This window comes from Salmonella sp. SAL00670, from assembly GCF_046552235.1.
Classification (GTDB): domain Bacteria; phylum Pseudomonadota; class Gammaproteobacteria; order Enterobacterales; family Enterobacteriaceae; genus Salmonella; species Salmonella enterica.
This window is the reverse complement of the sequence record NZ_JBGDUO010000003.1, coordinates 455771-566833: the sequence shown is the minus strand read 5'-3', so window position 1 is coordinate 566833 and position 111063 is coordinate 455771. Positions and strand designations below refer to the sequence as shown.

The following is a 111063-nucleotide window of genomic DNA, read 5'->3' as shown; positions in this document are numbered from 1 at the left end:
AGCTAAATGCGGAAGAGATAAGTGCTGAAAGCATCTAAGCACGAAACTTGCCCCGAGATGAGTTCTCCCTGAGACTTAGGGTCTCCTGAAGGAACGTTGAAGACGACGACGTTGATAGGCCGGGTGTGTAAGCGCAGCGATGCGTTGAGCTAACCGGTACTAATGAACCGTGAGGCTTAACCTTACAACGCCGAAGATGTTTTGGCGGTTGAGAGACGATTTTCAGCACTGATTCAGAGTTGAGTACGCAATAATTTGCGCAGCAGCAAGGCGGCAAGCGAAGGAAAGGAAGGAGCATACAGAAGTATGTGACTGAGTTTACGAGCGCAGGCAACGCCGCTGATGCGATAAAGAATTGCGTACAGAGCACAAAGAATTTGCCTGGCGGCACTAGCGCGGTGGTCCCACCTGACCCCATGCCGAACTCAGAAGTGAAACGCCGTAGCGCCGATGGTAGTGTGGGGTCTCCCCATGCGAGAGTAGGGAACTGCCAGGCATCAAATTAGAAGTATGGCATTAACTTTCGGGGCAGTTCACTACTCGACAGAGAGTAGGACAAAAGCGAAAGCTTTTGAACGTTGCGAAGCAACGGCCCGAAGGGTGAATCACGAAGTGATTCATAAACTGCCAGGCATCAAATTGCAGTAAACCGGGATGAAAATCCGGGTTGTGACAAAGAAATTCGGTGGAGCGGTAGTTCAGTTGGTTAGAATACCTGCCTGTCACGCAGGGGGTCGCGGGTTCGAGTCCCGTCCGTTCCGCCACTTGTTAAGAGCCCTGAGCATTAGCTCAGGGCTTTTTCTTTTCCTGTCATTTAATTATTGCTCAATTCGCAAAAATCCTCTGCATTTCTCGCTCTTTTTCTGCAAAGCGCTGAAGGTCATAATTCCCTCAGTTAACGAACATAGTGATTAAAAAGAGGAATTCTATGACTATCCCTGCATTCGGTTTAGGTACTTTTCGCCTGAAAGACGACGTGGTTATCGCTTCTGTTAAAACGGCGCTTGAACTGGGCTACCGTGCTGTCGACACTGCGCAAATCTATGATAATGAAGCGGCTGTTGGACAGGCGATTGCTGAGAGCGGCGTACCGCGTAGCGAGCTGTACATCACCACCAAGATCTGGATTGAAAACCTTAGCAAAGACAAGCTAATCCCAAGCCTGAAAGAGAGCCTGAAAAAATTGCGTACCGATTATGTCGATCTGACGCTGATCCACTGGCCATCTCCGGGTGATGCCGTGTCTGTCGAAGAATTTATGCAGGCATTGCTTGAAGCTAAAAAACAAGGGCTGACTCGCGAAATTGGCATTTCAAACTTCACCATTCCGTTGATGGAAAAGGCTATTGCCGCGGTGGGCGCACACAATATCGCCACCAACCAGATTGAGCTATCTCCGTATCTGCAGAATCGTAAGGTGGTTGACTGGGCGAAAGCGCACGGTATCCATATCACCTCTTATATGACGCTGGCATACGGTAAAGCGCTGAAAGATGAAGTGATTGCACGCATTGCGGCTAAACATAATGCGACCCCGGCGCAGGTTATTCTGGCATGGGCAATGGGTGAAGGTTACTCGGTGATCCCTTCATCCACCAGGCGTGAAAACCTGGCAAGCAACCTGCTGGCACTGGACCTGCATCTGGATGTCGAAGATAAAAATGCGATCGCGGCACTGGACTGCAACGATCGTCTGGTTAGCCCGGAAGGACTGGCTCCTGCCTGGGATTAATTACCCGATCCTTTGTACCTTTACCCCTCTTTCACAGCTCCTGCGGGAGCTGTTCTTATATATTCGCTCAAAAAGTCGATAAATGCCCGAATACGTGTGCTGACGGCGCGATCGCTGTAGTAAACGGCGCTGAAAGGCATTTCTACCGGCAGACGTTTATCGGCCAGCAGTTCCACCAGTTCTCCCCGCGCGATCTCTTTATCAATCATATAATCTGAAAGACATGCAATGCCGTTACCGTTCAGGCAAAGTTGTTTTAACGTTTCCCCGCTGTTGGAAGAAATCCCACATTCGATCTCATGGAGCTGCCCATCGCTACAGGCTATTGGCCAGGTATTGAGCGAGATGGGTTCAGAGAACCCCAGGCACAGATGCCGTTTTAACTCTTCAACGCTCTCAGGCTTGCCAAAGCGGGCAATATAGTCAGGTGAAGCGATAATCTTGCGATAGCTGGTAAATAACGGGCGCGCGCGCAGACTTGAATCTGTCAACGTGCCTGCGCGTATCGCAACATCCACTTTTCGTTCAATAAGATTGATGAACGTTTCTGAGGAGACAAGAGACAACGTCATTTCCGGATACCGTTCACGAAAAGGTTTAATCAGCGGCATCAGGAAATGCAGCATTACCGGCGTTGCCGCATCGATACGCAGTAAGCCGCGCGGGGTATTACGCGACTCCATGATTTCCGTTTCTGCGGCGGCCATTTCTTGCAGTATCTGCTGCACGCGCCTGAAGTATCGCTCTCCTTCTTCAGTCAGGCTCAGCTGTCGGGTCGTACGATTAAGCAGACTGACGCCGAGCTTCATCTCCAGCTTTTTAACTGCCCGGCTGACAGCGGAATTGGCCTGTCCAAGCTGCTCTGCCGCCCGGCTGAAGCTGCCGCTTTCCACGACAGCGACAAAAATTGCGAGTTCTTCGGAGGTGGCTTTCATTTTTGCTCCTGAAGCAAAATTAAATTGATATTTTGGCTATTTTTGTCATTAAAACATCCAGGCATACTGCGTGTCATCTGATTACTGCTGTTATGGAGTTATTTATGCCTCTCGCTTTATTTGCACTGACAATAAGTGCCTTCGCTATCGGTACGACTGAGTTTGTGATTGTCGGCCTGGTGCCGACCATTGCTCAACAACTGGCTATCTCGTTACCTTCCGCCGGAATGCTGGTTTCAATCTATGCGCTGGGTGTGGCTATTGGCGCGCCGGTGCTAACCGCGCTGACCGGACGCCTGCCGCGTAAACAGTTACTGGTCGCGCTGATGGTCTTGTTTACGGCGGGGAATTTGCTGGCATGGCAGGCACCGGGCTATATGACATTAATCGTCGCCCGTCTGCTGACGGGCCTGGCGCACGGCGTGTTCTTCTCGATTGGATCTACCATCGCGACAAGTCTGGTGCCAAAAGAGAAAGCGGCTTCTGCGATCGCTATTATGTTTGGTGGTTTAACGGTAGCGCTGGTCACGGGCGTTCCGCTGGGCACATTTATCGGTCAGCATTTTGGCTGGCGTGAGACCTTCCTTGCGGTATCACTGTTAGGCGTGATTGCGCTGATGAGCAGTCAACTGCTGATCCCTGCCAATATTCCCGGTCGGGCGGCCGCCAGCATTCGTGACCAGGTGAAAGTACTGACTCATCCTCGTCTGTTGCTGATTTACGCCGTTACGGCGCTGGGCTACGGCGGGGTATTCACGGCATTCACCTTCCTGGCGCCAATGATGCAGGATCTGGCGGGATTCTCCCCGGCAGCGGTAAGCTGGATCTTACTGGGGTATGGCGTATCAGTGGCTATCGGCAATATCTGGGGCGGTAAACTGGCAGATAAGCATGGTGCCGTGCCGGCGTTGAAATTCATTTTCGCCGTGCTGTTTGTTCTGCTGATGGTCTTCCAGGTGACGGCCTCCACGCAGTATGCCGCGCTGGCTACCATTCTGGTGATGGGGGTCTTTGCCTTCGGTAACGTACCGGGGTTGCAGGTCTACGTGGTACAGAAAGCGGAACAATTCACGCCTAATGCAGTAGATGTGGCGTCAGGTCTGAACATTGCGGCGTTTAACATTGGTATTGCGCTGGGTTCCGTGATTGGCGGACAAACGGTGGCGCATTACGGTTTGGCGCAGACGCCGTGGATTGGCGCCCTCATTGTTCTGGTGGCTTTCCTGCTGGTGGGCGTCAGCGGACGTCTTGATAAACCTGTACGCATTGCTCTGGAGTAAATTATTGATGTAAGCGCCTACTTACAAAACAAACTGCAATTGTTCGTTGAAAGTGAGTGCTAAAATCCCTATAACAGAAGAACCAGTCCGGTTGAGGACTGGTTGACGTTACAGAGGTTTGAAAGTCAAAAGTGCGAAAAAACACCTATGCGATGCGCTATGTTGCCGGACAGCCCGCCGAGCGGATTTTGCCGCCAGGGTCGTTTGCGAGCATTGGCCAGGCATTGCCCGCCGGGGAACCGCTAAGCAGTGAAGAGCGGATCCGTATCCTCGTGTGGAATATATTCAAGCAGCAGCGAGCCGAATGGTTATCGGTGCTGAAGAACTACGGCAAAGATGCGCATCTGGTCCTGTTGCAGGAGGCACAGACGACGCCTGAACTGGTACAGTTTGCCACCGCTAACTATCTTGCCGCCGACCAGGTTCCCGCTTTTGTATTACCTCAGCATCCGTCTGGCGTCATGACGCTTTCTGCCGCCCATCCTGTTTACTGCTGCCCTTTACGGGAAAGAGAACCAATTTTACGTTTGGCGAAATCAGCCCTGGTGACGGTATATCCCTTGCCGGATACCCGTTTATTAATGGTAGTAAATGTTCATGCGGTAAATTTTAGTCTGGGCGTGGACGTATACAGTAAGCAGTTACTTCCGATCGGCGACCAGATTGCGCACCATAGCGGCCCTGTCATTATGGCGGGTGATTTTAATGCCTGGAGCCGCCCACGTATGAATGCGTTGTACCGCTTTGCACGTGAGATGTCGCTGCGCCAGGTGCGTTTCACTGACGATCAGCGCCGTCGTGCGTTTGGACGACCGCTGGATTTTGTTTTTTATCGTGGTTTAAACGTGAATGAAGCCTCCGTACTGGTGACGCGCGCTTCCGATCACAATCCGCTACTCGTTGAATTCAGTCCCGGCAAACCTGAGCAATAAAGGTGCGTCAGGTCTGCCGTGGGGCAGGCCTCTTCGGGTGCTGCCCTTTACTTTTCTCATAACAGAAGGGCACTACCATGACAACGCATTCCCACCATGACAATGTTGAAAAGCAGTTTGGTTCACAGGCGAACGCCTATTTACATAGCGCCGTTCACGCATCGGGTCGTGACTTAGCGCGGCTGGCGCAAAGGCTGTCTGATTTTTCCCACGCGAACGTACTGGATATGGGATGTGGAGCTGGACACGCGAGTTTTGTCGCTGCGCAACATGCCTACTCGGTCGTGGCATACGATTTATCCGCCAGCATGCTTGAGGTTGTCGCTGGAGCGGCGGAAGAAAGACATTTAAGTAATATTACTCTCCGGCAAGGCTATGCCGAAAAACTGCCCTTTGAAGATGCATCGTTTGAGGTGGTGATTAGCCGCTATTCCGCGCATCACTGGCACGACGTTGGTCAGGCATTGCGTGAGGTTTATCGTGTATTAAAACCCGGCGGCGTGCTGATTATCATGGATGTCATGTCGCCTGGACATCCTGTACGCGATATCTGGCTGCAAACGGTGGAGGCGTTACGCGACACGTCGCATGTCCGTAATTATTCCAGTGGTGAATGGCTGGCGATGGTCAATAATGCGATGCTGGTAACGAATACCGTGATAACCGATCGTTTATCGCTGGAGTTTCGCTCATGGGTAACGCGGATGCGTACGCCAGCGCCGTTGGTTGAGGCGATTCGATTATATCAGGCGAGTGCCCCGGTAGAGGTGAAGCGTTATTTTGAGTTGCAGGATGACGGTTCGTTTAGCAGCGATACTATCATGCTGGAAGCGCATAAAGCGGTATAGCAATTTAAAAGGCGCCGGGGGAAGCGGCGCCTTTTGGCTTTTTCGTCGGACAATATCAGGAGTCTGGCGTGCTATTGTCCTTCACAAACAACGTAAGCTGATCGCCCGGTTGTAGATTATCCGTATCATGGTTCCAGCGCATCACATCTTTGATATTCACCCCGTGACGTCTGGCGATACTGGAAAGCGAATCGCCTTTACGGACACGATAGGTAATGCTATCGCTATTGTTTGCCAGTCGTTGCGCGCTGCTGCCAGCGCCCACGGTCAGGCTTTGCCCGATTTTCAGGCGTGAACCACGCAGGTTGTTCCACTGCTGCAAGTCCTTCGTGCTTACGCCAAGCTGCGAAGCAATACCGGAAAGCGTATCGCCAGAGCGCACCTTATAGCTACGGCTATTCAACGGCGTATTGTCGGCGATCAGTTGGGACTGAACGGCGTCAATCTCACCGGAAGCCAGCGACTCACGCAACTGCTCGGCATGCTTTTTGGGCACCATAACATATTGCGGACCGCTTACGCCTAAGGTAGACCCTTTTACACCGGCATTAAACGTCTTCAGCTTGCTGATAGACATGCCCGCCATATCCGCAACCTGGGCCATTTCAACTGGACTGTTTAAACGAACTCGTGCCAGCGCTCGGCTTTCATCTGTTGTTGGCAGACGTACGCCGTAGCGTTTGCTGTTTTTGAGAATTTCACTCAATGCCAGCATCTTAGGTACGTAGAGTTTTGTTTCTCTGGGCAAAGAAAGCGACCAGAAATCCGTCGGTTTTCCACGCGCTTTGTTTGCTTTAATTGCCCGCATAACACGGCCTTCGCCGCTGTTATACGCTGCAACGGTTAACAGCCAGTCGCCGTCAAACATTTTGTTCAGACGCTGCATCATGTCTAACGCGGCGGTCGTAGAGGCTACAACATCGCGACGCGCGTCATAATTACGGGTCTGCTTTAAACCATAATTGCGCCCTGTGCTCGGTATGATCTGCCAGATGCCTGCGGCATTGGCGCCAGACGTTGCGTGAGGATCAAAAGCGCTCTCCACTATGGGTAGTAGTACCAGCTCCATAGGCATGTTACGTTTCTTAACCTGCCCCGCTATCCAGTACATATACGGCTCTGCCCGTAAAGTTACATCGTGGAGATAGCTCTTATTGCGTAAATACTTCTGTTTCTGTTCGCGAATCCGGCTGTTTTCCGGAATTCCCATCTTTAGCTCGTCGCCAATGAAAGCCCACAAGTCCTGATCTGGCGCGATAGACGTTCCGTCGTCCATCCATCGTGCCTGACTCGTAAACTTTCCTGCTTCCCCTTGACCAGCTGCAGAAAGGCTCTGTGCGTGCTGTTGGACGTTGCCAGTGTTCTGAGACGTCTGGCACCCCACAAGCAGGACAGAGGCGAGTAATATCGCTTTTGCCTTCATGTGTGTGTCAATAGTTGCTTAAAAGACGACCGATCATAACGGCGAAGTTAGCGAATGACAAGTAAGAATTATCAGAACGTGTCTTTCTTTGACCTTAACCATGCAAAACGCGCTTCTGGTTGTTGCAATATTGTTTCTTTGTTTATTTCGTTAATTAAATCAATATCTTCAGTTCTTAAAAAAAGATTAATCTTACGTTCATTTTTAAGAATAACGGGTAATGTCATTTGTTTTTTTACACGTAACTCTTTAACTTTACGATAATATTCATTTATGAACGAATCGTGCGGAAGTATGCTCAATGCGAACTTAATGTTAGCTAAAGTGTATTCGTGAGCGCAGCAAATGAGCGTGTCGTCAGGCAGAGAATTAATTTTCATAAGTGACTGATACATCTGTGATGGCGTGCCTTCAAACAGTCGACCACAGCCGCCAGAAAACAGCGTGTCGCCGCAGAATAAGTAAGGGTGGCTAAAGTAACAGACGTGTCCTAACGTGTGACCCGGCGTGGCAAAAAGAGTAAATTTCTCGCCTAAAACGCGAATAGTATCGCCATCGCCAACAAGATGGGTTGCTCCCTTGTCTTGCGTTTCCGCCGGTCCATAAACCGTCATTTGCGGGAAGTGTTGCAACAGCTCTTTGACTCCGCCAACATGGTCGTGATGGTGATGCGTCAGAAAAATCGCCTCCGGCATCCACTTATGTTCAGCAATGGCCTTTAAGACGGGTGCCGCTTCGCCGGGATCAACAATCACACAGCGGCCTTCATCATTGGTCAGCACCCAGATGTAATTGTCCTGAAACGCGGGAATACTGTTAAGATTCATATATTACCTCTCAAATAATTAGCGGAAGGTTGCGATGAAACCGGCAAGGCTCTCTCAAACTGTCGTTGCGCCCGGATGTTGGGGTGAGTTGCCCTGGGGCAATTACTACCGTGAGGCGCTGGAACAGCAGCTAAATCCGTGGTTTGCAAAAATGTATGGTTTCCATTTGCTTAAAATCGGTAATTTAAGCGCAGAAATCAATTCCGAAGCGTGCGCGGTCTCCCATCAGGTGAATGTTTCGTCGCAGGGGTCGCCGATGCAGGTTCTGGCCGATCCGCTACACCTTCCTTTTGCAGATAAATCCGTCGATGTTTGTCTGCTGGCGCATACTTTGCCGTGGTGTACCGACCCGCACCGTTTATTGCGGGAAGCCGACCGCGTATTGATTGATGACGGTTGGCTGGTCATCAGTGGATTTAACCCGCTGAGTTTGATGGGGTTACGTAAACTGGTACCCGTTTTACGTAAAACACCGCCCTATAATAGTCGGATGTTTACCCTTATGCGGCAACTGGACTGGCTGTCTTTACTCAATTTTGAAGTGCTACATTATAGCCGTTTTCATGTCTTACCCTGGAAAAAGCAGGGGGGGCGGCTTTTAAATACGCATATCCCGGCGCTGGGCTGTTTACAGCTTATTGTGGCCCGTAAGCGGACCATCCCGCTTACGCTTAATCCGCTGCGACATAATAAAAGTAAAACCCCTATCCGCCAGACCGTTGGCGCCACCCGGCAATATCGCAAACCGGATGGCTAAGCCTCCGCCTGGTAGCCACTATCTTCCTGCGTGGGGTTCATTGCCGCGGCGCGCGCCAGTTCATCACAACGCTCGTTTTCGGGATGGCCTGCATGGCCTTTGACCCATACCCATTTGATCTGATGCTGACCTAACGCAGCATCGAGACGTTTCCAGAGATCGACATTTTTTACGGGTTTCTTTTCCGCAGTTTTCCAGCCGCGTTTCTTCCAGTTATGAATCCATTGGGTAATTCCTTGCCGCACATATTGGCTGTCGGTGCTCAATGTCACTTCGCAATGTTCTTTTAACGCTTCAAGCGCGACGATCGCCGCCATCAGTTCCATACGGTTATTGGTGGTCAGCGTGTAACCTTCACTAAACGTTTTTTCATGACCACGATAGCGTAAGATAGCGCCATAACCACCAGGCCCTGGATTCCCCAGGCAAGAGCCATCGGTGAAAATTTCTACCTGTTTAAGCATCTCTGGTAGACTTCCTGTAATTGAAATCGATAACAAAACGCAAGTCTGACATAAATGACCGATATGAGCACTGCAATTACACGACAGATTGTCCTCGATACCGAAACCACCGGTATGAACCAGATAGGCGCGCACTATGAAGGTCACAAGATTATTGAGATCGGTGCGGTTGAGGTGATAAACCGTCGTCTGACCGGCAACAATTTTCATGTTTACCTGAAGCCCGATCGCCTTGTCGATCCAGAGGCTTTTGGCGTACACGGTATTGCCGATGAGTTTCTGCTGGATAAGCCGGTTTTTGCTGATGTGGTCGATGAGTTTCTTGATTATATCCGCGGCGCGGAGCTGGTCATCCATAACGCATCGTTCGATATCGGCTTTATGGATTATGAGTTTGGTCTGCTTAAACGCGATATTCCTAAAACCAATACTTTCTGCAAAGTTACCGACAGCCTGGCGTTGGCGCGGAAAATGTTCCCCGGCAAGCGTAACAGCCTTGATGCACTGTGTTCGCGTTATGAGATAGATAATAGCAAACGTACTTTGCACGGCGCATTGCTCGATGCCCAGATCCTTGCTGAAGTGTATCTGGCGATGACGGGCGGACAAACGTCCATGACGTTTGCGATGGAAGGAGAGACGCAACGGCAGCAAGGTGAAGCGACCATTCAGCGAATCGTTCGCCAGGCCAGCCGGTTACGGGTCGTTTTTGCCTCTGAGGAAGAGCTGGCTGCGCATGAATCGCGGCTTGATCTGGTGCAGAAAAAGGGCGGAAGTTGCCTTTGGCGGGCGTAATTTATTCCTTTTTAGGCTATAAAAATCATCCTTCGGGCGATTTTTGCAGCAACTGATTCAAAAGGTGAGAAAAAGCGTTGACGGGCGACACCGCAAACCGTAATATTCGCCTCGTTCCCAGCGGGAACATCACGGAGCGGTAGTTCAGTTGGTTAGAATACCTGCCTGTCACGCAGGGGGTCGCGGGTTCGAGTCCCGTCCGTTCCGCCACTATTCGAGGCCATGCTATTGATTAGCATGGCCTTTTTCTTTTCCTGTTTTTTCTGGTGTGCCATTCAGTATGCCATCAGCGTCCGGCTTGCATCGGTGTAAATCAGCCTGTACCGGACATCAGCGTGTCGATTGAGCCTCATCCTGCCGCCACTCTCCCCGGGTAGTGTCTGGCGATGATGTCGTTCAGTTTATCCACCAGTTCCGGTCGTTTGAAAGTAATATGGGCAGTTCCCTTCTGAAAATATTTGATTTTAAACATCTCGTCCTCGTAACTGTTACTCCCTCTGTTATCGTGAATGTGATCGCCTAGGCGTCGGGTCACATCAGCACGGTTATCAGGAGCGGGTTTCCCATCCAGCAGCATAAGCATACGTTCCAGGTCAGCGAGCCGATCACGCTGCCAGCCCCAGTTCAGTCCAAATCCCCATCTGTCGCATTTTACCAGACCGTTCACGATAATTTTTTTCCCGAATTTACACGGCGAATTTGACTTAAAATCCCAGCTAAGGCTTTTGAACACATTAATCACACCGCGTTCAAACACCTCGTCTTTGCTCTGGTGCAGTTGCTCAAAGGTACTGAGTATATTCGCTTCACTGATGGCTGGAATATCATCACCTTCAAGGTTTCTGTACCACTGGTCACGGGCCTGAGCGTCCATCAGACTCAGCATTCCGGACTTCTTCATCAGGTCCCGCCATATGCTGCGATCGAGATTACGGGTAATAGCTTTCATTGCCGCTTCTGGTTTCTCCATCAGCCAGCAGCCGCAGCGAAAATCCTGCTTCATGCCCCAGTCCAGGGCGGCTTTACCGCCGATGCTTCTGGTCAGCGCCGATATTTCTGCAATCCGCTCAGTCACGGTTCTGATCTGTTCAAGTGCAGCGTTGCGTCCGGTGACGATACGTTCAATGCTGGTGGAGCAAATCATATCGGTATGGTCAGTTAAGACTTCGGGGTCGGCATTAGTGTGTTCTGACATTATTTTCTTTCCTTTATATAAGCACAAAACGCCGGTCTGTGAGGACCGGCGCTTATGCGAGTGTCAGTAAGGTGGTGTTACTGCGGAGAAAGTAAAAGCCGGAGGTAGTGTATCATCCGGACCTCGTTCAGGGCCTGTTCAACAGAGGGCAGGAGTGCTGCTGAACCGGTGAGAGTATCGTCGTTATCGAAGATGATCTCTGTACCACAGTCGATATTGTCCTGCAGCCAGCAGATCAGGATCTGCAGCCCTTCTTCAGTGGTTAATGGCATGTGTTTACCTCAGTGGGGAAGTGGGTTACCAGTCGAAGGTGGCAAAGCCTGGCAGGAGTTCGCCGAAAGCATCCAGGTGGAGAATACCAGCGGCGTAACGGCGTATCAGCGTCACCACTAACCGTCGACAGGCTTTCGACAGCCCCAGCCGTTTAAGCCGCAGAACCGGAAATGACCATGCCTCCAGGTGGAGTAAGGAGCCGGAGCCGGTATACAAAATCCACTCCGACTCGCCAAAGTCTTCATACTGGTGTGAAAGGGTAAACAGCAGAGCATTGTCTTTCTCCGTGATATGTGCGGTGCTGCACTGAATGCCGTTAACGCGGGCGACGGGCGGAAGCGGATCTTCAACAATCAGCTTTCCGGGCTCGTCAGCAACGCGAAGTGAATATCCGTTATCACAGACCACATCGATCAGGCTGGCGAGTTCAATACCGTCGATATCCACGACGATCCGGCCCCCATTAAGGGCCCGGACGTTGATTGTATCGGCTTCCACGGTCATGGACAGCTTCATCGTGCCACCCCGCTGTATCTGCCGGTGGTGATGTCGGTAACGGCCCGGTAGCCACGACGTTTCATCAGGCCACAGGCTTTTCTGGCGCGGAGAATATCGATACGGGTAATGAACGGAGACTGCACTGCAATACTGAATCCCGGGCGGTCGGTCCGGACCAGGTCATATTTTTCAACAATACCGTTCAGCGCATCGCACAGGGAGATGCCGGCGTTGATATGCTGCTCAATGACGCCGTCGTTAGCAAACGGGGTGTCGTTCAGCATCAGACCGTAGTGTTGTTGCAGCAGATGCGACAGCAGGGTCTGCCAGATGCCGACAGGCGTGGGGTGTGACGAAGTCGCCCCGGGCGGGAGTGAGGGTAAAATCTGCATAATGTGTTCTCTGTTGGTGGAAGGTAAGAAATGAACCGGAAGGGAGTGACGAAAAAGTTTAACCGAAGCGCTGGCCGGTTTCGGTGAAGGTGTAACCGCCGGCGATAAGCGCCTCATCCACGGCCTCCGGTGAGGTCAGCCAGTCGTATTGCGTTTCAAGTTGCTGATATAACCAGCGGGCCAGATCGCGTAACGCGTCACCCAGGACACCGTCTGCGTCATCGGTGGCTTCCTGACCGGTGGGGGAGTCCCGCTCAACAGTAATGTGCATACTGTATTCATGGTAATAGCGCCCCTGATGCTGAATATCAGCCTGAAGCTGCCAGAGGTTACGCTGCTGGATTGCCTGCAGCTCATCAGCAATACGGTGAAGCGCTTCGTCCTGAGGCGCATGCTTTCTGATGTGTTGTGCGGCACCGGGCTGATAGTGGTACAGCCCCTCAAAGCAGGCTCCGTCCCCCTGACAGCAGAAACCGGAAAACCAGATACAGGCTTTTTCGTAGGATCTGCCGCCGGTGGTGGTGAAGATACGTGTTTTGAGTCTCACGCCCAGGATGTTGCAAATCAGGGTGAAATCCTCATAAACAGCGTCGTACCACTCATACTCCAGCCCCCCTTCGCAGTACCAGGCGCGGGCCTTCTTGCGGGCTGACTCTGAGAGTTCATCAGACAGATACACCGTGGTGGAAATGACCCGGCTCATCGTGCCATACCTCCGGTTTCAGGCGGTTCTCCGGGGTAAATGGCGAGATAAATGTAGCCGCACGACCCGAGTGAGTCGGCCTCGCATACCAGTCCCTTTGCGTACAGGGTGACGCAGTGCTGATGGCGGGGATTAAGCTCACCGGAAAGTAACATCAGCTCCAGTTGTTTCAGCAGTACCGGAAAGGCCTGGTCCAGGTGACGTAAATCCGCGTCGCTGAACTGTCCGGTAATGCCGGCGCGGTCAGCCAGGTAATGCAGGCGGTTGCCCTCCTGAACCAGCCGTGCGCCAAAACATGGTGACACATTGCGGCGGAGTCCCCACCAGGGAGACGTGAGGTCATGTACGGTGGTTGTGGTCTTCGTCATTTAAGGGTTCCTCTGACAAGGGGGATTCATCAGATTTCGGGTAAATCATCAGGCTGACAGCGCCCTGTGGACCGGGTTCTGATTCACAGGTCAGCCCGTTGTGGTGAAAGACATGCGGCGTCTGTGCCTCCGGTGAGCCGGGGGACGCCATCGTGACCATCTGCTGTAATATCAGCGGGAAGGCCTGCTCCAGCCAGCGGGCCTCCTCCTCCGTGAATGCCGCCCTGATATCGTCCCTGCTGGTCTGTAAACGGAACAGACAGCCGTCCTGCAGCAGACGGCCCCGGATGCAGGGGACTGAATGATTATCCGGTTGTTTGCGGTCGGGGTTATCTGACATCGGTTTTCCTCCGTGGGTTAATTCAGGGTGACGCACATCAGGCGGGTGTACGGGCCGTGGCGGTCCCGGCGTCGTTCAGCGTACACGGCCAGTACGCCACTGATATCCTGTACGTCCCGGTCGTACCAGTGACAGACGCTGCCGGACCACGGATATTTCCCGGTACAGAAGCGAAACAGACGGGACTGCGGGTGCCGGCGGTATATCGCCATTGCCCGGCGTTTGCTGATAATTTTCATACGGCAGTCCCGCCTGAGCTGGTGTTTTTCAGCAGGGCATCAACAATATCATTCCAGCACCACTCCTCATCCTCCGGGACAGGTAGCGTTATCTGTCTGAACGGTATCTTCAGGAGCCCGGCGAGGCGTGCTGCAATATCCGTGAGAGGTTTGTCGCCCTGCGCGATATCAGCACACTCCAGGAAGAGACCGTGTACATAAACCGTTTCATCCCCGTTCTCCAGACGAAGAACGGTCACGCCACTGAAAATATCAGCGGGTATAACCTGCGTTTCATCGTTTCTCATGGTGTCATTACCTTTTTAAAGCCAGCCGCGTTCAGCGAACGAGACAATCTCCATGCCGCCAACCACCAGGTGATCCAGCAGACGGATATCCACCAGGTCCAGGGCCTGTCTGAGCCGCTCTGTTATCTGACGGTCCGCCAGGCTGGGATCGGCAAGCCCCGACGGATGACAATGCGCCACAATGACAGCGGCGGCGTTATGTTTCAGACCGGATTTCACCACTTCGCGGGGATGGACCTGAGTATGGTTGATAGTGCCGCTGAAGAGCGTTTCGTGAGCAATAAGGCGATGCTGGTTATCGAGGAAGAGCGCAACAAATTCTTCCCGCTCTGGCGCGGAGAGTTGCAGGCGTAGCCAGTCCCGGACAGCATGGCTGGAGGTAAATGCCGCCCCGGGTTCGCGTAACTGGCTCTCCAGCAGGGTTAAGGCTTCCCGGATGATTTGTTGTGCGGATGCCGGTAATGTGGCGGCAAACAGCGGTAACTGTTGTCTCATGTCGGTATCCTCAGTCGGTGATATGCATGATGGCGCTGCATTCAGGATGGTTAAGGGTATGATCCCGCAGGTGGAGGTAATGCGCGGTCATCAGGTCGCTGCCGGTACGGCAGGCATGGTGGCTGTACTCCAGCAGGCAGGCGGTGATCCCGACCGCCTCAGGGCTCATGTCCGCGCTGTTGCCGTTCATGGCGTTGAACAGTGACCAGGTGTCGTCCCCGTCATCCGCCTCCGGGGCCATAAATGCGCCACCGTTGCTCAGCGTGTAAAACTGCCAGATACCGCCGCTGTAGTCCGCGCACAGGCGGTCCGTCCAGGCGAAGATACGGGGCTCCAGTAATATCCACTGCGGAACGCCCCGGAAGTGGCGGGGCCAGAAGTCAGGGCGGTCCTCATCCGGTACGGGCGTGGCGGTGATGAGGGTTTCATCAGGCGCAGGGATAAGTTCAGGGTTAATTGCTGTGGTCATTATGGTTTCCTTAACAGACTGAAATATAACCGGTTCGGGGATATCCGGAACCGGCTGAACTGAAGGGGATCTACGGGGACGTCACCACCAGGCGTGGAAACACAGGCGGTGGGTGCTGAAATCAAACGACGCCAGCTGTTGCTGTACAAACTGTTTCAGGTTTTCCACGTCAGACCAGTAACTGTCGTCGTACTCCTGCGAGCCGAAGAAGAACCCTTCGGTGGTCGGGAACAGGTCGTGGCAGTTTTCCGGCGTGAGGCGGTCAAGAGTGGCCCGGAGTTTTTCCAGGTCCTGGCGGGTCAGGGGGACATCAGTACAGTTCTCCACCTCCCCGGCGTTGGCATCAATCCAGTTGAGCAGAGCGTTGAACTTGCGGTAATACCCGACGGCCTCGTCCTGCTCCCGGCGGGTGGTGTCTGCCGTGGTTTCGGCCGGACGTTTAATGAAATATAAATCGAGTCCCATGGGGAACCTCCTGATTACGCTGAGATAAATGAAAAGGCCATGCACGGGAAGAGCATGGCCCGGGGTGTCTGTCGGTGAATAAGCGGAGTGGGGTGACTTTCGGATGTTGTTACTGGCAATATCGGGGGGCAGGAGAACAAGCTTTTCGTCTTATTTGCCGGGGTGAGTATTCTGGTTCAGGTGGAATGCCGGGCAGGACTGTGCATAGCCGTCAGCGCCAGACCGTGCGGGCCAGGTACCATCAGTAATGAACAGCCGACACAGGCTGAGCTCACCGGGCCGGTAACAGAGGTGAGAACACCAGGCACAGAGGTCGTCGTCGGATATGGAACGGCAGCCTGGCTGGTTCGCCAGGGATACCGGATATATTCTGGCCTGACGGGCATCAGCAGGAACATGGCGCATCAACTCAGCGCCTGCTGCATCTGTTCCGCCATCACCCACAGGGCACGGTTTAGCCTGATGTCCCCGTCAATGCCGTTAACGGCTCGGGTATGGCTGCGTTTGCCCTTCGCAGTACGTCCCGGAAGCCCGCCTTTCAGCAGGTTCTCCTGGATACGCTGGTACGTTGTCCACAGGTCATCACTGCGGTCTTCATAACGTCGGGGTGTCAGTATCTGCGTTGCCGTCACCGGCTGATGCTCTTCACCAAAACGGTACGTCAGGGCAGCATTCGCCAGTGCATGCTGTGCCAGTGGCGGTAATAAAAGTGACTGCATGGCGTCGCGCTTCTCTTCCATCCGGTCAAAGACGCTGAGTACGTCGTAGGCTCCCTCAATGACCTTGTTAACGACATCGCCCCGGTGCGGAACTCTGATTTCGCCAAAGGACTGCCCGCAGACGAGCGAATTCGTGCATACGCTGCGGAAAATTCCCGGCAATAACTGAAAACTGGACTCACCACTGTGCGAATTCAGGATGATGATTTCCGGCACCTGCTGACCGTGTATCTGACCGGTGCGACGCAGGCGGAGCATGTGCTTCGTATATTCCCGACGAGCAGGGTCACGAACCCGTGACTGACAAGCGAAGAACGGCTGGAACCCTTCCCGTTGAAGGTTTTCCAGGATGGTGATGGTCGGTATGCAGGTGTAGCGTTCACTGCGGGACGCATGTTTGTCCTCACCAAAAACGCTGGGGACCACCTGTATTAATTCTTCACGGGTTAAGGGACGGTCGCGGCGTATCTGGTTAATCCGTCCAAAGCGGCTGGCTAAGCGCATTGTTAATTTCCTTCGTGGGTTGATTTAACTGCATAAACAAAAAGCCATGCTCCTGTGGGAACATGGCCTGTTGGCGTGGTTGCTGGTGGGGTGAGCAGCGGTGAGTCAGTGTCGGGGTATTCCGTGGCTGAGCAGATAGCGGTTCAGCCAGTACCAGGCACGGGCTTCAAAATTCCATGCCCACCAGAGCAACTGATTATAACTGTCGCGTATGACCAGCCGGAAATGTGTGCCCTGGTCATCTTCAATAAACACATTGCGGTAAGCTGTTGTGACGGCAATCGCCTGCGTGCGTGAGAAAGGGCCTTCGCCTTCAGGCAATAAAAGTGATGTACAGTCTGGCATATCTGTTACTTTATAGTAAAAAGCGCCTGTCATCATGGCAGGCGCTGTATTAATTACTAATATTAATAAATTAATAACACACAGATCAGGCGCATGATTTATTCCTTAGATTTTAATTTGGTCAAGTCCGACAACTTCGTGAATTGTGTTGTCGTAAAGTTTAACGCCCAGTTTACCGTTTTTCAGCGTAACGAAACTGGCTTTGATATCGCCTTCACAACTTTGATTGTCGTTGTATTTGATGGTCTGAGCTTTGCCGGTGTAAAAGTTAATCACGCCGTAGAAACCATCCCAACACGCCGTACCGCCCATAGCGTGTACCAGACCGTATTGCATGTCTTTGGATGTACCCAGGTATTTACATCTTCCATCAGTGGTATCGGTCCCCTGACACCAGAACTCCGTACCGTCAGTGACGTCAGTAAGGTTGTGCGGTAAAGGTACAGCCGTGTTTGCAGATACATTACCGGTAAAGAAACTGATAACTGCAACCATTAAAATGGTGATAATATTTTTCATGATAAATACTCCAGTGTTTCTGATGTTAAATAAAAATATAAGCCCCCTGTTTCCGCAACACTTATAACTCCCCCCCGAGAGGCCGAAATTAAAGTCCGGCCTGTTTATTAAACACATGCCCGAAGTATGCACTTCAACGGGGGAATATTTTATATTGTGACTTTGACTGTCCTCTGAATCAAATAAGACACAGCTGCTCCAAGGCGATTTACATCATTTACTTGTTAATTACACTAATGACCTGATTATTTAGTAAACTCTGTGATAAAGAATATCAGGCAGTTAATAACACCAGTATTAACATAACCAACCAGACCCAGAAATAAGCCGGTTTCTGACCGAGGGCTTTAGCCCTGCGCCACAGATAAAACGGAACCAGCCAGGCCAGCCAGCCAAAGGCAGCGGTATCAACGCCGGATTTACGGAGCCGTCGTTCATCCAGATACCCCAGCGCAATATTCAGTATCAGTGTGATAAACCAGTATTGCCCCTCCGTCACGGCGGCATACGCCTCTTCAAATTCCATTCCGCTCAGCCCGGCCGTCCACATCTCCAGGGCATACCCAATCAGGGGCGCAAAGGCCAGCGTCCAGACCACGCTTCCGGGGATACGATTGCCGGGCAGCGCGGGGGGAACCGCACATTGTTTCAGGACATCTGCCAGCGGCGTGGCTGACAGCGGCTGCCATTCCGTCATGCCCTGTTGCCATACCAGCGTTGAGGCATTCAGCTCCCCGCGCTGAATACGTTCGGTTATGTCGGCTTCGGTCACATTGTCGTGACGCACGCCATTTTTCTCATAATGCCTGTTCATTCTTTTCCTTTATTTTTAATGTGTTAAATGAATATGGGAGGCTTCTCCCTGAGGCAGGGAGTTCACTCTTCAATGTATTCGAAAGAACCGACTGGCTTGCCGTTGTAGTACATCACGACGTCGGCCAGTGATTTCCTGTTCTGTGGTTTGACAAAACCTGCACTGAATGCCTTGCTGCAGTACTGCTCCAGGGACATTTTCGCCGTCGGAATCAACTCCATGGCGTCACCATTAGAACGGTCAACCACCCCCCAGATACCGTTGGGGCATTTCCAGTCGGTGGGGACCATTCTGACAATGGCAACGCGCCCGTTTTCCGATTGCGAAACCACTTCACACATCTTTCTCTCCAGTTTGTACTGGTTACACCAGAAGGGTTTGTTATGCTGCATATCGCGGGTGTAGGCCGGAATGCCGCCTTTGATGGCACCCTGAAAACCGCCATCAGCATGGGCCGGTGTCAGCAAATACAGACTCAGGACTGCAGCAGAGATAACACCTTTCAGCTTCTTCATGGATGGTTCTCCTGGTTATCCGGCAGATAGAGTTTCCCCATTTCCTTGCCATCGTGCGAATACACCACCGATTTTTCACCCGTATAGCTGTCAGTCTCGATCCGGAAGCTCAGAGTAATATTGCCCGCGAGACACAGGGCGGCTATCAGCGGCTGCACCGTTTTCTGCTGCATATCAGCAATGTAGTAATAATTACCGGACTCACAGCCTTCCGGCGACTGGCGGGTTTTCATTACCGTGTATAGCGGTGTGCCGAAGGCATCCTTTTTTACCCATTCCTGCACGACATCGGATTTGTGAGACACCACGTCGCTGAACGGCGGCGGAGTCAGGTCCTTAAACCGGGCAATCGCCTTCACGCCAGCATCTTCCTTGCTGTCGCAGCCGGATGCCAGCAGAGTGCCGATAACCACCAGAAAGGTCGTCAGACGCGTATTGAATATATTCATGGTAAAACTCCCTGTTATGGTTGTTTTTCAGCGGGTTCAGCAGTTGCCTGTACGACGACATAATTCTGCCAGGCTCTGCTGCGCCACCCATTGCTGCAGTTTCCTGTCGGCTTCAGAGCTTCTGGCCGCCAGGGCCGCCTGTTGTTTTTTGTTGACGCAATTTTCCGGGAAGGCGGCCAGCACCTGATTGCTGTGAGGTTCTTCGGCCAGCTCCAGTTGATATTGCGTATCGATAATGGTGAAATAACAGCCTTTCCCCTGGTCTTCGCCCTGGTACACCGAAGTCAGGTCAGAGGTGTAGCCGCTGGCCGGTTTCAGATTTAGCCTGCGTACCGTGTGCGTTTTCTTGTCGGCAAGGTAATAGGCACCGCCGCCACGAATACGCAGCAGAAACTGTTTCGTCCAGGGATAATTGCCTATTACATCAGCCTGATAAAGGGCGTTATGCAGTGTGTTGTTATCCGTACCGTCGGCCGATTTCCAGCCGTCGGCCTGCATGTACTGCCAGGACCTGACGGAGCCCATGATGTCATCTGCGAGGACCGGAGGCACAGAGGTAATGCAGAGGCTGGCGGCCAGCGCCGCCGTGGTGAATAATTTCATACCTGTTCCTTATGGGTAAGTTGCCCGTAACTGTCGTCAGCGAGCAGTGAATGTAAAATATGAAAATGAGGTAACGCCTGTAAAAAGTCCGGGCGGGACAGAATGCGGGTGAAATGTCCGTCTGGTGTGAAGGTTTCCGGGTGAAACGTCACGGAGTGAACGGTGTGCAGCGCAAAAACGGTTATCCGGCCGAGATGTTCTCCCGCCAGAAACCACTCACCGGTGCTGAAAATCAGCCGATATGGGGCAAGGCTGTCACAACGACTCCCGTCAGTAAGCAGGGTTACCTTCTGGTGTTCTGATACCGCCCTGACCAGTCGTGTGAAGATGCCCGGTCGGGAAAGTGGTATGGTTGCCCCCTGATGCCAGATAAGGCATGGCGAGGAATCCTGGCTACTCAGCAACGAACTGACCAGATGGTGGTCCATATCAGGAAACAATGTGCCAGTGCCTGACTGACGGGCGAACTGCATTGCTGCCTCCTCCCGAATCTCCTGACGGCCCCCGGTCAGCAGACGGCAGCAGCCATCCTGATACTCGATGTCGAGGTAAATCAGACGCTCGCGGAAATCACGATGCAGGGTGCGAACCGACACGCCAAACTCAGCGGCCAGTTTGCGCATATTCAGCGTTTCACCCGCGAGCAGACGGCTGATAATCAGCGATAGCCGGACAGACAAGCGGTCATAACGACGCTCAGCCTGAGACATGCATTATCTCCGTGTTTAATAACTGGTTAATTAAGATGGTATTACTGTAAAGGATGGGACTGACGGGTTGTGTCCGTCATACGTAGCGAAACGCCTGGTGCAAGAAGACTGTGTGGATGCAACGTCGGCAGTGGTGACGCGCTTACGACTGGTGGTATCTTTTGCTGGTCAGGACAGGTTATGTCTGCCTGGAAATAATCATCTACCAGGCGGTGAATAAACAGAGTCATTCACTACAGTCCTGATGACCTTTTACTCATTCAGAAGAAAATCCAGTCCCATACCGCGCGGGCCACGGACACCACCGCATCACGCACGGTACGTATCACAGTCTTCAGCGGCGCAGGCAGAAACGACGATGATTCTGCCGTATCGAACACCCGCCCCACGGCCTCACCGAAGCTATCACGGGCCTGTGACCTGACCGGCCCGGTGCAGAGCCTCCCGTGCAGTTGTGTCGCCACCGGGCTGGTGGCATGGTCCGGCAGACAGCGCATCATGGTTGCCACCATCGCTTCCACGCCCCAACCGGTCAACGCTGACACCATGCAGACCGGATGACGGGGAGTGAATATCGTGGTAATGGCGGCCTGTTTCGCCTTCAGGTTAGTCTGCTGCTGTGGCGAGGGGGTACTGGTGCGGATATCCCATTCGTGGCAGGGTTCGATTTTGTCAGCCTGGTTCAGCACAAACAGCACCTGCTGCTGGTAAGGTTGCATCACCCCATGCCAGAACTGCTCGTCTACTGACAGCGCCCGGTCGTCGGCTTTAATGACCCACAGCACCAGGTCCAGCTCCGGCAGCATACGCCGGTACAGGGCACGGTATTCCTGGTCCCGCAGCCCGTTTTCTCCCACACCCGGTAAATCAACAATCATCAGACTGTGACGACCGCTGCGCAACCGGAAGCGCAGCACGTCACGGGTACAGGCGTTCACATCACTGATGGGGGAGACCTCACCCCGGAAGAGTTCATTACAGAGCGAAGACTTACCCGCACCGCTCTTGCCCATGATGCCAATCACCGGCTCGTAGTGGGTGAGGTTCTGAATACGTTCAAGAATAAGCTGACGAAGCGTATCGGGAAGCGCCGACAGCGGTTGTTCCAGGGCCTGAAGGCCGTGAGGTTTAGTCATACAGGGTTCTCAGCGTGAAAAAATAAAAATCCCCGCACTCCGGTTAAAGAGGCGGGGGATTCACTTTGATGATATCTATCTGAAATTATTTGGGATTGTCTGATGATACTGATCGAGGGAATCGAGCTGCAAACATGCTGGTAATAACCTGTACTTTCCTGTTTTAGGATCGCTGAAGTCGTTGATTAGTGTTAATATTACCGCCAATTTTTCAGCGTTCTGATTCCGACAAAAAAATCAATATTTGAAGAATTTCTTGCGAAGACCCGATCACTTGTATGTGGGACTTGTGTGGGTCTAGGACGCTCACAATTTGGTGTAGCAAAAAATCGCTATGATTGGGTGATAGTCGACGAAGCTGCTCGTGCGACACCTGGCGAATTGGCTATAGCAATTCAGTCGGGTCGCAGGGTGTTACTGGTCGGCGATCATCGTCAATTGCCACCTTTGTATCCTGAACCAGTGGTGCGAAAAATATCGATAGAACTAAATTACTCTGATCGCGCGGTACTAACACGTAGTGATTTTGAACGTGCTTTCGAATCAGATTATGGTAAACAAGTCGGAGCAACATTACGTACTCAATATAGAATGGCCCACCAATAGGTGAAATGGTTTCAGCTTGTTTTTATCCCAAACCGTTAGAGCCTGGACGTGGAAATCCAGAACCTTGGTTTAATCAATTACCTAAAAGATTAAGTTCTATTATTACTTGGGTTGATACTTCCGATGCTGGGGGAGAATCTTATGAAAGAGCAAAACATCCTGGATTTGACAATCCTTATGAAGCTAGAGAAATTATTGATACGCTGCGTTCAATATGTACAGCAGAATCATTCATCAAATATTTAATTGATGAAACTTCAGATGAGGAAAAACCAATTGGTGTAATTTGCATGTATGCAAATCAAGAACGCCTATTGCAACGTTTACTTAGCGAACAAGATTGGGCTACTGGTTATAGACATCTTATTAAAATTGATACAGTTGATAGTTATCAAGGTAAGGAAAATCGGATCATTATCGTTGCAACGACGCGCAATAATAATCAGTGTATTCAAGGGTTCCTTAGCAGCTCGGAGCGAATAAATGTGGCGATTTCGCGTGCAATGGATAGATTAGTAATCATTGGGGCTGCTCGTATGTGGCGTGAGAGGCATCAAACTTCAGCGTTAGGCCGTGTATTAAACCACATTGAAACACATCGTGATGGGAATAACTTCAATTTGGTTCAGGCATTAGCCATTGAGGAGGGACAGAAATGATTACATTGGAAGAAAAAAACTAAGAGAAATATTAGCTGTTGATGAAATTACTTTTGCAATTCCTGCACAAAGTTTCGCTATCGAATGCTCAATAAGTGCTGAGGAGGCATTGCCCGTTGTTACTGAGTTCGCGCTTCGCATCGCTTATGTTTGTGGTACATTGAGTCCTGTACAAATTCAGGATTTTTTTGGATTCACAAAAAAAGAAACTGATGCAATAATTCAGACATTACTTAACGAACGCCTCATTAAATGGAATGAAGATGAGCTGTTAGAGCTAACTTCTTATGCATTAACTCGTTTTCAAGATAGCTCAGATCATCTACCTCGGTTCTTTAAAATCCAAGAATGGAGTTCTGAAGTTATTTTTGATCTAATAAGTTTTAGTCCAGCAGGACGCCCCAACAGATTGAAACGTGTAAATTCATTAGTGGAGTTAGCAGCACGAAATATTGAGAGGCAATCTAAAACAATTCAATATGCAGAGCAAGCCTTTCAAGAGCACTTTCATAGTATTTGTAAGAAGAATAAAGCAGAGATCTATAAGATTAGTGCGGTAGATGCTGGCGAGCATTTTAGCATTCCACTGCCGTGTATGTTTTATCTGGATTTGGATGGCCAAGTTAATATTCGACGTGATATAGATAATGAAGCTTTTAATAATAGACTTGAAATATCAGAGGCTATTACTGATGCACTTTCAAAACAAGAACGTCCGCAAAACAATAGTTTTATGGATTTTATTCATTATTTTGATTATTCGTTATTTGAACGTTATGTTTCGAATGATGCTTTTGATTTGCGTCGATATGTTCAAGATGTTCATTTAACACGTATTGTTTGTTATGATAATAGACGTGTCACCCCATTACTTGGAGCATTTTATCTACAACATAACGCCGATTTAATTATCACTAGGCTTGGAGATGAGATACTAAAACAGGAGGAAATGTTAGTTAATAAGGAGGTTAGTTTAAAATCTGGTGAGGATGGTGAAAAAATAGATACCCTCCCTGTTTCAGAAAAAACTATCGTTCAAAGCGGGTTGTGGCTTGCCCCCCAACTATCCCTTTGGGCTAGAACTCGCGGGGCAAGAGAGTTTGTTCAGAAGATTGACCGTCTGTTGGATTCTAGGAATAAAAAAAAGAGCAATCCTGTTGGTACTTATGTAATGATCTCTGGTCGGAATAATGCAGCTAAAGATCGTGCATTTAAATATAGAGATCAGTTTCAATATTTATTTAATCTAGATATATGTCTTATGGATGGGAAATTAGAGTTGTTACTTATACCTGGTTTAATTGTATGTGTTCTTTTTCATTTCCATTTGGAACATCAGCCGGTTAGCATCCCAATAGGGTTTATCTCGTCTGAGGTGGAACATTTGAAAATAGCAAGTTCATTGATATCTGAATCAACGAGATCAAAACAAATATTTACATCTATGTATGATAATGAAAACGTTCCTGTTGCCTATCAAGGATTACAAAATTTGCTTGGCATAATATCTACGGAATAACTGTATTATTGGGTTAGCAATTATTTGGATTCATATTAGTTATATTTGGTTCTTATTAGAGATTGATGTCTGAGTTTACAGGGCCTATTCTTAATGGATAAGCTCTTTTTAATAAAAAGACATACATCCAGGCCAAGTATCGTCTCTGCTAGACGTTACCTATTACCAGTTAGTGCGATTATTGAGCACCTCGATCACCCATAAGCCTTGATTCACCTGCTTTTTCTGATCAGTAAAATGTTACTTTCAATGTAAGCCCCCGGCTACAGTGGCTACACGTAGCCACTGTAGCCGGGGGGATATGTAAAAATATGCAATTATTTTCCACCCCCCTGTGTTTTCCCAGTCTGTATTTTTCTTTCTTCCTCCAGAATCGTCAGGGCTCCATATATCAAATCCCACAATTTTTTATCAACTGAAAGAATCATATTCCTTATTTCCTCCCCAGGGCAGCGAAGATATTTTATCAGACTCTCGATGTCCCGTACGCACGCCAAAAGAGGACAGTTAACCAGTATGCCTATAAGGCTATCATTCAGTTCACCTCGGGTCAGAATTTTATTATTTTTCAGGATGCAGGATAAATCTTGACTGGAAGTAATTTTTTCAGAAAAGATAATGTTGAGTATCTTACCCAGGATAGTGTCAACTTTATCCAGAAGCCCGTAAACAGACTCAGGATAAATGCCTTCCAGCTCAAGGTCATTCCAGTCACTTATTCTCCTGACCATGTTATTATACATCCTTACCGAACGGATGATGGTCAGATTGTTGGCATCTGATAAAATGGATTCAGAAAGGAGAGTACTTTTTATAACAGAGTCGTCACTGTGGGTTTCTGTATAAGCCTGACTGACGGGGATATAGTCAGTGTAAATCCCCTGATTTTCCAGGATGGATGTTACAGATAATGAGAAAACACCATTTTTAACGTTTTTCCTCTCAAATTTTATACGTAATGCAATATGGATAACTAAAAAAGCGGATGCCAGATATCCTGCAGGTAAATCGTCCAGAGAAATAGTTTTGACTTTCTCAAATGCTTCCTCTGTTTCGCCTTTACTGATTAAATCTATAACCTTCCAGAGTTCAATATACGGTTGAATAAACTGTTTATGGGGTTCTTTTTTTAATTTTACAGCGATGTCAGTTAACTGTACTTCGGAGATAATGGTTTTATCATTGAAGTTGAAAATGATGTTTTTTAATGCGCTGATACTCTGTAAACATTCCTCGTTTATATTCAGGGAGAACGGTTTTATTACTCTCTCATGATAATAATCCGCAATTGAGTTAATCATGGTATCATGATGGATAAAATCATGGGGTTCTGGCTCATACAGTAGTCTGCATAACATTGCTGATATATTCCCGGGTTTTATTCCATTGTCTACATAGTTTCTGTAGTACCGTGATATGATGTTAATGACAGGGAGTTTTCGTTCGACATTAAGGAGTACGGTCAGGGAGTAATGGGCTTTTTTTATATTATCAAGACTGACTCTGACGCTGTTAAGCGTATCATCGTCAACAATACCAGAATACGCCTTAATGCAGTCTATAATTGATGCTTCCAGCGTGCTTTTTTTCTGTGTATTACCTGGGCGGATATTTTCAATTACTTTGAAAAGAGGCGCCAGGTTTTCTGAATCTGTATGAGAGAACTTTTGTTTTCTTGCTAAACTTTTCAGATACTTCTGGACAGCAGATAAACCCCCTTTCTTTTTATCCTGCCAGCATGGGCAATAATCTTTCAGCAAGAACTGGTGTATATGGTGATAAAAACAGTTTTTGTTTTCGTCTTTGTACGTTTTATATATGTCAAGTGCGATTAATCTGGGGATTATATGCAGAGCATATCGCTTTTTTATTTGTTCCCGGCTCAGTTCAGTAAAGACGGGGCGAGCCATCAGGGCATTATAAAGTTGCTCGTATTTGTAAAAAATCTCCCTTCGTTGAGTTGTGCTGAACACCTGTTCTGCATCAAGAACCCCGATGATTTCATCATAGTGTTTCTGTTCCTGATGTCTTTCATCCTCACGATTACCGAAAAAGCGCTGATGGCTGGAAAAGGTCGCAGCCCCCCGTATAGCAGCCCGCCTGTTCCCTTTACTGAATAAGCCAAAAGACCGATAAACATCGTACATCAGACTGGCAAAAGTGTGCATTGTCACTCCCTGCGGTTGGTTTTGTTTTTTTTACGGGGACAGTATTTCAGCTCCTGTGGAAAATTGCGACCACAGCCAGAGACATCCAACAGGAGAATCGAAAATGTCATCTGTTTACACCAGACAATCAGAGCCACAACAGCGCATTCTGCGCATGAGAGAACTGACGAAGATAGTCGGTCTGTCCCGGTCAACTATCTATGAAAAGCTAAATCCCGAATCCAGGTATTACGACGAAACGTTTCCAAAAACCGTGAGACTTGGTGCTGCTTCCGTTGGATGGCGTTCCACTTCCGTTGATGAGTGGATCGCCTCCAGAAGCGTTTAATTTTTTCTCAAAAGAGACTATGCAATGAAGCTTACCCATAAAAAAACTCAAAATCATCATGTTAATCTGAACACCAGAGCAATTTTGACGTTTTTTCAACAAATCATATCTTTCATATATGGCAAAACCAGCGCGGCGGTTGAGCTTATCTTTGCAACCCTCCAGGGGAGCATGGCTCTGGCCTGCCAGGATATGTATGATGTTGAAATTGATGATGATATTATCGTTCCTGTATCGCATTTTCACATAATACTGGCAAGGTCCGGAAGCAAAAAAACGACAGTATACAGGCTCATTATGGCGCAAATTCATCAGACTGAACGTGAGCTGGCAGAGGTGTTTTCAGTCAGACTGAAGGAGTATGAACGGCAACACGTGCTATGGGATGAAGAATGTAAGAGCCTTAAGAAATCGTTTCAGAAAGCTGTACGCCAGAAAGAGGGAGTGGAGACAGCCAGAAATGAACTGGATGAATGTCTCAGAAATGAACCGGTTAAGCCTGTAAGGGTGCATCTGACGGTAACGGATCCCACGCCGGAAGCCCTTCTGAAAGAGCTGGGGCAATACTCCAGTCTGGGTATCACCTCTGACGAGGGAAGTGCTCTGTATGAAAGCATCATGCGCCGTAAGATCGCAATTCATAATACGCTATGGTGTGGTGATGATTATCGGATCAGTCGTGCGTCAACGGGTATCACAGATATTAAAGATCCCCGGCTTGGTATGCTGTTGATGACACAGCCGGAGCCACATGACTGCACACTGAAATCACTGGGTAACGCAATACGAGCTACGGGAATTTATGCGCGTACGTTAACCATGGATCTTACGTTACTCACCAGACAGATTGATATTGATGAGCTGGTTTCTGGCGATGAGTCCGATCTGGAAAAGTTTTATGCCATTCAGAAAAAACATTTACTTGCCGGGATTGAACGCAGAAAAAAAAATCAACCCCGAATCTGTATGACTTTTGCTCCTGACGCAAAGAAGCGGTTGCGTTATGTTGGCAGGGACGTAAAGCGTCTGATGCAGCAGGGGGGAAAGCTGTACCATTATAACGACTGGGCTGCGCGGTACTGCGAACATACCGCTAGGAGTGCTGCTGTGATGCAGTTGTTTATCACCCCTGACTCAACCGTTATTACGCTGGAAACACTGGAAGCTGCGTTGTTAATATCGGAATGGCACCTTAATCATTTTATTGTAAAAATGGATGTGGTCAGGGGACCTTCCCATTCTGAAAGAGTACTCAGTTGGCTTGAAAACCATCTTGTTAAAAATGGGTCTTATGATTTTTTAAGGCGTGAAATGATGCAAGAGATACATCGTTCACTCAGAAAAAAAGCTGATCTTGAGCCTGTTCTGGAACAGCTTGCTGAGGAGGGTAAAATCCAGTTGTGGGAGGACGAAAGTGGGACGCATTACATCAAATACCTGGCTTCCGAAATGGCACCTTCAGAACTGGATACAGAACACAAGGCTTTGAAAGGTATACCAGAATATCATGGGGGAGGTAGTGCTATCAGTAGCGTCCCGCTGAAAGGATAACTTCAGCGTGATTTTCATTCAATATCAGATGGTTATATTCCACGCATTCCCTGGCGTGTAGCGGGTTTCGCTGTTGTGAGTGGAATTATTATCCGTATTGATTAGTCGGTATATGTACTATATTTATCGTGGGTAGGTACTATATTTATCGTGGGTAGGTACTCTTACACTAATACGATAAGTATCGGTATGTATGCGCTAACGTAATAATAAAATCTGTATGTCTGCAGAGGTAACACATTCCTGCAGGGGAACCTGTATGCCTAATTGCATGGGTAGCTGCTTGCTACCCATTATCTAATGAATTTCGATAAAAGAGATTATTATGAAGTCACCTTATGATTTAGCTGAGAGAGAGTTTAAATTTCTGCTGCAGGAAGCTGAAGATAAATATGATTCGAGAATATCACGCCATATGCTTCGTCGATCGCTTGCTGTAATATCTAATTATCTGGAAAACTATAACCGGATATTCGCTCTGCGCGCTGACCTGAGGTTTGCTCAGTCCCATGTGCCAGGAGAGCCGGACTTGCCGATATGCTTTCAGAAGGATGATGAGAAAGCCATTACTCGGGCTATGGAATCCCTTAAAAGCCAGTTAAGGGAAGAACACAAGCGTTCTGGCAGGCCTGGTGAGCCTGTGCCACTCGGCTATATCTGGGCCAGGGAACGGGTTACCGGGGAACATCCTCACTACCATCTGGTTCTGCTGTTTGACAGAGAGGCCTATGCCTATCTGGGAGATTATACAAAGCCTGACGCTGATAATATGGGGACCCGGATACAGAAAGCCTGGTGCAGCGCCATTGGTCTTGATTATCCTGAATATGCTTATCTCCCGCATTTTCCGAAGAATCACAGCGCGTGGTTCACTCGGGATGATGCGTTAACGTTAAGTGCTGATTATTATGACTTTCTGCTACGGGTATCGGGCATTGATTCCATCGCCAGCCAGTGCATTTCACCTTCACCGGTCGTGTCCAGCGTATCCAGAATGGCATCAATACCGGGCGCGCCTGCCACCATATCCTGTAACGTGTCGGTGTCGCCCTTTTTATCGTATAACGACGTCAAATCCTGGGTGACAGCGTCTTCATTTCGGGGAAACGGTTTAGCACGGAGGGGCTTTTCCTGCCCGGAGGGCCGCAATGCCTGCTGATATTCCTGGTAAAGCTGGTGTAGCGTGCTATCCGCTTCATGGCCAGTGTAAGAGGATGCGGTTTCCCGGACGGGAATAATATCGAACGGGTTCTGCGGATTGAGCTGTTGTTGTTTAAACCAGTCCAGATCCAGGTACTCAGCAACAGATTCAGATGACTGAACCAACTGAGGAAACGAAACATCGGGACGGGACTCATCATTGGTGCGGGCAAGGCACCAGGATGACAGACCCCATTCAATCGTATCTCCATCATTCAGCCGCATACGGTGATGAGGTTCCATCACCTGCTCATTGACGGCACAGCACAGTTCATCCGAGTGATTAACAATCCACCACGCCTCTTCGTGGCGAACAAGACTGAGCGCGATATCGTCTTTCCCATGTTGCTCAAAAAGCGGAACGTAGGGGGCGGCGGCAGTAAATACGATGTATGTCCCTGCGGGATACTGTGCGTTATCCGTTATACCCTGCGACTGTATTTTCCGTAATTCCCACATGTCTTGTTTCATTATGTCCCTTAAATGTATTTATTTTTCTGGAGGAAACGTTTAGGGAGTTTTAATTCATAAATAATTTTAACTAAATTCATAGGGAGTCATTATTGATGACACCCTTTTTATTATTTTCGTCGTGAATGCATTGTTGTATGCATAGATGTCTTTTTTGAAATATTATTTCTTTTAATTCTGCAATTGCGATTTTTATCTTGCTGTTCATTGATTATTTAATATTAACGGCTTGGTTGCTAATTAGTCCCTGATCTGTATCATTGTTTTGTTTCGATATTTTTTCGAGGCTATCAATAAAGAATTGTTTATATATTTATGTGCATTGATGCATTATTTTTATGAATTTTTATGTCACAAGGCATAACACATGGAAACTCCTGTTTCACGCAGTGCGTTGTATGGAAAACTGGCCGGCCCACTATTCCGGTCGCTGGAATCGGCAACGGCATTTTGCAAACTACGCTCTAATCCCTGGGTTGAGCTGACTCACTGGCTGCACCAGTTAACACAGCAGCCCGATAACGATATTCTCCACGTTCTTCGGCATTACCAGATCCCTCTTTCTGATGTGGAGAAAGCGTTACTCCGGCAACTGGATATGCTGCCCGCCGGGGCCAGCGCCATTAGTGATTTTTCTCACCATATCGATCTCAGCGTTGAAAAGGCATGGATGCTGGCGAGCGTCCGTTACGGCGATAACAAAATTCGCAGCGGCTGGTTGCTGCTGGCCTTGTTGACCACGCCAGAACTGCGTCGGGTACTGAGCAGTATCTGCGCGCCGCTGGCCACGCTTCCGGTTGATGAACTGACGGAAATACTGCCCTCGTTGATCGAAACATCGCCGGAAGCGCAGGAGCGCCCTTACGACGGCTCCGGTCTGGCATCAGCCATTCCCGGTGAAAGCAGCCAGGCGATTCCCAACGGCGTGCAGGACGGTAAATCCGCGCTGGCAAAATACTGTCAGGACATGACGGCACAGGCGCGCGACGGCAAAATCGACCCGGTGACGGGGCGTGAGCATGAAATCCGCACCATGACGGATATTCTGCTGCGCCGTCGCCAGAATAATCCACTACTGACTGGTGAGGCGGGCGTCGGAAAGACGGCGGTCGTCGAAGGTTTTGCCCTCGCGATTGCGCAGGGGGAAGTGCCGCCCGCGCTGCGGGAAGTACGGCTGCTGGCGCTGGACGTTGGCGCTCTGTTGGCCGGAGCCAGCATGAAAGGCGAGTTTGAATCGCGTCTGAAAGGGTTACTGGAAGAGGCCGGGCGCTCGCCGCAGCCGGTTATTCTGTTTGTCGATGAAGTTCACACTCTGGTGGGCGCGGGCGGCGCATCCGGCACGGGCGATGCCGCTAACCTGCTGAAACCGGCGCTGGCGCGCGGCACCCTGCGGACTATCGGCGCCACCACCTGGAGCGAATACAAGCGCCATATTGAGAAAGATCCGGCGCTGACCCGTCGTTTTCAGGTGTTGCAGATTGCCGAACCGGAAGAGATCCCCGCAATGGAAATGGTGCGTGGTCTGGTGGATACGCTGGAAAAACACCATAACGTACTGATTCTGGATGAGGCGGTACGTGCGGCGGTACAGCTTTCTCACCGCTACATTCCCGCCCGGCAATTGCCGGGTAAGGCCATCAGCCTGCTGGATACCGCCGCGGCCCGCGTGGCGCTGACGCTGCACACGCCGCCTGCCAGCGTACAGTTCCTGCGCCAGCAGCTAAAAGCGGCGGAAATGGAACGGTCGCTGTTGCAGAAGCAGGAAAAAATGGGGATTCAGTCAGATGAGCGGCGCGATGCGCTGACGGCACGAATTTTCTCGCTCAACAATGAACTGACTGCATCCGAATCCCGCTGGCAGCGGGAGCTGGAACTGGTACATACGTTGCAGGAACTGCGTCTCGCAGAGTCTGATGCTGATGACAAAACCACGCTGCAACAGGCCGAAACGGCGCTAAGGGAGTGGCAGGGTGACGCGCCGGTGGTGTTCCCGGAAGTCAGCGCGGCGGTTGTCGCGGCGATTGTCGCCGACTGGACCGGTATTCCTGCCGGGCGCATGGTGAAAGATGAGGCCAGCCAGGTGCTGGAACTGCCTGCCCGACTGGCGCAACGCGTTACCGGGCAAGACGGCGCGCTGGCGCAGATTGGTGAACGTATTCAGACCGCCAGGGCGGGACTGGGCGATCCACGCAAACCGGTGCCGGGCTGTGGTCGTGACCGTTACGGTTATAACGAGTGGGGCGAGCTGACCACGCGGCGCGACCAGCAACTGGAGTGGAACGCGCAGGGGCAGCTGACGCGGGTCATCAGCGGCAACACGGAGACGCACCACGGCTACGATGCGCTGGGGAGGCGAACCCGCAAGGCGACGTACGGGCGGCACACGGGGCATACGGCGCGGAGCCGGACGGACTTTGTGTGGGAGGGGTTCAGGCTGTTGCAGGAGAACGTGCAGCAGCAGGGCTGGCGGACATATCTGTACGATGCGGAACAGCCGTACACGCCGGTGGCGAGCGTGACGGGAAAGGGAGAAAGCAGGCAGGTGTGGTATTACCACACGGATGTGACGGGCACGCCGCAGGAGGTGACGGCGGCGGACGGAACGCTGGTATGGGCGGGGTATATCAGGGGGTTTGGAGAAAATGCGGCGGACATCAGCAACAGCGGAGCGTACTTTCACCAGCCGCTGCGGCTGCCGGGGCAGTATTTTGACGACGAGACAGGGCTGCATTACAATCTGTTCAGATATTATGCACCGGAGTGTGGCAGGTTCGTCAGTCAGGATCCGATTGGGCTGAGGGGCGGGTTAAACCTTTATCAGTATGCGCCTAATTCACTGACCTGGATCGATCCACTTGGCCTTGACGTTATTCGTTTACGGCATTACACAAGTAATCAAGGTTTTGCGGCAATAAAAGAAAGTATGAAGATACTTGCAGGTGACCAAAATGCTGTATTTGCTGTTAGAGCAAAAGGGAAACCATTAAGTATGGCTGATGCGGCAGATAAATTTAAAATAAAACAAAATCACGCCAGAAATTATATTGACTTTGATATGGATACCAATCGAGTGGAGTTTAGGAAAAATGACTTAGGTGTTGAGGAATATAAGATAAAAGGTGACATTGAACTAGATGAGAAAACAACTGAATTTAATAAGAGATGCTAAAGCTATGAGAGAATATAACTCAGAAAATACAGACAATCTAAAAGATGTTTTGATATCTTTAGAAGAGATTGTTACTGTAATAGATAAGATTGGCTCTGGGTTTGATAAAAGTGGCAAAATGGCATTAGCGTTGTTGCTATTCTTTAATCAATGCAGTGTATTAGATAAACTATCCAGAACAAGAAAATACTTATATCAAGAGTTAGAAGCCAGATTAACTCCTGAAGAATATGATGAGTGGATAGAGAAAAATTTTCCTTTATGGAAACCGCCATATGATAAAACAGAAGAGGAAATGTTGGAAATGCTAAATTCTGCGATGCGAAAATAAATATTTTTGATATAGTATCAAATAGCTGATTAAAACCCGAAAGATCTCCCCCGGTTAAGCTGCACTGAGTCAGTCAGTCTCTTGACCGATATAGCTTACTGTGTCCCGTACCCAGTTCGCGCCGATATGAGGGATGTACCTGTATATCAATTGGACTATATTTAAATTACCCTTTGATTTATAGTACTTTTGTGCAGATGAAAATTATCACGTTATGGTGGTAGTGCATGAATTACGATGTAAAACCTTTGACTCATTACGACCTAAATTAGGCAGTACGATCCATAAACTGGACGCTTTGTGTAACTTGAGCCGATAGGGCTGGCGGGGGGCTAAATCTCTACAGTTATGCACCGAATCCATTAAGCTGGATCGATCCTCTTGGTTTAACCTGCAAGTTAACAAACCAGTAGTTTAAGAATAAGCTTAAATGAATTAGAAATCAGACCGCCGCAGGTGGTAATCGGGGAATTACTGGCGTTGTATCACAGAATGATGCTTTCAGATTAGGGGAAGCATTTGTAGGTCCTAATTATAGGTTATGTCCAGTGGTAAGGGACTTGTGCCAGAAGATGGTTTGAGAACATTCAGATTCCCTGCTGATAAAAGGGGATTTGATCGTGTTAACGGTCGTCCATGGTCGAAGACTGGAAAGCAAGTGAATTTTGAAACCAAAAATGGGGATGGTGATGTTATTGCCAATGTTCATTTAGACGTGGAGAATTTTCGGCCATGAAAAAAATAAACCACAACTTATTTTATACGATATGTCTTCAACAATGTTCGATCCACTTAGTGAGTGGGAGCCTGCTTCTCTTGAAGATACATATGTGGCTGTTGATTTATGTCTTGGGATGAATGATGGTGAAAAAGGAAGCAACTATTTCTATGTGAAAGTTGCCACTCCAGAAGCCTTGAGAAAGCGATCAAAGAATTTTCTCATATCTGATAACAGAGTTATTGTAATTGATTATTATATACTTAGGAAAGTAATCGAAAATATTCTAAAAAAATGTACAAGAGAAAATTGGGAAGAATCTTGTCTTGTATTACAACGCTATTTTTCATGGGAATATGAAGATTATCATTACGAAAAATAGATAGTTAATTTTGTGAGAGATTAGTAGTAATATAAAGCCGGGAAAGAAATTAACTCTTCCCGGTTTTTTTATTAACCCCCGTTCAGTCCACTAAACCAGCACATCCTTCACCCCCCTTAACCACCCGTTTAGCCTGATAAAGCTGTTCGCGCAGCTCCTGCACCTCGTTACCGTCCGCCATTAGCACAATACACCCGTCCGAAATCTTCACCGTCACGCCGCTCCCCGGTCTCAAATCCCGCTTCTTCCTGGCAGTCGCCGCTGGGGATTTGTGAGTAACAGGTGGTCATGCAGGTTTCGCTGTTGATGTGGCGTACGCTGGCGCCGGAGGTATTCATATTTGCTGACTAAATAAATTCTTAATTCTCCGCCGGATGCTGGCTGATTGTGGAGCTCAGGGTGAGTGAGTATGGGCGCGACATCTTGGCACCGCGCCCCCCCTCTCCCCGGCCAGTGATGAGCAACCGGCTACCGGGGCCGTATTTTGACGATGAAACGGGCCTGCATTAAAATCTGTTCAGATATTATGCACCGGAGTGTGGCAGGTTCGTCAGTCAGGCCCGACAGGGCTGAAAGGGGGATTAAATCCTTACCACTATCCGTTGAATCCCGTCATAGATATAGATTCGCTGGGATTGTTTACATGTGAAATATGTAGTCGCATGATAGATGAGACTAATAATAGTCTGGATAGTCTTCCATTTAATCCGGCAAAAATGTTAACGGCTGGTTTAAATATAGCTAATTCTGCAAGATTGCACACAAGTGGGGTAGCCAAACTCGGGATAGGTATTGCTGCTGATGGATTTATTACATTGTCTCCAGTGGGCAATGTTTCTCTGGCAGGGGGGAATATCACATTAGCAACTGCTTCATATAACAGGGCAAATTTATGATTATCAGAATCACTTAATGAAACCGACAAGGATAGGTGCTGCAAAAATTTATTAGGTGTATTGCCTTATAGTGAACAGTTTGACGATCCAGATGAGCCATCAATTAGCGATATGTATAAAGAGAAATTCCATAACATGATGGATTCTCCAATGAATTTAATCAAAGAGATAGGGACATTGATGTTTGATGAATATGATTAATAAAATATCCATGTTGATCTTTATTATTGGAAGTATAATCGCGATAATATGGATATTATATGCCACTTTATCGAAAAGAGGGATGTTTAGAGATAATCTTAAAAAAATAATCAAGATAATATGTGATTTATTTTGGGGGATAGGCTGATAACTCTGAGTAAAGAATATCAGAGACTGTACATGAAATTATTAATCCTTCGTTGAATAAAAGCCGGGAAATCATTATGGGCGGATAACCGCATCACGGAAGATATGCAGTAACTGTACCGGTATGACCGTTACGGGAGGCTGACGCCAGAGCAGATGGCGGGGCAACTGGAGCCGGAGTACACACCCCAAAGGAAAGAGAGGTTTGTGTGTATTATTCATTGTGTGATCATAGCGGTATAGGTACTTCTGCTGGTTTGTTATTCACAATATCAGCCCCTGATGCTGATTTATCACCAGGAATATCAGAGTCTGGAGGGGATTCTTATGGGGCACTTCTTGCGGGAATGGCTTATACAGATGCTCGTAATAAAAATGATAGTTATAAATATACAAAAGGTGTGAGTATGGGACCCGGATTTGGAGACTGGGGGGAACTCACATGCTCCCGGCATTCGAGGTGTCTATCGGAGATTTTCGATCTGATGGATAAGGAATATGATTGGTTATCAGGTGAATTCAAGTGAAAAGAAATAGATTTTTTCTATCGTTACTATTTATGGTGTTGATTGTGTTGTTCGTTATTCTATTTTTTACATGGTTAGGTAGAGAGAATATTAAAAATGATAGCGCTATTCGAGACGTTGCGAAAGAAGGAGTTGATAAGCTTTTTTCTCTTTATAATAAAGGGGAGTATGCTGAGATATATGATTTGTCATGTGACTCTTTCAAAAATGCCACTGCGAGAAAAGATTTTTTAACAGTTATGGAAACTAAAATGAAAATACTCGGTGAAATTAAAGGGCGAAAACTTCAATATAGTAATGTCATTAATTCAAAATCCGTGGAGTTATATTATAGAGTGGACTATATTAACTATTCTTTAATTGAAGAATTTAATTATATTAAAAATGATGGACAAAAAATATGCTTGCAAGCAATGTTTACGGATGATGCGGGGAAACATGGGGAGGTAATTAAATTACATTAACGTGTGATAACTCCAGTTAGAACCTATCCCAATGCGATGAAGAATTGGGGCTGTATTATAACTAGCACCGTTCTATAATCCGGGACTGGGAAGGTATATTACGTAGATCCAATAGGGCTGAAAGGGGGATGGAACCGATATTATTATCCGCTGAATCCTATTGATCTTCTTGGTCTTATTACTTGTGGTACTGATAGAGGTGATTCTGGCAAGTTATTAAGATGAAAAATGGTTTAAAATAATTGCATTAGTGAATGCTCATTTATGCCTTTACCTACAAAAAGTAACGGATTTGCTTGCTGGAATTGTGTTAACGAATGCAAATAAAATCAATGCTGTTGATGTTTTTACTACAGGAATAAGTATGGTTAACGATAAGGATACAGCTATATTAATTAGTGATTTAATGTTGAGATTCGGTAAGGAACTTGATGAATCTGTTGCTGTTGTTCAGTCCCGTTGTGATGAGGATGAATTTAAGGTATATCGAGAAGCGGTTGGTTTGATCATGGGTGAAATGCTTATTAAAATAATGAATCCATTATATGAAAAACATCCCGAAATAAAACCAAAAGGATTGAAATAAAACATCTGGAGCCGGAGGAATAATGTGTAAAAGCCGGAGGGGTTATCTTTTTCCGGCTTTTTATTATCAATTACTCATTAACTCCTGTTCCGTTCTTTTACGTTTAATCACCGGAATATCCCCGGTATCGTTCAGCGCCTCCGGAAAGGTTTTTAGCCACGCTTTCACCTTCTTTTGATTAATAAAAGTCACGCCCATCCCTTCAATACAGCCAAAGAGTCCGTGGGTATGCTGCGGCGTAATCACGATGCAATCCCTCATTACCCGCACCTTGACGGGCATCCCGTTAATAAACCCCGCCTGCGGCATCCATTCACCGTACAAACGAACTGAAAGTCTCTCAACGCGTGAATATGTAAGTATCCCGCATAATCGAGCCATTCACATTTAGAGATCATCCGACATAATCAATCTGCCAACGCAGGAGATCGCTGTGCGTAAAGCCCGTTTTACTGCGCACCAGATCATCGCTGTGATTAGATCAGTCGAATCCGGACGGACTGTTAAAGATGTCTACCGGGAGGCCGGTATTTCTGAAGCCACCAGGGACAACTGGAAGTCTGGATACGGCGGCAGGGATACGCGTGGAATCACAAAAGGCTCCACCGTATTTACTGTCTGCTCAAGCTGAATTTTCGCCGTAAGGGTAAACAACGGCTGCCGGTACGCAATCCCTCGCCACTGGTCACGCCGGAAGCGCTGAACCAGAGCTGGTCTGTGGGCGTCGTTTTCGCACGTTCAATGTTGTTGATGACTGTAATCGTGAAGCGTTGTCGATTGAAATCGATCTGAATCTGCCAGCTCTGCGAGTGGTCCGTGTACTCGACAGGATTACAGCAACCGCGGTTATCCGGCCATGCTGCGTATGGATAAGGGACCGGAATTTATCTCGCTGGCACTGGCTGAATGAGCAAAGAAACATGCAGTAAAGCTGGCGTTTATCCAGCCGGGTAAGCCGAAGAAAAACGTTTTCATCGAGCGTTTTAACCGGACATACCGTACAGAAATACTCAATTCTTATCTGTTCAGAACGCTGAATGAGGTGCGGGAAATTACGGATAAAGGGTTATCAGAATATAACTGCGAACGTCCACATGAATCGCGGAACAATATGATACCCAAGGAATACCGCCAATAACGTTATCTGGCCGGAATCTTAAAAATGCATGGAACTAAAACGGGTCTATTTACGGGGGCACCTGCGATGAATTTCGCTGCACTGAAAAGCGATACCGGATGAGAGCTGCTTCAAATTAATGTGCCATGTTCACGGGGAGGTGGTGCGACGTTTGCATAATCCAGCAAGAACTGAAAGGAAGGGGAGAGCTTTTTCATGCCTGTATAATCAGTCTGGCCTGTGTCAGTCAGCTCTTAGTGTTGAGACTCTCATTGGAGCGCTATAATTGCTTTTCCGTTTCGGAAAACAAGATTTTCCATTAAAGATCTTCCCTGCGAGGAAAAGTTAACTAATAATCTTACCGTCGAGTTAGGAGACGTATGTTTAAATATAAACAATGTTGCAACGATGCCTGATAATTATCCTCTCTTCGAAGATAAGTTTCCCACACCCAGTGTGGTGGGTGTCATTGTAATGTTATCACTTGAATGTAAATGGAAGGTATAATTGCTTTTTGACTAGTATTCTATTCCACCCTGACAACACGATGTTAACATCAACACTGTTTATATTGGCAATAACGCAATTTTTTTCAGATTAAGAGGTGCTCTGATATATAGATTTTTATAACATTACTTATTTGAATTGGTAACAAATACCAATAAGTACAAGCTGTTATTACCAGCCACGGATTTTTCCATACGGTAAGATTTGGTATGGCGTTATGTATTCTGGATGTGCTGGATTATTTTAATTTGGTTTAAAAAAGGTGGTTATTCAAATGAAAAGCATGAAAAAATTGATTATCGCAAGTGCGTTGAGCATGATGGCTGCTAGTTGTTATGCTTCAGTTGTGCCGAACACAGAGCAACAGAAATCAGTGAATGTTAGCTTTGCCGCTCCCGAACATTTAACCATATCGCTTGACCAGATGCCAGGCTTAATGGCTGGGAAGAATGATAATGATATGGATATTGCGAAGCTTACAGTTGATTCTACTTCTATTAAAGAATTCGGGGTCAGGGGGATTTCTGGCTCGCTAATGAACAATGCTGGCAGTACATGGAAAATAACTGGTAAAAATGGTGGCAACCCAATCGTTGTGGGCTTTTCAAGTAATGATGTAGCCAAATCTCATGTCCCGCTAATGTGGAATGGGAGAGAATGGACCACCTTTGATACCAATGTCCCAGTTGATATTGTTGTAATAGCGGGTCAGGATATCTCACCTGATACGTACCCACTGACTGTAGACGTAGTGGGATATCAGCCTTAATAGTAAATAACTATTAGTGTATTGCGCCTTGTTTAAGGCGTAATACACATCAAATTTTTCATTTTTCTTTTACAATTTTTGATATGAAAACAATTAATTTTGTTTTAATGGCGGTAGCTTTGTTCGCCTCTAATTCTATGGTTTCAGTATATGCCGCCAGGCAGCAATTAAATTCAGCCACTAAATCATTCAGCGTGAAGCTGGGAGCTACACGTGTGATTTATCACGCTGGTACACCCGGCGCGACGCTCTCGGTGAGCAACCCGCAGGATTACCCTATTTTGGTTCAGTCTTCAGTCAAAGCAGAAGACAAAAATTCGCCAGCCCCCTTTATGGTGATGCCGCCTCTATTTCGTTTAGAAGCGAACCAGCAGAGTCAACTGCGTATTATCCGTACTGGTGGTGACATGCCAACGGATCGTGAGACTTTACAGTGGGTCTGTATAAAGGCGGTACCACCAGAAAATGAACCGTCGGATACACAGGCTAAGGGCGCGACCCTTGACCTCAATTTGTCCATCAGCACCTGTGACAAGCTGATTTTCCGCCCGGATGCCGTGAAGGGGACGCCGGAAGATGTTGCAGGAAATTTAAGATGGGTGGAGACGGGCAACAAACTTAAGGTAGAGAACCCCACCCCGTTTTACATGAATTTAGCCTCTGTCACAGTAGGGGGAAAGCCCATTACAGGGCTTGAGTATGTCCCCCCCTTTGCTGACAAAACACTAAATATGCCAGGGGGCACTCGTGGTGATGTCGAATGGAAAATTATTACAGACTTAGGTGGTGAAAGTCATCCGTTCCACTACGTTTTTAAATAAATTCAAGGATTTAGCGGCAGAAAATGAAGTTCAAACAACCTGCCTTGCTACTGTTCATCGCGGGAGTGGTTCATTGCGCAAATGCGCACGCTTACACATTCGATGCATCAATGTTGGGCGATGCAGCGAAAGGGGTTGATATGTCGCTCTTTAACCAGGGGGTACAACAGCCAGGGACTTATCGAGTGGACGTGATGGTGAATGGTAAACGTGTCGACACCCGTGATGTGGTGTTCAAATTGGAAAAGGATGGGCAAGGAACGCCTTTTCTGGCTCCTTGTTTGACGGTCAGTCAGCTTTCACGCTACGGCGTAAAAACGGAAGATTACCCTCAGTTGTGGAAAGCAGCAAAGACCCCAGATGAGTGTGCGGATCTGACCGCCATTCCACAGGCTAAAGCGGTACTGGATATCAATAATCAGCAACTGCAACTGAGTATTCCTCAGGTGGCGTTGCGTCCGGAATTTAAGGGGATCGCTCCTGAAGATCTCTGGGATGATGGTATTCCGGCGTTTCTGATGAACTACAGTGCGAGGACAACGCAGACGGATTACAAAATGGATATGGAGAGGCGTGACAACTCTTCCTGGGTACAACTGCAACCGGGAATCAATATAGGTGCGTGGCGTGTCCGCAATGCGACCAGCTGGCAGCGGAGTGGTCAACTGTCGGGGAAGTGGCAGGCAGCATATACCTATGCTGAGCGTGGACTGTACTCACTAAAAAGTCGTCTGACTCTGGGGCAAAAGACTTCGCAGGGGGAGATATTTGATAGTGTGCCATTTACCGGTGTGATGTTGGCATCGGATGACAACATGGTGCCCTACAGTGAGCGGCAGTTTGCTCCGGTAGTGCGTGGGATTGCCCGCACGCAGGCTCGGGTGGAGGTCAAACAGAATGGTTACACCATTTACAACACCACCGTGGCGCCCGGACCGTTTGCACTGCGGGATCTGTCGGTAACAGACAGTAGTGGTGATCTGCATGTCACCGTGTGGGAGGCCGATGGCAGTACACAAATGTTTGTGGTGCCGTATCAGACCCCGGCGATAGCACTGCACCAGGGATATTTGAAGTACAGCCTGTTGGCGGGCCGATACCGATCGTCAGACTCTGCAACGGATAAGGCGCAGATCGCGCAGGCTACGTTGATGTATGGTCTGCCGTGGAATCTCACTGCATACGGCGGTATACAGAGTGCAACGCACTATCAAGCTGCATTGCTTGGTTTGGGGGGATCTCTCGGGCGGTGGGGGAGTTTATCTGTCGATGGAAGCGACACACACAGTCAGCGTCAGGGGGAGGCGGTACAGCAAGGAGCCTCCTGGCGACTGCGTTACAGCAACCAGCTGACTGCGACGGGGACAAATTTTTTTCTGACGAGATGGCAGTATGCCTCGCAGGGCTATAACACCCTATCCGATGTGCTCGACAGTTATCGACATGATGGCAACCGTCTATGGTCGTGGCGGGAAAATTTGCAGCCGAGCTCGCGTACTACCCTGATGTTGAGTCAGTCATGGGGGAGGCATTTGGGCAATCTGAGTTTAACCGGTTCCCGTACCGACTGGCGTAATCGCCCCGGTCATGATGACAGCTACGGACTGAGTTGGGGAACCTCTATCGGAGGGGGCTCGCTGTCATTGAACTGGAATCAAAACAGAACGCTGTGGCGCAATGGCGCGCACCGTAAAGAGAACATAACCAGCCTGTGGTTCAGTATGCCATTAAGCCGCTGGACGGGGAATAATGTAAGTGCTAGTTGGCAGATGACTTCACCATCACACGGTGGTCAGACGCAACAAGTGGGGGTCAACGGAGAGGCATTCAGTCAGCAACTGGATTGGGAGGTGCGTCAGAGTTACCGTGCCGATGCCCCGCCAGGTGGTGGTAATAACAGCGCATTGCACTTGGCATGGAATGGGGATTACGGCCTGTTAGGTGGTGACTATAGCTACAGCCGGGCGATGCGCCAGATGGGAGTCAATATCGCGGGAGGTATAGTTATCCACCATCATGGTGTGACGCTGGGGCAACCTTTGCAAGGCTCAGTGGCGCTGGTTGAAGCGCCAGGGGCCTCGGGGGTGCCAGTTGGCGGCTGGCCTGGCGTTAAGACGGATTTTCGTGGCGACACCACAGTGGGCAACCTGAACGTCTATCAGGAGAATACAGTCAGCCTCGATCCGTCGCGACTACCGGATGACGCAGAGGTCACACAAACCGATGTGCGCGTGGTGCCAACCGAAGGGGCGGTGGTGGAAGCGAAGTTTCACACTCGCATCGGGGCCAGGGCACTGATGACGCTGAAACGGGAAGATGGTAGCGCCATTCCTTTCGGGGCGCAGGTTACAGTCAATGGGCAGGATGGCAGTGCTGCTCTGGTGGATACTGATAGCCAGGTTTATCTCACTGGTCTGGCGGATAAGGGCGAACTGACGGTGAAATGGGGAGCACAGCAATGTCGGGTTAACTACCAGCTACCTGCCCACAAGGGAATCGCGGGCTTGTATCAAATGAGCGGTCTCTGCAGATAGCCGATTCTGAAGGAGAGAATAATGTGGATGAAAATACAGCGAGTGAAAACGGTTATCTATAGCGTAACCTTACTGGTCGCTGCCAGTAGCTTGATGCCGATAGCGAACGCCGCAGAAAAACTTCAGACAACGCTACGTGTAGGGACTTACTTTCGGGCTGGGCACGTGCCAGATGGGATGGTGCTTGCGCAAGGCTGGGTGACTTATCACGGCAGTCACAGCGGGTTTCGGGTATGGAGCGATGAGCAAAAGGCGGGTAACACGCCTACCGTATTGCTGCTGAGCGGGCAACAGGATCCTCGCCATCACATTCAGGTTCGCCTGGAGGGTGAGGGGTGGCAACCAGATACGGTGAGTGGTCGTGGCGCCATTTTAAGAACCGCTGCAGATAACGCCAGTTTCAGTGTGGTCGTTGATGGCAATCAGGAAGTGCCTGCGGATACCTGGACGCTGGATTTTAAGGCCTGTGCATTGACACACGAGGAGGCGTAGACATCCGTTCCACTCATACTTCCTGTATCAGTGAATAAGGCGAATACTGTATATCAGGCTCGAGGATGTATTGAAAATTTACTCAAGGCAAATATGGTTAGCAATCTTCATTGCAGAAAAATCAATTGCTGATTGATTTTAAAATCTGAAATTCATCTTTTTTTGTAGGGAGAGGAATATTATGTTTCGTAAAATAATTTAACGGACACTGATGCCTTTATTATTTTCTGTTTTATGGGTTTGTTTGATTCACTCTTTTGTGAGCGGGGCTTTATAAGCCCCTGGTATAAGGTTTGTTTATCTGTCAGGTATTCATATGTGATATTTAAGATTTTATGTTTAGGGGGCTTTTTCTTGTCCCCTCAGGCGTAAAAATAATTTATTTTTTACATAAAGGAATAAAGCATATGTCTTATGCACGACATTTACCGGTATTAATGTATCACCATGTCAGTGATAAACCCGGACAGATAACCTTATCTCCCTGTACGTTCCGGGCGCAGATGAAATGGCTGGCTGAATCTGGCTGGAAAACCGTTACCGCTGCAGAGGTGGAAGCTTTTTATCATGGTGCAAGATTGCCTCGTAAAAGCGTCATGCTGACCTTTGATGGCGGCTGGCTGGATAACTGGTTGCAGGTTTTTCCGGTGCTGCAGGAGTTTAATCTGCATGCGCATCTCTTTCTTGTGACCAGTTTGATCAGTGACGGACCGGTCCGTATTCCTGCAGGCGAACCGGTGTACTCTCATGATGAGTGTCAGATGCTGGTTAAACAAGGCCGGGCTGATGAGGTCATGCTGCGCTGGTCAGAGGTCCGGGAGATGCACCTCAGTGGCCTTGTTGAGTTTCACTCGCACACGCACACCCACCGACGCTGGGACCAGAAACCTGTGTCCCGTAATCCGTCGGATTTGCTTCGTGTCGATATTCTTCTTAGTCGTAAGCGGATGAGGGAGATGCTGGGTTACTGCAGTCAGCATCTGTGCTGGCCTGAGGGCTGGTATTGTTCTGACTATATTCATGTGGCTGAAGAGCTGGGGTTCACATACCTGTATACCACAGAAAGGCGTATGAACAATCCAGTCATCGGTTCACAGCGTATTGGTCGTATCAACACAAAGGAGCGAAAGAATGTGGGCTGGCTGAAACGTCGTCTGTTTTATCACACCACGCCCGGATTTTCTTCGCTGCTGGCCCGGCATAAGGGGCCACGTCGGATAGCTGACTGAGCCGGAGACCAGGATGAAAGTGCTGCATACCGAATCCTCCCCCATCATCGGCGGGCAGGGGTTGTAGGCTATATCCCAAATGATGGTGCTGATTTTGAGCAGAAATAAGATAACACCGGAGGCCGTGATAGACCCGGTTGCGCAGAATCTGGAGGCAGCAGGTCACTGGCGCAGGGCTTCTACCCGCTGGCTTTTGGTCATGGGCGATTTTGAATGTACAGAGGCCCAGCGGGAGTGGTTGTTGTTGCGCCGGAATTATTGCCTTGCGCAGATATCTTCCCCTGGCGCCAGTAAAGCTGGATATCAGCGACGTGACGAAATGAGAGGAGCCTGCACATAGGTTTGTGTTTTGAGTAAGTGTCTTATTTAAACCGTCTGTTCTGTTTCCTCCGCTTTCACAAATAATATCGAGCCGGGTGGGGGGTACGCAAGTAAGAATAATCTGGCGATGTTTTGCTTGTTTCCACGGGATACTTTGTTAGGTGAACGATGCAATTAATGTGCTCCAGACTGCGTCACAGAAAAGGAGAATGCCTTTGCAGAACGGGTGCATGACAATGAACCACTTTATTATTGAGATCTGGTTCGGCGACAACCTTGACGATCGCTTCTGAGATAGGGTATTTACACTGAGTGGTAAACAGGTTCAATTAGTAACCGGAGATGGATGCAAAATCATGATCGATTCAGATGCTATTTTGCAGCCAATAGATTTTTTATTAAGATGATATCAAGGACATTGAGGCACACAATGACGTATCAGTAAGTCGTTGATAGCTCATTTGATATAAGAATTTCTTTTATCAACGGAAGATAATGATGGAACTGATCAATAATCGTGGTATGCGAGACTGGATGATATTTATTAAAGTGGCGGAAGTAGGGAATCTTTCCCGGGCTGCACGGGAATTAGATATTAGCATTTCTGCTGTCAGTAAATCGCTTAGTCGCCTTGAGAATTCTATTGAGGTTACTTTACTTCGGCGCGATTCACATCACTTAGAACTGACTGGAGCTGGTCAGACAGCCTATGCAAGCATGAAAAGGATAACATCTTCCTTTCAGTCCTTGCTGGATGAATTGCGAAATCCGGATAAAATTATCAGAGGGAGTATAAAATTTTCGGCTCCGGCTATTGTCTGTGAGTTTCTTGCCAATAAGTGGATATGGGAATTTACAGCTAGCTATCCGGATACAAAAATCTACCTGGATTCACGAGAGCGTAGCGATTTTTTTAGTAAATCCCTGGAGTTTGATGAGCTGGTTTTTAAAAGTGGCATAATCGAAAGTGAGGATCTCGTGTATCGAAAGATAAGCCCTTTAAAGTTGGTTCTTTGTGCGAGTCCGAAATATATCAGAAAATATGGCAGGATCTCACACCCTGGCGATTTGGAAAATCACATTATTGTGGGTCTTCACAATCATGGTCTTTCCGGACCTCTTACTCTTTTCCGTCAAGATGAATCATACACTATTAGTGGCGCTGTTAATGTTCATTTATCTTCCAATAATCTTTTGAGTGTTCTTAATTTGGTTTTAGAAGGAAAGGGTATCAACCTCATGACTCCGGCCTGGCTTGCCACCAAATACTTAAAAAATAATGAACTTGAAATTATACTTCCTGAATGGAGGGTTCCAGATCTCCCCATTTATCTTGTATGGCGTCATCGTCAGTATTATTCTCCTTTATTTCAACGCTTTCTGTCTTTTATTGAAGATAAATGGAATAATCGCCCACAAATTGATTTTCTGAATGATGATTAACCCGTTTGGAATGGTTTTGACACGTTCCTGACTTAAACCCACATGATGATGACTGAATTGAGGCATCGAGATATGCGACTGGTCAGCCAGTCGTCTTTTGACGATGCCCAATACAAAACATGATGCCGACTGACGGAAATGATAATACCCGGAAACAGGACGGGGCTGTTTTTGGGCAGCCGGAAGTTAAGCCCATACCAGAAACGTTGCAGTGTACTGAAAAATGGCGCCAGGTTGCACTGTAAGTATCCCGCATAATCGAGCCATTCACATTTAGAGATCATCCGACATAATCAATCTGCCGACGCAGGAGATCGCTGTGCGTAAAGCCCGTATTACTGCGCACCAGATCATCGCTGTGATTAGATCAGTCGAATCCGGACGGACTGTTAAAGATGTCTACCGGGAGGCCGGTATTTCGGAAGCCACCAGGGACAACTGGAAGTCTGGATGCGGCGGCATGGAAGCTTCTGATATTAAATCTTGAGGATGTCAACGCCAGGATTTATGGTCGTTTTTCGCTATTTTTAATATCCGCTGTTTGATCACTTCTGCTGTCCGCTTTCCGCCATTTCATCTTCACTGATTGGCGTTGCGCTTTTGGTCAGCGCCCCGACTTTGCGTTTTTCCTTCAGTTGGTAACTTTCTCCTTTGATATTCAGTGTGGTTGAGTGATGCAGTAGCCGATCCAGGATCGCTGTTGCCAGCACGTTATCACCGAACATCTCTCCCCAGTCTGCGAAGCCTTTGTTTGACGTCAGGATAATGCTCGCTTTTTCATACCGTCGGTTCAGCAGTCGGAAGAACAGACTGGCTTCCTCACTGGTCATTGGCAGGTAACCTATTTCGTCCAGGATCAGCCCCCGCACATAGCTCAGTTGTTGTAGCTGGCGCTCCAGGCGGTTTTCCAGCTTCGCTTTCATCAGCGTCTACCAACCTGTCCTGCGGCATGAACAACACCCGATGGCCCACATCTGCCGCTTTCACACCGGGGGCAGCGGCCAGGTGGGTTTTCTCCACTCCGGGGGCCCCAGCAGGATCACATTCTCGCAGCGCTCCACGAACGCCAGACCGGCCAACTCCCGGACGACCTTACGATCGATGCCTGGCTGGAAGCTGAAGTCGAACTGCTCCAGCGTTTTGACTCATGGCAGACGAGCCTGTTTCAGCCGGGATTCCATTCCGCGCTGATGTCTGCCGTTCTATTCCTGCTGCAGCGCCATGCACAGGAATGTCGACTTATTTTGGGCTGACAGAGGCATTGGTCGTTAAGACTTGTATATTCATGTTGCTTACTCGCACAAAAGGGGGAAAGGAACCGTAAACAACATTGACAGGTAAGGGACTGGCATCAATTTGAATGGTGTTTTTTTATAACATTATGTTTTAAAAGGTAAATTGTATTTTCATGGTGAATTGTTCTGTTTTATATTGTTATTTATGGAATATTTAACCAATATTTCATCTAAAAATAGTGTATTATATTGATTACACTTTGCTGGAGAGGTGTAAACATCAAGCGTAACCATATGATGTATATAAGTTTTTGTTTGCTGATATCATATTTTTAACAGATATTGAGCAAGTAAATCTGATCTAACTGTAACTTTAGTTTTCTAAATTAATTACTTTGCTTACTTTTTTTTTACCTGGTTTTGTAAAACCTCATGATGATCAGTCTATTTGTGGCTTTGTTTAAGGTTTATTTGGTTTTGTAGTCTGAATTGTATCTCCCTCCTGGAGGGCTTTCTTTAGATTCTCTGTCTCCTACGTTGTTATGTTACGTATTTGTTGCTTTGAAGGGGGGGGATACAGTTCCATTTATCTGAGTAAGTCAGGTACACAGTAACAACTTTCTTATGAAGAATTTCCAAAATTTTTACTGCTGCGTTATTAATTGTTCAGCGATTCTTACAGATCTGTCGTTCGCTTTTGGTGAATGAAATCCGTGGACTTTTATTTACTAATTTTTTCTTTCCTGAAAAAAACAGAGGTATTGAGCGAAAAATTTTATTCCGTATGATGCCCTCCACACAAAATGTATTAACACTGAATCGTAATTTGCTTCTTTATGCTGATAACTTTCTGTCTATGCTAATACTAAAATTTAGATGACTTTTATACGGTAAAATCTGGTATGAATTTTAAAGATACTCTTCCCGGGGTGTTTCTCTGTGTCGCTATGTTTGCATGTGGTCATGCCAGGGCGAATATGCTCGTTTATCCCATGGCGGCAGAAATTAATAGTAGCCGCGAAGAGGCCACCTCGCTGTTCGTCTATTCTAAATCAGATCATGTGCAATATATTCGAACAAGAATCATGCGTATTGAACACCCTGGTATGCCACAGGAGAAGGAGGTACCAGCAGGGAATGATATAGAGACAGGACTTGTTGTCTCCCCGGAGAAATTTGCTCTTTCCCCGGGAACAAAAAAAACAATACGTGTTATCAGTACTCAGGCACCGGAAAGAGAGGAAGCCTGGCGGGTATACTTCGAGGCTGTTCCTGAACTGGAAGATGATCCACAGGCAGGCGGAAAGCAAAATTCATCCGTAAGTGTGAATCTTGTCTGGGGGGTGTTGCTGCGTGTTTCTCCGTCAGACCCCAGGCCTGCGCTGGTAACGGACGGTCACCACCTGCTGAATACGGGAAACACACGGCTTTCTCTTATTCGGGCTGGCAACTGCGACACCACATGCCACTGGCAGAATATAGGCAAAAGTATTTATCCCGGCGGGAGTGCTGATATTCCGGCCGGAATAAAAAGTAATGCATTTCGTGTGGAATATCGTACGGGTGCAAATTCACCGGTAATCTCTGCTGATTTAACAGCAGCCGGAAAGTAAAAACACACGGAGCGTACGCTATACCCTACATTTATTCTCAGGGGGAGCGGATGTATACCGAGTGTACATATATCACTGTAATAAACAACAAAGCAAGGTTATTTTTTATGAACATGAAAACATCTTTTATTGCCGCAGCTGTGGCATTGGCCACCGTTTATTCTTTTTCTGTTTCTGCGGTTCAGAAGGATATTACCGTCACTGCCAATATTGACAGTACACTTGAACTGCTGCAGGCCGATGGTTCATCCCTCCCGTCGACTATGAAGCTGGATTTCATGCCGGGTAAGGGCCTGGTCCATAAATCACTCCAGACCCGCCTTTACAGCAACGATCAGACCAAGTCGGTTAATGTAAAACTGTTGAATGCTCCACAACTTATCAACGTCCTGGATCCCACCAAAACCATTGATATGGAAGTGACTCTGGGAGGACGGTCACTGACCACCACCAATTCTGTACTGGAAGCTAAAACCCTGTTCCCGGACGGAAAAACTGGCGATGCTTCAGCTCTGCTGAACCTGGATATTGGTCAGAAGGCTGGAGCAGCCTTACAAAACCTGCCTGCCGGTGAATACAGCGGATTGGTCAGTCTGGTGATTTCACAGGCTGTCACTGCCGGCTAATAACCGGTTATTAGCTCTTCATCTGATCCGGTTTTGGGGTGTCACCGTTCGTACCTGAACCGGATCCGGTATTGATCTTATTATTCATTGCAATTCAGGTCTCTTTACGTGAGTCGTTATTTCTGGATGTATTATTTACTGGGATTGTGCAGTTTTACCAGCCAGGCAACTCTTATTCCCCCTCCTGGATTTGAATCTCTGCTGGAAGGACAGACTGAGCAAATTGAAGTGTTGCTACCAGGGCATTCACTGGGATTATTTCCGGTGGTGGTTAAACCGGACACCGTGCAGTTCATGTCCCCATTGATGGTACTTGAAAGCAGTGGGCTTGCCGCGTTGCCGGCCGCAGAACGGCAAAAAGCGCTGGCTGCACTCAGCCGTCCGTTGCTACGTAACAGCAATCTGGTCTGTGGTGTCTCAGAAGCAAAAGACAGCAGCGAGTGTGGTTACGTGGCAACAGATAAAGAGGATGTTGCGGTTATTTTTGATGAGAACAACGGTCAGTTATCTTTGTTTCTTAACCGGGACTGGTTGCCGGATGAAGAACGACGTGATAAACGCTGGCTGACTCCGACCCCGGAGGGTGTCAGCGCATTTATTCACCGCCAGACGCTGTATCTGAGTGATGATCTCCACAGTCGTAATATGACACTGAATGGTAGCGGTGCCCTGGGGCTTGGTAACGGTCGTTATCTGGGAGGCAACTGGGCGGCTATCTGGAATCAGTCAGAACATTACAATAACAGTCAGACCTGGTTTGACAATCTGTTTGTCCGTCAGGATCTCGGCAATCAGTATTATCTCCAGGCTGGTCAGATGGATCAGCGGAATCTGTCCAGCGCCACGGGGGGGGATTTTGGGTTCAGTCTGCTTCCCCTGAGCCGGTTTGATGGATTACGAACCGGGACCACCCAAGCTTATGTTAACCATGAGGTGGACCAGAATGCCACTCCGGTTATGGTTCAGGTTACCCGAAATGCCCGTATTGATATTTATCGTGGCAGCGAGTTGCTGGGGAGTCAGTTCCTGACCCCGGGAATGCATACCCTGGATACTCACTCTCTTCCACCGGGAAGCTATCCTCTGGCGTTGCGGGTGTATGAGGATGGGATTCTGCGGCGAACGGAGACCCAGCCCTTCAGTAAGGGGGGCAATAGCTTCAGTGCACAGACCCAGTGGTTTATTCAGGGCGGGCTGGAAGATACCGGGGATAAAGCCAGCCATTATGACGGTGAGACTGTCATGGCTGCCGGATTCCAAACTGGGCTGCGGAAAAATATCAGTCTGACCGAAGGTATCTCTCTGGCACATGAGGCCTGGTACAGTGAAACCCGACTGAATTCACAGCATGCAGTGCTGGATGGCACGCTGGACCTTTCTGCCGGGATACTGCATGGGACAGACAGCACGAGCGGTAACACTGAGCAGGTGACATACAACGACGGATTTTCCGCGAGTCTGTGGCGTAACCATACGGAAAGTGATGCCTGTAGTGGTCGTCATCCACAGTCAGTGCATGCCAGTATGACCTGCCAGACTTCGATGAACGCCTCCCTGTCGGTTCCGGTGGGGAACTGGTATGCCCTACTGGGATACAGTACCAGCAGGACAGAAGGTCGGCCGGTTTACCGGGGATATGATGATAACAGTGACAAAGAAAATGTGTTCTGGCGACAGGCATACATCCCTGCCTCTCACCGCGAATCTGCTCAGGCTAGTGCAACGTACAGCCTTAATATGGCTGGCATGAATATTAATACCCATGGGGGAGTATGGCGAACCCGAAATGACGGAGTGAATGATGATGGCTTGTTTATGAGTGTCAGTGTGTCATATGCCTCTCAACCACCGACAATGACTGGCAGTAATGGGTATACCTCAGCCGGGACCGATATTCACAGTAGCCGGAATCAAAAAACACAGACGTCCTGGAATGTGAACCATGTGAGATCCTGGCAGCAGGATCTGTATCGTGAACTGTCGGTGGGTTTCTCCGGTTATAACGACGACAGCTGGAGCGGGAGTCTCGGCGGACGCATGAGCGGCCGTATGGGTGAACTGAGCGCCACTATCAGTAACTCCCATCAACGTAATGCGGGCAGCGCCAGTTCACTCACCGCTGGCTACAGCTCGTCTCTGGCGTTATCCCGTAATGGACTGTTCTGGGGAGGTGGTCAGGACGGTGAACCGGCCTCTGGCATGGCGGTGAACGTGGAGTCAGAGGGGGACGAGGGCAGTAGCGGGAAAGTAGTCAGCGTTCGTGGCAGCAGCCAGCCGTTCAGTCTCGGTTTTGGTCAGCAGTCGCTGTTGCTGATGGAAGGCTATAACGCCACGGAGGTGACCATTGAGGATGCAGGGGTTAGTTCACAGGGTATGGCAGGCGTAAAAGCGGGAGGGGGAAGAAGGTGTTACTTCCTGACACCCGGGCATCTGCTGGTTCACAACATCAGCGCCAGTATGAGCCGACTGTACGTTGGCCGCGTACTGGACAAGGATGGCAGACCGCTGCTGGACGCACAGCCACTGAACCATCCATTTTTGTCGTTGGGACCTTCCGGGCGATTTAGCCTGCAGAGCGAGCATAAAGAATCCAGCCTGTGGCTGCTGTCAAAAAACAGGATCCTGCGTTGTCCGATGTCAGTACATAAACGTCGGGATGTTATGCAGGTAGTGGGTGATGTGCGGTGTGAATTAAGTGACGTGGATGCCCTGCCACAGGCGTTGCAAATATCGCCGCGGGTCATCCGTTTGCTGAACGTGGCAGGTTTGCTGCGCCATTCCGTTCAGGAAGCCTGACGTAGAGATAAAGGCGTTAACTATGAGTAATAAAATGAAGTGGACGAGTATGACAGCCCATTGGTCAGCAATTATTAATTTCATCCGAAAATACGTTCGCTCTGCAAGGATGGTTGCAATTCATCTTCTGGTACTGTGGTTACCTGTTTCAGCTCAGGCTGAAAGGGAGAGCGACTATTCATGGAACCTGCCAGTCTCTGGGAATATAGACCTGAATGCACTCCCTGAACAACAGGATATATGGTCTATTAAGGTAGTCCAAAGGGATTTCGGTCTAGGGTACTTTTCATTAATGTGCCTGTCTGAAAACGATGATGTTTTCGGAAAATGCCGGACAAGGGTTCCAGACGGTGTGTATGTTCAACCTTTCCAAAACGTGCCATTACGGTTTACGCGGCAGGGTAGTGGTGAGACGATTACCCTGACCGTGGCAGGTAGGTTTGCTAATCATGATGAGGGATTTGCAGGATCGGTTACCTACAGAGCAATGGAGGATCACGTCATTATAAAAACATGGATTCTGCGTGAGGAGTTGAAAAAAATCCCGACTACCGGCATCTGGACTGCGCATCTGCAGATGCGATCTTTGCGATGGTGGAATATTCCAATCGGTAGTTTAGTGTCGGATATCACGCTGAATGTAACAGACCACTTTGCTGAAAATGCGGCTATTTACTTTCCGCAATTTGGTACAGCAACGCCCCGGGTGGACCTGAATCTTCACCGGATGAATGCCTCACAAATGTCGGGCAGGGCTAATCTGGATATGTGTCTGTATGACGGAGGTGTGAAAGCCCGTTCATTACAGATGAAGATAGAAGGAAGCAATAAGTCAGGTACGGGATTTCAGGTTATGAAGAGCGATTCTGCTGATACGATTGATTATGCGGTCAGTATGAATTATGGGGGACGAAATATTCCTGTCACCCGTGGCGTGGAGTTCAGTCTGGATAACGTGGATAAAGCAGCAACGCGTCCGGTGGTACTTCCCGGGCAACGGCAGGCGGTACGTTGTGTGCCAGTGCCCCTTACCCTGACAACACAACCCTTTAACATCAGAGAGAAGCGTTCTGGTGAGTATCAGGGAACGCTGACAGTGACAATGCTGATGGGAACACAAACCCCCTGACAGTAATTATTTATTTTATTGATATCTTTCTTATATGGTTTTTTAAATCAGAGTTCTCTTTATATACTTGTTTTATTTAATAAAGAGAATCTATTTACTTATGAAAATCAATGCGTGAGGTTCTGCTTTCCTATGACTGTGTATTTAGATGATAAAGATAAAGAATTATTGAAAGAAATCCAAAAAGATTGTGCACAAACTTTATGGCAACTTGCATATAAAGTGGGACTTACGCCCACACCATGTTTCAAACGTTTAAAAAAACTTAAAGACAGGGGGGTTATCATTGGTCAGTTCGCTTTATTGGATAAAGAAAAACTAGGTCTTTCACTTAATGTCTTTATTATGATTAACATATCTGAGGAGCAATACGCTAGTATTTCTGAGAAAATAAAGTCAATGCCTGAGGTTATTGCCTTTTATCGAATTTCTGGATCATTTAATTATTTAATGCATACAGTATTTACAGATATGAACGATTACTATAGTTTTTATGAGAAAATAATATTAACTAATTCTTCAATTAGTGGATCTGCATCGAGCTTTGTTCTTGAGCAAATAAAGGAAACAAACGAACTGCCAGTGTGAAAGTGTGATGTGTACTTACTGATTTAATACATTATTATCCTTCTTACGGAACAACAACGGCAGATTGCGGCTGTTGAACAAGGATTTTAATCAGCAGTGGTGAAATTAAGCGGCACAGAATAACACAGCGGAATATCACATGGTTAAATATCACCCCGTGCATGTAACAAAAAACCGCATTAAAACAGATGATGTTACTGATATTTATTTCGTTGAACCCTTCTGGAAAGAAGGCGAAAACCACATAATTGAGTCATTGATGTTTTTTGAAGAGTTACAAAAGTCATTTAATTTATTCAACCATAAATATGGGTTAAATAAATATATACTCAGGATCCCCTGGGAATTTGTGCTCATACATATGGAAAGGATCAGTAAATTAAATAGCGTCGGGTTATTTGCTGTTTCTGTTGACTTTAATAACAACCACAAATTTCTGAGCGAGTACATCAGGAGTCGCAGAGATTATGGTATGGAAGTTTGGTTTGATTTTTGTGGTAAACATTCTTATTCCAGTGAAATTAAAAACCTTGGGTTCTTTTTTCAGGCTTGCGTAGTGCCTCGTGATCCTAATTTTATTAGTAGTGTTTATCATTATCATAAGTTCCAAAAGATTCTTGTCGGGGATATAAATGATGTAGAACAGAGGGCCGTGTACCAGAACGAAGTTGATTACATGTATGGAATGCAATGGCCATCGTCATATGACGGTTTTTTCTTTCGGGATCATAAAAAAAATGAAACTTGGTGTATATAACAGAAGGAGTGAAAATTTGAATCAAAAATATCTTATTTATTTTTTGTTTAATTATTGTTTTGTTTTTTATTACGATTAAATATAAAGAACATCATTGTTCGTGCGGTGGGGAGGCTGGAAGTTTAGGGGATGACCGTTTATCAACAATTTTATTACAGCCACCATACGAATGGTTTATATATGCACTAGATGTATTATTTTAGTTTAATATATCGATGGTTGCTATTTGCATTGATGATGTTCCGTTACATTAAGGAATATACATCTGTATCTCGTTATACGCACACTCACATTACTAATCATTATTAATATGAGTGTGGTTCTTGTTTTACGCATGCATGGTTGCATGTGACGTTAAATTTAAATGAGCTGACTGTATGAATTCTAAATACTTTAGAGAGGTGTTTTTTGTCTCGGTAGTTGTTATATTATTATTTTATTTGGTGTTATTTGCAGCCAGTGCTCATGCTGAAGGCGGTTTCAGCTCTGGAGGCATTGGGTTATTTATGACGGGAACAAGAGAGATGCTACTGTAGAGATAATAAATTCTGCTAAAGATTCCCCAATTCTTGTGCATTGACATCCTCCACGTCCTGAAGGGCGTGGGTTCCTGCTCCAACGGGCTGCCTGACTGCACGCTCCTTCCACAGGCAAGCACGGCGTGTCCCGCTCTAAAATGTTACGCGCGCCGTTTACATCGGCGTTCGCAGTATATCTTCATACCAGACACTTGTAAGTATCTCGCATAATCGTGCCATTCACATTTAGAGATCATACAACAGGACGGGACTGTTTTTGGGCAGCCGGAAGTTAAGCCCATACCAGAAACGTTGCAGTGTACTGAAAAATGGCGCCAGGTTGCACCTGTTCAAAGATTTTCTGAAGGCGCAGGAGTATTCATTACTGATATCCTCCATTGCGCCTTCGGGAACCCACAGGACCAGCTATTTTACCGATAGTGTTTAAAAGGCGTAAGTAATGCCGAGCATGAAGTCATTGGAGGCAGCCTTTGTGTCTGCATCATAAGCGGTATGTTCATCACCAGCATAGTGATTTTTTGAAATGCTTACTTTGCCAGCATTAATGTATTTATAACTGGCGTCAATCATAATATTATCTGTTACAGCATATTTTGCACCGATACCTGCGCCCCAGGCAAAGTTATTTTTTGAAGCAGACAGAGTTTCATTAATACCAAAACCAACAGGAATGGTGTTATTACTTAGCTTCACATGAGCGAGGCCAACGCCTGCGCTGATATAGGGAGTAAATGCCGTACTATTGTGAAAATCATAATAGCCATTAACCATGTAAGTGGTCATTCGGACCTGATTTTTTACATTTATGTGTACTGGATCACCAAATGCAATAATATCCTGCCCGCCTTTAGCATCCGTCTCACCTCTGAAAGTGGTATCCAGTTCTAAACGTACTGGAAGCTGGAATGGATCATAAAAGTCATAACCGATAGCAACCCCGCCGCCAAAAACGCCTTTGGTACGGTCAGGTAACGTTGCATGACCATTAACTATCTCATCCTGGCTGAAGGTTGAGTTGATTCCATAGACATTGACTACGGATGTCCCCGCTTTCCCGGTGATATAGATCCCTTCTTGTGCTGATGCAGTAGCGGACCAGGCTACCACAAGGGGAATGATGCAGACTGCGAAAAAGTTTTTCATTTCAGAACCTGCCTTAATATTGGGCTAAAAGACAAGTTTCACGGTATAGGGTGTGATATAACGATTACATAAACGAAGCCAAAAAACGGTCTATTGTAACGCTGGGTTTTCTGTAAGCGGGTAAAAAATGAGATGAAAATATTAAATAACAATACGATAATCGTCGGTATGGAAATCCATCTCCTCGCCAAATTGCCCAACGTATGCCAGCCCCACGTACGGTTTCACTTCTACGTTATGTAACGGGTAGTGTGAGATAGAGCGATGCTGTAAGAAAAAGATGAAGATGAATTTGTACCCGACCTGGATAAAGCCCGTTATCCAGGAATAACGGGCAAAAATATTTACTCAAGTGCCTGGGCGAGATCTTGTTGTACCTGTTGACGCTGTTCTGGTGTTAAGACTTTGCTTAAATCAAAATAATATTTAACCCGATAATAGCGAGCCTGTTGTTCTATGTTACTGAAGGCTGCAAGCTGCTGTTTTACGGCGGCGTCATCCCATTTACCGGATTTAATCACCTCTATCAGCGCACCGTCTTTAATTCCCTTCATAGAAATCTGACTGACGTCGGTTTCCAGTTGTTGGTGAAGTTTTTTGATCCGGGTAATCTGATCGTTTGTCAGCTTCAGATGCTGGACAATAGGATCCTGGGCGGGCAGGGGAGGATTGGGGACAGCGGTGGCGAAAGCGCCAAAAGAAACGCCCGCCAGAGTCGCTGCCAGTAAAGTTGTGCGTACAAAGTTTTTCATGAAGATATCCTGATAAGGGAGTGATTAACCGTTTTTATTACCCACGAATGGCGAGCAATTATCTTAGAGCCTATCCCATTAGGGCTATTTTACTTGCCATTTTGGACCTGGGCAGTGCTCGCCAAAACGCGTTAGCGTTTTGAACGCCGCTAGCGGCGGCCCGAAGGGCGAGCGTAGCGAGTCAAACCTCACGTACTACGTGTACGCTCCGGTTTTTGCGCGCTGTCCGTGTCCAAACTGGCTGCGCCAATAACGCCTGGTGGGATAGGCTCTTAGTCAGAATACGTTGCCTGCCACATTACGCCACGCGAATTTGTTTTACGGAGAGTTACGGAGTGAAACAATCCCGCCGCGGTGAGCGGCAGGTTGCTTACAAGGTGAATGGATCGGCATCGCGCCAGGCTGGAAATTTTTCGCGATAGTCCTGCAAGGCGACGAGAGAAAGATCGGCATCGATACGTGTCGCCTGGTGTGGTTCGGCGGTGGCGATAATGTCGCCCTGGGGATTAATGATCCGGCTATCGCCGCGATAATGTAGCCCGTTACCATCGGTGCCAACCCGGTTGCAGCCTGCGACATAAGCCTGATTTTCAATAGCGCGCGCCGTCAGTAATGTTTGCCAGTGTAGCGAGCGCGGCGCGGGCCAGTTCGCTACATACAGCGCCAGATCGTAATCATTGCGGTTGCGTGACCATATCGGAAAGCGCAGATCGTAACAGATCAGCGGCAGAATGCGCCAACCGCGCCACTGCACGATGATGCGTTTATCGCCTGCGGCATAATGTTGATGTTCATCCGCCATACGAAACAGATGGCGCTTATCATAGAGATGAACCTTGCCTTCCGGTTCAACCAGTAAGAAGCGATTTACGGCGCCGCGCTCAGTTTGTAGCGCCGCGCTGCCGGCAATCAGAGCGTCAGTTTGTCGGGCTTTGGCCTGCATCCACGTAATCACGCTATCTTGCGAAAGTGAGTTATTAGCGGCCTCCATCGCGAAGCCGGTGGTAAACATTTCAGGCAGAACAATCACATCCCGGCCAGATACGAGCTCTAGCTGTCTGTCAAAATGACGCAGGTTTGCCGGGCCGTCCATCCAGACTAAAGGTTGTTGCAACAGAGTAATTTTCAAACCAGACACGATCGGAGCTCCTCATTGAACAGCGTCTTTACACTGTAGCATGAGCAATAATAAAAAAGCGGCAAGAAAAAGCCCCGCGAAAGCGGGGCAGGAAAGACACGAGACTGATTATGCGGCTTCGACTTTACGCACTTTCTCCGGCAGCTTTACCGGTTTGGTCGCCAGCGCTTCAGGTTCAAAATCATCAACGTTGATACTGCGCAGGCGGCTCTCTTCCGCTTTCGCCAGGATGGCGGCTTCATCTTTATCTATAAGCCCTTTCGCCAGCGCATTGCGCGCCAGTTCATCCAGACGAGTAAACGGCAGATTTTTACCCAGTTCTTTGCAGATGCGCTGGTGGATAGGGTCGGCAGCGATGACATCACGCAGCGCTTCTTCCAGTAAACCGACCGGATTATGTTCGGCGGGTGTCAGATACTGGCCGCGCCCAATGCGTGAACGTGTGGCGTTCGGCACTTGCAGGATCTTCGCCACGGCGTGATCCAGCTTATCAGACGGCGCCAGATAATGACGGCCAGTCGGGAAGATCATCGCGGTGAGCAATCCGGCCACGACGCGGTTCGGGAAGTTCTGCAGCAGATCGTCCATCGCTTGTTCAGCACGATACAGCGCATCCTGTACGCCCCAGTGTACCAGCGGCAGGTCGGCTTCGTGGCGACCTTCGTCGTCGTAACGCTTCAGTACGGCTGAGGCCAGATAAAGCTGACTCAACACATCGCCCAGACGCGCGGAGATACGCTCGCGGCGTTTCAGGCTGCCGCCCAGTACCGCCATTGACACGTCAGACAGCAGCGCCAGGTTTGCGCTCAGTCGGTTCAGATGCTGGTAATAACGCTTCGTGGCGTCGCCGGTTGGCGTATGGCTCGTTAATCCGCGGGTCAGGCCAAGCCAGAAACTGCGGACGGTATTGCTGCCGACATGGCCGATATGTTTAAACAACAGCTTATCAAAGGCATTCACATCATTATTCTGCGCTGCGGCCATCTCTTCCAGTACATAAGGATGGCAGCGAATGGCGCCCTGACCAAAGATCATCATGCTACGGGTCAGGATATTCGCGCCTTCCACGGTGATCGCGATAGGCGCGCCCTGGTAAGCACGCGCCAGGAAGTTGCTCTCGCCCAGCATAATGCCTTTACCCCCAGTGATATCCATCGCGTCGATAATGGACTGCTGGCCGCGGTGGGTGCAGTGGTACTTCACGATAGCCGACAGTACCGCCGGTTTTTCACCCAGCATAATGCCGTAGGTGATTAACGATGCGGCGGCATCCATCACATAAGCGTTACCTGCAATACGCGCCAGCGGTTCCTCAATACCTTCCATCTTGCCGATAGAAATTTTGAACTGACGACGAATGTGAGCATAGGCGCCGGTTGCCAGCGCGACGGATTTCACCCCGCCAGTGGAGTTGGACGGCAGGGTAATACCGCGTCCTACCGACAAACATTCCACCAGCATACGCCAGCCTTGTCCGGCCATTTTGGGGCCGCCGATAATATAATCAATAGGCACGAAAATATCGTTACCGCGGGTTGGACCATTCTGGAACGGAACGTTAAGCGGGAAGTGACGACGACCAATTTCCACACCCGGCGTTGAGGTGGGGATCAGGGCACAGGTAATACCCAGCTCTTCTTCTCCGCCTAACAATCTATCCGGATCGGAAAGCTTAAACGCCAGGCCCAACACGGTAGCTATCGGTGCCAGCGTAATGTAACGCTTGTTCCAGGTCAGGCGCATACCCAGCACCTGCTGGCCCTGCCATTCGCCCATGCAAACCACGCCGGTATCCGGAATGGCGCCTGCATCAGAACCTGCTTCCGGGCTGGTCAGCGCAAAGCAGGGGATCTCCTGGCCGCGCGCCAGTCGCGGCAGATAGTGATTCTTCTGCTCTTCCGTACCATAGTGCTGCAACAACTCGCCAGGGCCGAGTGAGTTTGGAACGCCGACGGTGATAGCCAGAATCCCGGAGACGCCGGACAGTTTTTGCAGTACACGGGACTGCGCATAAGCGGAGAACTCCAGTCCGCCGTACTCTTTTTTAATGATCATCGCAAAAAAACGATGCTCTTTCAGATAAGCCCACAGTTCCGGCGGCAGATCCGCCAGTTCATGGGTAATCTGGAAATCGTTCGCCATCCGGCACGCTTCTTCTACCGGACCGTCGAGAAACGCTTGCTCTTCGGCAGTGAGTTGCGGTTGCGGATAGTTGTGCAGTTTTTTCCAGTCAGGCTTGCCCTGGAACAGATCGCCTTCCCACCAGGTTGTACCGGCATCAATCGCTTCTTTCTCAGTGCGCGACATCGGCGGCATGACCTTACGGAAGCCGCGGAACACCGGTGCGGAAATCATTGATTTTCGCATCGGTGTGAGGTTAAACGGCACGAGGATAATGGCCAGAGGAACCAACAGCCAGATGGACCACAGGCCAGCGACGCCAAGTGCGGCGGTCCAGGCGAGCAGAATCAGGCTGCTGAGAAATAAACTCACGCGGTGATAGAACAATGCGCCGAGCAGAACAACCGTAGCGATAATACTCAAAATCATCATAACGAAAAGCTCCCTTGCTTGTAGGAGGTCTGACCACTTGTGATGATTAGGTTGTAGTGGATGTAAAATCTTTTAGCAATGTGTTTACAAAATAATTACAACAAAGCTCACATTGTTGCCGTTTTTGGGGGCACGAAAAATCAAAAGCGTGAGGCGTTAATTCGGCTTATGCTTCTCGCCTGTACTGCTATCCGGTACACTGCATACTGTCATTTACATTCATGCTGAAGGATATCCTCATGTACCAGGATCTTATTCGTAACGAACTGAACGAAGCGGCGGAAACGCTGGCTAATTTTTTAAAAGATGACGCCAATATTCACGCCATTCAGCGCGCGGCGGTCCTGTTGGCTGACAGTTTTAAAGCGGGTGGTAAGGTACTTTCCTGCGGTAACGGCGGCTCCCATTGCGATGCGATGCACTTTGCTGAAGAGCTGACAGGTCGTTATCGTGAAAATCGTCCGGGCTACCCGGCAATTGCGATTTCTGATGTTAGCCATATATCCTGCGTCAGTAATGATTTTGGCTATGACTATATTTTCTCTCGTTACGTTGAGGCGGTAGGGCGCGAAGGCGATGTCCTGTTAGGGATCTCGACGTCGGGTAACTCTGGTAACGTGATTAAAGCGATTGCCGCGGCCCGTGAAAAAGGCATGAAAGTGATTACGTTGACCGGCAAAGACGGCGGCAAAATGGCGGGAACGGCGGATATTGAAATTCGCGTACCGCACTTCGGTTATGCCGATCGTATTCAGGAAATTCATATCAAAGTAATTCATATCCTGATTCAACTGATCGAAAAAGAGATGGTTAAATAACTATACCCGTCATACTTCAAGCTGCAGGTGCGTTGGTTGCGCTCAGAAACCCCAGTCACATAGTTATCTATGTTCCTGGGGATTTCCTCCCTTACCGCCTTCCTGCAACTCGAATTATTTAGGGTATAGCATATTGTTTTCTTTGATATTTTGAGATTTGATTGGCTGTAAAAATTACGCCTTCCCGCTTAAGGCGTTTGTGGAGGTGATGTATGTGCGAACTGCTTGGGATGAGCGCCAATGTGCCGACGGATATCTGCTTTAGCTTCACCGGACTGGTGCAGCGTGGCGGCGGAACCGGGCCGCATAAAGACGGCTGGGGAATTACCTTTTACGAAGGAAAGGGCTGTCGCACGTTTAAAGATCCGCAACCGAGCTACCATTCGCCGATTGCGAAACTGGTACAGAATTACCCGATCAAGTCCTGCTCGGTTATCGCCCATATCCGTCAGGCTAATCGCGGTGAAGTGGCGCTGGAAAATACACACCCTTTTACCCGGGAATTATGGGGACGCAACTGGACTTATGCTCATAACGGTCAGCTCAACGGTTATAAGTCGCTGGAAACCGGTAATTTTCGTCCGGTGGGGGAAACCGACAGCGAAAAAGCGTTTTGCTGGCTATTGCATAAATTAACGCAGCGTTATCCCCGCACGCCGGGCAACATGACAGCGGTATTTAAATATATTGCGACACTGGCGACGGTATTACGTGAAAAAGGCGTTTTTAACATGCTGCTGTCAGATGGGCGATATGTGATGGCGTTTTGCTCAACCCATTTGCACTGGATCACTCGCCGGGCGCCGTTTGGCGTAGCCACGCTGGTGGATCAGGATATGGAAATTGATTTCAGCTCACAGACCACGCCAAATGACGTGGTTACCGTGATTGCTACCCAGCCGCTAACGGGGAATGAAACCTGGCAAAAGATTATGCCAGGCGAATGGGCGTTATTTTGCCTCGGAGAGCGTATAATTTGAGGCCAGCTGTGGCTGAACGACTTCGTGACTCAACGGTTTGCTCACGACGTAACGTCCATCAACGATAGAAACAGTTGGCGGCTTATGCGTCTGTTCAAAATAATCGTAGCCGGGTTTTAGCTGCGCCCAGAAATCTTTGTAATATGAATATTTATGACGCTGCATATTGGCGTCGGTCATCCGGAACGGATAAATACTCACCTGCACGCTCGGCTGACCAAAGACCAGCGCGGCGGTGACAAACTGGAAAATCTCATCAATGCCGCTATCGGTCATGGCATAGCAGCCGACGGAAACACAGGCGCCGTGAATCATCAGATATTTACCATCATAGCCATGCGCGCGATCGTAGGCATTGGGAAAACCAATGTTGATGGCCTTATAAAAACGGCTGTCTGGCTTGAGTTGATTGCGCTGAACGCTGTAAAACCCTTCCGGACTTTTAAAATCGCCCTGACGGCGTTTCGGGCCTAACCCACCGGAATAGTTGCAAATTTTGTAGCTATCAAGCAACTGGTATTGCTCACCCATTTTGACGTAGAGATCAAGAGTGCGCTCTTCTTTAAAAATCTGAATATAGACCGGTGAGCCCATTAACTGCTGCTTATACTCTTTACTGACCGGCGTGACGGGGCTGCTGCTGCTCAGCAAACCGGCAAACGAGACGCACGGCATCAGAAGCATCGCAAGAAAAAATGCGATTTTACGCATACTGCTTGTTCCTTGATAAAACGGTTACACACGCCAGAACGGCAAAAGAGTCCCCAAATCGGAGTAATCTGGATTTGGAGCGCTCACATTAGCACCACGGCAGTTTTTCGCAAGTCCCCGTGTGTACGTTTACAATTTTCCCGCCGCTTTCGTCGTCATACCTTCGAATATGTCGCATTTTTAACGCGAATGTCTCTTTGCGCGCAATAAAACATACTGTACACTTAAACAGTATTGTGGGGGCGAGCGATGCGCAAAATCATACATGTTGATATGGACTGTTTTTTTGCCGCGGTAGAGATGCGTGATAATCCGGCGTTACGCGATATCCCCATTGCCATTGGCGGGAGTCGTGAGCGAAGAGGCGTTATCAGTACCGCCAACTATCCTGCGCGCCAGTTTGGCGTACGTAGCGCGATGCCGACCGCCATGGCGCTAAAGCTGTGCCCCCATCTCACCTTACTGCCTGGCCGCTTTGACGCCTATAAAGAGGCTTCGCGGCATGTACGTGACATCTTTTCCCGCTACACTTCACTGATTGAACCGCTCTCGCTGGATGAAGCCTGGCTGGATGTGACTGACAGCCCGCACTGTTATGGTTCGGCAACTCTGATCGCCAGGGAGATTCGTCAGACTATTTTCAATGAACTGCAACTCACCGCCTCCGCCGGCGTTGCGCCAGTGAAATTTCTGGCGAAGATCGCCTCCGATCTCAATAAACCGAACGGACAATATGTTATTACGCCAGCCGATGTACCCGGCTTTCTTAAAACGTTGCCGTTAGCCAAAATTCCAGGCGTGGGGAAAGTTTCCGCCGCTAAACTGGAAAATATGGGGTTAAGAACCTGCGGGGATATTCAACAGTGCGATCTGGCGATGCTTCTCAAACGCTTTGGTAAATTTGGCCGGGTATTATGGGAGCGTAGTCAGGGTATTGACGAGCGTGATGTTAACAGCGAAAGGCTGCGTAAATCGGTAGGTGTTGAGCGTACTCTGGCGGAGGATATTCATGAATGGTCGGACTGCGAGGCCATTATTGAACATTTATATCCGGAACTGGAGCGTCGTCTGGCTATAGTAAAGCCCGATTTACTGATTGCCCGACAGGGCGTTAAATTAAAATTTAATGATTTTCAGCAAACCACTCAGGAACATGTCTGGCCGCAATTAAATAAAGAAGACTTAATTACCACCGCCCGTAAAACCTGGGACGAGCGTCGCGGCGAGCGCGGCGTACGGCTGGTGGGGCTACATGTAACGCTGCTCGACCCTCAGTTGGAACGACAGTTGGTGTTAGGGTTATAAGTCAGGCTATTAAGATTTTATCACTATTACGATTGCGCCATCTAAATTTCAGTATTACTATACCCGCGTTTTCTCATTCTCAATAACTGCAAAGGAGGTTCATCATGACACTTTATTCTCTGAACGCACTTTGCAGACCTTTCCAGGATTAATTTTCTTTTATTGCCCTGGATTAGTCTGCCATTTCCTGATTTTTTAATTCATATATGGAATGGTATATGGGCAATTATATTCGTCCTTTATCAGATGTGGTATTTTCTATCGCATCAGATAACCTGTGGATCGAAGATTCCGCGATCCAACAATTATATACGACGGCTAAGTTAACCGGTATGAAACGCGTTATCGGGATGCCAGATCTGCATCCGGGGCGCGGCTACCCTATTGGCGCAGCCTTTTTCTCGCGTGGACGCTTTTATCCGGCGCTGGTCGGCAACGATATCGGCTGCGGCATGGCGTTATGGCAAACGGATATTTTAGGGCGTAAATATAACGCCGATAAACTGGAGAAGCGGCTGGCGTCGCTGCCTGACGTGGCGGACGCGCAGTGGCTGGAGGAGAATGTCCCCGCCGCAATGCAGCATCATTCGTGGCGCTCTGCGCTGGGTTCTATTGGCGGCGGCAATCATTTTGCCGAGCTGCAACAGGTCGATCGCATCGTCGATGCTGATTCGTTCGCTTTGTCGGGGTTGCAAAAAGCGCAGTTATTACTGTTGGTACACAGTGGTTCACGCGGTCTGGGGCAAGCTATCCTGCGTCGTCATGTGGAGGCGTTTTCGCATAACGGTTTGCCGGAAGATAGCGACGATGCGCGCCGCTACCTTGCAGAACATGACGATGCGCTGGCATTTGCCCGCAGTAATCGCGCGCTGATTGCCCGCCGGATACTGCAACAACTCAAGGCTGAGGGCGAACCGCGGCTGGATGTGGCGCATAACTTCGTTGAACCCTGTACTGTCGCGGGTGAGGCGGGGTGGCTGCACCGTAAAGGCGCTACGCCAGATGGGCAGGGACTGGTGATTATCCCCGGCTCGCGCGGCGATTATAGCTGGCTGGTGAAACCCGTCGTCAGCGAGGAGAGCCTCTTCTCCCTGGCGCACGGTGCGGGGCGCAAATGGATGCGTACCGAGTGTAAAGACCGGTTATCGGCAAAATTTACCCCGCGACAGCTCTGCCGTACCGGGATGGGTAGCCGGGTGATTTGCCGCGATCGCCAGCTCATTTATGAAGAAGCGCCGCAGGCGTATAAATCCATCGATAGCGTTGTGGATTGTCTGGCAGACGCCGGACTGATTACGCCGGTTGCCTGCCTGCGTCCGGTGCTGACGCTGAAAACCTCAGGGGAGAAAAGCGCATGATCTTACTGCAACTTTCTTCTGCGCAGGGACCGGACGAGTGTTGTCTGGCGGTAAAAAAAGCGCTGGATTGTCTGACGAAAGAAGCCGCCAGAGAAAAGGTATCGCTGACACGGCTTGAAACAGAGCCGGGACGATTACCAGACACGCTGCGTTCTGCGCTGGTCTCGCTGGACGGCGAAAAAGCCATGGCTTTCAGTGAACGTTGGTGCGGCACGTTACTGTGGATTTGTACCAGCCCGTATCGCCCGCACCATGGGCGAAAAAACTGGTACGTCGGCATTGGGCGCTTTTCCGCCGACGAGCACATACAGTCTGATGAGATTCGTTTCGAGACTCTGCGCTCTTCCGGCCCGGGTGGGCAGCACGTTAATAAAACCGACTCGGCAGTGCGGGCCACGCACCTGGCGAGCGGGATTAGCGTGAAGGTTCAGTCGGAGCGCAGTCAACATGCGAATAAGCGTCTGGCCCGGCTGCTGATTGCCTGGCGGCTGGAACAGCAACGGCAAAATGAGTGTGCGGCGTTGAAGTCTGAAAGGCGTCTGTTCCATCATCAGATTGAGCGCGGCAATCCGCTGCGGATATTTAAAGGAATGGCGTTTACGCCACAATAATTCGGTGTTACCGGCGCTGTTATAGGGCTGTCCGGCTATTCGCGTGTAGCCGCAGCGCTATTCAGCGCATCCAGGAGAGTTTATCTGGCAATAGATACCCGATATTCCATATTGATAGCCCGTTCCAGAAATGGGACGGGCATTTTAGCGCTTTCTTACTTCGCAGGAATCGCTTTCAGCAATTCGGTCAGCAGAGTCCAGTAGTGGCCGACGCTTTCGATATGTACCTGCTCATCCGGAGAGTGAGGTCCGGTAATGGTAGGCCCAATAGAAACCATGTCCATATCCGGATAGGGTTTCTTAAACAGACCGCATTCCAGGCCGGCGTGGATAATCTGGATGTTCGGTGTCTTGTTGAACAGACGCTGATAGGTTTCCCGCACCAGGTGCATGACCGGCGAGTTCGCATCGGGCTGCCAGCCAGGATAGCTGCCTTTTGCTTCGGTTTTCGCGCCAGCCAGCTTGCCCAGCGAATCCAGCATACTCACCACATAATCTTTACCGCTGTCGATTAGAGAGCGAATCAGGCAGTGAATTTCGACATTCGCATCAGACATTGTGACCACGCCAACGTTCAGCGATGTTTCCACTACGCCTTTCGCCACGTCTGAATTGCGGATCACGCCGTTCGGCGTTGCGTTCAGCAGGCGCACAAAGGTATCGCGTGACGGCGCGGTCAATGCGGCTTTATCACTGGCAACCTCATTGAGTTGCAGCGTCAGGTTTTTCTCTTTTTCCGCCAGTTCGTTTTTCAGAATATCCTGGTAAGCGTTCACTAATGTTTTCAGAGCGCCTACGTTGTCTGTGGCAACGGCGAGGGTAGCGAACGCTTCGCGCGGAATCGCGTTACGCAGCGTGCCGCCGTTGAAATCGATCAGACGCAGATCCAGTTCTTCTGCGTGCCCGGCCAGAAAACGCGCCAGCAATTTGTTGGCATTGCCAAGACCGAGGTGAATTTCACCACCGGAGTGGCCGCCTTTCAGGCCTTTCAGGGTTAGCTTAAAGCACGCAAATCCTGCGGGTACAGCTTCACGGGTCAACGGCAGATTAGAGGTAAAATCAATACCGCCTGCGCAGCCCATATAGATCTCACCTTCTTCTTCAGAGTCGGTGTTGATCAGGATGTCGGCCTGCAACCAGCCGGACTGGAGGCCGAACGCGCCATCCATGCCCGCTTCTTCGGTCATGGTCAGCAGCACTTCCAGCGGGCCGTGGACGACATTATCGTCAGCCAGTACCGCTAACGCAGAAGCCATTCCAATACCATTGTCGGCGCCGAGCGTAGTACCGCGCGCTTTAACCCATTCGCCATCAATATAAGGCTGGATAGGATCTGTAGTGAAGTCGTGAACGGTGTCGCTATTTTTTTGCGGCACCATATCCAGATGCGCCTGTAAAACGACCGGCTTGCGATTTTCCATACCTGCAGTGGCGGGCTTACGGATCAGAATATTACCGACCTGGTCGCGATCCACGTAAAGGCCTTTCTCTTTGGCCCAACTCACAATATGTTCCGCGAGTTGCTCTTCGTGATAGGACGGGTGAGGAATAGAACAGATTTTGGCAAAAATATCCCACAAAGGTTGTGGTGATAACTGAGACAGTTCAGACACGATAAGTCTCCTTGGCGGTGGTCTGAAAAACGTTCTTACAGGCCACAGGGTTAGCGGAATTGATAACTCTTACGAGATGCGACTGAGAATACCACTTTCTCCGCCTGCGGGTAGTATAAAGCATACAAAAAGAGGCGTGGATTCCGCTAAACACTGGTTTTTAGCGCGTCAGGTCTCTATAATCTCGCGCAACTATTTCCCCCTCGAACACTTTTTAAGCCGTAGATAAACAGGCTGGGACACTTCACATGAGCGAAAAATACGTCGTCACCTGGGACATGTTGCAGATTCACGCACGCAAACTGGCGAGCCGCCTCATGCCTTCAGAACAATGGAAAGGCATTATTGCCGTAAGTCGTGGCGGCCTTGTACCGGGCGCACTACTGGCGCGTGAATTGGGCATTCGTCATGTCGATACCGTATGCATCTCCAGCTACGATCACGATAACCAGCGCGAACTGAAAGTGCTGAAACGTGCAGAAGGCGACGGCGAAGGCTTTATCGTCATCGACGATCTGGTCGATACCGGCGGTACCGCCGTCGCGATTCGCGAAATGTACCCTAAAGCGCATTTCGTCACGATTTTCGCTAAACCGGCGGGCCGTCCGCTGGTTGATGATTATGTTATTGATATTCCTCAGAACACCTGGATTGAACAGCCCTGGGATATGGGGGTGGTATTTGTACCGCCGATTTCAGGTCGTTAATCAGCAGCTTTTCAGAGCGCCCGGCAATGCCGGGCGCTGTTTTATTGGTTACAATAAGCCTCTATGAGTATCCAAGGAGGCTGCACGAATGACACAGGCTAACCTCAGCGAAACCCTGTTCAAACCCCGCTTTAAACATACTGAAACGTCTACCCTTGTCCGTCGGTTCAATCGTGGGTCGCAGCCGCCCATGCAATCCGCGCTGGACGGTAAGAACGTCCCGCACTGGTATCGCATGATAAACCGCCTGATGTGGATTTGGCGCGGCGTTGACCCACGAGAAATCCTTGATGTGCAGGCGCGCATTGTGATGAGCGACGCAGAGCGAACGGATGATGATTTATACGATACGGTCATCGGTTACCGCGGCGGCAACTGGATTTATGAGTGGGCAAAGCAGGCGATGGACTGGCAGCAGAAAGCCTGTCAGGAACAGGACGCCATGCGCAGCGGACGCTACTGGCTTCATGCCTCAACGCTCTATAACATTGCCGCCTACCCGCATTTGAAGGGCGATGAGCTGGCGGAGCAGGCGCAGGCGCTGGCGAATCGCGCCTATGAAGAGGCCGCGCAGCGGTTGCCAGGCTCGTTACGTGAAATGGAATTTGCCGTTCCTGGCGGTTCGCCTGTCACCGCGTTTTTACATATGCCGAAAGGGGATGGCCCGTTTCCGACGGTGCTCATGTGCGGCGGCCTGGACGCCATGCAAACCGACTATTACACCCTGTATGAACGCTATTTCGCGCCGCGCGGTATCGCGATGTTAACGCTTGATATGCCTTCGGTTGGATTTTCATCAAAGTGGAAATTAACCCAGGATTCCAGCTTGCTCCACCAGCATGTGTTAAAAGCGCTTCCTAATGTCCCTTGGGTGGATCATACCCGTGTTGCGGCGTTTGGTTTCCGTTTTGGCGCCAACGTTGCGGTGCGTCTGGCCTATCTGGAAGCGCCGCGTTTGAAAGCGGTGGCTTGCCTGGGGCCGGTGGTCCATGCGCTACTTAGCGATCCGCAACGACAGAGCACGGTGCCGGAGATGTATCTGGATGTGCTGGCCAGCCGTCTGGGTATGCATGATGCTTCGGATGAGGCGCTGCGTGTGGAGCTCAATCGCTATTCGTTGAAAGTACAGGGGCTACTGGGTAGACGTTGTCCTACGCCAATGCTTTCCGGCTTCTGGAAAAACGATCCTTTCAGCCCGGAAGAAGAGTCTCGCTTAATTACAACATCATCTTCAGACGGTAAGCTGATAGAGATCCCTTTTAACCCGGTGTACCGCAATTTTGACCGCGCGCTGCAAGAAATTACCGACTGGATTAATCATAGATTGTGTTAATAGATTGATAAATTCTATTGATTTGGTAAAACAGTTGCTTCATTAAAGGAGATCGCAATGACGTTACCGAGTGGACACCCGAAAAGTAGATTGATCAAGAAATTTACCGCGCTTGGCCCCTATATCCGGGAAGGGCAGTGCGAAGACAATCGTTTTTTTTTCGATTGCCTGGCAGTTTGCGTCAACGTGAAGCCCGCGCCAGAGAAGCGTGAATTTTGGGGCTGGTGGATGGAGCTGGAAGCACAAGAGAAACGCTTCACTTATCGTTATCAGTTTGGTTTGTTTGATAAAGAGGGCAACTGGACCGTAGTGCCGATTAACGAAACCGAAGTGGTGGAGCGACTGGAATACACGCTACGCGAGTTTCATGAAAAACTACGCGACCTGCTGATTTCTATGGAGCTGGCGCTGGAGCCGTCTGACGATTTCAACGACGAGCCGGTAAAACTGTCGGCATAACCCTGCTGCCATGCCTGATGGCGTAGCGCCATCAGGCACAATGCGACTTATCAGAACTGGTAGGTCAACCCTATTGCCACAATATCATCGTCATTAATGCCTAACGTGTTATCGCTATCAAGCTGATTGATTTTGTAATCTACAAACGCGGACATATTTTTGTTGAAATAATAGGTTGCACCAACGTCAATGTAATTCACCAAATCCTCACTGCCGACGCCCTCAATATCTTTGCCTTTTGACAGCACATAGCCTAATGACGGACGCAGACCAAAATCAAACTGATACTGGATAACTGCCTCGAAGTTTTGGGTTTTATTGGCAAATCCGCCGGAAACTGGCGTCATGTTGCGGGTTTCTGAATAGAAAGTCGCAATATAAATATCATTCGCGTCATACTTAACACCCGTAGCCCAGGCTTCGGCTTTATCGCCCGTACCGCGGCGCTGCAGATTTTGCTCCCTGGTGCGATCGGAGAGAGTATAAGCGCCGCTGACGGCAAAATCACTGCCGCCGAAATCATAGCTCACGGCAGTACCGAAGCCGTCGCCGTTTTGCTTTTTCACATCGCGATCTTCGTTTTTCCCCTGATACTGTAAGGTAAGATCCAGTCCATCAACGATGCCGAAGAAATCGGTATTGCGGTAAGTCGCCAGCCCGCTGGCGCGTTTAGTCATAAAATTATCGGTCTGGGCGGAAGAGTCGCCGCCGAATTCGGGAAACATATCCGTCCAGGCCTCAACATCGTACAGCGCGCCCAGGTTACGTCCATAGTCAAAAGAACCGATATCTTTTAATTTCAGGCCAGCAAAGGCCAGGCGGGTTTTTTGCTGGGACGAATCACTTTCGGCTTTATTACCGGCAAACTCAGCTTCCCAGCGCCCGTAGCCGGTCAATTGATCGTTAATTTGCGTTTCGCCTTTAAAACCAAAACGAACGTAGCTTTGATCGCCATCTTTGCTGTCATAATCGCTCATATAGTGCATGGCTTTAACTTTTCCATACACATCAAGCTTATTACCGTTTTTATTGTAAACCTCGGCGGCGTGAACAGATGCTGATGCGATGATACTCACCACTATTGCCAGAGTGCTCTTATTCATTTCCATTCCTGTTTTAATTACGCGCTATGATTTGTCGGGAGACCCGGTAAAAAACAGGAAGGTTTTTAACGTTCGGTAATGAAAGATTTATGACAAAGTGAGAATTTTTTTAAAAAAATATGTTTAATTGTTGCGGTAATAAAATGGTCAAATTCCGCCGCTACGCTTGCTGATCCTGCGCAACAAAATTTCACGCTATGCGTACAGGTTGTTGGCAACCGGAGCCAGTCCTGCTAAAACGTTCATTTGGTCTTTATTTCTTATTTTGAACGGCAGAGAATCATGAGTGACAGCCAGACGCTGGTCGTAAAACTCGGCACCAGCGTGCTAACAGGCGGATCGCGCCGCCTGAACCGTGCCCATATCGTAGAACTTGTCCGCCAGTGCGCGCAGCTACACGCCGCGGGACATCGTATTGTTATTGTTACCTCTGGCGCGATTGCCGCCGGACGTGAACATCTCGGCTACCCGGAACTGCCGGCAACAATTGCCTCTAAACAGCTTCTGGCGGCGGTAGGGCAAAGCCGCTTGATTCAACTGTGGGAGCAGTTGTTTTCAATTTACGGTATCCATATCGGGCAGATGCTGTTGACGCGTGCGGATATGGAAGACAGAGAGCGCTTTCTGAACGCCCGCGATACGCTACGTGCATTACTGGATAACCATATTGTGCCGGTTATCAATGAAAATGATGCCGTTGCGACAGCGGAAATTAAAGTGGGCGACAACGATAACCTCTCCGCGCTGGCGGCGATCCTGGCAGGCGCGGATAAACTGCTGCTGCTGACCGATCAGCAAGGATTATTTACCGCCGATCCGCGTAGCAATCCGCAGGCGGAGCTTATCAAAGATGTGTATGGCGTTGACGATGCGCTGCGCTCTATCGCGGGAGACAGCGTTTCCGGGCTGGGAACCGGTGGTATGAGCACTAAGCTTCAGGCGGCAGACGTGGCCTGTCGCGCGGGTATTGATACGATTATTGCCTCAGGCAGTAAACCGGGCGTGATCGGCGATGTGATGGAGGGGATTTCCGTCGGCACCCGTTTTCATGCGCAAGCCTCGCCGCTGGAGAACCGCAAACGCTGGATCTTCGGCGCGCCGCCGGCAGGCGAAATTACGGTTGATGAAGGCGCGACCGCGGCAATGCTGGAACGTGGCAGTTCACTTCTGCCAAAAGGCATCAAAAGCGTGACGGGCAATTTCTCGCGGGGGGAGGTCATCAGAATTTGTAACCTGCAAGGGCGTGATATCGCTCATGGCGTCAGCCGTTATAACAGTGATGCTCTGCGGCGGATAGCCGGTCACCACTCTCAACAAATCGATGCGATTCTGGGCTATGAATATGGACCGGTCGCTGTTCATCGTGATGACATGATTACTCGATAAGGAACAGGCATATGCTGGAACAAATGGGCATTGCTGCTAAAGCGGCGTCGTATAAGCTGGCGCTGCTCTCCAGCGGCGAAAAAAATCGCGTGCTGGAAAAAATAGCCGATGAACTGGAAGCGCAAATGGAAAGTATCCTCAGCGCGAACGTACAAGATGTTGAGCAGGCGCGAGCCAATGGCCTGAGCGAAGCGATGCTGGACCGCCTGGCGCTGACCCCTGCGCGTCTGAAAGCGATTGCTGACGATGTGCGCCAGGTCTGTAATCTCGCCGACCCGGTCGGGCAGGTGATCGACGGCGGTCTGCTGGACAGCGGGCTACGTCTGGAGCGCCGCCGCGTGCCGTTGGGCGTGGTTGGCGTTATCTATGAGGCGCGTCCGAATGTTACCGTTGATGTGGCTTCTTTGTGTCTGAAAACCGGTAATGCGGTGATTCTACGCGGTGGGAAAGAGACGCATCGCACGAATGCCGCAACCGTTCGTGTCATTCAGAAGGCGCTGAAAGCTTGCGGTTTACCGGAAGCGGCGGTTCAGGCGATTGATAATCCGGATCGTTCGCTGGTCAATGAAATGCTGCGTATGGATAAGTACATCGATATGCTGATCCCGCGCGGCGGCGCAGGCTTGCATAAACTGTGCCGCGAGCAATCCACCATTCCGGTGATTACCGGCGGGATTGGCGTGTGCCATATTTTTGTTGATAGCAGCGCAGATATCGCCCCGGCTCTGAAGATTATCGTCAACGCCAAAACCCAGCGCCCGAGCACCTGTAACACGGTGGAAACCTTGCTGGTGCATCAGGACATCGCAGAACGCTTTTTGCCTGCGCTGAGCAAGCAGATGGCGGAGAGCGGCGTGACGTTGCATGGGGATGAAACCGTCATGCAGGTACTGCATGGCCCTGCCAAACTGGTGCCGCTGAAACCGGAAGAGCTGGATAACGAGTTTCTGTCTCTGGATCTGAACGTTGTGGTGGTCGAAAATATGGATGGCGCTATCACCCACATTCGCGAACATGGCACTCAGCACTCCGATGCGATTTTGACGTGTGATATGCATAATGCTGCGCGTTTCGTGAACGAAGTGGATTCCGCTGCGGTTTATGTCAACGCCTCTACCCGTTTTACCGATGGCGGGCAGTTTGGGCTTGGCGCAGAAGTGGCGGTCAGCACGCAGAAATTACATGCCCGCGGTCCGATGGGGCTTGAAGCGCTTACCACCTATAAGTGGATCGGCTTTGGCGATGGTACGATTCGTGCGTAATTAATGACGAGCGGTGCAAAAATAGCCGGTTGAGTAGCAAGGCTATTGACGCACCGCCCGGTTAGTTTTAACCTTCTACCCCGTGATTCACCCGCGTGAACACACCCTTCTCAGGGCCGATATAGCTCAGTTGGTAGAGCAGCGCATTCGTAATGCGAAGGTCGTAGGTTCGACTCCTATTATCGGCACCATTTCAAGTTCCTCAAACGTCCGTATTCATCCATAAATACACTGATTTATAACGACTTTATTGCTTTTTTGTCCATCACCGTCCGTAACCATCCAGTAGAATCCGACACTGAATGTGTATAGGATTGTGTATATGTTCCTGTTCGGTCTTGGATTCCTATCCACATGCCTTTAAACGATATGCAGATTCGCCGCGCTAAGCCTGAAACTAAAGCCTATACACTCGGAGATGGGCAAGGGTTGTCATTGCTAATTGAACCTAATGGAAGCAAGAGCTGGCGGTTCCGTTATCGTTTTGCCGGTAAGCCAAAAATGATCTCGCCGGGTGTGTATCCGACGATCACACTTGCAAATGTCAGTTCTCGTCGTGATGATGCCCGAAAACTTGTGGCAGAAGGAAAGAGCTGTGATCCTACCCGCGTAATATGGGCACAACCCTAAGCGAGGTTCTGGTTTTCAAATTGTTCCGGACTGAGACCGCCACAGGCACTGTGACGACGCCACCGATTGTAATCACACTCACTATAATTAAACACTGCTGTCCGCATTATTTCCCGGCTGACTAAGTCCTCTCCGTGGATACATTCCACCCTCAGCGTATGGAAGAAGCTTTCCGCACAGGCATTGTCGTAACAACAACCTCTGGCGCTCATACTTCCCCGCAGATTATGGCGTTTCAGTAAGCTCTGGTAATCCGTTGAACAGTACTGACCGCCTCTGTCTGTATGCACGATGACATTTTCCGGACATTTACGCCGCCACAGCGCCATCTGTAACGCATCGCAGGCAAGCTGTGCTGTCATCCGCGAAGACATCGACCAGCCAATGACTGACCGCGACCACAGATCGATAACCACGGCCAGATAAAGCCAGCCTTCACCAGTGCGAAGATACGTGATGTCACCCACCCACTTCTGATTCGGGCCGCTGGCGTAAAAGTCCTGCTTCAGCAGATTCTCTGAGACTGGCAGACCATGTTTGCGGTAACTGACCGGACGGAACCGGCGCGAGGCTTTCGCCCGCAGCCCCTGCCGACGCAGGCTGGCCGCCACGGTTTTCACGTTGAACTGGTAACCCTGAGCACGAAGCTCATCCGTCAGGCGTGTGCTGCTTGCGTGGCTTTTTGGTGGTTGATGCTGGTTTTGTCATGTGAGTCACCTCTTACTTGTGAGTTTACTCACTTAGTCGCGTGTCCACTATTGCTGGGTAAGATCAATGGCCTCGCTGACCAGTCATGACATGAACGCCGTGCATATCCAGGATCTTCTTGCGGTGGATACGTTTATTCCCCGCGCGGTACAGGGTGGCATTGCCGGGGAATGTTCAATGGAAAACGCCGTTGGCATTGCGGCGATGGTGAAATCCGATCGCTTACAGATGCAGGCTATCGCCAGCGAGCTAAGCGCCCGGTTAAATACCCCAGTTGAAGTCGGTGGTGTGGAAGCCAACATGGCTGTGGCTGGCGCGTTAACGACGCATGGATGCGCCGTGCCGCTGGCGATCCTCGATTTAGGCGCAGGATCCACCGATGCCGCCATTATCAATAACGATGGCGCAGTACGGCGTTGTCGCCGGGCAGGGTAATATCCGTGGTACTGAAGGCCCGCGCAATGCGGTAGCGACCGGGCTGGTTTTAGCCGGAGAAGCCAAAAAATAGTGCAGAAAACAGCCGCGCAAGCGTTTAGCTGCGGGGTAAGTCAAAGAAAGGCGATGTTCTCTTTGATATCCCGGCGGAGTTGGGTACATAGTATCAAGGTGTCTCTCACGTGGTTAATTTTAAGGATAAGAGCATGCCAACAGCAATTGAAAAAGCCTTGGATTTTATTGGTGGTATGAATACTTCGGCGCCAGTGCCCCATTCAATGGATGAAAGCACCGCTAAGGGAATTCTAAAGTATTTGCATGACTTAGGTGTGCCAGCGAGTCCGGAAGTTGTGATGGCACGGGGTGAGCAGGAGGGATGGAATCCTGAGTTCACGAAAAAAGTGGCCGGATGGGCAGAAAAAGTCGCCTCCGGTAACCGCATCCTTATCAAAAACCCAGAGTATTTTTCGACCTATATGCAGGAGCAGCTCAAAGAACTCGTGTGAGCTGACTATCGAATAAAACGCTAACGGACGTTTCCATCTAAGGATGGCGGCGTCCAGAAGGGGTTGCCAGTGACAGTTTTGGACTGCCGATTCATTTCTTTTCGTCAAATTAATGTCTATATATTTATTGAATAAATATATAGTTCATAACTTACTACGTTGCCATTACCGCGTCATTCTTAGATGATCTACATTTCATAAAACACTTGATTCCATTTCGTCTCTATTAAGAAAAATAAAATGTGAACGCTGTCAATTCTGTAAACGTAAAAGATAAATATTGTATACACGGATGTTTGTTGGCAAACAGGCAGATGGCAATCAGGATCTTTTACGGAACATTGTGTATGAAAAAATAATATTGAAGAGACAATAGGTAAGTACTTGCCTATTTTAATGATATTACCTCTGGCGGGTTTGGCAGAGTTAGCTTCTTTATATTCAATCCAGGCTTTATTACCAAAGTTAAGTGAGGTTTATAATATCCCATTGAATCAGGTAGGGATGATTTTGTCTGCTGAGGTGGGGTTTCTGGCATTAGCCATGTTATTTAGCGGCACGTTATCTGACCGTTTTGGGCGAAAGCCAATCATTTTTTATTCGTTGCTGGCAGGAGGTATTTTAACTCTATTGTGCGCAACTGCATCATCATGGCCGATGCTGGTGGTATACCGCGCTTTGCTCGGCATTGCAGTAAGTGGTATTACGGCGGCCGTTACAGTCTATATCAGTGAAGAAGTCTCTCCTGCTTTGGCAGGGATTGTTACTGGATATTTTATTTTTGGCAATTCGCTAGGGAGTATGTCTGGTCGTGTGTTTGCAACTTTGATGATGGAGCATGTATCTATAGATACGATTTTCTTTATCTTCGGTGGTGTTCTGATTGCTATGGCACTCGCGGTGAAGTTGTTTCTCCCGACATCCCGACAGTTTGTTCCTACACCTTCACTACAGCTTGGTGCAGTGTTGAAAGGCGGGTTGGAACATTTTAAGAATATCCGCGTATCATTATGTTTTGTCATTGGATTTATTCTTTTCGGCTCTTTTACGTCCATCTTTAATTTTCTGGCGTTTTACCTGCATCGACCGCCTTATGAGCTGAGCTACACCTGGATAGGTTTGATTCCAGTTAGCTTCTCATTAACTTTTTTTCTTGCGCCATATGCTGCCCGTGTCGCGTTGAATATTGGGTCGATGAATGCGCTCAGTATGCTGATCATCTGTATGATGGTCGGTGCATTTCTCACGCTAATCGCCCCTTCTCTGTGGGTTTTCATTTCAGGTATCGTTTTACTGTCAGTCGCATTTTTCTCTGCTCATTCCACCGTATTAGCCTGGGTCAGTTCACGGAGTCCAAACGCAAAAGGACAGGCGACATCGTTTTATCTACTTTGCTACTACTCTGGCGGTGCAGTAATGGGGTATTTAAACGGGTATCTTTTCTCCTGGCAGGGATGGAATGCTATTGCGGCATCATGTCTGATGATGCTGGGGATAGGATTATTTATCTGCCGGTTTATTTTCGCAAAATATGAGAAACAACCGCAAATCAAAAAACAGTCAGTTCAGGAGAGTTTCTGATTATAGACACGAAGTGTGTTTTTATACTTTCCATAATGGAATCATCATTTTTTCATTAATGTGTCACTATAGCTAAAAGCTTAAACTGTGAATATTTGGCTACCCGGATATTCGTTGCTCCAGGAATATATATGTCTGCTAAAACGCTGTATGAAAAATTAGTTGAGTCACATACCATTCGTGAACTTGATAACGAAGGACATGTTTTACTTTATATTGATCGTTCAATACTGAATGAATATACCAGCCCGCAGGCATTTAGCGGGTTAAGAGAACGCGGCCGCACCGTTCGGCACCCCGACACGTTTTTATTGAATATTGACCATGTTAATCCCACGCGGTCGCAACGGGATATCTTAATGACCGATCCGGGAGGACAGCTACAGGTTGATTACTTTCGGGAAAATGCCGCTGACTTTGGCATCACATTATTTGATGTGCTGGATCCGCGTCAGGGGATTGAACACGTGGTTGCTCATGAACAAGGGCTAGTGATGCCTGGCATGGTGATCGCCGCCGGGGATAGTCACACGACAACCTACGGTGCATTTGGCGCGCTGGGCTTTGGTATCGGGACGTCGGAAATTGAACATCTGCTGGCCACGCAGACGCTGGTTTACCGCAAGCTCAAAACCATGCGCGTATGTGTTCAGGGAGAGCTACCTTTCGCCTGTTCCGCAAAAGATATTGTTCTTGAATTGCTTGAACGTATTGGCGCTGATGGCGCGACGGGATATGCCATTGAATTTGTGGGTGAGGCCATCAGCGCGTTGAGCGTTGAAGGACGAATGACGCTCTGCAACATGGCGGTAGAAGCGGGGGCGCGTGGTGCCATTATTGCGCCGGATAAAAAGGTTTTTGACTATATCTACGGTAAACCGCAAATGCCTGTAGGTGAACTCTGGCAGCAGGCATTGCTGGAATGGTCACAGTTGAGCAGCGATGCTGATGCGGTATTTGATAAGACGGTGGCGATCAACTGCCATGATCTTGAGCCTAAAGTCACTTGGGGAATCAGTCCGGATCAAACAGGTTCCATCACCGGACGTGTTCCTTTCCCGGAACAGGAAACCAATCCGCTTAAGCGCCTGGCGCTTGAGAAGGCCCTTCATTACATGGGATTAACGGCTGGCATGTTGCTGAAAGATATTCGTATCTCTCACGCTTTTATTGGTTCATGCACAAATGGTCGCATTGAGGATTTGCGTGCCGTTGCGAAGGTGCTTGAAGGGCGCAAAATCGCCAGCCATGTTCGCGGGATCATTGTGCCTGGTTCAACAATGGTAAGACGCCAGGCGGAAGAAGAAGGACTGGCGAAAATCTTTATTGCTGCCGGTTTTGAATGGCGGCAGTCGGGTTGCTCAATGTGCCTTGCGATGAATGAAGATGTGTTGTCGCCCGGCGATCGCTGTGCATCAGGTACGAACCGTAATTTCCCTGGACGACAGGGCGCTGGAGCAAGAACGCATTTGATGAGCCCGGCGATGGTTGCGGCGGCGGCGGTAGCGGGGCATCTGGTCGATGTTCGGTCATTACTTCAGGCAGGGGAATAAGATGGATACGTTTAAGCAAATCAGCGGGCGAATTGCGCCGATGCTGGAACCGAATATCGACACTGATGTGATTATGCCAAAACAGTTCCTGAAAGGGATCGATCGCCAGGGGCTGGATAAAGGGGTGTTTTTCGATCGTCGCTTTATGGCTGGCGGCCAACCAAATCCTGATTTTATTCTGAACATGCCGGGCTGGCAGAGCGCGACATTCCTGCTGGTTGGCCCCAATTTTGGCTGTGGATCGAGTCGTGAACACGCCGTATGGGGATTAAAACAACTGGGAATACGGGGGCTGATAGGTAGCACATTTGCAGGCATTTTCGATGATAACTGCCAACGCAACGGGATCCTCACGGTCTCATTAGATGAACCTGCTTTGGCGCGCCTGGCGCAGCTTGCCGCGAGTGCTGATACCAATTCTATCACTGTTTCACTCGATCGCTGCGAAATTACGACGGCAGAGGAAACGATCTCCTTTGTGATCAGTGAACTCAAACGGGCGATGCTGGCCGCAGGCGAAGATGCGATAGCCTGGACATTGCAATACTTGCCGGAGATTGAAAATTTTGAGGTTGCGCATTATTCACGGCGGCCGTGGTTAAAACGCCCTGCATCCCCGCGCGGTTAAGGAAGAAGACTGCAATGAAACTGGTTCAATATCTTGTGAACGGTGGCAAACGCTACGGCATTATGCAGGAAACCGGAATAATTGATCTCTCGCAGCGGCTTGGCGACAAATATCCCACTTTGAAATCTCTACTGTGCGCTAATGCGCTGACAGATGCGGCGTTATGGTGTGATGAGCCGGCGGATTATTACTACCAGGAAGTCACTTTTCTGCCGGTGATTGACGATCCGCAGAAGATCATCTGTGTCGGAATGAATTATGCCGATAAGCGTATTGAGTTTAATGAAACCAACCCGGCCCCAACCCTTTTTGTCCGCTTTGCGGATTCTCAGACCGGGCATAATGGCATGCTGCTGAAGCCTGAAAATACCAATGAGTTCGACTACGAAGGTGAATTAGCCGTAGTGATTGGGCGGCGATGCTCCCGGGTCAGCGCTGAGGATGCTTTAGATTATGTCGCCGGATACAGCTGCTATATGGATGGTTCAGTGAGGGACTGGCAGCATAGCTGGTTTACGGCTGGAAAAAACTGGCCTTCGACAGGATCATTCGGTCCGTGTCTGGTGACCACAGACGACATTCCCGATCCCCAGATGCTACGTTTACTGACACGACTAAACGGGCGGGAGGTGCAGAACGAATCTACGGCAAATATGATCCATCCTATCGCTTCACTCATTGCTTATATAAGCACCTTTACTCTGCTTTCCCCTGGCGACACGATCCTCACAGGGTCGCCTGGTGGAGTGGGCAAAAAACGCGTTCCACCGCTGTTTTTACACGATGGTGATGTTATTGAAGTTGAGATTGAACATATTGGAACCCTGCGCAATGTCGTCCGGGATAGCCGTTATTTAACATCATCTGTTAGCTGGCATGACGGGAGAAAGTGATGAGTACACTGATTGAATGCGGCGCCTCTCCGTTTATTCCGGGGTTTGCGCTCAAGGATGTTCGTCTGGAAAATGGTCTGACGGTAAGAGTGGCTATCGGAGGCAGCGGTTCACCTTTGGTACTGCTACATGGGCATCCGCAGAATCATACAACATGGCGGAAAGTCGCACCGACATTGGCGCAAAATCATACAGTCATTTTGCCGGATTTGCGTGGCTATGGCGACAGCGATAAACCAACGAGCGATCCGGCGCACCGTACCTATTCAAAGCGCACCATGGCGCAGGATATCGTCATGTTAATGGATGCGCTCGGCTTTTCCCGTTTTGCCTTTGTAGGGCATGATCGTGGCGGACGCGTAGGACACAGGCTCGCGCTGGATTATCCGGATCGTGTGACCTGTTGTACTTTTATCGACATTGCTCCAACCGCGACGATGTACGCCTTGACCGATAAATCCTTTGCTACGCGTTACTTTTGGTGGTTTTTCCTGATTCAACCTTTCCCGTTACCCGAAACGATGATTGCGCACGATCCGGCATTTTTTCTGCGTAAGCATATTTCTGGTCAGCTAAAAATAGAGGGCGCGACCTCGCAGGAAGCATTCAATGAATACCTGCGCTGTTACCAGAACCCTGAGATGATCCACGCGATCTGTGAGGACTACCGGGCTGCTGCGACGATTGATTTGGACGATGATGCCGCAGATACGTCGGCGCGTATCCGGTGTCCGTTACAGTTGCTGTGGGGAGGGCTGGGAACGGTAGGGCAACTATATGATGTGGTTGGTACCTGGAAAGAAAAGGCGCTAAACGTTCAGGGGGAAGCATTGCCTTGCGGACACTCCCCGCAGGAAGAGTGTCCTGAGTACTTTATCCAGAAACTTCAGTCCTTTTTACATTCAGTGTTATAACTCGGTCATCCTTTGCAACTTCGCACTGATGCTATGAAAACGACACCTGTAGGAAAAAAACATCGCCAGCCCCTTGAGGGCTGGCCTTCTGTTGAAGATCTTTTCGTTTTTGTCACCGTTGCTCGCAACGGTGGATTTGCCCGGGCAGCGCTGGAGCTGGGGTTATCTCCCTCCTATATCAGCAAACGTATCGCTATCCTTGAAAAATGTCTCAACGCCCGGCTTTTTTTTCGAAATAACAGAGTGATGCGTCTCACACCGGAAGGCGAAAATGCGCTGTGTGGGGCTATGCAGGTCGTCAGTGAAATGGATGGCTTTGTCAGTCGTTTGGATAATCAACGTGGTGTGTTGGCTGGTAATATCACCATCAACTGCTCATTTGGTTTTGGGCATAAATATGTCGCAGAGGCGCTGTCGTCATTTATGATCGCCTATCCTGATATTACGGTAAAACTCACGCTAACGGATCGTGAAGTGGATCTGGTGGAAGAGGGGATCGATATTGAAATTCGCGTTGGGGATGATATCAACGAATTGTATATCGCACGGCAGTTAGCCACTAATCGACGGATCCTGTGTGCTTCCCCTGAATACCTCGAACGCCACGGCAAGCCAGAGTCTGTTAGTGCGCTTGTGCAGCACGATTGCCTAATGATTCAGGAAAAAAACTCGGCATTTGGCAATTGGATATTAACGGACGGTAAGCAGCAGACACATTGCCGACTAAACGGTTTTCATTCTTCCAACAGCGGCAGTGTGGTGCTTATTTGGGCCCTGAAAGGCCATGGCATTACATTGCGGTCGGAATGGGATGTTGCGCAGTATATTGAACGAGGTGAGCTGGTTCGCGTGTTGCCTCAGTGGTATCAGGAAGCGAATATCTGGGCTGTATATACCCGGCGTTCATCAAGTTCTGATCGTATCAAAATCTGCATCGATTTCCTCACGGAGCATCTTGCACAATGCTTGCCAGGCGGTAAAGCACCGGGCGTACTGTGATCAGTCGGCGCCAACTGTCGTGGCGCCAGATGCTCTGACTTACGTTTACTGTTAGGTGTTCTTTTTGCCAGCACCCAGTAGCTTTTAGGGCGTTGCGTTGGTGGCGCGGTTTTGTTTCCGCTATCGTGGCGAAGTTATCTTTTATCCCACCACGCGGCCCAACCTCCACATAGATACCTCCATTATTACCGGATTTCTCACCTGGTTTTAACGTCATATTTTATCTCCTGATTTTTGGGTGACGATTATCGGAGGTTGAGAATTCTATTGGTATCGGCTGGATGGCATTGTAAGTATCACACACTCACTCCATAACAATCAGATTGATTGAGCGACTACTTTAGCTCAATAGATATGTGTTCATCTTAAGCGTATTATCGCAGGTTGGCAATTAAAATCCTTTTAAAAAACAATACCATCCATCAATTCAATATGCTGATTTTTCGAGGTTTTCTCAAATTTAGTTATGCTTATGTAATGCTACCTAACTGACTAAAAGTAATGCTCTTTTCACACAAAAGCCTTAACAGAGGAAACGCAATATTACGTGACTTAATGCCTCTGCTCATTCTCATTAGTTATACCAATGTAATGTTTTCTCACAGCAAAAGAGAAGTAGCTACCTGTGCAGCATTATAGGCGGAAAATCCATTGGGGGTATTACCAAAGATGAAATAGAAAATTAATATTATTAATTAAATGAATATGAAATAGGTATTGTTCCTGTTATCGTTACAACCTTTTCTGTCATAACAATCTTCTCATTTTCTTTCTCGCATACTTGCTGAGCATGGTATAAATGTCTATGAGGACGTCAGCTCGGAAAGCATTCGTTCTGCATGGTATGCCTTTCGCTATTCTCAGGGGCGTGAAATGAAAGTTTTCTTTGATGGAGTCTATATAAGCATATGAAATTGATAATAATTCTCCTTCTCGCGCTATTCCCGTTATGTTCATCTGCCAGCAATCATTATGCCCTTGTTTTTGAAAATAACACGATACTACTTGTTTTAAATCTTAAATGTTCTCCCTGTGATTTAAACTGCGCAAATATTCAATATCAGCTTTTCAATAAAGAGACGGAGTCTGTTATTTCAGGGGCTGCTAAGCCTGTGACAACGGGCATCGAAAATAATTTTCGTGGTTATATGATGCGTAATAATAATACGTTCTACACATTAATTGAATCAGATAATGAAAACGTATGGGATATGTCTGTTGAGGAGAAGGGAACTCAACAGAACAAAGATGCCGTGCAAAAAGTAAAATATCAGCTTAATGCTATTTTTGACAATGGTACATGCTGAGTCTGGCTTGCCTCAGGGATACGATCGTATCCCTGAATATTTCCCATCAAAACTCAGGAATAAAATCACTCTTACTAATATATTTTTCCAGTATGGCGGTATATTGTCGCCAGTTCCCGGAATCATTGATTACTGCATAATTTATCGATGCTCCCGGCGTTGGCGAGCGTGTTAGCGGCACATCAAGTGCTGTTTTCGGCGCAACCATGATATCGCCGATACTTTTCTTGTTATCCATCGTTAACGTTAAACTCATATACCACGAGGTGGGGTTAACTATCCGTATAGTATTCTCTTTAGCAATAAAGCGTAATTTTTTCTCCTCCGCTTCCGTGGGCGCTTTTAGCCCAGTCGGGCGAATTAAAATTTTTAGCCTCAAACGAAGCGGTAACACCAGTTTTCGCGGGTGGTTTTTAATGTCCTGGGTGACTGGCGGTATCTGATAAATGTTTAGCCAGAAGAGACTCTCCCGGTCCGTTGCAAGCTGCTGGCGGGAACTCAGGAGCAGGCGAAGCGTTCTCAGTTCTCCTGGCTGCATTTTAAATACCGGCGGCAGCGCCACCAGCGGCGTTTTGCTGTTATCCGGAGAGGCGTCAATGTTTCCGGCGTCGGTCCATACCTGTAACAGCATCGGCGTTGTATTATCGTTGGATAATGTCAACGATTGAGCGACATCATCTGAAGCAAAAATAATTCGGGTTCTGTCAATATTAACGGCGGCTTGTGCCGGGCCATACCATCCCGTCAACCCAAGTAGCGTTAATATGACTTTACTGAAAACTAACCACTGCCTGTAATTGCGCATTCACGCTTCCTGCCGTTACTGTTTGTCCGCCGATCGCCTCAAGCGAGGCAGTAAAATCACCGCTGTAGGTTTCTACTGAACCGGATGATACCCGTGTGGTTAAATCTTTATAGCCATACCAGCCTCGGGCGTTGCCAGTGCCTGTCTTGATCCGATCGGGTAACAGGTTAATTGGCGTACCGGCATCGTTATAGATGCGGATACCCACTCCGGAAGCTACGCCAGGTTCGCCATAATGGGTGTCCAGTAGCCACGACAGACCGCCTGCGGATGTGGTTAGCCCCAAGCGACGCGCCGCCGCCACGGCGGTGGGTTGATTAACGACAAACCCCATTGCGACATTAGCGGCGCTGGTGGACGGGAGGGCACTGGACACGGCACCGGACTCACATTCCAGGCTGACGTGGAAAGGCGCCTGGCTATTGCCTCCGGCGGCTAATATGCCAACGGCGACAGGGGGAATTTTCACGATCGCAGGATAATCTGTGATTTTACATAACGCGCCGCGAACATAGGTGACGCTATTATATGTACTCCATGCCCCGGGCCAATAGCTGGGCCAGCCATAATAATCGCTGGCATGATCCAGTCCCGCTTTGATCCGCTCGGTAATCAAGCCTGGGCCTTTAAACGCGATATAACCCCGAGGCTGCGTCCAGGTATCTCGGTCCATTGGATTCTGGTAGGCAAAATATTTTCTTGAGTCAATTTTAAACATCTCATATAACACGTTGCTAAACGCGCTGGCAGGAATATAAATATATTTGTCATCCTGAAACCAACTGTCTGCGGTAAGTTGGCGTTCTTTCCAGAAGCGGCTGTAATATTCGCCGGTACTGAGGTTTGTCATACGGACAGCAACATTACGCTCCACATCATAATAAGCGCCTTCTACTTCGGGAGTAAAAAATGCCCCCGCAAAAGCGCTATCGCCATTTGTCGAATACATCTCATAGAGCTTCCCGGCATCGGCGGAATCGCAGCGGTAAAGTACCTGTTTACTGGAATAGGGCGTGCCGGTGGCGGCCGTCAGGAAGTTACCGATCCCACTGGCCAATAGTGTGCCGGAGGGTTGAAATGTTTCACTATTACTGATGCTAATCACCGTTGGCAAACCGATATTACCCGTATTCGTGTCAGTTGCGCCGATCCAGTTTTGCGCCGTGTAGCCCGCTTTTATCGCCGCGTCAGAGAGCGCGCTCTTATCGGTGACTTTGATACATGACGACCATGTTCCGGCGCTGACGAACAGGCTGGTGATAAACAATAGCGTTCGGAAACTAAAAAGCATTGTGCTATTCCTTCTCGCAGATTTTGTTCAGATAGAGAAACGGTTCTTTGGTGTGAAGATCGAGTTGGTAGGCAACCCGGCAACGCTGGTTTGCCCCTGTTCCCCAGCGCACCAGTAGAGAACCCGACGGATGGGCGATACGGGCATAAATCTGCCCACTCTGGCCGACCATGCCGATGTTTGTGCCTTCACCGTTGAAAACATCAGCGCCCATTGGCGGTATGCCGCCATCCGGCATCTTCACGGAGATCAGCACTGCTTTGCCGCTGATAGTGGCGAAATTGACACGCGCGATGGCGCCGGCATAGGGCACAATCTGCTGACTTCCTCCCGTCAGTTCGGCATCGCTGCGCATCTTACGGGTATCAAGCGTAACGTTATTGACGCGGTAAGGAGATAACGAAGGCAGAATGGCGTAACCAAAGCGATCAACCACAGCGCCTTGGCCATTTTGTACGATCGCGCCCTGCGCGCCATCGGCATGAATAAGCGCAAAGGTATCGCTGGTATAGGGGCCAGCCGTCAGACCGCCAGGGTGAAGTACCAGGGTGCCGGACGCGCCCAGCCCTTCCTGACGATAGTTATCACCCTGGTCATAGTTGGCGCGAAGTGCGCCAAACCGGGTGTTTTGTTGTAGATTACCGCCAAACGTCGTTGGCGCGCTGCTATCGCTATTACTATTGCGATAACGCTCGTAGCCGCCATAAACCGACCATGACAGGTCGCTGTTTTCACCGCTACTGCCGGTCATGGATACGGTTGAGGAACGGCTTTGACTGGACTGGTTATAATTCATGGCGACAGACGTTCTGTTTTCGCCCCAATCCAGCGGTATAGAGACATTAAACGACATTGTGGTTTCGGTATATTTTTGTCGGCTACTCACGTCCAGTGGTTCGTTAACGCCGTGATAAAAGCGATCGTAATCCCAGGTGGTGCGCTGTCGTGCGATATTCACCCCGTAGCTTATATTCCGCCACTGGTTGCTATACCCCATTTGTAGCTGTGTTATACGCGATTGGTTATTGTAGTAGTCTGCGGTGCTGGCGCTGAGGTTAAGCGTGCCAAGCCGTCCTAACGGCTGGCTTACCGTCGCGGACAGGCGATTGCGCTGATGCAGCGTGTCGGAGTAGTAATCAATCCCCGTTTTTGCTTCCCGGCGTACGCCGAGCACGTCCTGAAGATCGCGAAAGCCGTTGGTTGAATAACGATAAGCCGCCAGTACCAAGTTAGTGCCGGTGGTAAACGTTTTGCTGTAACTGAGTTCCGCGCGCCAGCCTTGCTGGCGATCGTTATGCTCTGCGCGCGCATTCGACCAGGTGGCGTTGAGGCCGAATGCGCCCATACCGGTGGCCCAGACGCCGCCCGCCAGCCATGCCTGGTAACGCTGCGCAATTCGTGAACCGAGGTTGAGGGTAATGGTGTTATTAACGCCGTGCTGGAACGTTCCCTCAAAGAAACGATTTTCAATATCGTAGTACTGACGGACCCTGCCGAAGGCCAGCGAATAGTGCCAGTTACCGGGACGTACCGAATCCGGCACGGAAGAATAAGGCACGGTGAAACGTGAGGTTTTACCGCTGGCCTCGATAACCTCTACCTCCAGATCGCCTTGATAACGGGTGTTGTACAGATCGTCAATATAAAATGGGCCCGGCGGAACGTTGGTTTCATAAATCACTTTCCCCAGTTGTTTTACTACCACGTGCGCGCTACTGGCCGCTACGCCCCGAACTTCCGGCGCATAACCGCGTTTGCCCTGCGGGCGCATCCGCTCGTCGGTGACAAGCTTAGCCCCGTTAAAAGACAGACTGCCGAATAAGCTGGAGTCCGTATAGCTATCGCCCAGCGACAGGATACTGTTAATAGACGAGACAGGTCTTTGCACCCAGGTTCGAACGCTATTATAGCGCCAGGCGCTTCCGCTCTGGTTGCTATTGGCATAGCGCAGATTACTTTGATGACGGACCTGCCAAAGTCCGAGGTTAACGCCCATGTTTAAACCGCTCCATAAGTATTGGTAGCGATAATGGCTGTCGGTATTTTCGGTGTGGGTCCAGTTTGTGTTATGGCGTAAAAACAGCGCCAGCGCGCCGCTATCCCACTCTGAAGGGGAGATATAACCGCGCGGTTTGTGCGTAAGTTCGGTCATTGGAATCGTCAGCAACAGGCGAAGCGTGGCGCTATCAAATTGCCAGCCGGCATGAGGTACCCACTCCCTGAGCGGGCGACACTCGGTCGCAGCGTCGGTCGCGGGGAGTGATTTTATCTGTGCTGCTTTCATCACCGATAAGGGCAGGCAGGGTTCAGCCTGTTGACCCTCTTTTACAGCATTAAATCGAATATTAGTGCTCGAGGCTACCAGCGTGCCATTAACGTAAACGTCGGCAAGATAGTCTCCGGAAGGCGTTTGCCGTTCATTAAAACGGGCAATATTTTGTCCGTAAGTGGCCCCCTGAAGTAGCGCAGGATCAAAATAATACTCTTCACCTTGCGCGGAGCCTGAGCAAACTATGGCGATCAATAGCGCAAGGCTTTTGCGGTTCAAATTAATGGTGGGGGACATCGTAGCTCTCGCTTATCCTTGCGCCCAGGTCGTTAACCAAAGTAACGGTGACTGTACCGGAGAAGGATTTGAGTGACCGTTTGCCCGGCAGCCACCAGGTTTGACTGGAGAAAGGGGCAATCATGTCAGCATCCAGGTTATACGAAGCGCCGTTCACTTTTACATTCAGGTTACTTAAAGAGGCAAACCAGGGCTGCGGATTAACAATAACAATACCGCTTTTTCCGGAACCCTTATTTACCGTTTTAATCTGTAGTTTTTTCGCCAGATTATCAGGTTTACCTAGCCCGTCAGGACGATAGAAAAGTTTTATTCTTGAGCGCAGCATCACCAACATTTTATTTTGCCCGCTGTCGCTGCCAATATTCGTTGGTGGCACCTGTAATACGTTAAACCAGAATACTGACTCACGATCCTGCGGCAATTTTTTCGTGTTGTTATAAATTACACGTACCACCTGGCCTGCTTTGGGTTGAATACGAAATACTGGCGGCGTGGCAATAAACGGCATCGCGCTGCTATTTCCCGGGCTGGTATTCATATCGCCATCGTCAAACCAGGTTTGTACGATATAAGGTATTGCATCATTATTTTTTAACTGCACATCTACGGAGGAGGCTGTTGATGGGTAAATTATTCGACTACCCAAAATAGTAACGCTCGCCCACGATGCTGTGGCGGATAGGGCCAGCAATAGAAAAACTATTAAGTAATATAATGCGGAATGTCGGGTATCCATTTTCATCTCAACAACTCCCTGGCGATTGAAAATGGTCTGGCGTTTCAACGCCAGACCATAGCGACAATTATTTATACGAAACGGCGTATTGTAGGGTGGCAGCGACTGTCCCAGCCTCTGCTTTCCCGGTAGAGTAATACCGCGCGGTATAAGTCGCGCTCGCTTCAGAAGCATTTGGTTCCAGCTGTAGGTCGCCGTCGCCAGTAAAGCCGCCGGTCAGATTGATTGGCTCCCCTGAAGTGTCGAGTAATTGGACTTCAACATTTTTTGCGCTGCCAGTATTACCCAGGTTACCGTTACTGGTGACCTGATTACCGACAAAGACAGTGGAAATTTTTGTTGTTTTGTCCTGAGAGCCGGTACACCCGGACAGCCCAATATCAAACGTTATTGGCCCCGCGGTTTTCCCTTGTTCTGATAAATCTTTAGTACTTACTGTTGGTAATAACACGACGGGTTTAGCCTGATTACCATTAATCACGACAGAGCACGTTTCATCAGAGACTTCCCCTTGAAAGGTGATGGTGTTATCAGAAACAGCCATCGCGCTGCTGGAGACAAGAAGTGAGCCTGTGATCATTGCTAAATATTTTTTCATAGACATATGATAATGTTCCTGTATTAATCTTTACTTTTTCAGGACGAGTGCAATTCGCCCGAATGTTTCGTGCTTATGGAGGAGTGGTAAAAATAACGATCATTAACTCTATTTTTGGATGTGAGCTATACCCTCCTGACTATTGATAATGCGATATAAAACAAACAGACTTATTTCTCTTATCATGAAATAGAGCGATAAGCGCTTTCGTCCATACATCTCATTAGTACAACTGATAGTGTTATCATTTGATTGAGTGTAATCCGATAACAATTCTCTCCGCGTCTGAATAGATAGACTATGTTGCAATACAAACCTGCACATTTTTGCTATGTAAAATCCGTATCAGTTAAACCTCCCGATGGATAATACGATGGTGAGATTAAGGTAAATTTTCTGAAATGTGCTTCTGAAACAGTATAATTAGTCTTACTTTTTTCTTACTTTTGGCCTTTCAGAAGTTTCCTGAGTTTGCGTTAAGGTAAAGAAAAGTGTTCAGATTTACCTATAACTGTTTGATTTGTAATGTGCAGGTAATACTTGTGTCAATTATTGTTTACTATAAGTGAGACTTATAAGTTAAACTCAGGTTAATTAGGGGGCTGAATTCTTTTTTGAGCATGATAATATGTCGTCTGAATGATGGATGCAGTTACCTTTAGGATTGTCATGAATGAAAGCATATTTTTACTTGATAAGCGTGTTGTATTTGATAGTACGAAGATGACCTTATCGCATGGTAATGAGATAATCAGAATATCAGAAGCTGAGACCCATCTGCTTCTTGCTTTTTGGCATGGTCTTTACAAAAAAGAAGATATTATTCATTTTGTTTGGGAAAATCGTGGAGGCTGCGTCTCAGAATCAAGTTACTATAAACTCATTAATCAAATGAGAAATGATTTTAGTAGCATCGGTCTACAGCCATCTGATATCGTAACTCGCCCTCGGGTGGGGGTGTCGCTGTCTGTTGCCATTGAACCTATAAAAAAAATCACCTCCCTAAAGGTGAGTGATGAAAACGTTAAAGGCACCCTGACTCGGGAGAACATATTTTACAAAATTAAACGTCACAGCGTATTTGTGGTATTAACAGGAGCCATTCTTCTGGCATTGCTCTATGGTGTATTTACTATATATAAAGCGCCTGTTCGTAACAGCCCTGATAGTTTTTTTACATATCTTGGTGAATATAACGATTATGCAATCTATAAAACAAAAGAGGATAAGGTCACATTAAGTGAAGTAGTTTTTGCTTTTAACTCTCTAAAAATTAAAATTTACCGGCAAAATGGACGCCATCTTTATTATATCAGGGAGCCTAATATGAATATTTTTCTGCAATGCTTAAATCCTGTTGAAATGGCGGTGCCAAAATGTATTACAGTAAAAGAACGTTACTGATTATATTTGTAATATTTATCGCCATTGTCGCAATCGGATCGATAATAGCGCTTGAGTGGGTAAATCGTGACTCTTATAGAACCAATAATCTTATATGCACGACAAAATCAGAAGCGTATATTGAACCACGAAAATTGTACATGGATGGTGGACTTGTGCTGGATCTTAAATCCGGCAGGATTACCCTACACTACGATGTTACTACCGATACGAAAGAGAAGCGGCTTTTTTTTCGTGACATCTGCATCAGCAAACTGCGCAGAACGGGTATGAAAACATTTACTTTTAAAGTCAATTCAGTTAAGACCTTTGAGTCTGATACTGCTGGCGATTTATTTTCCTGGTTGAGGTTGTTACAACCCGGTACGATTAATGAGTTAAGGATGGTCAAAATTGGGAAAAATACCTACATGTTTTCGCTTAATCGACATTTGTATAATGTGTGTACCACCAGTAGTAACGTTGAGTTGTAGCCAATAATCCCTGTATTGATGGGAATTCGTTCCGTGATTTATGCCTCATCAGGCAGCGAACCTGGCATCAGACTAACATATTGAATGCGTCTGTATTTTAGATATCTGCTATCGCTTATTTTAACGATAGTATCCTGCACCTGTTGGGTATTGATATTTTCTTGTCTATTTTCGGCACAGAGAGTGCCATCTTGCTATCATTAAGAACGTATAACCTATCTCTCAATATTGCTTTTCTATATTAATGTTACTTTAGTTATCCTATAAAAGCGTACAGTGGCAAAAGGAAGGGCGGTAAGAGGGCAATGATTTGAAAGTAAGAAAGCTATTTCTGATGTTGTTTATTGCTGTTCCACTGATCGTAATGATATTGGTGGGGTTACTCGCGGGTATCTCCCAGCTAAAACGAGATATCGCCGTCAGCGCCAATACGCTGCTGCGGTTTAGCGCGGATATATCCGCCGCCTCCTGGCAAGTCGCCGGAAAAGCCGCCAGACTGGCTGAGAGTTCCTGCACTGATACGCTGAAAGAACTGTCCAGAACGCGGGCCTTCACTCCTTATGTACGTGACATTGGGTTTCTGGAAAATGGTGATATCACTTGCTCCTTTGTCACAGGAACCGAACGCTATCATTTTTCCCGGCTGGCAGGGCTTTCTTTACCTGCTTCTTATCCGGAACGGTGGTTGCGATCTATCGGTAGTATGGCCGAAGGACCCGATCGCCTTGTTGTGGTTTATGTGAAAAAAGTAGCAGCGAATAAAGCGGCCTTCGTCATTGTGGATTCGCAGTATGTCCAGGAGCTCATAGAGATATTGGCAGCAGAGAGAGCATCAGCCTTTAGCCTGACATTCGGCGCAGGGGAGGCGATTACCAGCGCTGCGACGTTGCGCGGTAAGGCGTTTTTAACGCAGCGCTTCACCTCAACCGATCACACTATCCAGCTGATGGTGCGAACCCCTTTCTCAACGTTATCGGCATACTGGTTACAAAACCTTTTTATTTTTGTTCCGCTGTCATTGTGTCTTTCTGTAGGGATGATGTTGTTCTACAGGCGCTGGTATTTAAAACGTTTATCTCTGGCCCGGGAGATTGCCAGGGGAATAACGCACAATGAGTTTACGGTACATTATCAGCCTGTTTTTAATGTTAAACACGCTAGTTGCGGCGGCGTGGAGGCGCTAATGCGCTGGCCGCAACCGGATGGCCGTTTTATAACCCCGGATATTTTTATTACCGCCGCAGAAAATGAAGGCATGATTATTCCTCTCTCTCGTCATCTGTTCGAACTGATTGCTCATGACGTGATAAACTGGACTGTACCGGATGATTTCTATATCAGCGTAAATATATCGCCTGCGCATCTTATGGATGACGGTTTTATACAAGATATAGAGGCGCTCAGGACTCGTTTGGGAACGATAACGCTTATGTTGGAGCTCACCGAGCGTAGCCTGATTGTAGAACCTTCACAGGTCGCAGAAAAACTTTCAACGCTCCGTGAAAAAGGCGTGTTAATAGCGATTGATGATTTTGGGACCGGCTATTGCTCACTCTCCTATCTCCAACAATTACCTGTAGACTCTCTTAAAATAGACAGAACGTTTATCGATACCATTGATACCAGCAGCAATGATGTTCCTGTCCTGGATACTATCATTACGCTGAGTCAGCGACTGGGGCTCAATGTGGTTGCCGAAGGGGTCAGTACCCAGCACCAATTGCGTTACATCTTAAGCCACGGGGTAGGATTCGTTCAGGGATTTCTTTATGCCAGGCCGATGGGGGCTAATGACTTTATGAGCTGGCTTGGCAAGTCGGCCCAGAGGCAAAATGGTTTGCTCAAGGGGGAAAACGAATCTGCGAGTGGCCTGGTGGCTGAATAATACAGGAGCTCGCTACGGAAAAAAATTCAATAGCACGATATATCCTGGTAATATGTTTATGCCGTGAAGAAACGTGATAGCACTGGGGCGGATATTTTTATGAGTCAGAACAATTATCTGATTGACAAAAGGGTTATTCTTGATTGTGAACGAATGACGCTTTCCTGCGCCGGAGAGTCGATAACGATATCTGAATCGGAACGCAGTTTGCTTATCGCTTTTTATGAAGGCCTTTTTAAAAAAGATGATTTAATTAACTATGTCTGGGGGCGCAAAGGTGTCGTGGTCTCTGATGCCAGTTATTATAAACTGATTAACCAGCTACGAGGATCATTTGATAAAATTGGTCTTAAGGGGGCGTCTGTTGTGACTCGCCCTCGCGTGGGTGTTTTACTCTCCGTTTCCATTGAACCGTTGAGTGATGAGGCGCAAAATACGCCGTTGCCTGCTGTTGCTGAAACAGAAGTATCGACGGTTGAAGTGCGGCACGATGACACTATTATTACCCCAATACCGGGCGCTGTGAATAAAAAAGATTGGCTCTACTTTTGCCTGGCCGCGCTTCTGATGTTTTTTATGATGTATAAAGTTAAGGGTGAAAATATTGATTATTTTACCCTCCAGGGTTCGTATGATGGATACACTTTTTATAGTGTCGGGCATGATAAAACCCATCTGACGGATATCGTTGAAGCGTACTCTGAGATGAGTAATGAAATACATAAACAAAACGGAAAAATCATTTATTACATTCGCGTTCCTAATACAAATATTTTTGTCCAGTGTCTTAACCAACTTGATATAGCGGAGCCGAAATGCATTTCCATAAAAGAACGTTATTAAGCGTGGCGACGCTTGGTATGCTGGCTGTTTCAGTCGTACTGATGGTAGTTTGGGTACGAAACAGTAACCATAGTTCTATTAATACTAATGAATTTTTATGTACGACAAGAACGGTAACGACGATACAACCTAAAGATATCCATGCCGATGGCAATCTTGTTCTTGATTTTAAGATGAAGAGAATTACGCTTCAATATGAAATAAAAACAAAAGATAACGGTGTAAAAATATTATACCGGGACGTATATATGAAAAATTTACATCGAACAGCGCCTGGTGTTTATACGTTCGAAGTATCCCAGGTAAAAGTCTTTGCCACGGACACGGCTGGCGATCTGTTATCATATTTACGGGTTCTGCATCCGGAAGCGGCTAATGAGATTCGAATATCTAAAGTGGGTGAGAAAACCTTTTTTTATTCTCTTAATCGGCAGCTTTATAACGTTTGTACCGCGCAGTAGATCTGAATGTTGTCTGAATGCGTCAGAAAGCGAGTTGCGAAATTGCCCTCCGCAAGGGTAAAGGTTAACTCGAACACCAGTTAAATAACATTAAAAACAATGAGTTATGGGTTTTTTTTACTCTTCATGGCGGTAACTGATACTCGCTGATAACCTCTCGCAGCCCGCCTGACGGATGCGATGCCAGGATCGGGTCTGAAGCAACTATGAATCCGCTATTAATAAAAAAGTAAGAACTCTGTAAGACTGATTTCATATCCATTATCGAATATATCAGGGTATATTACCTCCGCAGTTGGCATGACTGGTAATAAGCGCATTAGGTGCTCTTAATCTAAATGCTATTTGTGTGCCATAAGTTCCGGTACCGCCTTAATTATATATCAAAAATGGAGTGGTTTTAATGAAAAGACGGTCTTCGTTCCTTGTTTTTTTAGGTTTATTATTAGCGTCACCTTTAGCTTTGGCTAACGATCAGCACACCGTATCGTTTGGTTATGCACAAACTCATCTCAGTTCATTGAAAAATAGCGATAGCAAAGATCTGCGAGGCTTTAATTTTAAATATCGTTACGAGTTCAATGAGACCTGGGGGATGTTAGGATCATTCACCGCGACGCGCAATGAAATGGAGAACTACACCTGGAAAGAGGGGAAATTGCATAAAAATGGTTCCGATTCTGTAGACTATGGTTCTTTGATGTTTGGACCAACATATCGTTTTAATGACTATGTGAGCCTGTACGGCAATGCGGGTATAGCGACGATGAAATTTAATAAACACTCAAAAGAAGAGTCCTTTGCCTACGGCGCTGGCGTAATATTTAATCCAGTTAAGAGTATATCTATCGATGCATCATGGGAAGCCAGTCGTTTCTTTGCTGTGGATACCAATACATTTGGTGTCAGCGTAGGTTATCGCTTCTGACATTAAAATTATAAGCGTTACGTTTATGGCAAGGAATTAAAAATAATATGGCGCTGCTACAGAATAGGGATGGTTATGAGCGCTCAGGTAATCTTAAGAGGAAGATAAAACACTCACCGTAGCGTTATTCTATTGATGAAATTATGATAAATTCACTATCGGAACAACTTCCGTTAAAAACGATAGGTATAGTTTTAACGGATGATTATTATACTTATTTAGGCATCGCTTCACTCTTTGAGGATGGGAAGTGCTTTATGTTCCCACTCAATGGAGAATATAATTCGTGTCAGATATCAGCTAGCGAAGATATCATAATTATTATTGATGGACGAGTTTTGATTCAGGGGGTCTGGAAAGGTTTTAAGGCGCTCATGCAGCATTATCCACATGCTCGTCGAATCTGGCTCACGCGCAGAGATATTGGAAAACTTTATCCACATGGCTGCGATAGAGATCCTGATATCGATCCCGATTTGGCAAAGCCTGTTTTTATTGAGCATTTCATTAAATACGCTTGTGCAAACGAAGTAGCGGTCGGTGAACTTGCGCCGTTGACAAAAAAGGAGGAGGAGTTGTTATGGCACTTTTTATATAAAAAGTCGATGAGTCAGATCGCCAGTAGCTATGGCATGAGTCGTAAGACTTTGTACATTCATAGATTGCGTATCTGTCGTAAATATGGCTTCAAACGCTTTTTCCATTTGCTATTTATTTACCAAAGAAGTCGCCATATCTTCGCATCTAAAATTTGCCGTGTAGACAAAAACGCCGATCAGGCTTGAAGCAAAAAAGATGAAAAAGTTAACGATGAGAGAGTGTGAAAGCATCAATCCTACTATGCTGCTTGCCATTAAGATACTTATCTCGGCGCTTGACGAAAAAACAAAAATAAGCCTCAGAGAGCATATTGAAAAAACTGAACAAGAAATAGCCTCAAGCATACATGATAGCATTATGACAGAGACTTTTCTTCAGCAAATGAAAGACATTCGTTACATCTTAAATATAGTTCCTTGACGGCGTTCAGAAGCAAGAACGCGTTATTATTTAATGATTAATAGACCAGGTATTAGTATGAAAAAGATCTTAGTATGTTTCGTCGGCTTGGCTTTAACCGCATGTAGCGCTAATTCGTTGAATTATGGCGCTGAACAGGTACGGGTGATGACCAGCGAGCCAGGTAAGGAATGCAGCTACTTAGGGGATATCACGGGCAGCCAGGGGAATTTCTTTACCGGTGGCTGGACTTCCAACAGTAACCTGGAAACGGGTGCCCGTAACGATCTGAAAAACAAAGCTTATAAAATGGGCGGAAATACGGTAGTCCTGTTAACCCAGCGTGCAGGCCAGACAGGAAGTTCATGGCACGGTTCGGGCTCAAGCAAACAAACGAATGTCACGTTAAGCGGGAACGTTTATCGTTGCCCTCGTTAACCTTATTTTGCAGGTAATATATGCCTGTTTAGCGCGCGCGCCGCACTGGCGACGCGCGCGCTATTTGGGCTAACCTTGCTTTTTCTCACTGTATTCCCGCCAACCGCCGCCTAATGCTTTATACAGGTTAATGATATTTAACTGTTGCATGAGACGTGTGCGTACCAGGCGCTGTTGTGCGCCATAAAGCATACGATGGGTATCAAGCAGCGTAAGGTAGTCATCGACGCCTTCCTGAAAACGGAGTCCGGCCAGCTCATAGGCGATTTGACTGGCTTCAACCGCGCGTTGTTCTGATTGCACCTGGTCATTCAGCGTACGCTGTCCCGCCAGACCATCCGCCACGTCGCGAAAGGCTTGCTGAATAACGTTTTCATACCTGGCGATTTCAATCTGTTTTTGGACATGCGCCCTATCCAGGTCAGCGCGTAATGCGCCGCCGTGAAAGAGAGGCAAGGTGATTTGCGGTAGAAAACGCCAGCTTCCCGATCCCGGTTCAAAGAGTCCGCTAAGAGACGCGCTGGCCGTTCCCGCCGTGCCTGTCAGGCTGATTGTCGGGAAGAAGGCGGCGCGCGCTGCGCCTATTCGGGCGTTTGCGCCACGCAGTCTGTACTCGGCGGCGCGAATATCCGGGCGGCGTACCAGCAGATCTGACGGTAATCCGCCTGGCAATGTGGTCGGGATCGCGCCTTCCGTAAGCGTGACCGCTTCGTTTAGTCGACGCGACAGTTCAGGCGTGAGCGGCTGGCCCAACAGCAATTCCAGCGCGTTACGATCCCGCGCCAACTGTCGCGTATACGCCGCGCGATTGATTTCCGCAGAACGCAGCGCGATCTCCGCCATACGCAGATCGAGCTGTGTGGCGTTACCTGTCCGGGCAAGCTGGGTCGTCAATGTGTATGAACTTTTTTGCGCGGCCAGCGTATCCTCGGTTAAGCGCAGCAGCTCCCGGTCAGCCCGTAGCGTCAGCCAGGCGCTGGCGACTTCGGAAACCAGGCTCATTCGCGCCGCAATGTACGTCTCATCAAGCGCCATATAGGCGGCTAATGCCTGGTCGCTAAGGCTTCGCACTCGCCCCCAGAGATCCAGTTCCCAGGCCGTCGTCGCCCCAGCCGCCTCGTAGCGTCGGTTAATCTCAGACTCGTCCATGACGCTGAGATCGGCGGGAGTGCGACTGGCGTCCATGGCGGTGGCGATGCCGAGCGTCGGCAGCATCTCCGCGCGCTGAATGCGGTATAACGCCCGGGCGGCTTCAACATTGAGCCCTGCCTTGCGTAAATCCCGATTATTGCGTAACGCGATCGCGATCAGTTCCTGTAGAAGCGGATCGTGGAAGAAATCACGCCAGCCAATGTCAGCGGCATCCGGCGCGCCAGAAACGGTTGACGTTGCGTAGGGATAGACCATCGCAGTCGGCGATGCGGGGCGTTCGTGCTTCGGCGCCATCGTACAGCCAGCAAGCGTGGTGACGAAAGCAAGCGTCGCCAGCGTGGCGGTCTGCCGATAGCCTGTAAAAGTGATCTTCATTATGCCATTCCCATCATTATGCTTGCTGATCATGTGAATCAACGCGGTTCTCACGCTTTAATGCCATCCTGCGAACCACCACGTAAAATACAGGCGTCAATAACAGGCCGAAGAGCGTGACGCCCAACATGCCGGCAAACACGGCGATGCCCATCGCATGTCGCATTTCCGCGCCGGCACCCGTCGCGAGTACCAGTGGTACTACACCTGCGATAAAGGCGAATGAGGTCATCAGGATAGGACGCAGACGCAGGCGGGACGCTTCCAGTACGGCGGTCAGCGGGTCTGCGCCGTCGTGTTCTTTGGCGCGGGCAAACTCGACAATCAAAATGGCGTTCTTGGCCGCCAGGCCGACCAGCACCACGAAACCAATCTGCGTAAAGATATTGTTATCTCCGCCAGATACCCACACGCCGACAATGGCTGAGAGTAATGACATAGGCGCAATAAGCAGGACGGCGAAGGGCAGCGACCAACTGTTGTACTGCGCCGCCAGGATCAGGAAGGCCAGCAGCACCGCCAGCGCAAAGATAGCAAGCGCAGAGTTGCCGGCCTGTTTTTCCTGATAAACCAGATCGGTCCATTCGAAGACCATCCCTTCCGGTAACGTTTCACGCACGATCTTTTCAATCGCGTCCGTCGCCTGTCCGGAGGAGAAGCCCGGAGCCGGTCCACCGCTAATATCTACCGAGGGGAAGCCGTTGTAATGGATGATTCTGTCCGGCCCCGACTGGCGCATAATCGTGACGAAAGCGCTAAGCGGGATCATCTCGCCCTTCGCATTGCGGACTTTAAGCAGGCCGATATCCTCTTGCTGCATACGGAATGGCGCATCGGCCTGCGCCATCACCCGCCAGGCACGGCCAAATCGGTTGAAATCGTTGACGTAAAGCGAGCCGAGGTTAATTTGCAACGTTTCAAAGATGTCGGTGAGCGATACCCCCATTGATTTCGCCTTTACCCGGTCGATATCCACCTGTAATTGCGGGGCGTTTGTCTGGAAACTGGCCAGCATATTGGCCAGTTCGGGCGTCTGCATCGCCTTAGACATAATCTCGCTTTGCACCTTTGTCATCGCTTCAAATCCCAGTTCCGCACGATCTTCAATCTGCAATTTAAAGCCGCCCGTCGCGCCAAGCCCTGGAACCGGCGGTGGCGGGAAGATGCCAATAAATCCGTCGGGAATGTGGCTAAATTTGTGCATTAGCTTTCCGGCGATAGCGTTAGCGGAAAGCGAAGGATCTTCACGCTCGTCAAAGGGTTTCAGCATGGCGAACATCAGCGCCGAATTTGGCACATTTACCGGGCCGTTAACCGACAGACCGGGGAAGACGACGACGCTTTCAACGCCGGGTTCCGCCAGCGCGATAGCGGACATCTGTTTCACGACCGCCTCTGTGCGATCCAACGATGCGCCGCTTGGGAGCTGGGCGATGCCGACGAGATAGTATTTATCCTGCGCAGGCACAAACCCGTTCGGCACCTGATGGAAGCCAAGCCAGGTCAGCCCCACAAAGCCAGCATAGAGCACCATCACAATGACGCTGCCGCGCACGGCCCGACGGACGGCGCTAACATAGCGGTTCGACGCGCTGTCGAAGAAACGGTTAAAGCGATGGAAAAAACCGCCAGTGACCGTGCCCATCAACCGCGTTAGCCAGTCAGCCTTCGCAGTATCGTGGTGCGGTCTTAGCAAAATGGCAGCCAGCGCAGGGGAGAGCGTCAGCGAGTTAATGGCCGAAAGGATGGTCGAAATAGCGATGGTCAACGCGAACTGACGATAAAACTCACCCTGCAGGCCCGCCAGGAATGCGGAAGGGATAAAGACCGCCGTTAGCACCGAGGTAATAGAAAGAATGGGACCAGTGACTTCATCCATCGCCTTCTTTGCCGCCTCTCCGGGACTTTTGCCCTGCGAGATATGCCGTTCCACGTTTTCGACCACAACGATGGCGTCATCGACAACGATACCTATCGACAGGACCAAACCAAACAGCGAAAGCGTATTCAGCGAAAAGCCAAACAGGTGCATCAAGGCAAAGGTGCCGACCAGCGAAACGGGAACCGCCACCAGAGGAATAATGGACGCCCGCCAGGTTTGCAGGAACAGCACCACGACAAGGACGACCAGCACGAGGGCTTCCAGCAACGTAATCGCCACCGATTGTAGCGATGCGCGCACGAAGACCGTAGGATCATAGGCAATCCGGTATTCGATATCCTGCGGGAAGTTTTGCTGCAACTCATCCATTTTGCCGCGAATCGCGTTAGAAACGTCAATCGCATTGGCGCCCGGACTTTGAATAATCTGTAACGCTGGCGCCGCTTCGCCATTCAGTAAACTGCGCAGCGTATAGGCATCTGCGCCCAGCGTGACGCGGGCGACATCACGCAGACGCGTCACCTCGCCGTCAGCGCCGATTTTTACCACAATCTCGCCGAACTGTTCTTCGCTGGTCAGGCGGCCCAGCGTGTTTACCGTCATCTGAAAAGCGGCGGAGGCCTCCGGCTGTTGCCCGACGGAACCGGCGGCGACCTGTACGTTTTGTTCCCGCAACGCCGTAACGATATCACTGGCGGTAAGACCGCGGTTGGCGATTTTCGCCGGGTCCAGCCAGACGCGCATGGCGTACTCGCCCGCGCCCCAGACGAGAACATCGCCGACGCCGGGTAAACGGGCCAGTTCGTCGCGAACCTGCCGGATGGCGAAGTTAGACAGGTAAAGCGAGTCATAGCGTTTTTGCGGCGAGACAAGATGAACCACCATCAACATATCGGGGGACGTTTTCTCCGTTACAACGCCAATTCGCTGGACTTCTTCGGGCAGGCGAGGCAGCGCGCGGGATACCCGGTTTTGCACCTGAATTTGCGCCATATCAGGATCGGTTCCCTGTTCGAAGGCGATAGAGATAACCATGCGACCATCAATGGCCATCTGGGTATTCATATACAACATGCCGTCAACGCCGTTGATCACCTGTTCCAGCGGCGCGGCTACCGTATCGGCAATCACTTGCGGGTTAGCGCCGGGGTAGCTGGCGCTAACCTGTACCGTGGGCGGCGTAACGGCCGGATATTCACTCAGCGGCAGTTTTAAAAAGGCGATAGCGCCAGCCAGCAGCATTAACAGCGACAGGACGATGGCGAAGATGGGCCGTGCGATGAAAAAGTGGGTGAATTTCATTGGTGCACCGCCTTCGACGCGCTGTCGCCGTCCGCTTTAGTCAATGTCGCGGTCTGTTTCTCGGGCATATTCTGCCGCATCGGCACCAGACGCGGCGCAACGGTCATGCCAGGACGCACCAGCCCCTTGAGGATGATTTTTTCTCCCGGCTGTACTCCCTGTGTAACGACGCGGAGTCCATCGACCATTTGTCCCAGCTCAACCGGACGATACTCCACCTGATTCTCCTTGCCGACGATCAGCACATAGTTTTTGCCCTGATCGGCGCTCACCGCCAGATCGTCAATCAGCACGGTTTCCCGCGGCTCGCCGATGGGCAAACTGATTCGGGCAAACAGGCCGGGAGAAAGCATTCCGTCGGGGTCAGGAATCACGGCGCGTGCCCGGATAGTGCCGGTGCTGCGGTTCATCTGATTGCCCATAAAGTCGAGTACGCCCTGATAAGGCAGCCCGTTATCGGTGGTTAACCCCATGTTGACTACCGGTGGATTTTTGTCGGAGCGGGTATGCCGTAACGCCTTCAGCCAGGTGGCTTCGTCAATATCGAAATACACATACATGGGATTGTGAGACACGATAGTCGTCAGAAGCGTGGCGTTACCCGCTACGCCGCCGCTGACCAGATTGCCCCGGGTCACCAGTATGCGGTCAACGCGTCCGGCAATGGGCGCGGTAATACGGGTCCAGGAGAGTTCAAGGCGCGCTGCGGCGACGGCGGCTTTGGCCGATTGCATCTGCGCCTGTCGCGCATTACGCGTGGCGGTGACATCGTCAGCGTTTTTACGTGATACGGCGCCGCTGGCGACCAGTCGTTGAATGCGATCGAAATCCGCCTGCGCCTGGCGGGCCAGTACTTCAGCCTGACGTAATTGCGCGACGGCGGTGTCGAGGGCGACCTCGAACGGGCGCGGATCGATCTGGAACAGCAGTTGTCCGCGGCTTACCAGACGTCCTTCCGGAACGCTGACGGCGTCAAGAGTTCCTCCCACGCGCGAACGCAGCTCCACGGTCTCCGGCGCGGCCAGAAAACCGGTGAATTCCGCCGTAGGCGCGAGTGTACGGCTAAGGGCTTTAGCAACCGGTACCGACGGTGGAGGCGGCGCGCTGGCCGGTGGTCCGACGGCGTTGTCTTTATCCCATAGTGCTTCGCCGGCCATGTAAATCACGCCCCCGCCGGCGGCGATGACGCCGGCTATCAACATAATTTTGAATGTTCTACGCATGTCGTTTCCCTCTTTACCGCAGCGTGTCGGCCATTCCGCAACGCTGCCGCAGAATTTTTGGCAAAGGCTAGGCGTTACAACGAAGGAAAGGTCAAGCGTTCCTGACGGGTTTTTACGGGGCGTGGGTCGGCATCGTGGCGTAAATGTCTCGCATCATCCTCTTTTATGAGCCATCTCACATTCTCGCCGAACCGTGCAGCCTGAATACGCTTGACCTTCCCACAATGGCAAGCTTTAGGCTTTCTGATACCGAATAGTCAGGATGGGGAACTCGTCATGAGTCAGTCAGAAAATCGTCACGACACGATAAGCTTGCTTATTGAAGGTATGACCTGCGCGTCGTGCGTCGCTCGCGTTGAAAAAGGTATTAAGGCTGTGCCTGGCGTAACGGACGCTACGGTGAATCTGGCGACGGAGCGCGCCACCGTTCGCGGGACGGCGTTGGCGGAGGCGGTGATCGCGGCGATTGAAAAAACGGGGTATGAGGCGCGACCGATAGAGACGGCGGGGCAGGGCGAAGACGACTCTGAAGAGAAAAAAGAGGCCGAGCGCGTCAGGCTGAAGCGCGATCTGATTCTCGCCAGCGTGCTGGCGCTCCCCGTTTTTGTGCTTGAAATGGGCTCGCACCTTATTCCTGGTATGCACGAGTGGGTGATAAAAACGATTGGCCTGCAACAAAGCTGGTACTGGCAATTTGCACTGACCCTGTTGGTGCTGATGATCCCCGGTCGCCGTTTTTACCTTAAAGGGTTCCCGGCGCTGGCGCGTCTGGCGCCGGACATGAACTCGCTGGTCGCCGTGGGAACCGCAGCGGCGTTCGGCTACTCGCTGGTGGCGACCTTTACGCCCGACCTGTTGCCTGAAGGGACGGTAAACGTCTATTACGAGGCCGCCGCAGTGATTGTCGCGCTTATTCTGCTGGGGCGCTTTCTGGAGGCAAGGGCGAAGGGGCGGACTTCCGAAGCGATTAAACGTCTGGTGGGGCTACAGGCGCGGGTCGCGCATGTGTTACGCGAGGGCCGCATCGTGGATATCCCTGTCGACGAGGTTGTGCTGGGCGACTGTGTGGAGGTTCGGCCAGGCGAGCGGATCCCGGTTGACGGCGAAGTGACCGAAGGCCGCAGCTTCGTTGACGAGTCGATGATTACCGGCGAACCGATACCGGTTGAGAAATCCGCAGGAAGCGCGGTGGTGGGCGGTACCGTCAACCAAAAAGGCGCGCTCACGCTGCGGGCGACCGCCGTCGGCGGACAGACCATGCTGGCGCAAATCATTCGTCTGGTGGAACAGGCGCAGGGTTCAAAACTGCCGATTCAGGCCGTCGTGGATAAAGTGACGCTGTGGTTTGTCCCAATGGTAATGCTTATTGCTGCGCTGACCTTTGTGGTATGGCTGGCGTTTGGGCCGTCGCCTGCGCTGACTTTCGCTCTGATCAATGGTGTTGCGGTTCTGATTATCGCCTGTCCTTGCGCGATGGGCCTGGCGACGCCGACCTCCATTATGGTGGGAACCGGTCGTGGGGCGGAAATGGGCGTGCTGTTCCGTAAGGGGGAGGCGTTACAGCTACTCAAAGACGCTAAGGTGGTGGCCGTAGACAAAACCGGGACGCTTACCGAAGGCCGCCCGGTACTGACCGATCTCGACGTGGCCAGCGGCTTTGAGCGCCGTGAGGTGCTGGCGAAAGTCGCGGCGGTAGAATCGCGTTCAGAGCATCCGATTGCCCGTGCGATTGTCGTGTCGGCAGAAGAGGAAGGGATCGCGCTACCAGGCATGAACGGCTTCGAATCGGTGACCGGGATGGGCGTATACGCTACCGTTGACGGTACGCGTGTTGACGTGGGGGCCGATCGCTATATGCGCGAAATTGGCGTGGATATTAGCGGCTTCGCCACCACCGCCGAACGGTTAGGGCAGGAAGGGAAATCGCCGCTCTATGCGGCTATTGACGGTCAACTGGCGGCGATTATCGCCGTGGCCGATCCGATCAAACCCAGTACGCCCGCCGCAATTAACGCTTTACATCAGCTCGGGATTAAGGTCGCCATGATCACTGGCGATAATGCCCGGACAGCACAGGCTATCGCCAGACAGTTAGGAATTGATGACGTGGTTGCCGAGGTATTGCCAGAAGGGAAAGTCGAGGCGATACGGCGCCTGAAAGCGGCGTATGGGCAGGTGGCGTTTGTCGGCGATGGCATCAACGATGCGCCAGCGCTGGCGGAGTCCGACGTGGGGCTGGCGATTGGCACCGGCACCGATGTGGCGGTGGAATCCGCCGACGTCGTACTAATGTCCGGCAACCTGCAAGGCGTGCCGAATGCTATCGCGCTGTCTAAAGCGACCATCCGCAATATCCACCAGAATCTGTTCTGGGCCTTTGCTTACAATACGGCGCTGATTCCTGTCGCGGCAGGCGCGCTATTTCCGGTCTGGGGCATATTATTGTCCCCGGTATTCGCCGCAGGGGCGATGGCGATGTCGAGCGTGTTCGTGCTGGGCAACGCTTTGCGGCTGCGCCGTTTCCGGGCGCCGATGGCAACCCCATCCGACACATCCACGACATGAGGAGGAGCGTCATGAACATCGGTAAAGCAGCTAAAGCATCGAAAGTCTCGGCCAAAATGATTCGCTACTATGAACAGATTGGTCTGATTCCCGCGGCAAGTCGGACGGATTCCGGCTATCGGGCCTATACCCAGGCTGATGTTAATCAATTGCATTTTATACGCCGCGCGCGCGACCTCGGTTTTTCAGTTGCTGAAATCAGCGACTTACTGAATCTTTGGAATAACCAGTCGCGGCAAAGCGCTGACGTCAAACGCCTGGCGCAGACGCACATTGATGAACTGGACAGACGCATCCAGAGCATGCAGCACATGGCGCAAACCCTCAAAGCGCTGATTCACTGCTGCGCTGGCGACGCGCTGCCAGATTGCCCCATTCTGCATACGCTTGGACAACCTGACGATAGCGAGCCGGAGGCGCGTACCGGAGCGGTATTGCGCCGTCCTCGTCGCCACGGACTGGCAAAGCGTCTGTAAGTCCTGAGATTACGCTTGACCTTCCAACACTGGCAAGGCCCAGACTGGCAACAGTTCCCACACAAAAGGAGTTCACTATGCAGTTCCATATTGATGACATGACCTGCGGCGGCTGCGCCAGTACGGTAAAAAAGACGATTCTGACTCTCGATGCTAATGCGACGGTGAGAACCGACCCGGCGACGCGTCTGGTTGACGTTGAAACGTCGCTATCCGCGGAGCAGATTGCCGCCGCCCTGCAAAAGGCCGGTTTCCCGCCGCGCGAGAGGTAATCGTCAATGGCGATCGGTCTGGCGACAGGCCGGTCGCGATACGCTAGCCACGCTTCGCTTTCCTTTGCATGAGATAATCCCCATAAAAAGTGTGACAAATCATGTGTCAGTAAGCTTTGTTAATAATATGTAATGATTTGTCTATTTTTGCTAACATTTTACCTGCTATATACAAAAAGATAACAAATAAGTAGCGCAACGCTACCTTGTTACGTCGCTTTGACGACGGGAGCGCTCCAGCGTTTCGCCCGCTTCAAAGCTTGATGTTATTTTTTGATGCAGGACACTACCTATGTACACCCCCCTGAACTGGACGACGACACAACGACATGTGGCGTTTGCCAGCTTTACCAGTTGGATGCTGGATGCGTTTGATTTCTTTATCCTTGTCTTTGTACTTAGCGATCTCGCCGAATGGTTTCACGCTTCCGTATCGGACGTTTCCATTGCGATTATGCTGACCCTGGCGGTACGTCCCATTGGCGCGCTGCTATTTGGCCGAATGGCGGAAAAGTACGGACGTCGACCGATACTGATGCTCAATATTCTGTTTTTTACGGTGTTTGAACTGCTTTCCGCCTGGTCGCCCACCTTCATGGCATTTCTGATTTTTCGGGTCATGTACGGCGTGGCGATGGGCGGGATATGGGGCGTCGCGTCATCACTGGCGATGGAAACCATTCCCGATCGTTCGCGTGGCCTGATGTCGGGCATTTTTCAGGCGGGCTATCCCTGCGGCTATCTGTTCGCCTCGGTTATTTTTGGCCTCTTCTACAGTATGGTAGGCTGGCGCGGTATGTTCCTGATTGGCGCCCTGCCTGTTGTCTTGCTGCCTTATATCTGGTTTAAAGTGCCGGAATCCCCCGTCTGGCTGGCGGCCAGCGCGCGTAAAGAGAATACCGCGCTGCTTCCTGTTCTGCGCAAACAGTGGAAGTTGTGTCTGTATCTGGTGCTGGTCATGGCGTTCTTTAACTTTTTCAGTCACGGCACGCAGGATCTCTATCCTACCTTCCTGAAGATGCAGCATGGTTTTGATCCGCATCTGATCAGTATCATTGCGATTTTTTATAACATTGCCGCGATGCTCGGCGGTATTTTCTACGGTACGCTATCGGAACGTATTGGGCGTAAAAAAGCGATCATGATCGCCGCCTTTCTTGCGCTTCCGGTACTCCCGCTATGGGCATTTTCCAGCGGATCATTCACGATTGGCCTGGGCGCGTTCCTGATGCAGTTTATGGTGCAGGGCGCCTGGGGTGTCGTGCCGACCTGGCTGAACGAGCTGGTTCCGGCGAATGCGCGCGCCGTGCTGCCAGGGTTTGTTTACCAACTGGGTAATTTACTGGCGTCGGTTAATGCGACGTTACAGGCCCGCATCGCGGAAACGCATGGTGGCAATTACGGGTTGGCAATGGCGATCGTGGCTGGCGCGGTGGCTATTTTAATCTGTGTATTTGTGGCATTTGGTCGCGAGACCCGGGGAGTCGTCATCTCCGGTACAGATAGCGACGCCCTCCCGGAGTCGGCCATCAGTCATCGCACGTAAACACTACGCTCCTGGCGCATACTGTCGCCGGGAGCGCTCCTTCCTCCTGTGGTTTTTACGCCCTTTCAACGAACAACAAAGGTTAATGATGGCATCTGCCGTTCGTGACCATTACAATCATCGCTTACTTTTTTCTTTATAAGAAATTGATTGCTGCACCTTAAAATTATCAACGGAGCGAAGATATCATGTTGAAAGATAACCAAAAACACAACGAGTCTGTTGCCCCGAATAGCGCCTTTCTGTCTGAGTTACAACGTGCATTACCGGAATTTTTTACCGCCGATCGCTATAACGAGCAGGGCGAACTGATCGCGAAAGGCGGATTTGATCTCGCCAAATTTGAGCGCGCGCTGAAAGCGCGTAATATTGATGAGCTGACTAGCGGTTATCAGATTGATTTTATTGGTAAAGATTACGCAAAAAAACAGGCAGGTGAAAAATCCGTTACCGTTATCGTTCCTGACGTGGAACACAATACTCTGGCAGAAAATAAAAACAGCCATAATCTTTTTCTGACCGGGGATAATCTGGATGTGTTACGCCATCTGCAAAATAATTACGCCGATACCGTCGATATGATCTATATCGATCCCCCTTATAACACCGGATCGGACGGGTTTGTCTATCCCGATCATTTTGAATATAGCGATCGGGCGTTGCAGGATATGTTTGGTCTTAATGATACTGAACTGGCACGTTTAAAATCCATTCAGGGTAAATCGACGCACTCCGCGTGGTTATCTTTCATGTATCCGCGTCTTTTCCTGGCCAGGAAACTCCTGAAAGATACCGGATTTATTTTTATCTCTATCGACGATAATGAGTACGCCAATCTTAAATTAATGATGGATGAGATTTTTGGCGAAGGCGGATTTGTCACCAATGTGATGTGGAAGCGCAAAAAAGAGATTTCTAACGACTCTGATAACGTTTCCATCCAGGGGGAATACATTCTTGTTTATGCCAAAACCGGTCAGGGCG

General features: G+C 49.2%; 110 protein-coding genes, 3 tRNA genes, 2 rRNA genes and 13 pseudogenes (1 of these 128 running past the window's edge). 79 read left to right on the top strand and 49 right to left on the bottom strand.

Annotated elements, in window-relative coordinates; all coding sequences use genetic code 11:
• The 4 genes from ACLJRS_RS13950 to dkgB form a co-directional block, all read left to right on the top strand.
• Positions 1 to 184: ribosomal RNA gene (locus ACLJRS_RS13950) — 23S ribosomal RNA — on the top strand; the annotation flags it as partial.
• Between the two features lie 196 nt (positions 185 to 380).
• Positions 381 to 496, top strand: a 5S ribosomal RNA gene (gene rrf / locus ACLJRS_RS13945).
• A 191-nt stretch (positions 497 to 687) separates the two neighbouring features.
• A tRNA-Asp gene (locus tag ACLJRS_RS13940) sits at positions 688 to 764 on the top strand.
• Positions 765 to 928: 164 nt separating this feature from the next.
• Entirely contained in the window at positions 929 to 1732 is an 804-nt protein-coding gene (gene dkgB, locus ACLJRS_RS13935; protein ID WP_000154881.1) for a 2,5-didehydrogluconate reductase DkgB, read from the top strand.
• Between the two features lie 20 nt (positions 1733 to 1752).
• On the opposite strand, the gene yafC is transcribed toward dkgB, so the two are convergent.
• Positions 1753 to 2667: a DNA-binding transcriptional regulator YafC gene (gene yafC, locus ACLJRS_RS13930; RefSeq protein WP_000648540.1), complete on the bottom strand. Its 915-nt coding sequence runs from the start codon at positions 2665 to 2667 to the stop codon at positions 1753 to 1755.
• A gap of 104 nt (positions 2668 to 2771) precedes the next feature.
• Between yafC and ACLJRS_RS13925 the strand changes: the two genes are divergently transcribed.
• The 3 genes from ACLJRS_RS13925 (at position 2772) to ACLJRS_RS13915 (ending at position 5727) form a co-directional block, all read left to right on the top strand.
• Entirely contained in the window at positions 2772 to 3947 is a 1176-nt protein-coding gene (locus ACLJRS_RS13925) for an MFS transporter (RefSeq protein ID WP_001127540.1), read from the top strand.
• A 131-nt stretch (positions 3948 to 4078) separates the two neighbouring features.
• Positions 4079 to 4879 (top strand): endonuclease/exonuclease/phosphatase family protein, encoded by an 801-nt coding sequence (locus ACLJRS_RS13920; RefSeq protein WP_001230970.1) that lies wholly within the window; start codon positions 4079 to 4081, stop codon positions 4877 to 4879.
• A gap of 77 nt (positions 4880 to 4956) precedes the next feature.
• The gene (locus tag ACLJRS_RS13915) at positions 4957 to 5727 is read left to right on the top strand and encodes a class I SAM-dependent methyltransferase (protein WP_000207240.1); all 771 of its coding nucleotides are present in this window, start codon (positions 4957 to 4959) and stop codon (positions 5725 to 5727) included.
• A gap of 55 nt (positions 5728 to 5782) precedes the next feature.
• Here ACLJRS_RS13915 and mltD read toward each other — a convergent pair whose 3' ends face one another.
• Together mltD and gloB are read right to left on the bottom strand one after the other, a co-directional pair.
• Positions 5783 to 7150, bottom strand: a complete 1368-nt coding sequence (gene mltD, locus ACLJRS_RS13910) for a murein transglycosylase D (protein ID WP_000644703.1) — start codon at positions 7148 to 7150, stop codon at positions 5783 to 5785.
• Between the two features lie 71 nt (positions 7151 to 7221).
• Positions 7222 to 7977 carry a hydroxyacylglutathione hydrolase gene (gloB, locus tag ACLJRS_RS13905; protein WP_001052773.1) on the bottom strand — a complete coding sequence of 252 codons (756 nt, stop codon included), beginning with the start codon at positions 7975 to 7977 and terminating at the stop codon, positions 7222 to 7224.
• 34 nt (positions 7978 to 8011) lie between these two features.
• Here gloB and ACLJRS_RS13900 point away from each other — a divergent pair, with 34 nt between their 5' ends.
• Positions 8012 to 8734: a class I SAM-dependent methyltransferase gene (locus ACLJRS_RS13900; RefSeq protein WP_000801238.1), complete on the top strand. Its 723-nt coding sequence runs from the start codon at positions 8012 to 8014 to the stop codon at positions 8732 to 8734.
• Here ACLJRS_RS13900 and rnhA read toward each other — a convergent pair.
• Positions 8731 to 9198, bottom strand: coding sequence for a ribonuclease HI (rnhA, locus tag ACLJRS_RS13895; protein ID WP_000917872.1), 468 nt, complete (start codon positions 9196 to 9198; stop codon positions 8731 to 8733). The two genes, ACLJRS_RS13900 and rnhA, sit on opposite strands and share 4 nt — an antisense overlap.
• Positions 9199 to 9261: 63 nt before the next feature.
• On the opposite strand from rnhA, the gene dnaQ reads away from it, so the two are divergent.
• Together dnaQ and ACLJRS_RS13885 are read left to right on the top strand one after the other, a co-directional pair.
• A complete protein-coding gene (dnaQ, locus tag ACLJRS_RS13890) occupies positions 9262 to 9993 on the top strand; it encodes a DNA polymerase III subunit epsilon (RefSeq protein ID WP_001670675.1) in 732 nt (243 codons plus the stop codon).
• 133 nt (positions 9994 to 10126) lie between these two features.
• Positions 10127 to 10203, top strand: a tRNA-Asp gene (locus ACLJRS_RS13885).
• Positions 10204 to 10342: 139 nt separating this feature from the next.
• On the opposite strand, the gene ACLJRS_RS13880 is transcribed toward ACLJRS_RS13885, so the two are convergent.
• The 22 genes from ACLJRS_RS13880 to ACLJRS_RS13775 all read right to left on the bottom strand — a co-directional run bounded on the left by ACLJRS_RS13880 (position 10343) and on the right by ACLJRS_RS13775 (position 22031).
• Positions 10343 to 11188: a DUF4942 domain-containing protein gene (locus ACLJRS_RS13880; RefSeq protein WP_001289297.1), complete on the bottom strand. Its 846-nt coding sequence runs from the start codon at positions 11186 to 11188 to the stop codon at positions 10343 to 10345.
• A 77-nt stretch (positions 11189 to 11265) separates the two neighbouring features.
• The gene (locus ACLJRS_RS13875; protein ID WP_001537473.1) at positions 11266 to 11460 is read right to left on the bottom strand and encodes a DUF957 domain-containing protein; all 195 of its coding nucleotides are present in this window, start codon (positions 11458 to 11460) and stop codon (positions 11266 to 11268) included.
• A 25-nt stretch (positions 11461 to 11485) separates the two neighbouring features.
• Complete coding sequence (locus ACLJRS_RS13870; protein ID WP_000777707.1) at positions 11486 to 11977, bottom strand: DUF5983 family protein; 492 nt, start codon at positions 11975 to 11977, stop codon at positions 11486 to 11488.
• Positions 11974 to 12351, bottom strand: a complete 378-nt coding sequence (locus tag ACLJRS_RS13865; protein WP_001166553.1) for a TA system toxin CbtA family protein — start codon at positions 12349 to 12351, stop codon at positions 11974 to 11976. Before ACLJRS_RS13865 ends, ACLJRS_RS13870 begins: the two co-directional genes overlap by 4 nt.
• Positions 12352 to 12409: 58 nt before the next feature.
• Entirely contained in the window at positions 12410 to 13054 is a 645-nt protein-coding gene (locus ACLJRS_RS13860) for a hypothetical protein (RefSeq protein ID WP_000091992.1), read from the bottom strand.
• Positions 13051 to 13422, bottom strand: coding sequence for a type IV toxin-antitoxin system YeeU family antitoxin (locus ACLJRS_RS13855; RefSeq protein WP_000169463.1), 372 nt, complete (start codon positions 13420 to 13422; stop codon positions 13051 to 13053). The genes ACLJRS_RS13860 and ACLJRS_RS13855 overlap by 4 nt, the downstream gene beginning before the upstream one ends.
• Complete coding sequence (locus tag ACLJRS_RS13850) at positions 13394 to 13762, bottom strand: type IV toxin-antitoxin system YeeU family antitoxin (RefSeq protein WP_001282841.1); 369 nt, start codon at positions 13760 to 13762, stop codon at positions 13394 to 13396. Before ACLJRS_RS13850 ends, ACLJRS_RS13855 begins: the two co-directional genes overlap by 29 nt.
• A gap of 17 nt (positions 13763 to 13779) precedes the next feature.
• Complete coding sequence (locus ACLJRS_RS13845; RefSeq protein WP_000691989.1) at positions 13780 to 14001, bottom strand: DUF987 family protein; 222 nt, start codon at positions 13999 to 14001, stop codon at positions 13780 to 13782.
• Positions 13998 to 14288 (bottom strand): hypothetical protein, encoded by a 291-nt coding sequence (locus tag ACLJRS_RS13840; protein ID WP_410957832.1) that lies wholly within the window; start codon positions 14286 to 14288, stop codon positions 13998 to 14000. The genes ACLJRS_RS13845 and ACLJRS_RS13840 overlap by 4 nt, the downstream gene beginning before the upstream one ends.
• Positions 14289 to 14303: 15 nt before the next feature.
• Positions 14304 to 14783: a RadC family protein gene (radC, locus tag ACLJRS_RS13835; protein WP_001249724.1), complete on the bottom strand. Its 480-nt coding sequence runs from the start codon at positions 14781 to 14783 to the stop codon at positions 14304 to 14306.
• 10 nt (positions 14784 to 14793) lie between these two features.
• Complete coding sequence (locus ACLJRS_RS13830; protein ID WP_000205294.1) at positions 14794 to 15252, bottom strand: antirestriction protein; 459 nt, start codon at positions 15250 to 15252, stop codon at positions 14794 to 14796.
• An 81-nt stretch (positions 15253 to 15333) separates the two neighbouring features.
• A complete protein-coding gene (locus ACLJRS_RS13825; RefSeq protein WP_000522007.1) occupies positions 15334 to 15717 on the bottom strand; it encodes a hypothetical protein in 384 nt (127 codons plus the stop codon).
• A gap of 176 nt (positions 15718 to 15893) precedes the next feature.
• Positions 15894 to 16115: a hypothetical protein gene (locus ACLJRS_RS13820; RefSeq protein WP_001537491.1), complete on the bottom strand. Its 222-nt coding sequence runs from the start codon at positions 16113 to 16115 to the stop codon at positions 15894 to 15896.
• Between the two features lie 6 nt (positions 16116 to 16121).
• Positions 16122 to 16940 (bottom strand): DUF932 domain-containing protein, encoded by an 819-nt coding sequence (locus tag ACLJRS_RS13815; protein WP_001234415.1) that lies wholly within the window; start codon positions 16938 to 16940, stop codon positions 16122 to 16124.
• Positions 16941 to 17045: 105 nt separating this feature from the next.
• A complete protein-coding gene (locus ACLJRS_RS13810) occupies positions 17046 to 17285 on the bottom strand; it encodes a DUF905 family protein (protein WP_001112363.1) in 240 nt (79 codons plus the stop codon).
• A gap of 105 nt (positions 17286 to 17390) precedes the next feature.
• Positions 17391 to 17804: a hypothetical protein gene (locus tag ACLJRS_RS13805; RefSeq protein WP_000789537.1), complete on the bottom strand. Its 414-nt coding sequence runs from the start codon at positions 17802 to 17804 to the stop codon at positions 17391 to 17393.
• Positions 17805 to 18078: 274 nt separating this feature from the next.
• Positions 18079 to 18618, bottom strand: coding sequence for a DUF4339 domain-containing protein (locus ACLJRS_RS13800; protein WP_001079432.1), 540 nt, complete (start codon positions 18616 to 18618; stop codon positions 18079 to 18081).
• 62 nt (positions 18619 to 18680) lie between these two features.
• Positions 18681 to 19133 carry a hypothetical protein gene (locus ACLJRS_RS13795; protein ID WP_000734135.1) on the bottom strand — a complete coding sequence of 151 codons (453 nt, stop codon included), beginning with the start codon at positions 19131 to 19133 and terminating at the stop codon, positions 18681 to 18683.
• Positions 19130 to 19582 (bottom strand): YfjS/YafY family lipoprotein, encoded by a 453-nt coding sequence (locus ACLJRS_RS13790; RefSeq protein ID WP_001020194.1) that lies wholly within the window; start codon positions 19580 to 19582, stop codon positions 19130 to 19132. Before ACLJRS_RS13790 ends, ACLJRS_RS13795 begins: the two co-directional genes overlap by 4 nt.
• 36 nt (positions 19583 to 19618) lie before the next feature.
• Positions 19619 to 20185, bottom strand: coding sequence for a hypothetical protein (locus tag ACLJRS_RS13785; protein WP_000765650.1), 567 nt, complete (start codon positions 20183 to 20185; stop codon positions 19619 to 19621).
• Complete coding sequence (locus tag ACLJRS_RS13780; RefSeq protein ID WP_000075762.1) at positions 20182 to 20895, bottom strand: WYL domain-containing protein; 714 nt, start codon at positions 20893 to 20895, stop codon at positions 20182 to 20184. The genes ACLJRS_RS13785 and ACLJRS_RS13780 overlap by 4 nt, the downstream gene beginning before the upstream one ends.
• A 260-nt stretch (positions 20896 to 21155) precedes the next feature.
• Positions 21156 to 22031: a GTPase family protein gene (locus ACLJRS_RS13775; protein WP_000165430.1), complete on the bottom strand. Its 876-nt coding sequence runs from the start codon at positions 22029 to 22031 to the stop codon at positions 21156 to 21158.
• A gap of 219 nt (positions 22032 to 22250) precedes the next feature.
• On the opposite strand from ACLJRS_RS13775, the gene ACLJRS_RS13770 reads away from it, so the two are divergent.
• From ACLJRS_RS13770 to ACLJRS_RS13760, 3 genes are read left to right on the top strand one after another with little or no spacing between them, the layout of a single operon-like run.
• Positions 22251 to 22637 carry an AAA domain-containing protein gene (locus tag ACLJRS_RS13770; RefSeq protein WP_077906470.1) on the top strand — a complete coding sequence of 129 codons (387 nt, stop codon included), beginning with the start codon at positions 22251 to 22253 and terminating at the stop codon, positions 22635 to 22637.
• A complete protein-coding gene (locus ACLJRS_RS13765; protein ID WP_277752259.1) occupies positions 22634 to 23296 on the top strand; it encodes a C-terminal helicase domain-containing protein in 663 nt (220 codons plus the stop codon). Before ACLJRS_RS13770 ends, ACLJRS_RS13765 begins: the two co-directional genes overlap by 4 nt.
• Positions 23277 to 24815: a hypothetical protein gene (locus ACLJRS_RS13760; protein WP_410957831.1), complete on the top strand. Its 1539-nt coding sequence runs from the start codon at positions 23277 to 23279 to the stop codon at positions 24813 to 24815. The genes ACLJRS_RS13765 and ACLJRS_RS13760 overlap by 20 nt, the downstream gene beginning before the upstream one ends.
• Before the next feature lie 317 nt (positions 24816 to 25132).
• Here the strand turns inward: ACLJRS_RS13760 and ACLJRS_RS13755 are convergent, their stop codons facing one another.
• The gene (locus tag ACLJRS_RS13755) at positions 25133 to 26983 is read right to left on the bottom strand and encodes a hypothetical protein (RefSeq protein ID WP_000556732.1); all 1851 of its coding nucleotides are present in this window, start codon (positions 26981 to 26983) and stop codon (positions 25133 to 25135) included.
• A gap of 103 nt (positions 26984 to 27086) precedes the next feature.
• Between ACLJRS_RS13755 and ACLJRS_RS13750 the strand changes: the two genes are divergently transcribed.
• The 3 genes and pseudogenes from ACLJRS_RS13750 to ACLJRS_RS13740 form a co-directional block, all read left to right on the top strand.
• Complete coding sequence (locus ACLJRS_RS13750) at positions 27087 to 27311, top strand: helix-turn-helix transcriptional regulator (protein WP_001673759.1); 225 nt, start codon at positions 27087 to 27089, stop codon at positions 27309 to 27311.
• A 24-nt stretch (positions 27312 to 27335) separates the two neighbouring features.
• The gene (locus ACLJRS_RS13745; protein ID WP_000778658.1) at positions 27336 to 28862 is read left to right on the top strand and encodes a YfjI family protein; all 1527 of its coding nucleotides are present in this window, start codon (positions 27336 to 27338) and stop codon (positions 28860 to 28862) included.
• Between the two features lie 325 nt (positions 28863 to 29187).
• A pseudogene (locus ACLJRS_RS13740) lies at positions 29188 to 29733 on the top strand (inovirus Gp2 family protein); the annotation flags it as partial.
• Positions 29734 to 29768: 35 nt separating this feature from the next.
• On the opposite strand, the gene tagK reads toward ACLJRS_RS13740, so the two are convergent.
• Entirely contained in the window at positions 29769 to 30533 is a 765-nt protein-coding gene (gene tagK, locus ACLJRS_RS13735) for a type VI secretion system-associated protein TagK (protein WP_000806693.1), read from the bottom strand.
• A 367-nt stretch (positions 30534 to 30900) separates the two neighbouring features.
• Here tagK and ACLJRS_RS13730 point away from each other — a divergent pair, with 367 nt between their 5' ends.
• The 3 genes from ACLJRS_RS13730 to ACLJRS_RS13720 all read left to right on the top strand — a co-directional run bounded on the left by ACLJRS_RS13730 (position 30901) and on the right by ACLJRS_RS13720 (position 35133).
• Positions 30901 to 33702: an RHS repeat-associated core domain-containing protein gene (locus tag ACLJRS_RS13730; protein ID WP_000449788.1), complete on the top strand. Its 2802-nt coding sequence runs from the start codon at positions 30901 to 30903 to the stop codon at positions 33700 to 33702.
• Positions 33668 to 34033, top strand: coding sequence for a hypothetical protein (locus tag ACLJRS_RS13725; RefSeq protein ID WP_001231281.1), 366 nt, complete (start codon positions 33668 to 33670; stop codon positions 34031 to 34033). Before ACLJRS_RS13730 ends, ACLJRS_RS13725 begins: the two co-directional genes overlap by 35 nt.
• 779 nt (positions 34034 to 34812) lie before the next feature.
• On the top strand, positions 34813 to 35133 hold the full coding sequence (locus ACLJRS_RS13720) for an Imm8 family immunity protein (RefSeq protein WP_223201872.1): 321 nt from the start codon (positions 34813 to 34815) through the stop codon (positions 35131 to 35133).
• An 82-nt stretch (positions 35134 to 35215) separates the two neighbouring features.
• On the opposite strand, the gene ACLJRS_RS13715 is transcribed toward ACLJRS_RS13720, so the two are convergent.
• A complete protein-coding gene (locus ACLJRS_RS13715; RefSeq protein WP_023209683.1) occupies positions 35216 to 35344 on the bottom strand; it encodes a hypothetical protein in 129 nt (42 codons plus the stop codon).
• 254 nt (positions 35345 to 35598) lie between these two features.
• Between ACLJRS_RS13715 and ACLJRS_RS13710 the strand changes: the two are divergent.
• The 6 genes and pseudogenes from ACLJRS_RS13710 to ACLJRS_RS13685 form a co-directional block, all read left to right on the top strand.
• A pseudogene (locus tag ACLJRS_RS13710) lies at positions 35599 to 35771 on the top strand (RHS repeat-associated core domain-containing protein); the annotation flags it as partial.
• Positions 35772 to 35795: 24 nt separating this feature from the next.
• A complete protein-coding gene (locus tag ACLJRS_RS13705) occupies positions 35796 to 36029 on the top strand; it encodes a hypothetical protein (RefSeq protein ID WP_125541564.1) in 234 nt (77 codons plus the stop codon).
• A 557-nt stretch (positions 36030 to 36586) separates the two neighbouring features.
• On the top strand, positions 36587 to 36904 hold the full coding sequence (locus ACLJRS_RS13700; protein ID WP_153274541.1) for a hypothetical protein: 318 nt from the start codon (positions 36587 to 36589) through the stop codon (positions 36902 to 36904).
• The gene (locus ACLJRS_RS13695) at positions 36901 to 37368 is read left to right on the top strand and encodes a hypothetical protein (RefSeq protein ID WP_001674144.1); all 468 of its coding nucleotides are present in this window, start codon (positions 36901 to 36903) and stop codon (positions 37366 to 37368) included. Before ACLJRS_RS13700 ends, ACLJRS_RS13695 begins: the two co-directional genes overlap by 4 nt.
• Positions 37369 to 37397: 29 nt before the next feature.
• Positions 37398 to 37551 (top strand): annotated as a pseudogene (locus ACLJRS_RS13690) (RHS repeat-associated core domain-containing protein); the annotation flags it as partial.
• Positions 37552 to 37675: 124 nt separating this feature from the next.
• Positions 37676 to 37954, top strand: coding sequence for a hypothetical protein (locus ACLJRS_RS13685; protein WP_012543321.1), 279 nt, complete (start codon positions 37676 to 37678; stop codon positions 37952 to 37954).
• Between the two features lie 66 nt (positions 37955 to 38020).
• On the opposite strand, the gene ACLJRS_RS13680 is transcribed toward ACLJRS_RS13685, so the two are convergent.
• Complete coding sequence (locus ACLJRS_RS13680) at positions 38021 to 38335, bottom strand: SymE family type I addiction module toxin (protein ID WP_011233128.1); 315 nt, start codon at positions 38333 to 38335, stop codon at positions 38021 to 38023.
• Between the two features lie 52 nt (positions 38336 to 38387).
• Between ACLJRS_RS13680 and ACLJRS_RS13675 the strand changes: the two genes are divergently transcribed.
• From ACLJRS_RS13675 to ACLJRS_RS13625, 11 genes and pseudogenes are all read left to right on the top strand, one after another.
• Positions 38388 to 38585 carry a transposase gene (locus ACLJRS_RS13675; protein WP_001224041.1) on the top strand — a complete coding sequence of 66 codons (198 nt, stop codon included), beginning with the start codon at positions 38388 to 38390 and terminating at the stop codon, positions 38583 to 38585.
• A pseudogene (locus tag ACLJRS_RS13670) lies at positions 38519 to 39092 on the top strand (integrase core domain-containing protein); the annotation flags it as partial. The gene ACLJRS_RS13675 and the pseudogene ACLJRS_RS13670, both read left to right, overlap by 67 nt.
• A gap of 760 nt (positions 39093 to 39852) precedes the next feature.
• Positions 39853 to 40347, top strand: a complete 495-nt coding sequence (locus tag ACLJRS_RS13665) for a Saf-pilin pilus formation protein SafA (protein ID WP_000839695.1) — start codon at positions 39853 to 39855, stop codon at positions 40345 to 40347.
• Between the two features lie 83 nt (positions 40348 to 40430).
• Positions 40431 to 41168, top strand: a complete 738-nt coding sequence (gene safB, locus ACLJRS_RS13660) for a pili assembly chaperone SafB (RefSeq protein ID WP_024135809.1) — start codon at positions 40431 to 40433, stop codon at positions 41166 to 41168.
• Between the two features lie 23 nt (positions 41169 to 41191).
• Positions 41192 to 43702 (top strand): fimbrial biogenesis outer membrane usher protein, encoded by a 2511-nt coding sequence (locus ACLJRS_RS13655; protein WP_000669625.1) that lies wholly within the window; start codon positions 41192 to 41194, stop codon positions 43700 to 43702.
• 21 nt (positions 43703 to 43723) lie between these two features.
• Positions 43724 to 44194, top strand: a complete 471-nt coding sequence (gene afaD / locus ACLJRS_RS13650) for an AfaD family invasin (RefSeq protein WP_000266949.1) — start codon at positions 43724 to 43726, stop codon at positions 44192 to 44194.
• Positions 44195 to 44601: 407 nt separating this feature from the next.
• Positions 44602 to 45423: a polysaccharide deacetylase family protein gene (locus ACLJRS_RS13645; protein ID WP_000119375.1), complete on the top strand. Its 822-nt coding sequence runs from the start codon at positions 44602 to 44604 to the stop codon at positions 45421 to 45423.
• Between the two features lie 82 nt (positions 45424 to 45505).
• Positions 45506 to 45743, top strand: a pseudogene (locus ACLJRS_RS13640) (PerC family transcriptional regulator); the annotation flags it as partial.
• A gap of 496 nt (positions 45744 to 46239) precedes the next feature.
• Positions 46240 to 47187, top strand: a complete 948-nt coding sequence (locus tag ACLJRS_RS13635) for a LysR family transcriptional regulator (RefSeq protein WP_000970302.1) — start codon at positions 46240 to 46242, stop codon at positions 47185 to 47187.
• A 119-nt stretch (positions 47188 to 47306) separates the two neighbouring features.
• Positions 47307 to 47426 (top strand): annotated as a pseudogene (locus ACLJRS_RS13630) (hypothetical protein); the annotation flags it as partial.
• Positions 47427 to 47506: 80 nt separating this feature from the next.
• A pseudogene (locus tag ACLJRS_RS13625) lies at positions 47507 to 47668 on the top strand (transposase); the annotation flags it as partial.
• Positions 47669 to 47732: 64 nt separating this feature from the next.
• On the opposite strand, the pseudogene ACLJRS_RS13620 reads toward ACLJRS_RS13625, so the two are convergent.
• A pseudogene (locus tag ACLJRS_RS13620) lies at positions 47733 to 48290 on the bottom strand (ATP-binding protein).
• Between the two features lie 1034 nt (positions 48291 to 49324).
• On the opposite strand from ACLJRS_RS13620, the gene tcfA reads away from it, so the two are divergent.
• The 6 genes from tcfA to tioA all read left to right on the top strand — a co-directional run bounded on the left by tcfA (position 49325) and on the right by tioA (position 55931).
• The gene (gene tcfA, locus ACLJRS_RS13615; protein ID WP_001009503.1) at positions 49325 to 50035 is read left to right on the top strand and encodes a fimbrial chaperone TcfA; all 711 of its coding nucleotides are present in this window, start codon (positions 49325 to 49327) and stop codon (positions 50033 to 50035) included.
• A gap of 50 nt (positions 50036 to 50085) precedes the next feature.
• Positions 50086 to 50661 carry a fimbrial protein TcfB gene (tcfB, locus tag ACLJRS_RS13610; protein ID WP_000287810.1) on the top strand — a complete coding sequence of 192 codons (576 nt, stop codon included), beginning with the start codon at positions 50086 to 50088 and terminating at the stop codon, positions 50659 to 50661.
• 108 nt (positions 50662 to 50769) lie between these two features.
• Positions 50770 to 53457 carry a fimbrial outer membrane usher protein TcfC gene (tcfC, locus tag ACLJRS_RS13605; RefSeq protein WP_000092515.1) on the top strand — a complete coding sequence of 896 codons (2688 nt, stop codon included), beginning with the start codon at positions 50770 to 50772 and terminating at the stop codon, positions 53455 to 53457.
• A gap of 22 nt (positions 53458 to 53479) precedes the next feature.
• Entirely contained in the window at positions 53480 to 54586 is a 1107-nt protein-coding gene (locus ACLJRS_RS13600; protein WP_000066475.1) for a CfaE/CblD family pilus tip adhesin, read from the top strand.
• A gap of 132 nt (positions 54587 to 54718) precedes the next feature.
• Positions 54719 to 55174 carry an Lrp/AsnC family transcriptional regulator TinR gene (gene tinR, locus ACLJRS_RS13595; RefSeq protein ID WP_000219490.1) on the top strand — a complete coding sequence of 152 codons (456 nt, stop codon included), beginning with the start codon at positions 54719 to 54721 and terminating at the stop codon, positions 55172 to 55174.
• A 139-nt stretch (positions 55175 to 55313) separates the two neighbouring features.
• The gene (gene tioA / locus ACLJRS_RS13590; RefSeq protein ID WP_000241747.1) at positions 55314 to 55931 is read left to right on the top strand and encodes a protein TioA; all 618 of its coding nucleotides are present in this window, start codon (positions 55314 to 55316) and stop codon (positions 55929 to 55931) included.
• Between the two features lie 601 nt (positions 55932 to 56532).
• Here tioA and ACLJRS_RS13585 read toward each other — a convergent pair.
• Positions 56533 to 56645 (bottom strand): annotated as a pseudogene (locus tag ACLJRS_RS13585) (hypothetical protein); the annotation flags it as partial.
• A gap of 56 nt (positions 56646 to 56701) precedes the next feature.
• On the opposite strand from ACLJRS_RS13585, the gene ACLJRS_RS13580 reads away from it, so the two are divergent.
• The gene (locus ACLJRS_RS13580) at positions 56702 to 56890 is read left to right on the top strand and encodes a hypothetical protein (RefSeq protein WP_031607265.1); all 189 of its coding nucleotides are present in this window, start codon (positions 56702 to 56704) and stop codon (positions 56888 to 56890) included.
• A 3-nt stretch (positions 56891 to 56893) separates the two neighbouring features.
• Here the strand turns inward: ACLJRS_RS13580 and pagN are convergent, their stop codons facing one another.
• The 4 genes from pagN to fadE form a co-directional block, all read right to left on the bottom strand.
• A complete protein-coding gene (gene pagN / locus ACLJRS_RS13575) occupies positions 56894 to 57613 on the bottom strand; it encodes an adhesin/invasin protein PagN (RefSeq protein ID WP_000787610.1) in 720 nt (239 codons plus the stop codon).
• A 344-nt stretch (positions 57614 to 57957) separates the two neighbouring features.
• Positions 57958 to 58365: a Spy/CpxP family protein refolding chaperone gene (locus tag ACLJRS_RS13570; protein ID WP_000788200.1), complete on the bottom strand. Its 408-nt coding sequence runs from the start codon at positions 58363 to 58365 to the stop codon at positions 57958 to 57960.
• Positions 58366 to 58735: 370 nt separating this feature from the next.
• Entirely contained in the window at positions 58736 to 59503 is a 768-nt protein-coding gene (locus tag ACLJRS_RS13565; protein WP_000015789.1) for an amidohydrolase, read from the bottom strand.
• A gap of 108 nt (positions 59504 to 59611) precedes the next feature.
• Positions 59612 to 62056: an acyl-CoA dehydrogenase FadE gene (fadE, locus tag ACLJRS_RS13560; RefSeq protein ID WP_000973041.1), complete on the bottom strand. Its 2445-nt coding sequence runs from the start codon at positions 62054 to 62056 to the stop codon at positions 59612 to 59614.
• Positions 62057 to 62295: 239 nt separating this feature from the next.
• Here fadE and lpcA point away from each other — a divergent pair, with 239 nt between their 5' ends.
• A complete protein-coding gene (gene lpcA, locus ACLJRS_RS13555) occupies positions 62296 to 62874 on the top strand; it encodes a D-sedoheptulose 7-phosphate isomerase (RefSeq protein ID WP_000284051.1) in 579 nt (192 codons plus the stop codon).
• 212 nt (positions 62875 to 63086) lie between these two features.
• Positions 63087 to 63854, top strand: a complete 768-nt coding sequence (locus tag ACLJRS_RS13550) for a class II glutamine amidotransferase (protein ID WP_000333387.1) — start codon at positions 63087 to 63089, stop codon at positions 63852 to 63854.
• Here the strand turns inward: ACLJRS_RS13550 and dpaA are convergent.
• A complete protein-coding gene (gene dpaA, locus ACLJRS_RS13545) occupies positions 63825 to 64565 on the bottom strand; it encodes a peptidoglycan meso-diaminopimelic acid protein amidase (RefSeq protein ID WP_001225658.1) in 741 nt (246 codons plus the stop codon). The genes ACLJRS_RS13550 and dpaA overlap by 30 nt on opposite strands.
• A gap of 249 nt (positions 64566 to 64814) precedes the next feature.
• On the opposite strand from dpaA, the gene dinB reads away from it, so the two are divergent.
• The 3 genes from dinB (at position 64815) to prfH (ending at position 67839) form a co-directional block, all read left to right on the top strand.
• Positions 64815 to 65870: a DNA polymerase IV gene (gene dinB / locus ACLJRS_RS13540; protein WP_001226204.1), complete on the top strand. Its 1056-nt coding sequence runs from the start codon at positions 64815 to 64817 to the stop codon at positions 65868 to 65870.
• A gap of 218 nt (positions 65871 to 66088) precedes the next feature.
• Entirely contained in the window at positions 66089 to 67228 is a 1140-nt protein-coding gene (locus ACLJRS_RS13535; RefSeq protein WP_000528886.1) for an RNA ligase RtcB family protein, read from the top strand.
• Entirely contained in the window at positions 67225 to 67839 is a 615-nt protein-coding gene (gene prfH / locus ACLJRS_RS13530) for a peptide chain release factor H (protein ID WP_000602086.1), read from the top strand. Before ACLJRS_RS13535 ends, prfH begins: the two co-directional genes overlap by 4 nt.
• Positions 67840 to 67994: 155 nt before the next feature.
• Here the strand turns inward: prfH and pepD are convergent, their stop codons facing one another.
• Positions 67995 to 69452, bottom strand: coding sequence for a cytosol nonspecific dipeptidase (pepD, locus tag ACLJRS_RS13525; protein ID WP_001292979.1), 1458 nt, complete (start codon positions 69450 to 69452; stop codon positions 67995 to 67997).
• Positions 69453 to 69700: 248 nt separating this feature from the next.
• Here pepD and gpt point away from each other — a divergent pair, with 248 nt between their 5' ends.
• From gpt to crl, 3 genes are all read left to right on the top strand, one after another.
• Entirely contained in the window at positions 69701 to 70159 is a 459-nt protein-coding gene (gpt, locus tag ACLJRS_RS13520; protein ID WP_001292018.1) for a xanthine phosphoribosyltransferase, read from the top strand.
• 88 nt (positions 70160 to 70247) lie between these two features.
• Positions 70248 to 71492, top strand: a complete 1245-nt coding sequence (frsA, locus tag ACLJRS_RS13515) for an esterase FrsA (RefSeq protein WP_000189588.1) — start codon at positions 70248 to 70250, stop codon at positions 71490 to 71492.
• A 57-nt stretch (positions 71493 to 71549) separates the two neighbouring features.
• Entirely contained in the window at positions 71550 to 71951 is a 402-nt protein-coding gene (crl, locus tag ACLJRS_RS13510) for a sigma factor-binding protein Crl (protein WP_000174696.1), read from the top strand.
• A gap of 50 nt (positions 71952 to 72001) precedes the next feature.
• On the opposite strand, the gene phoE is transcribed toward crl, so the two are convergent.
• Positions 72002 to 73054, bottom strand: a complete 1053-nt coding sequence (gene phoE, locus ACLJRS_RS13505; protein ID WP_001043662.1) for a phosphoporin PhoE — start codon at positions 73052 to 73054, stop codon at positions 72002 to 72004.
• 282 nt (positions 73055 to 73336) lie between these two features.
• Between phoE and proB the strand changes: the two genes are divergently transcribed.
• The 4 genes and pseudogenes from proB to ACLJRS_RS13485 all read left to right on the top strand — a co-directional run.
• Positions 73337 to 74440 carry a glutamate 5-kinase gene (proB, locus tag ACLJRS_RS13500; protein WP_001285275.1) on the top strand — a complete coding sequence of 368 codons (1104 nt, stop codon included), beginning with the start codon at positions 73337 to 73339 and terminating at the stop codon, positions 74438 to 74440.
• 11 nt (positions 74441 to 74451) lie between these two features.
• Positions 74452 to 75702 carry a glutamate-5-semialdehyde dehydrogenase gene (gene proA, locus ACLJRS_RS13495; protein ID WP_000893226.1) on the top strand — a complete coding sequence of 417 codons (1251 nt, stop codon included), beginning with the start codon at positions 74452 to 74454 and terminating at the stop codon, positions 75700 to 75702.
• 115 nt (positions 75703 to 75817) lie between these two features.
• Positions 75818 to 75893: transfer RNA gene (locus tag ACLJRS_RS13490), tRNA-Thr, on the top strand.
• Between the two features lie 163 nt (positions 75894 to 76056).
• Positions 76057 to 76311: pseudogene (locus ACLJRS_RS13485) on the top strand (Arm DNA-binding domain-containing protein); the annotation flags it as partial.
• 17 nt (positions 76312 to 76328) lie between these two features.
• Here the strand turns inward: ACLJRS_RS13485 and ACLJRS_RS13480 are convergent.
• Positions 76329 to 76997, bottom strand: a pseudogene (locus ACLJRS_RS13480) (IS3-like element ISSty2 family transposase); the annotation flags it as partial.
• A 109-nt stretch (positions 76998 to 77106) separates the two neighbouring features.
• Here ACLJRS_RS13480 and ACLJRS_RS13475 point away from each other — a divergent pair.
• The 9 genes and pseudogenes from ACLJRS_RS13475 to ACLJRS_RS13435 all read left to right on the top strand — a co-directional run.
• A pseudogene (locus ACLJRS_RS13475) lies at positions 77107 to 77472 on the top strand (diol dehydratase reactivase ATPase-like domain-containing protein); the annotation flags it as partial.
• Complete coding sequence (locus ACLJRS_RS13470; protein ID WP_077221214.1) at positions 77420 to 77548, top strand: diol dehydratase reactivase ATPase-like domain-containing protein; 129 nt, start codon at positions 77420 to 77422, stop codon at positions 77546 to 77548. The pseudogene ACLJRS_RS13475 and the gene ACLJRS_RS13470, both read left to right, overlap by 53 nt.
• A 109-nt stretch (positions 77549 to 77657) precedes the next feature.
• On the top strand, positions 77658 to 77981 hold the full coding sequence (locus tag ACLJRS_RS13465; RefSeq protein ID WP_001673904.1) for a DUF1889 family protein: 324 nt from the start codon (positions 77658 to 77660) through the stop codon (positions 77979 to 77981).
• Between the two features lie 396 nt (positions 77982 to 78377).
• Complete coding sequence (locus tag ACLJRS_RS13460; protein ID WP_001616171.1) at positions 78378 to 79562, top strand: MFS transporter; 1185 nt, start codon at positions 78378 to 78380, stop codon at positions 79560 to 79562.
• Positions 79563 to 79693: 131 nt separating this feature from the next.
• A complete protein-coding gene (gene leuC, locus ACLJRS_RS13455; RefSeq protein ID WP_001274858.1) occupies positions 79694 to 81115 on the top strand; it encodes a 3-isopropylmalate dehydratase large subunit in 1422 nt (473 codons plus the stop codon).
• 1 nt (position 81116) lies between these two features.
• Positions 81117 to 81743 (top strand): 3-isopropylmalate dehydratase small subunit, encoded by a 627-nt coding sequence (gene leuD / locus ACLJRS_RS13450; protein WP_000379342.1) that lies wholly within the window; start codon positions 81117 to 81119, stop codon positions 81741 to 81743.
• 14 nt (positions 81744 to 81757) lie between these two features.
• Entirely contained in the window at positions 81758 to 82636 is an 879-nt protein-coding gene (locus ACLJRS_RS13445) for a fumarylacetoacetate hydrolase family protein (RefSeq protein ID WP_000780212.1), read from the top strand.
• On the top strand, positions 82636 to 83550 hold the full coding sequence (locus ACLJRS_RS13440; protein ID WP_000105592.1) for an alpha/beta fold hydrolase: 915 nt from the start codon (positions 82636 to 82638) through the stop codon (positions 83548 to 83550). The genes ACLJRS_RS13445 and ACLJRS_RS13440 overlap by 1 nt, the downstream gene beginning before the upstream one ends.
• Before the next feature lie 33 nt (positions 83551 to 83583).
• Positions 83584 to 84549 carry a LysR family transcriptional regulator gene (locus tag ACLJRS_RS13435; protein ID WP_000859020.1) on the top strand — a complete coding sequence of 322 codons (966 nt, stop codon included), beginning with the start codon at positions 83584 to 83586 and terminating at the stop codon, positions 84547 to 84549.
• Here ACLJRS_RS13435 and ACLJRS_RS13430 read toward each other — a convergent pair.
• Positions 84494 to 84766 carry a hypothetical protein gene (locus ACLJRS_RS13430; RefSeq protein WP_001675688.1) on the bottom strand — a complete coding sequence of 91 codons (273 nt, stop codon included), beginning with the start codon at positions 84764 to 84766 and terminating at the stop codon, positions 84494 to 84496. The genes ACLJRS_RS13435 and ACLJRS_RS13430 overlap by 56 nt on opposite strands.
• Positions 84767 to 85457: 691 nt before the next feature.
• On the opposite strand from ACLJRS_RS13430, the gene ACLJRS_RS13425 reads away from it, so the two are divergent.
• Positions 85458 to 85856, top strand: coding sequence for a hypothetical protein (locus tag ACLJRS_RS13425; RefSeq protein ID WP_000766840.1), 399 nt, complete (start codon positions 85458 to 85460; stop codon positions 85854 to 85856).
• 46 nt (positions 85857 to 85902) lie between these two features.
• On the opposite strand, the gene stbE is transcribed toward ACLJRS_RS13425, so the two are convergent.
• From stbE to ACLJRS_RS13400, 5 genes are all read right to left on the bottom strand, one after another.
• Positions 85903 to 86661, bottom strand: a complete 759-nt coding sequence (gene stbE, locus ACLJRS_RS13420; protein WP_001247031.1) for a fimbrial biogenesis chaperone StbE — start codon at positions 86659 to 86661, stop codon at positions 85903 to 85905.
• Entirely contained in the window at positions 86627 to 87952 is a 1326-nt protein-coding gene (stbD, locus tag ACLJRS_RS13415) for a fimbrial usher protein StbD (protein WP_000899090.1), read from the bottom strand. Before stbD ends, stbE begins: the two co-directional genes overlap by 35 nt.
• A gap of 4 nt (positions 87953 to 87956) precedes the next feature.
• Positions 87957 to 90518 carry a fimbrial outer membrane usher protein gene (locus ACLJRS_RS13410; protein WP_000075339.1) on the bottom strand — a complete coding sequence of 854 codons (2562 nt, stop codon included), beginning with the start codon at positions 90516 to 90518 and terminating at the stop codon, positions 87957 to 87959.
• A complete protein-coding gene (stbB, locus tag ACLJRS_RS13405) occupies positions 90502 to 91263 on the bottom strand; it encodes a fimbrial biogenesis chaperone StbB (RefSeq protein WP_410957830.1) in 762 nt (253 codons plus the stop codon). The genes ACLJRS_RS13410 and stbB overlap by 17 nt, the downstream gene beginning before the upstream one ends.
• Before the next feature lie 61 nt (positions 91264 to 91324).
• Entirely contained in the window at positions 91325 to 91861 is a 537-nt protein-coding gene (locus ACLJRS_RS13400; protein ID WP_000062035.1) for a fimbrial protein, read from the bottom strand.
• Positions 91862 to 92524: 663 nt separating this feature from the next.
• Between ACLJRS_RS13400 and ACLJRS_RS13395 the strand changes: the two genes are divergently transcribed.
• From ACLJRS_RS13395 to ACLJRS_RS13355, 9 genes and pseudogenes are all read left to right on the top strand, one after another.
• Positions 92525 to 93259, top strand: a complete 735-nt coding sequence (locus ACLJRS_RS13395; protein ID WP_001005859.1) for a transcriptional regulator — start codon at positions 92525 to 92527, stop codon at positions 93257 to 93259.
• Positions 93232 to 93532: pseudogene (locus ACLJRS_RS13390) on the top strand (hypothetical protein). The gene ACLJRS_RS13395 and the pseudogene ACLJRS_RS13390 overlap by 28 nt, the downstream one beginning before the upstream one ends.
• A gap of 510 nt (positions 93533 to 94042) precedes the next feature.
• Positions 94043 to 95617 (top strand): EAL domain-containing protein, encoded by a 1575-nt coding sequence (locus tag ACLJRS_RS13385; RefSeq protein ID WP_000868304.1) that lies wholly within the window; start codon positions 94043 to 94045, stop codon positions 95615 to 95617.
• Between the two features lie 99 nt (positions 95618 to 95716).
• Positions 95717 to 96460 (top strand): transcriptional regulator, encoded by a 744-nt coding sequence (locus tag ACLJRS_RS13380; RefSeq protein ID WP_000081377.1) that lies wholly within the window; start codon positions 95717 to 95719, stop codon positions 96458 to 96460.
• Positions 96433 to 96921 carry a hypothetical protein gene (locus ACLJRS_RS13375; RefSeq protein WP_000545415.1) on the top strand — a complete coding sequence of 163 codons (489 nt, stop codon included), beginning with the start codon at positions 96433 to 96435 and terminating at the stop codon, positions 96919 to 96921. The genes ACLJRS_RS13380 and ACLJRS_RS13375 overlap by 28 nt, the downstream gene beginning before the upstream one ends.
• 403 nt (positions 96922 to 97324) lie before the next feature.
• On the top strand, positions 97325 to 97849 hold the full coding sequence (locus ACLJRS_RS13370) for an Ail/Lom family outer membrane beta-barrel protein (RefSeq protein ID WP_000830239.1): 525 nt from the start codon (positions 97325 to 97327) through the stop codon (positions 97847 to 97849).
• Between the two features lie 143 nt (positions 97850 to 97992).
• Positions 97993 to 98634 (top strand): helix-turn-helix transcriptional regulator, encoded by a 642-nt coding sequence (locus ACLJRS_RS13365; protein ID WP_000610827.1) that lies wholly within the window; start codon positions 97993 to 97995, stop codon positions 98632 to 98634.
• 10 nt (positions 98635 to 98644) lie between these two features.
• Entirely contained in the window at positions 98645 to 98869 is a 225-nt protein-coding gene (locus ACLJRS_RS13360) for a hypothetical protein (RefSeq protein ID WP_000737128.1), read from the top strand.
• Between the two features lie 57 nt (positions 98870 to 98926).
• The gene (locus ACLJRS_RS13355) at positions 98927 to 99286 is read left to right on the top strand and encodes a DUF4156 domain-containing protein (RefSeq protein WP_000722978.1); all 360 of its coding nucleotides are present in this window, start codon (positions 98927 to 98929) and stop codon (positions 99284 to 99286) included.
• 69 nt (positions 99287 to 99355) lie between these two features.
• Here the strand turns inward: ACLJRS_RS13355 and mdsC are convergent, their stop codons facing one another.
• From mdsC to mdsA, 3 genes are read right to left on the bottom strand one after another with little or no spacing between them, the layout of a single operon-like run.
• A complete protein-coding gene (mdsC, locus tag ACLJRS_RS13350; RefSeq protein ID WP_001672617.1) occupies positions 99356 to 100813 on the bottom strand; it encodes a multidrug efflux transporter outer membrane subunit MdsC in 1458 nt (485 codons plus the stop codon).
• A 16-nt stretch (positions 100814 to 100829) separates the two neighbouring features.
• A complete protein-coding gene (gene mdsB / locus ACLJRS_RS13345; protein WP_000673151.1) occupies positions 100830 to 103997 on the bottom strand; it encodes a multidrug efflux RND transporter permease subunit MdsB in 3168 nt (1055 codons plus the stop codon).
• Entirely contained in the window at positions 103994 to 105220 is a 1227-nt protein-coding gene (gene mdsA / locus ACLJRS_RS13340; protein WP_001254839.1) for a multidrug efflux RND transporter periplasmic adaptor subunit MdsA, read from the bottom strand. Before mdsA ends, mdsB begins: the two co-directional genes overlap by 4 nt.
• Before the next feature lie 276 nt (positions 105221 to 105496).
• Here mdsA and golT point away from each other — a divergent pair, with 276 nt between their 5' ends.
• The 5 genes from golT to ACLJRS_RS13315 form a co-directional block, all read left to right on the top strand.
• Positions 105497 to 107785, top strand: coding sequence for a gold/copper-translocating P-type ATPase GolT (gene golT / locus ACLJRS_RS13335; protein WP_000083298.1), 2289 nt, complete (start codon positions 105497 to 105499; stop codon positions 107783 to 107785).
• A gap of 11 nt (positions 107786 to 107796) precedes the next feature.
• Positions 107797 to 108261, top strand: coding sequence for an Au(I) sensor transcriptional regulator GolS (golS, locus tag ACLJRS_RS13330; RefSeq protein ID WP_001020586.1), 465 nt, complete (start codon positions 107797 to 107799; stop codon positions 108259 to 108261).
• A 77-nt stretch (positions 108262 to 108338) separates the two neighbouring features.
• The gene (gene golB, locus ACLJRS_RS13325) at positions 108339 to 108533 is read left to right on the top strand and encodes a gold resistance metallochaperone GolB (protein ID WP_001159470.1); all 195 of its coding nucleotides are present in this window, start codon (positions 108339 to 108341) and stop codon (positions 108531 to 108533) included.
• 292 nt (positions 108534 to 108825) lie between these two features.
• Entirely contained in the window at positions 108826 to 110079 is a 1254-nt protein-coding gene (locus ACLJRS_RS13320; protein ID WP_000288509.1) for an MFS transporter, read from the top strand.
• A gap of 188 nt (positions 110080 to 110267) precedes the next feature.
• Positions 110268 to 111063: the start of a site-specific DNA-methyltransferase gene (locus ACLJRS_RS13315; protein WP_000910361.1), read on the top strand. Its footprint extends 1163 nt past the window's final position; only the first 796 of its 1959 coding nucleotides appear in the window; it begins with the start codon at positions 110268 to 110270; its stop codon lies beyond the right edge, outside the window.

Coding starts and splice junctions, on each gene's coding strand:
- tagK (WP_000806693.1), bottom strand. CDS start 30,533: ATGAAACAAGACATGTGGGAATTACGGAAAATACAGTCGCAGGGTATA.
- ACLJRS_RS13425 (WP_000766840.1), top strand. CDS start 85,458: ATGAAATTGATAATAATTCTCCTTCTCGCGCTATTCCCGTTATGTTCA.
- ACLJRS_RS13790 (WP_001020194.1), bottom strand. CDS start 19,582: ATGAATATATTCAATACGCGTCTGACGACCTTTCTGGTGGTTATCGGC.
- ACLJRS_RS13680 (WP_011233128.1), bottom strand. CDS start 38,335: ATGGCTCGATTATGCGGGATACTTACATATTCACGCGTTGAGAGACTT.
- ACLJRS_RS13785 (WP_000765650.1), bottom strand. CDS start 20,185: ATGAAATTATTCACCACGGCGGCGCTGGCCGCCAGCCTCTGCATTACC.
- dnaQ (WP_001670675.1), top strand. CDS start 9,262: ATGAGCACTGCAATTACACGACAGATTGTCCTCGATACCGAAACCACC.
- ACLJRS_RS13550 (WP_000333387.1), top strand. CDS start 63,087: ATGTGCGAACTGCTTGGGATGAGCGCCAATGTGCCGACGGATATCTGC.
- leuD (WP_000379342.1), top strand. CDS start 81,117: ATGGATACGTTTAAGCAAATCAGCGGGCGAATTGCGCCGATGCTGGAA.
- stbB (WP_410957830.1), bottom strand. CDS start 91,263: ATGAAAATGGATACCCGACATTCCGCATTATATTACTTAATAGTTTTT.
- tcfB (WP_000287810.1), top strand. CDS start 50,086: ATGTATACCGAGTGTACATATATCACTGTAATAAACAACAAAGCAAGG.
- ACLJRS_RS13925 (WP_001127540.1), top strand. CDS start 2,772: ATGCCTCTCGCTTTATTTGCACTGACAATAAGTGCCTTCGCTATCGGT.
- ACLJRS_RS13805 (WP_000789537.1), bottom strand. CDS start 17,804: ATGAAAAATATTATCACCATTTTAATGGTTGCAGTTATCAGTTTCTTT.
- ACLJRS_RS13460 (WP_001616171.1), top strand. CDS start 78,378: ATGATATTACCTCTGGCGGGTTTGGCAGAGTTAGCTTCTTTATATTCA.
- ACLJRS_RS13435 (WP_000859020.1), top strand. CDS start 83,584: ATGAAAACGACACCTGTAGGAAAAAAACATCGCCAGCCCCTTGAGGGC.
- rnhA (WP_000917872.1), bottom strand. CDS start 9,198: ATGCTTAAACAGGTAGAAATTTTCACCGATGGCTCTTGCCTGGGGAAT.
- ACLJRS_RS13855 (WP_000169463.1), bottom strand. CDS start 13,422: ATGACGAAGACCACAACCACCGTACATGACCTCACGTCTCCCTGGTGG.
- ACLJRS_RS13635 (WP_000970302.1), top strand. CDS start 46,240: ATGATGGAACTGATCAATAATCGTGGTATGCGAGACTGGATGATATTT.
- prfH (WP_000602086.1), top strand. CDS start 67,225: ATGATCTTACTGCAACTTTCTTCTGCGCAGGGACCGGACGAGTGTTGT.
- ACLJRS_RS13775 (WP_000165430.1), bottom strand. CDS start 22,031: ATGACTAAACCTCACGGCCTTCAGGCCCTGGAACAACCGCTGTCGGCG.
- ACLJRS_RS13725 (WP_001231281.1), top strand. CDS start 33,668: ATGAGAAAACAACTGAATTTAATAAGAGATGCTAAAGCTATGAGAGAA.
- ACLJRS_RS13795 (WP_000734135.1), bottom strand. CDS start 19,133: ATGAAGAAGCTGAAAGGTGTTATCTCTGCTGCAGTCCTGAGTCTGTAT.
- ACLJRS_RS13865 (WP_001166553.1), bottom strand. CDS start 12,351: ATGCAGATTTTACCCTCACTCCCGCCCGGGGCGACTTCGTCACACCCC.
- ACLJRS_RS13750 (WP_001673759.1), top strand. CDS start 27,087: ATGTCATCTGTTTACACCAGACAATCAGAGCCACAACAGCGCATTCTG.
- ACLJRS_RS13850 (WP_001282841.1), bottom strand. CDS start 13,762: ATGTCAGATAACCCCGACCGCAAACAACCGGATAATCATTCAGTCCCC.
- ACLJRS_RS13840 (WP_410957832.1), bottom strand. CDS start 14,288: ATGAGAAACGATGAAACGCAGGTTATACCCGCTGATATTTTCAGTGGC.
- ACLJRS_RS13360 (WP_000737128.1), top strand. CDS start 98,645: ATGAAAAAGTTAACGATGAGAGAGTGTGAAAGCATCAATCCTACTATG.
- ACLJRS_RS13380 (WP_000081377.1), top strand. CDS start 95,717: ATGAGTCAGAACAATTATCTGATTGACAAAAGGGTTATTCTTGATTGT.
- tioA (WP_000241747.1), top strand. CDS start 55,314: ATGGTTAAATATCACCCCGTGCATGTAACAAAAAACCGCATTAAAACA.
- ACLJRS_RS13755 (WP_000556732.1), bottom strand. CDS start 26,983: ATGCACACTTTTGCCAGTCTGATGTACGATGTTTATCGGTCTTTTGGC.
- fadE (WP_000973041.1), bottom strand. CDS start 62,056: ATGATGATTTTGAGTATTATCGCTACGGTTGTTCTGCTCGGCGCATTG.
- lpcA (WP_000284051.1), top strand. CDS start 62,296: ATGTACCAGGATCTTATTCGTAACGAACTGAACGAAGCGGCGGAAACG.
- ACLJRS_RS13655 (WP_000669625.1), top strand. CDS start 41,192: ATGAAGTTCAAACAACCTGCCTTGCTACTGTTCATCGCGGGAGTGGTT.
- ACLJRS_RS13825 (WP_000522007.1), bottom strand. CDS start 15,717: ATGGGACTCGATTTATATTTCATTAAACGTCCGGCCGAAACCACGGCA.
- ACLJRS_RS13430 (WP_001675688.1), bottom strand. CDS start 84,766: ATGACGTTAAAACCAGGTGAGAAATCCGGTAATAATGGAGGTATCTAT.
- gloB (WP_001052773.1), bottom strand. CDS start 7,977: ATGAATCTTAACAGTATTCCCGCGTTTCAGGACAATTACATCTGGGTG.
- ACLJRS_RS13570 (WP_000788200.1), bottom strand. CDS start 58,365: ATGAAAAACTTTGTACGCACAACTTTACTGGCAGCGACTCTGGCGGGC.
- ACLJRS_RS13810 (WP_001112363.1), bottom strand. CDS start 17,285: ATGCCAGACTGTACATCACTTTTATTGCCTGAAGGCGAAGGCCCTTTC.
- ACLJRS_RS13370 (WP_000830239.1), top strand. CDS start 97,325: ATGAAAAGACGGTCTTCGTTCCTTGTTTTTTTAGGTTTATTATTAGCG.
- ACLJRS_RS13445 (WP_000780212.1), top strand. CDS start 81,758: ATGAAACTGGTTCAATATCTTGTGAACGGTGGCAAACGCTACGGCATT.
- golB (WP_001159470.1), top strand. CDS start 108,339: ATGCAGTTCCATATTGATGACATGACCTGCGGCGGCTGCGCCAGTACG.
- ACLJRS_RS13645 (WP_000119375.1), top strand. CDS start 44,602: ATGTCTTATGCACGACATTTACCGGTATTAATGTATCACCATGTCAGT.
- afaD (WP_000266949.1), top strand. CDS start 43,724: ATGTGGATGAAAATACAGCGAGTGAAAACGGTTATCTATAGCGTAACC.
- ACLJRS_RS13915 (WP_000207240.1), top strand. CDS start 4,957: ATGACAACGCATTCCCACCATGACAATGTTGAAAAGCAGTTTGGTTCA.
- ACLJRS_RS13875 (WP_001537473.1), bottom strand. CDS start 11,460: ATGCCATTAACCACTGAAGAAGGGCTGCAGATCCTGATCTGCTGGCTG.
- ACLJRS_RS13375 (WP_000545415.1), top strand. CDS start 96,433: ATGCATTTCCATAAAAGAACGTTATTAAGCGTGGCGACGCTTGGTATG.
- ACLJRS_RS13470 (WP_077221214.1), top strand. CDS start 77,420: ATGCCGCCATTATCAATAACGATGGCGCAGTACGGCGTTGTCGCCGGG.
- ACLJRS_RS13745 (WP_000778658.1), top strand. CDS start 27,336: ATGAAGCTTACCCATAAAAAAACTCAAAATCATCATGTTAATCTGAAC.
- dkgB (WP_000154881.1), top strand. CDS start 929: ATGACTATCCCTGCATTCGGTTTAGGTACTTTTCGCCTGAAAGACGAC.
- ACLJRS_RS13830 (WP_000205294.1), bottom strand. CDS start 15,252: ATGACCACAGCAATTAACCCTGAACTTATCCCTGCGCCTGATGAAACC.
- gpt (WP_001292018.1), top strand. CDS start 69,701: ATGAGCGAAAAATACGTCGTCACCTGGGACATGTTGCAGATTCACGCA.
- mdsC (WP_001672617.1), bottom strand. CDS start 100,813: ATGAAGATCACTTTTACAGGCTATCGGCAGACCGCCACGCTGGCGACG.
- ACLJRS_RS13900 (WP_000801238.1), top strand. CDS start 8,012: ATGAAACCGGCAAGGCTCTCTCAAACTGTCGTTGCGCCCGGATGTTGG.
- radC (WP_001249724.1), bottom strand. CDS start 14,783: ATGAGACAACAGTTACCGCTGTTTGCCGCCACATTACCGGCATCCGCA.
- ACLJRS_RS13355 (WP_000722978.1), top strand. CDS start 98,927: ATGAAAAAGATCTTAGTATGTTTCGTCGGCTTGGCTTTAACCGCATGT.
- ACLJRS_RS13870 (WP_000777707.1), bottom strand. CDS start 11,977: ATGAAGCTGTCCATGACCGTGGAAGCCGATACAATCAACGTCCGGGCC.
- ACLJRS_RS13705 (WP_125541564.1), top strand. CDS start 35,796: ATGATAGATGAGACTAATAATAGTCTGGATAGTCTTCCATTTAATCCG.
- ACLJRS_RS13720 (WP_223201872.1), top strand. CDS start 34,813: ATGTTCGATCCACTTAGTGAGTGGGAGCCTGCTTCTCTTGAAGATACA.
- proB (WP_001285275.1), top strand. CDS start 73,337: ATGAGTGACAGCCAGACGCTGGTCGTAAAACTCGGCACCAGCGTGCTA.
- proA (WP_000893226.1), top strand. CDS start 74,452: ATGCTGGAACAAATGGGCATTGCTGCTAAAGCGGCGTCGTATAAGCTG.
- ACLJRS_RS13400 (WP_000062035.1), bottom strand. CDS start 91,861: ATGTCTATGAAAAAATATTTAGCAATGATCACAGGCTCACTTCTTGTC.
- dpaA (WP_001225658.1), bottom strand. CDS start 64,565: ATGCGTAAAATCGCATTTTTTCTTGCGATGCTTCTGATGCCGTGCGTC.
- frsA (WP_000189588.1), top strand. CDS start 70,248: ATGACACAGGCTAACCTCAGCGAAACCCTGTTCAAACCCCGCTTTAAA.
- stbE (WP_001247031.1), bottom strand. CDS start 86,661: ATGCGCAATTACAGGCAGTGGTTAGTTTTCAGTAAAGTCATATTAACG.
- ACLJRS_RS13600 (WP_000066475.1), top strand. CDS start 53,480: ATGAGTAATAAAATGAAGTGGACGAGTATGACAGCCCATTGGTCAGCA.
- dinB (WP_001226204.1), top strand. CDS start 64,815: ATGCGCAAAATCATACATGTTGATATGGACTGTTTTTTTGCCGCGGTA.
- golT (WP_000083298.1), top strand. CDS start 105,497: ATGAGTCAGTCAGAAAATCGTCACGACACGATAAGCTTGCTTATTGAA.
- crl (WP_000174696.1), top strand. CDS start 71,550: ATGACGTTACCGAGTGGACACCCGAAAAGTAGATTGATCAAGAAATTT.
- ACLJRS_RS13880 (WP_001289297.1), bottom strand. CDS start 11,188: ATGTCAGAACACACTAATGCCGACCCCGAAGTCTTAACTGACCATACC.
- leuC (WP_001274858.1), top strand. CDS start 79,694: ATGTCTGCTAAAACGCTGTATGAAAAATTAGTTGAGTCACATACCATT.
- ACLJRS_RS13780 (WP_000075762.1), bottom strand. CDS start 20,895: ATGTCTCAGGCTGAGCGTCGTTATGACCGCTTGTCTGTCCGGCTATCG.
- tcfA (WP_001009503.1), top strand. CDS start 49,325: ATGAATTTTAAAGATACTCTTCCCGGGGTGTTTCTCTGTGTCGCTATG.
- yafC (WP_000648540.1), bottom strand. CDS start 2,667: ATGAAAGCCACCTCCGAAGAACTCGCAATTTTTGTCGCTGTCGTGGAA.
- ACLJRS_RS13820 (WP_001537491.1), bottom strand. CDS start 16,115: ATGTTCCTGCTGATGCCCGTCAGGCCAGAATATATCCGGTATCCCTGG.
- pagN (WP_000787610.1), bottom strand. CDS start 57,613: ATGAAAAACTTTTTCGCAGTCTGCATCATTCCCCTTGTGGTAGCCTGG.
- ACLJRS_RS13815 (WP_001234415.1), bottom strand. CDS start 16,940: ATGCGCTTAGCCAGCCGCTTTGGACGGATTAACCAGATACGCCGCGAC.
- ACLJRS_RS13800 (WP_001079432.1), bottom strand. CDS start 18,618: ATGAACAGGCATTATGAGAAAAATGGCGTGCGTCACGACAATGTGACC.
- ACLJRS_RS13665 (WP_000839695.1), top strand. CDS start 39,853: ATGAAAAGCATGAAAAAATTGATTATCGCAAGTGCGTTGAGCATGATG.
- ACLJRS_RS13535 (WP_000528886.1), top strand. CDS start 66,089: ATGGGCAATTATATTCGTCCTTTATCAGATGTGGTATTTTCTATCGCA.
- phoE (WP_001043662.1), bottom strand. CDS start 73,054: ATGAATAAGAGCACTCTGGCAATAGTGGTGAGTATCATCGCATCAGCA.
- golS (WP_001020586.1), top strand. CDS start 107,797: ATGAACATCGGTAAAGCAGCTAAAGCATCGAAAGTCTCGGCCAAAATG.
- ACLJRS_RS13395 (WP_001005859.1), top strand. CDS start 92,525: ATGAATGAAAGCATATTTTTACTTGATAAGCGTGTTGTATTTGATAGT.
- mltD (WP_000644703.1), bottom strand. CDS start 7,150: ATGAAGGCAAAAGCGATATTACTCGCCTCTGTCCTGCTTGTGGGGTGC.
- tinR (WP_000219490.1), top strand. CDS start 54,719: ATGACTGTGTATTTAGATGATAAAGATAAAGAATTATTGAAAGAAATC.
- mdsA (WP_001254839.1), bottom strand. CDS start 105,220: ATGCGTAGAACATTCAAAATTATGTTGATAGCCGGCGTCATCGCCGCC.
- safB (WP_024135809.1), top strand. CDS start 40,431: ATGAAAACAATTAATTTTGTTTTAATGGCGGTAGCTTTGTTCGCCTCT.
- ACLJRS_RS13320 (WP_000288509.1), top strand. CDS start 108,826: ATGTACACCCCCCTGAACTGGACGACGACACAACGACATGTGGCGTTT.
- ACLJRS_RS13730 (WP_000449788.1), top strand. CDS start 30,901: ATGGAAACTCCTGTTTCACGCAGTGCGTTGTATGGAAAACTGGCCGGC.
- mdsB (WP_000673151.1), bottom strand. CDS start 103,997: ATGAAATTCACCCACTTTTTCATCGCACGGCCCATCTTCGCCATCGTC.
- ACLJRS_RS13365 (WP_000610827.1), top strand. CDS start 97,993: ATGATAAATTCACTATCGGAACAACTTCCGTTAAAAACGATAGGTATA.
- ACLJRS_RS13845 (WP_000691989.1), bottom strand. CDS start 14,001: ATGAAAATTATCAGCAAACGCCGGGCAATGGCGATATACCGCCGGCAC.
- ACLJRS_RS13440 (WP_000105592.1), top strand. CDS start 82,636: ATGAGTACACTGATTGAATGCGGCGCCTCTCCGTTTATTCCGGGGTTT.
- ACLJRS_RS13860 (WP_000091992.1), bottom strand. CDS start 13,054: ATGAGCCGGGTCATTTCCACCACGGTGTATCTGTCTGATGAACTCTCA.
- stbD (WP_000899090.1), bottom strand. CDS start 87,952: ATGCTTTTTAGTTTCCGAACGCTATTGTTTATCACCAGCCTGTTCGTC.
- ACLJRS_RS13410 (WP_000075339.1), bottom strand. CDS start 90,518: ATGTCCCCCACCATTAATTTGAACCGCAAAAGCCTTGCGCTATTGATC.